The sequence below is a fragment of the Streptomyces sp. MJM8645 genome (assembly GCF_001625365.1).
Classification (GTDB): Bacteria; Actinomycetota; Actinomycetes; order Streptomycetales; family Streptomycetaceae; genus Kitasatospora.
Genome location: NZ_LJJF01000001.1, coordinates 4,805,172 through 4,916,638 on the forward strand (window position 1 = coordinate 4,805,172; position 111,467 = coordinate 4,916,638).

At 72.8% G+C, this 111,467-nt stretch carries 106 protein-coding genes, 2 tRNA genes, 1 pseudogene and 1 riboswitch (2 of these 110 cut by a window edge); of the genes and pseudogenes, 76 read left to right on the plus strand and 33 right to left on the minus strand.

The window, feature by feature from the left end; translation table 11 throughout:
* The 3 genes from A6F73_RS20740 to A6F73_RS20750 all read left to right on the plus strand — a co-directional run.
* On the plus strand, positions 1-622 hold the 3' portion of the coding sequence (locus A6F73_RS20740) for a UvrD-helicase domain-containing protein (RefSeq protein ID WP_063349177.1). The gene continues 1,682 nt to the left of window position 1, outside the view; only the last 622 of its 2,304 coding nucleotides appear in the window; its start codon lies off the left edge, out of view; the stop codon is at positions 620-622.
* A gap of 323 nt (positions 623-945) precedes the next feature.
* Entirely contained in the window at positions 946-2,418 is a 1,473-nt protein-coding gene (locus A6F73_RS20745) for an NAD-dependent malic enzyme (RefSeq protein ID WP_063349178.1), read from the plus strand.
* Between the two features lie 509 nt (positions 2,419-2,927).
* Positions 2,928-3,209, plus strand: a complete 282-nt coding sequence (locus tag A6F73_RS20750) for an HU family DNA-binding protein (protein ID WP_030059737.1) — start codon at positions 2,928-2,930, stop codon at positions 3,207-3,209.
* A 105-nt stretch (positions 3,210-3,314) separates the two neighbouring features.
* Here the strand turns inward: A6F73_RS20750 and murA are convergent, their stop codons facing one another.
* Complete coding sequence (gene murA / locus A6F73_RS20755; RefSeq protein WP_063349179.1) at positions 3,315-4,655, minus strand: UDP-N-acetylglucosamine 1-carboxyvinyltransferase; 1,341 nt, start codon at positions 4,653-4,655, stop codon at positions 3,315-3,317.
* 299 nt (positions 4,656-4,954) lie between these two features.
* Here murA and A6F73_RS20760 point away from each other — a divergent pair, with 299 nt between their 5' ends.
* The 6 genes and pseudogenes from A6F73_RS20760 to A6F73_RS20785 all read left to right on the plus strand — a co-directional run bounded on the left by A6F73_RS20760 (position 4,955) and on the right by A6F73_RS20785 (position 12,289).
* A complete protein-coding gene (locus A6F73_RS20760) occupies positions 4,955-5,539 on the plus strand; it encodes a YqgE/AlgH family protein (protein ID WP_063349180.1) in 585 nt (194 codons plus the stop codon).
* A 61-nt stretch (positions 5,540-5,600) separates the two neighbouring features.
* Complete coding sequence (locus A6F73_RS20765; RefSeq protein ID WP_063349181.1) at positions 5,601-5,885, plus strand: DUF3039 domain-containing protein; 285 nt, start codon at positions 5,601-5,603, stop codon at positions 5,883-5,885.
* A 129-nt stretch (positions 5,886-6,014) separates the two neighbouring features.
* The gene (locus A6F73_RS20770; protein WP_063349182.1) at positions 6,015-7,625 is read left to right on the plus strand and encodes a beta-N-acetylhexosaminidase; all 1,611 of its coding nucleotides are present in this window, start codon (positions 6,015-6,017) and stop codon (positions 7,623-7,625) included.
* Between the two features lie 310 nt (positions 7,626-7,935).
* Positions 7,936-8,802 carry an FAD binding domain-containing protein gene (locus tag A6F73_RS42535; RefSeq protein WP_063351365.1) on the plus strand — a complete coding sequence of 289 codons (867 nt, stop codon included), beginning with the start codon at positions 7,936-7,938 and terminating at the stop codon, positions 8,800-8,802.
* A gap of 77 nt (positions 8,803-8,879) precedes the next feature.
* Positions 8,880-9,326, plus strand: a pseudogene (locus tag A6F73_RS43250) ((2Fe-2S)-binding protein); the annotation flags it as partial.
* A gap of 635 nt (positions 9,327-9,961) precedes the next feature.
* Positions 9,962-12,289, plus strand: coding sequence for a xanthine dehydrogenase family protein molybdopterin-binding subunit (locus A6F73_RS20785; RefSeq protein ID WP_079135849.1), 2,328 nt, complete (start codon positions 9,962-9,964; stop codon positions 12,287-12,289).
* A 96-nt stretch (positions 12,290-12,385) separates the two neighbouring features.
* On the opposite strand, the gene A6F73_RS20790 is transcribed toward A6F73_RS20785, so the two are convergent.
* Positions 12,386-12,457 (minus strand) — tRNA-Cys (locus A6F73_RS20790).
* An 85-nt stretch (positions 12,458-12,542) separates the two neighbouring features.
* Positions 12,543-12,609, plus strand: a riboswitch (guanidine-III (ykkC-III) riboswitch).
* 43 nt (positions 12,610-12,652) lie between these two features.
* On the opposite strand from A6F73_RS20790, the gene A6F73_RS20795 reads away from it, so the two are divergent.
* Positions 12,653-12,967 carry an SMR family transporter gene (locus A6F73_RS20795; protein WP_063349183.1) on the plus strand — a complete coding sequence of 105 codons (315 nt, stop codon included), beginning with the start codon at positions 12,653-12,655 and terminating at the stop codon, positions 12,965-12,967.
* 106 nt (positions 12,968-13,073) lie between these two features.
* Entirely contained in the window at positions 13,074-14,531 is a 1,458-nt protein-coding gene (locus A6F73_RS20800; RefSeq protein ID WP_063349184.1) for an MFS transporter, read from the plus strand.
* Between the two features lie 3 nt (positions 14,532-14,534).
* Here A6F73_RS20800 and A6F73_RS20805 read toward each other — a convergent pair whose 3' ends face one another.
* Positions 14,535-15,815, minus strand: coding sequence for a hypothetical protein (locus tag A6F73_RS20805; protein ID WP_063349185.1), 1,281 nt, complete (start codon positions 15,813-15,815; stop codon positions 14,535-14,537).
* A 404-nt stretch (positions 15,816-16,219) separates the two neighbouring features.
* Here A6F73_RS20805 and A6F73_RS20810 point away from each other — a divergent pair, with 404 nt between their 5' ends.
* From A6F73_RS20810 to A6F73_RS20820, 3 genes are read left to right on the plus strand one after another with little or no spacing between them, the layout of a single operon-like run.
* Positions 16,220-16,864: a class F sortase gene (locus tag A6F73_RS20810; protein ID WP_063349186.1), complete on the plus strand. Its 645-nt coding sequence runs from the start codon at positions 16,220-16,222 to the stop codon at positions 16,862-16,864.
* The gene (locus A6F73_RS20815; RefSeq protein WP_063349187.1) at positions 16,861-18,177 is read left to right on the plus strand and encodes an alpha/beta hydrolase-fold protein; all 1,317 of its coding nucleotides are present in this window, start codon (positions 16,861-16,863) and stop codon (positions 18,175-18,177) included. The genes A6F73_RS20810 and A6F73_RS20815 overlap by 4 nt, the downstream gene beginning before the upstream one ends.
* Positions 18,174-20,714, plus strand: a complete 2,541-nt coding sequence (locus A6F73_RS20820) for a phosphatidylglycerol lysyltransferase domain-containing protein (protein ID WP_079135850.1) — start codon at positions 18,174-18,176, stop codon at positions 20,712-20,714. Before A6F73_RS20815 ends, A6F73_RS20820 begins: the two co-directional genes overlap by 4 nt.
* A 74-nt stretch (positions 20,715-20,788) precedes the next feature.
* Here the strand turns inward: A6F73_RS20820 and A6F73_RS20825 are convergent, their stop codons facing one another.
* Positions 20,789-21,235, minus strand: coding sequence for an SsgA family sporulation/cell division regulator (locus tag A6F73_RS20825; protein ID WP_063349188.1), 447 nt, complete (start codon positions 21,233-21,235; stop codon positions 20,789-20,791).
* Positions 21,236-21,545: 310 nt separating this feature from the next.
* On the opposite strand from A6F73_RS20825, the gene A6F73_RS20830 reads away from it, so the two are divergent.
* From A6F73_RS20830 to A6F73_RS20840, 3 genes are all read left to right on the plus strand, one after another.
* The gene (locus A6F73_RS20830) at positions 21,546-23,378 is read left to right on the plus strand and encodes a DEAD/DEAH box helicase (RefSeq protein ID WP_063349189.1); all 1,833 of its coding nucleotides are present in this window, start codon (positions 21,546-21,548) and stop codon (positions 23,376-23,378) included.
* Positions 23,379-23,771: 393 nt separating this feature from the next.
* Entirely contained in the window at positions 23,772-24,422 is a 651-nt protein-coding gene (locus A6F73_RS20835; protein WP_063349190.1) for a helix-turn-helix domain-containing protein, read from the plus strand.
* Positions 24,423-24,457: 35 nt separating this feature from the next.
* Complete coding sequence (locus A6F73_RS20840) at positions 24,458-25,264, plus strand: S16 family serine protease (RefSeq protein WP_244293447.1); 807 nt, start codon at positions 24,458-24,460, stop codon at positions 25,262-25,264.
* Between the two features lie 34 nt (positions 25,265-25,298).
* Here the strand turns inward: A6F73_RS20840 and A6F73_RS20845 are convergent, their stop codons facing one another.
* On the minus strand, positions 25,299-25,859 hold the full coding sequence (locus A6F73_RS20845; protein ID WP_244293448.1) for an Lrp/AsnC family transcriptional regulator: 561 nt from the start codon (positions 25,857-25,859) through the stop codon (positions 25,299-25,301).
* Between the two features lie 203 nt (positions 25,860-26,062).
* Here A6F73_RS20845 and A6F73_RS20850 point away from each other — a divergent pair, with 203 nt between their 5' ends.
* Complete coding sequence (locus A6F73_RS20850; protein ID WP_063349191.1) at positions 26,063-26,593, plus strand: VOC family protein; 531 nt, start codon at positions 26,063-26,065, stop codon at positions 26,591-26,593.
* Positions 26,594-26,600: 7 nt separating this feature from the next.
* Here A6F73_RS20850 and A6F73_RS41570 read toward each other — a convergent pair whose 3' ends face one another.
* A complete protein-coding gene (locus A6F73_RS41570; RefSeq protein WP_063349192.1) occupies positions 26,601-27,173 on the minus strand; it encodes a hypothetical protein in 573 nt (190 codons plus the stop codon).
* Positions 27,174-27,306: 133 nt separating this feature from the next.
* Between A6F73_RS41570 and A6F73_RS20860 the strand changes: the two genes are divergently transcribed.
* From A6F73_RS20860 to A6F73_RS44075, 4 genes are all read left to right on the plus strand, one after another.
* Positions 27,307-28,011 carry a response regulator transcription factor gene (locus A6F73_RS20860; protein WP_063349193.1) on the plus strand — a complete coding sequence of 235 codons (705 nt, stop codon included), beginning with the start codon at positions 27,307-27,309 and terminating at the stop codon, positions 28,009-28,011.
* A gap of 17 nt (positions 28,012-28,028) precedes the next feature.
* Positions 28,029-29,444: a HAMP domain-containing sensor histidine kinase gene (locus A6F73_RS20865; protein ID WP_063351370.1), complete on the plus strand. Its 1,416-nt coding sequence runs from the start codon at positions 28,029-28,031 to the stop codon at positions 29,442-29,444.
* Between the two features lie 266 nt (positions 29,445-29,710).
* On the plus strand, positions 29,711-31,318 hold the full coding sequence (locus A6F73_RS20870) for a cellulose binding domain-containing protein (RefSeq protein WP_063349194.1): 1,608 nt from the start codon (positions 29,711-29,713) through the stop codon (positions 31,316-31,318).
* 183 nt (positions 31,319-31,501) lie between these two features.
* A complete protein-coding gene (locus tag A6F73_RS44075) occupies positions 31,502-32,902 on the plus strand; it encodes a glycosyltransferase 87 family protein (protein WP_279634923.1) in 1,401 nt (466 codons plus the stop codon).
* An 89-nt stretch (positions 32,903-32,991) separates the two neighbouring features.
* Here the strand turns inward: A6F73_RS44075 and A6F73_RS20880 are convergent, their stop codons facing one another.
* Positions 32,992-33,408, minus strand: a complete 417-nt coding sequence (locus tag A6F73_RS20880) for an SsgA family sporulation/cell division regulator (RefSeq protein WP_063349195.1) — start codon at positions 33,406-33,408, stop codon at positions 32,992-32,994.
* Positions 33,409-33,806: 398 nt separating this feature from the next.
* On the opposite strand from A6F73_RS20880, the gene A6F73_RS20885 reads away from it, so the two are divergent.
* A complete protein-coding gene (locus tag A6F73_RS20885; protein ID WP_063349196.1) occupies positions 33,807-35,432 on the plus strand; it encodes an RDD family protein in 1,626 nt (541 codons plus the stop codon).
* Positions 35,433-35,560: 128 nt separating this feature from the next.
* On the plus strand, positions 35,561-36,316 hold the full coding sequence (locus A6F73_RS20890; RefSeq protein WP_063349197.1) for an RDD family protein: 756 nt from the start codon (positions 35,561-35,563) through the stop codon (positions 36,314-36,316).
* A 40-nt stretch (positions 36,317-36,356) separates the two neighbouring features.
* Here A6F73_RS20890 and A6F73_RS20895 read toward each other — a convergent pair whose 3' ends face one another.
* Positions 36,357-36,599 carry a hypothetical protein gene (locus A6F73_RS20895; RefSeq protein WP_063349198.1) on the minus strand — a complete coding sequence of 81 codons (243 nt, stop codon included), beginning with the start codon at positions 36,597-36,599 and terminating at the stop codon, positions 36,357-36,359.
* A gap of 202 nt (positions 36,600-36,801) precedes the next feature.
* On the opposite strand from A6F73_RS20895, the gene A6F73_RS20900 reads away from it, so the two are divergent.
* The 5 genes from A6F73_RS20900 (at position 36,802) to A6F73_RS20920 (ending at position 41,458) form a co-directional block, all read left to right on the plus strand.
* Entirely contained in the window at positions 36,802-37,545 is a 744-nt protein-coding gene (locus tag A6F73_RS20900) for an endonuclease V (RefSeq protein ID WP_063349199.1), read from the plus strand.
* Positions 37,546-37,642: 97 nt separating this feature from the next.
* Entirely contained in the window at positions 37,643-38,068 is a 426-nt protein-coding gene (locus A6F73_RS20905; RefSeq protein WP_063349200.1) for a hypothetical protein, read from the plus strand.
* 34 nt (positions 38,069-38,102) lie between these two features.
* A complete protein-coding gene (locus A6F73_RS44080) occupies positions 38,103-39,497 on the plus strand; it encodes a hypothetical protein (protein ID WP_063349201.1) in 1,395 nt (464 codons plus the stop codon).
* Between the two features lie 86 nt (positions 39,498-39,583).
* Complete coding sequence (locus tag A6F73_RS20915; RefSeq protein ID WP_063349202.1) at positions 39,584-40,804, plus strand: S8 family serine peptidase; 1,221 nt, start codon at positions 39,584-39,586, stop codon at positions 40,802-40,804.
* An 87-nt stretch (positions 40,805-40,891) separates the two neighbouring features.
* On the plus strand, positions 40,892-41,458 hold the full coding sequence (locus tag A6F73_RS20920; RefSeq protein WP_244293449.1) for a DinB family protein: 567 nt from the start codon (positions 40,892-40,894) through the stop codon (positions 41,456-41,458).
* Between the two features lie 6 nt (positions 41,459-41,464).
* Here the strand turns inward: A6F73_RS20920 and A6F73_RS20925 are convergent, their stop codons facing one another.
* Both A6F73_RS20925 and A6F73_RS20930 read right to left on the minus strand, forming a co-directional pair.
* Positions 41,465-41,905 carry a hypothetical protein gene (locus A6F73_RS20925; RefSeq protein WP_063349204.1) on the minus strand — a complete coding sequence of 147 codons (441 nt, stop codon included), beginning with the start codon at positions 41,903-41,905 and terminating at the stop codon, positions 41,465-41,467.
* Positions 41,906-42,602: 697 nt separating this feature from the next.
* Positions 42,603-43,178 carry a hypothetical protein gene (locus A6F73_RS20930; protein ID WP_063349205.1) on the minus strand — a complete coding sequence of 192 codons (576 nt, stop codon included), beginning with the start codon at positions 43,176-43,178 and terminating at the stop codon, positions 42,603-42,605.
* A gap of 256 nt (positions 43,179-43,434) precedes the next feature.
* Between A6F73_RS20930 and A6F73_RS20935 the strand changes: the two genes are divergently transcribed.
* Complete coding sequence (locus A6F73_RS20935) at positions 43,435-44,442, plus strand: type IV toxin-antitoxin system AbiEi family antitoxin domain-containing protein (protein ID WP_063349206.1); 1,008 nt, start codon at positions 43,435-43,437, stop codon at positions 44,440-44,442.
* Positions 44,443-44,500: 58 nt separating this feature from the next.
* Here the strand turns inward: A6F73_RS20935 and A6F73_RS20940 are convergent, their stop codons facing one another.
* Together A6F73_RS20940 and A6F73_RS20945 are read right to left on the minus strand one after the other, a co-directional pair.
* Positions 44,501-45,091, minus strand: coding sequence for an isochorismatase family protein (locus A6F73_RS20940; RefSeq protein WP_063349207.1), 591 nt, complete (start codon positions 45,089-45,091; stop codon positions 44,501-44,503).
* 285 nt (positions 45,092-45,376) lie between these two features.
* Positions 45,377-46,693, minus strand: a complete 1,317-nt coding sequence (locus A6F73_RS20945) for a nicotinate phosphoribosyltransferase (protein WP_079135851.1) — start codon at positions 46,691-46,693, stop codon at positions 45,377-45,379.
* Positions 46,694-46,834: 141 nt separating this feature from the next.
* On the opposite strand from A6F73_RS20945, the gene clpS reads away from it, so the two are divergent.
* The 7 genes from clpS to A6F73_RS20975 all read left to right on the plus strand — a co-directional run bounded on the left by clpS (position 46,835) and on the right by A6F73_RS20975 (position 51,662).
* Complete coding sequence (gene clpS / locus A6F73_RS20950; RefSeq protein ID WP_063351371.1) at positions 46,835-47,128, plus strand: ATP-dependent Clp protease adapter ClpS; 294 nt, start codon at positions 46,835-46,837, stop codon at positions 47,126-47,128.
* 102 nt (positions 47,129-47,230) lie between these two features.
* The gene (locus A6F73_RS20955; RefSeq protein WP_063349209.1) at positions 47,231-47,803 is read left to right on the plus strand and encodes a DUF2017 domain-containing protein; all 573 of its coding nucleotides are present in this window, start codon (positions 47,231-47,233) and stop codon (positions 47,801-47,803) included.
* 187 nt (positions 47,804-47,990) lie between these two features.
* Positions 47,991-49,433 carry an amino acid permease gene (locus A6F73_RS20960; RefSeq protein WP_063349210.1) on the plus strand — a complete coding sequence of 481 codons (1,443 nt, stop codon included), beginning with the start codon at positions 47,991-47,993 and terminating at the stop codon, positions 49,431-49,433.
* 100 nt (positions 49,434-49,533) lie between these two features.
* Positions 49,534-49,965 (plus strand): M67 family metallopeptidase, encoded by a 432-nt coding sequence (locus A6F73_RS20965; RefSeq protein ID WP_063349211.1) that lies wholly within the window; start codon positions 49,534-49,536, stop codon positions 49,963-49,965.
* A 139-nt stretch (positions 49,966-50,104) separates the two neighbouring features.
* The gene (locus tag A6F73_RS44400; RefSeq protein WP_347878546.1) at positions 50,105-50,224 is read left to right on the plus strand and encodes a putative leader peptide; all 120 of its coding nucleotides are present in this window, start codon (positions 50,105-50,107) and stop codon (positions 50,222-50,224) included.
* Between the two features lie 111 nt (positions 50,225-50,335).
* A complete protein-coding gene (locus tag A6F73_RS20970; protein WP_063349212.1) occupies positions 50,336-50,614 on the plus strand; it encodes a MoaD/ThiS family protein in 279 nt (92 codons plus the stop codon).
* A gap of 79 nt (positions 50,615-50,693) precedes the next feature.
* Complete coding sequence (locus A6F73_RS20975) at positions 50,694-51,662, plus strand: cysteine synthase (protein ID WP_063349213.1); 969 nt, start codon at positions 50,694-50,696, stop codon at positions 51,660-51,662.
* 46 nt (positions 51,663-51,708) lie between these two features.
* Here the strand turns inward: A6F73_RS20975 and A6F73_RS20980 are convergent, their stop codons facing one another.
* Positions 51,709-52,179: a type II toxin-antitoxin system PemK/MazF family toxin gene (locus A6F73_RS20980; RefSeq protein WP_063349214.1), complete on the minus strand. Its 471-nt coding sequence runs from the start codon at positions 52,177-52,179 to the stop codon at positions 51,709-51,711.
* A 186-nt stretch (positions 52,180-52,365) separates the two neighbouring features.
* Here A6F73_RS20980 and A6F73_RS20985 point away from each other — a divergent pair, with 186 nt between their 5' ends.
* Both A6F73_RS20985 and A6F73_RS20990 read left to right on the plus strand, forming a co-directional pair.
* Positions 52,366-52,557 carry a MerR family transcriptional regulator gene (locus A6F73_RS20985; protein ID WP_208869099.1) on the plus strand — a complete coding sequence of 64 codons (192 nt, stop codon included), beginning with the start codon at positions 52,366-52,368 and terminating at the stop codon, positions 52,555-52,557.
* A gap of 199 nt (positions 52,558-52,756) precedes the next feature.
* A complete protein-coding gene (locus tag A6F73_RS20990) occupies positions 52,757-53,503 on the plus strand; it encodes an MBL fold metallo-hydrolase (protein WP_063349215.1) in 747 nt (248 codons plus the stop codon).
* Positions 53,504-53,543: 40 nt separating this feature from the next.
* On the opposite strand, the gene A6F73_RS20995 is transcribed toward A6F73_RS20990, so the two are convergent.
* From A6F73_RS20995 to A6F73_RS21010, 4 genes are all read right to left on the minus strand, one after another.
* Positions 53,544-54,830, minus strand: coding sequence for an LLM class flavin-dependent oxidoreductase (locus A6F73_RS20995; RefSeq protein ID WP_063349216.1), 1,287 nt, complete (start codon positions 54,828-54,830; stop codon positions 53,544-53,546).
* Positions 54,827-55,888, minus strand: a complete 1,062-nt coding sequence (locus A6F73_RS21000) for an LLM class flavin-dependent oxidoreductase (RefSeq protein ID WP_063349217.1) — start codon at positions 55,886-55,888, stop codon at positions 54,827-54,829. The genes A6F73_RS20995 and A6F73_RS21000 overlap by 4 nt, the downstream gene beginning before the upstream one ends.
* A 474-nt stretch (positions 55,889-56,362) precedes the next feature.
* Positions 56,363-57,640, minus strand: coding sequence for a PTS transporter subunit EIIC (locus A6F73_RS21005; RefSeq protein WP_063349218.1), 1,278 nt, complete (start codon positions 57,638-57,640; stop codon positions 56,363-56,365).
* A gap of 818 nt (positions 57,641-58,458) precedes the next feature.
* Positions 58,459-59,760 carry a PTS transporter subunit EIIC gene (locus tag A6F73_RS21010; RefSeq protein ID WP_063349219.1) on the minus strand — a complete coding sequence of 434 codons (1,302 nt, stop codon included), beginning with the start codon at positions 59,758-59,760 and terminating at the stop codon, positions 58,459-58,461.
* 399 nt (positions 59,761-60,159) lie between these two features.
* On the opposite strand from A6F73_RS21010, the gene A6F73_RS21015 reads away from it, so the two are divergent.
* The 4 genes from A6F73_RS21015 (at position 60,160) to rdgB (ending at position 62,512) form a co-directional block, all read left to right on the plus strand.
* Positions 60,160-60,393, plus strand: coding sequence for a PTS glucose/sucrose transporter subunit IIB (locus tag A6F73_RS21015; RefSeq protein WP_063349220.1), 234 nt, complete (start codon positions 60,160-60,162; stop codon positions 60,391-60,393).
* Between the two features lie 194 nt (positions 60,394-60,587).
* A complete protein-coding gene (rph, locus tag A6F73_RS21020) occupies positions 60,588-61,313 on the plus strand; it encodes a ribonuclease PH (protein WP_063349221.1) in 726 nt (241 codons plus the stop codon).
* A gap of 172 nt (positions 61,314-61,485) precedes the next feature.
* Positions 61,486-61,875, plus strand: coding sequence for a hypothetical protein (locus A6F73_RS21025; protein WP_063349222.1), 390 nt, complete (start codon positions 61,486-61,488; stop codon positions 61,873-61,875).
* Positions 61,876-61,906: 31 nt separating this feature from the next.
* Complete coding sequence (gene rdgB / locus A6F73_RS21030) at positions 61,907-62,512, plus strand: RdgB/HAM1 family non-canonical purine NTP pyrophosphatase (RefSeq protein WP_063349223.1); 606 nt, start codon at positions 61,907-61,909, stop codon at positions 62,510-62,512.
* A gap of 60 nt (positions 62,513-62,572) precedes the next feature.
* Here rdgB and A6F73_RS21035 read toward each other — a convergent pair.
* Both A6F73_RS21035 and A6F73_RS21040 read right to left on the minus strand, forming a co-directional pair.
* A tRNA-Leu gene (locus tag A6F73_RS21035) sits at positions 62,573-62,657 on the minus strand.
* A 65-nt stretch (positions 62,658-62,722) separates the two neighbouring features.
* Positions 62,723-63,550 carry an HNH endonuclease gene (locus A6F73_RS21040; RefSeq protein ID WP_063349224.1) on the minus strand — a complete coding sequence of 276 codons (828 nt, stop codon included), beginning with the start codon at positions 63,548-63,550 and terminating at the stop codon, positions 62,723-62,725.
* 343 nt (positions 63,551-63,893) lie between these two features.
* Between A6F73_RS21040 and A6F73_RS21045 the strand changes: the two genes are divergently transcribed.
* Positions 63,894-66,305 (plus strand): chitinase C-terminal domain-containing protein, encoded by a 2,412-nt coding sequence (locus tag A6F73_RS21045; RefSeq protein ID WP_063351373.1) that lies wholly within the window; start codon positions 63,894-63,896, stop codon positions 66,303-66,305.
* Positions 66,306-66,430: 125 nt separating this feature from the next.
* Here A6F73_RS21045 and bcp read toward each other — a convergent pair whose 3' ends face one another.
* Positions 66,431-66,907: a thioredoxin-dependent thiol peroxidase gene (bcp, locus tag A6F73_RS21050; RefSeq protein WP_063349225.1), complete on the minus strand. Its 477-nt coding sequence runs from the start codon at positions 66,905-66,907 to the stop codon at positions 66,431-66,433.
* 146 nt (positions 66,908-67,053) lie between these two features.
* Between bcp and A6F73_RS21055 the strand changes: the two genes are divergently transcribed.
* The 3 genes from A6F73_RS21055 to A6F73_RS21065 all read left to right on the plus strand — a co-directional run bounded on the left by A6F73_RS21055 (position 67,054) and on the right by A6F73_RS21065 (position 69,308).
* Positions 67,054-67,395: a DUF3618 domain-containing protein gene (locus tag A6F73_RS21055; RefSeq protein ID WP_063349226.1), complete on the plus strand. Its 342-nt coding sequence runs from the start codon at positions 67,054-67,056 to the stop codon at positions 67,393-67,395.
* Positions 67,396-67,696: 301 nt separating this feature from the next.
* A complete protein-coding gene (locus A6F73_RS21060) occupies positions 67,697-67,999 on the plus strand; it encodes a co-chaperone GroES (protein ID WP_079136310.1) in 303 nt (100 codons plus the stop codon).
* A gap of 130 nt (positions 68,000-68,129) precedes the next feature.
* Positions 68,130-69,308, plus strand: a complete 1,179-nt coding sequence (locus tag A6F73_RS21065) for a winged helix DNA-binding domain-containing protein (RefSeq protein ID WP_063349227.1) — start codon at positions 68,130-68,132, stop codon at positions 69,306-69,308.
* A gap of 80 nt (positions 69,309-69,388) precedes the next feature.
* On the opposite strand, the gene A6F73_RS21070 is transcribed toward A6F73_RS21065, so the two are convergent.
* Complete coding sequence (locus A6F73_RS21070) at positions 69,389-71,764, minus strand: transglycosylase domain-containing protein (protein ID WP_063349228.1); 2,376 nt, start codon at positions 71,762-71,764, stop codon at positions 69,389-69,391.
* Between the two features lie 284 nt (positions 71,765-72,048).
* Here A6F73_RS21070 and A6F73_RS21075 point away from each other — a divergent pair, with 284 nt between their 5' ends.
* The 12 genes from A6F73_RS21075 (at position 72,049) to A6F73_RS21130 (ending at position 84,369) form a co-directional block, all read left to right on the plus strand.
* A complete protein-coding gene (locus A6F73_RS21075) occupies positions 72,049-72,918 on the plus strand; it encodes an ABC-2 family transporter protein (RefSeq protein ID WP_079135855.1) in 870 nt (289 codons plus the stop codon).
* Complete coding sequence (locus tag A6F73_RS21080; RefSeq protein WP_063349229.1) at positions 72,911-73,738, plus strand: ABC-2 family transporter protein; 828 nt, start codon at positions 72,911-72,913, stop codon at positions 73,736-73,738. Before A6F73_RS21075 ends, A6F73_RS21080 begins: the two co-directional genes overlap by 8 nt.
* Before the next feature lie 49 nt (positions 73,739-73,787).
* On the plus strand, positions 73,788-74,747 hold the full coding sequence (locus A6F73_RS21085; RefSeq protein ID WP_063349230.1) for an ATP-binding cassette domain-containing protein: 960 nt from the start codon (positions 73,788-73,790) through the stop codon (positions 74,745-74,747).
* Positions 74,748-74,876: 129 nt separating this feature from the next.
* Positions 74,877-76,109, plus strand: a complete 1,233-nt coding sequence (locus A6F73_RS21090) for a glycosyltransferase (protein WP_079135856.1) — start codon at positions 74,877-74,879, stop codon at positions 76,107-76,109.
* Between the two features lie 126 nt (positions 76,110-76,235).
* Positions 76,236-77,531 (plus strand): nucleotide sugar dehydrogenase, encoded by a 1,296-nt coding sequence (locus A6F73_RS21095; RefSeq protein ID WP_063349232.1) that lies wholly within the window; start codon positions 76,236-76,238, stop codon positions 77,529-77,531.
* 210 nt (positions 77,532-77,741) lie between these two features.
* Positions 77,742-79,037: a DUF445 domain-containing protein gene (locus A6F73_RS21100; protein WP_063349233.1), complete on the plus strand. Its 1,296-nt coding sequence runs from the start codon at positions 77,742-77,744 to the stop codon at positions 79,035-79,037.
* A 64-nt stretch (positions 79,038-79,101) separates the two neighbouring features.
* On the plus strand, positions 79,102-80,169 hold the full coding sequence (locus A6F73_RS21105) for an adenosine deaminase (RefSeq protein ID WP_279634924.1): 1,068 nt from the start codon (positions 79,102-79,104) through the stop codon (positions 80,167-80,169).
* A 159-nt stretch (positions 80,170-80,328) separates the two neighbouring features.
* Complete coding sequence (locus A6F73_RS21110; protein ID WP_063349234.1) at positions 80,329-80,904, plus strand: YlcI/YnfO family protein; 576 nt, start codon at positions 80,329-80,331, stop codon at positions 80,902-80,904.
* A 132-nt stretch (positions 80,905-81,036) separates the two neighbouring features.
* Positions 81,037-81,873, plus strand: coding sequence for a DUF4097 family beta strand repeat-containing protein (locus A6F73_RS21115; RefSeq protein WP_063349235.1), 837 nt, complete (start codon positions 81,037-81,039; stop codon positions 81,871-81,873).
* Positions 81,873-82,799: an ATP-binding cassette domain-containing protein gene (locus tag A6F73_RS21120; RefSeq protein WP_063349236.1), complete on the plus strand. Its 927-nt coding sequence runs from the start codon at positions 81,873-81,875 to the stop codon at positions 82,797-82,799. Before A6F73_RS21115 ends, A6F73_RS21120 begins: the two co-directional genes overlap by 1 nt.
* Positions 82,796-83,566 (plus strand): ABC transporter permease, encoded by a 771-nt coding sequence (locus tag A6F73_RS21125; protein ID WP_063349237.1) that lies wholly within the window; start codon positions 82,796-82,798, stop codon positions 83,564-83,566. Before A6F73_RS21120 ends, A6F73_RS21125 begins: the two co-directional genes overlap by 4 nt.
* A 209-nt stretch (positions 83,567-83,775) precedes the next feature.
* Complete coding sequence (locus tag A6F73_RS21130) at positions 83,776-84,369, plus strand: hypothetical protein (protein WP_159398501.1); 594 nt, start codon at positions 83,776-83,778, stop codon at positions 84,367-84,369.
* Positions 84,370-84,430: 61 nt separating this feature from the next.
* Here the strand turns inward: A6F73_RS21130 and A6F73_RS21135 are convergent, their stop codons facing one another.
* The 3 genes from A6F73_RS21135 to A6F73_RS21140 all read right to left on the minus strand — a co-directional run bounded on the left by A6F73_RS21135 (position 84,431) and on the right by A6F73_RS21140 (position 86,143).
* A complete protein-coding gene (locus tag A6F73_RS21135; RefSeq protein ID WP_107452925.1) occupies positions 84,431-84,835 on the minus strand; it encodes a hypothetical protein in 405 nt (134 codons plus the stop codon).
* A gap of 259 nt (positions 84,836-85,094) precedes the next feature.
* Complete coding sequence (locus tag A6F73_RS39470) at positions 85,095-85,280, minus strand: DUF397 domain-containing protein (protein WP_079135857.1); 186 nt, start codon at positions 85,278-85,280, stop codon at positions 85,095-85,097.
* Between the two features lie 5 nt (positions 85,281-85,285).
* The gene (locus A6F73_RS21140) at positions 85,286-86,143 is read right to left on the minus strand and encodes a helix-turn-helix transcriptional regulator (RefSeq protein ID WP_079135858.1); all 858 of its coding nucleotides are present in this window, start codon (positions 86,141-86,143) and stop codon (positions 85,286-85,288) included.
* 171 nt (positions 86,144-86,314) lie between these two features.
* Here A6F73_RS21140 and A6F73_RS21145 point away from each other — a divergent pair, with 171 nt between their 5' ends.
* The 6 genes from A6F73_RS21145 to A6F73_RS21170 all read left to right on the plus strand — a co-directional run bounded on the left by A6F73_RS21145 (position 86,315) and on the right by A6F73_RS21170 (position 91,718).
* Positions 86,315-86,677, plus strand: a complete 363-nt coding sequence (locus tag A6F73_RS21145; protein WP_063349239.1) for an ATP-binding protein — start codon at positions 86,315-86,317, stop codon at positions 86,675-86,677.
* Positions 86,674-86,931 carry a hypothetical protein gene (locus A6F73_RS21150; protein WP_063349240.1) on the plus strand — a complete coding sequence of 86 codons (258 nt, stop codon included), beginning with the start codon at positions 86,674-86,676 and terminating at the stop codon, positions 86,929-86,931. The genes A6F73_RS21145 and A6F73_RS21150 overlap by 4 nt, the downstream gene beginning before the upstream one ends.
* Positions 86,932-87,109: 178 nt before the next feature.
* Positions 87,110-87,958, plus strand: a complete 849-nt coding sequence (locus A6F73_RS21155; protein WP_063351379.1) for a helix-turn-helix transcriptional regulator — start codon at positions 87,110-87,112, stop codon at positions 87,956-87,958.
* Between the two features lie 254 nt (positions 87,959-88,212).
* The gene (locus A6F73_RS21160; protein WP_063349241.1) at positions 88,213-89,343 is read left to right on the plus strand and encodes a methyltransferase domain-containing protein; all 1,131 of its coding nucleotides are present in this window, start codon (positions 88,213-88,215) and stop codon (positions 89,341-89,343) included.
* Between the two features lie 177 nt (positions 89,344-89,520).
* Entirely contained in the window at positions 89,521-90,753 is a 1,233-nt protein-coding gene (locus tag A6F73_RS21165; RefSeq protein ID WP_063349242.1) for a PQQ-binding-like beta-propeller repeat protein, read from the plus strand.
* Between the two features lie 137 nt (positions 90,754-90,890).
* Positions 90,891-91,718 (plus strand): putative adhesin, encoded by an 828-nt coding sequence (locus A6F73_RS21170; RefSeq protein WP_063349243.1) that lies wholly within the window; start codon positions 90,891-90,893, stop codon positions 91,716-91,718.
* Between the two features lie 114 nt (positions 91,719-91,832).
* On the opposite strand, the gene A6F73_RS21175 is transcribed toward A6F73_RS21170, so the two are convergent.
* Complete coding sequence (locus A6F73_RS21175) at positions 91,833-92,822, minus strand: zinc-binding dehydrogenase (protein ID WP_063349244.1); 990 nt, start codon at positions 92,820-92,822, stop codon at positions 91,833-91,835.
* Positions 92,823-92,997: 175 nt separating this feature from the next.
* Between A6F73_RS21175 and A6F73_RS21180 the strand changes: the two genes are divergently transcribed.
* On the plus strand, positions 92,998-93,393 hold the full coding sequence (locus A6F73_RS21180; protein WP_079135859.1) for a helix-turn-helix domain-containing protein: 396 nt from the start codon (positions 92,998-93,000) through the stop codon (positions 93,391-93,393).
* A 31-nt stretch (positions 93,394-93,424) separates the two neighbouring features.
* Here the strand turns inward: A6F73_RS21180 and A6F73_RS21185 are convergent, their stop codons facing one another.
* A complete protein-coding gene (locus tag A6F73_RS21185; protein ID WP_063349245.1) occupies positions 93,425-94,192 on the minus strand; it encodes a CDP-alcohol phosphatidyltransferase family protein in 768 nt (255 codons plus the stop codon).
* A gap of 261 nt (positions 94,193-94,453) precedes the next feature.
* Here A6F73_RS21185 and A6F73_RS21190 point away from each other — a divergent pair, with 261 nt between their 5' ends.
* Positions 94,454-95,044 (plus strand): NUDIX domain-containing protein, encoded by a 591-nt coding sequence (locus tag A6F73_RS21190; protein WP_063351380.1) that lies wholly within the window; start codon positions 94,454-94,456, stop codon positions 95,042-95,044.
* 29 nt (positions 95,045-95,073) lie between these two features.
* Complete coding sequence (locus A6F73_RS21195; protein WP_063349246.1) at positions 95,074-95,760, plus strand: HAD family hydrolase; 687 nt, start codon at positions 95,074-95,076, stop codon at positions 95,758-95,760.
* A 69-nt stretch (positions 95,761-95,829) separates the two neighbouring features.
* On the opposite strand, the gene A6F73_RS21200 is transcribed toward A6F73_RS21195, so the two are convergent.
* Together A6F73_RS21200 and A6F73_RS21205 are read right to left on the minus strand one after the other, a co-directional pair.
* A complete protein-coding gene (locus tag A6F73_RS21200) occupies positions 95,830-96,525 on the minus strand; it encodes a YidC/Oxa1 family membrane protein insertase (protein WP_063349247.1) in 696 nt (231 codons plus the stop codon).
* Between the two features lie 81 nt (positions 96,526-96,606).
* Positions 96,607-96,900, minus strand: coding sequence for a DUF6412 domain-containing protein (locus A6F73_RS21205; protein WP_063349248.1), 294 nt, complete (start codon positions 96,898-96,900; stop codon positions 96,607-96,609).
* Positions 96,901-97,109: 209 nt separating this feature from the next.
* Between A6F73_RS21205 and A6F73_RS21210 the strand changes: the two genes are divergently transcribed.
* Positions 97,110-97,394 carry a type II toxin-antitoxin system prevent-host-death family antitoxin gene (locus A6F73_RS21210; protein ID WP_063349249.1) on the plus strand — a complete coding sequence of 95 codons (285 nt, stop codon included), beginning with the start codon at positions 97,110-97,112 and terminating at the stop codon, positions 97,392-97,394.
* Positions 97,387-97,809 (plus strand): type II toxin-antitoxin system VapC family toxin, encoded by a 423-nt coding sequence (locus A6F73_RS21215; RefSeq protein WP_244293450.1) that lies wholly within the window; start codon positions 97,387-97,389, stop codon positions 97,807-97,809. The genes A6F73_RS21210 and A6F73_RS21215 overlap by 8 nt, the downstream gene beginning before the upstream one ends.
* 95 nt (positions 97,810-97,904) lie before the next feature.
* Here A6F73_RS21215 and A6F73_RS21220 read toward each other — a convergent pair whose 3' ends face one another.
* Entirely contained in the window at positions 97,905-99,002 is a 1,098-nt protein-coding gene (locus A6F73_RS21220; protein ID WP_063349251.1) for a Gfo/Idh/MocA family oxidoreductase, read from the minus strand.
* A 185-nt stretch (positions 99,003-99,187) separates the two neighbouring features.
* Here A6F73_RS21220 and A6F73_RS21225 point away from each other — a divergent pair, with 185 nt between their 5' ends.
* The 4 genes from A6F73_RS21225 (at position 99,188) to A6F73_RS21240 (ending at position 103,429) form a co-directional block, all read left to right on the plus strand.
* Positions 99,188-99,967 carry an HAD-IIA family hydrolase gene (locus A6F73_RS21225; RefSeq protein WP_063349252.1) on the plus strand — a complete coding sequence of 260 codons (780 nt, stop codon included), beginning with the start codon at positions 99,188-99,190 and terminating at the stop codon, positions 99,965-99,967.
* An 83-nt stretch (positions 99,968-100,050) separates the two neighbouring features.
* A complete protein-coding gene (locus tag A6F73_RS21230) occupies positions 100,051-101,328 on the plus strand; it encodes a low temperature requirement protein A (protein ID WP_063349253.1) in 1,278 nt (425 codons plus the stop codon).
* 78 nt (positions 101,329-101,406) lie between these two features.
* Positions 101,407-102,135, plus strand: coding sequence for a uracil-DNA glycosylase (locus tag A6F73_RS21235; protein ID WP_244293451.1), 729 nt, complete (start codon positions 101,407-101,409; stop codon positions 102,133-102,135).
* 196 nt (positions 102,136-102,331) lie between these two features.
* Positions 102,332-103,429: a glycoside hydrolase family 6 protein gene (locus A6F73_RS21240; RefSeq protein ID WP_079135860.1), complete on the plus strand. Its 1,098-nt coding sequence runs from the start codon at positions 102,332-102,334 to the stop codon at positions 103,427-103,429.
* Between the two features lie 105 nt (positions 103,430-103,534).
* On the opposite strand, the gene A6F73_RS21245 is transcribed toward A6F73_RS21240, so the two are convergent.
* The 4 genes from A6F73_RS21245 to A6F73_RS21260 form a co-directional block, all read right to left on the minus strand.
* Positions 103,535-105,394 carry a galactose oxidase-like domain-containing protein gene (locus A6F73_RS21245; protein WP_079136312.1) on the minus strand — a complete coding sequence of 620 codons (1,860 nt, stop codon included), beginning with the start codon at positions 105,392-105,394 and terminating at the stop codon, positions 103,535-103,537.
* 156 nt (positions 105,395-105,550) lie between these two features.
* Positions 105,551-107,662, minus strand: a complete 2,112-nt coding sequence (locus A6F73_RS21250) for a cellulose synthase catalytic subunit (protein WP_063349256.1) — start codon at positions 107,660-107,662, stop codon at positions 105,551-105,553.
* Positions 107,663-108,285: 623 nt separating this feature from the next.
* Positions 108,286-109,005 carry a 3-oxoacid CoA-transferase subunit B gene (locus tag A6F73_RS21255; RefSeq protein ID WP_079135861.1) on the minus strand — a complete coding sequence of 240 codons (720 nt, stop codon included), beginning with the start codon at positions 109,003-109,005 and terminating at the stop codon, positions 108,286-108,288.
* Positions 109,006-109,009: 4 nt separating this feature from the next.
* Complete coding sequence (locus tag A6F73_RS21260) at positions 109,010-109,771, minus strand: CoA transferase subunit A (protein WP_063349257.1); 762 nt, start codon at positions 109,769-109,771, stop codon at positions 109,010-109,012.
* A gap of 356 nt (positions 109,772-110,127) precedes the next feature.
* Between A6F73_RS21260 and A6F73_RS21265 the strand changes: the two genes are divergently transcribed.
* Both A6F73_RS21265 and A6F73_RS21270 read left to right on the plus strand, forming a co-directional pair.
* Entirely contained in the window at positions 110,128-111,402 is a 1,275-nt protein-coding gene (locus A6F73_RS21265; RefSeq protein ID WP_063349258.1) for a substrate-binding domain-containing protein, read from the plus strand.
* Positions 111,403-111,407: 5 nt separating this feature from the next.
* Positions 111,408-111,467: the 5' portion of an ABC transporter ATP-binding protein gene (locus tag A6F73_RS21270; protein WP_063349259.1), read on the plus strand. It continues 741 nt past the right edge of the window; only the first 60 of its 801 coding nucleotides appear in the window; it begins with the start codon at positions 111,408-111,410; its stop codon lies off the right edge, out of view.

Genomic DNA, 111,467 nt, shown 5'->3' on the forward strand with positions numbered 1-111,467 from the left:
CATGATCGGCCGCCGGGCCCGGATGGCGACCTGGACGATCGTCGGCGACCCGGCGCAGTCCTCCTGGCCGTTCCCGCAGGAGGCGCAGGCCGCACTGGACGAGGTGCTGTCCGGCAAGCCGCGCCGCCGCTTCACGTTGACCGTCAACTACCGCAACCCGGCCGAGATCGCCGAGGTCGCGGCCAAGGTGCTGGCGCTGGCCGCGCCGGGCACCCCGTCGCCGACCGCGGTGCGCCGGGTCGGCGTCGAGCCGCGCTTCGCGGCCGTCGTGGATCCCGCCCCGGAGGCCTTCGGTGCGGCGGCCCGGGCGGAGCTGGAGCGGCTGCTGGGCGAGGTGGACGGCACCGTGGCGATCGTGGTGCCGATGGACCGCCGGGCCGAGGCGGCGGGCTGGGCCGAGGGCCTGGGCGAGCGGGCGGTGGTGCTGGGCAGCCTGGAGGCGAAGGGCCTGGAGTACGACGCGACCGTGGTGGCCGACCCGACCGGCATCGCCGGCGAGTCGGAGGCCGGCCTGCGGGTGCTGTACGTGGCGCTCACCCGGGCGACCCAGCGGCTGACCGTGCTGTCCGGTCCGGACGACCTGCCGGACGCGGCCGGCGTGCCCGCGCTGCTGCACGGCTGACGGCCGGTCCGCCGGACGAAGAAGGCCCCTCACCGGATGGTGAGGGGCCTTCAGACGTTAGTGACACCGACCCGCCATGCTCGCCTCGCGGCAAGTGGTCCCTCGAAGGGACGAAGGTTGGGCCCGGGGGCTTGGATCGAGCCGGTGTCCCGTCCAATGTAACGCATCGGCCCGGAGAGGCAAGAAGTTGTCGGGTCCACACACTCAATGAACGTTATTTCTGGCTACCCCTTGGAAGGTGCGACGATCGAGGTCTAGCATGCGCAGGCGATGCCTTCAACAAAATGTTGAACCTGCCGCACGGACGGAAGAAGGAAGCGTCGATGGCGACGGTGCCCAGTGTCTCCAACTCGATCACGGTGCGGCTGGAGGTCCCGGCCCGGGGCAACGCCGTCAGTGCGATCACCACGGCCGTGGAGTCCTCCGGCGGTTCGGTGACCGGTCTCGACGTCACCGCCTCCGGCCTGGAGGCGCTGCGGATCGACGTCACGGTGGCGGCCTCCTCGGTCGCGCACGGCGAGGAGATCGTCGAGAAGCTGCGGGCGATCGACGGCGTGTCGATCGGCAAGGTCTCGGACCGCACCTTCCTGATGCACCTCGGCGGCAAGATCGAGATGTCGTCCAAGCTCCCGATCCGCAACCGTGACGACCTCAGCATGATCTACACCCCGGGCGTCGCCCGGGTCTGCATGGCGATCGCCGAGAACCCCGAGGACGCCCGCCGCCTCACCATCAAGCGCAACAGCGTCGCCGTGGTCACCGACGGCTCGGCGGTGCTGGGCCTGGGCAACATCGGCCCGGCCGCCGCGCTGCCGGTCATGGAGGGCAAGGCGGCCCTGTTCAAGCGCTTCGCCGGGATCGACGCCTGGCCGATCTGCCTGGACACCCAGGACACCGACGAGATCGTGGCCATCGTCAAGGCGATCGCCCCCGGCTTCGCGGGCATCAACCTGGAGGACATCTCCGCGCCGCGCTGCTTCGAGATCGAGGCCCGGCTGCGCGAGGCCCTGGACATCCCGGTCTTCCACGACGACCAGCACGGCACCGCGATCGTGGTGCTGGCCGCCCTCACCAACGCGCTGAAGGTGGTCGGCAAGGAGATCAGCGACATCCGGGTGGTGATGTCGGGCGCCGGCGCCGCCGGCACCGCGATCCTCAAGCTGCTGCTGGCGGCCGGTGTCGAGCACGCCACCGTGGCGGACGTGCGCGGTGTGGTCCACCAGGGCCGGGAGGACCTCAACGACAGCCTGCGCTGGATCGCCGAGCACACCAACCGCTCGGGCCGCACCGGCAGCCTCAAGGAGGCCGTGGCGGACGCCGACGTCTTCATCGGCGTCTCGGCCCCGAACGTCCTGGACGGCGACGACCTGGCCACCATGGCCGAGGACTCGATCGTCTTCGCGCTGGCCAACCCGGACCCGGAGGTCGACCCGGCCATCGCCCGGCAGACCGCCGCCGTGGTCGCCACCGGCCGCAGCGACTTTCCCAACCAGATCAACAACGTGCTGGTCTTCCCGGGTGTCTTCCGCGGCCTCCTGGACGCCCAGAGCCGCACCGTCAACACCGAGATGATGATCGCCGCCGCCCGGGCGCTGGCCACCACCGTCGCCGACGACGAGCTGAACGCCAACTACATCATCCCGAGCGTCTTCCACAAGGACGTCGCCAAGACGGTCGCCTCGGCGGTGCGCGAGGCGGCGCTGGCGGGCGTCCAGGAGAGCACGGAGCCGGCCCGTCCGACCCCGGGCATCGTCGGCACGCTCGACGCCTCCTCCTTCCCCACCGTCAAGCTCTGACCGGCGAGGCGGCCGACGTGTCGCTGATCGGTCAAATGTCCGAATAGCGGCCTTACCCGTCCGAGTCCGCCCCGAACCCTTGCGACACAAGGGCGAGGGGCGTGTTTGGGCTTGTCGTGCCTAGGGCGTACGGTAGCCCTGCACGGGGCAGGCGTGTCCGACAAGTACGGAACGTCCCCCTGGTCTTCCGGCGCGTCGTCCCGACCGCCGCCCGGGCCCGGTCCGCCGGAGCCGACGGAGCGTCACACCTCCAACGGGCGGGGTTCGTTCGGGTGTCGTGGCCGGGGCCCGATTGGCTTTCTCGGGGCCGGTCGGGGCAGGATTCGTATCCAGGCAGGCGGACGGGCCTTCGACGGCACCGGCGCGCGGCATCGGGTACGGACCCGGCCTGCGACCACGCATTGCCTGCATGAGCACAGTGTGCGGACCTGCGGCCTATCCGGGTGCCCCCCGGTGGGAGTACCGATGGGCCCCCGCACACCGCAAGCGAACAGACCACAGGAGTACACATGAACCGCAGTGAGCTGGTGGCCGCGCTGTCCGAGCGCGCCGAGGTGACCCGCAAGGACGCCGACGCCGTTCTGGCCGCCTTCGCCGAGATCGTCGGCGAGGTCGTCGCCAAGGGCGACGAGAAGGTCACCATCCCCGGTTTCCTGACCTTCGAGCGCACCCACCGCGCCGCCCGCACCGCCCGCAACCCGCAGACCGGTGAGCCGATCCAGATCGCGGCCGGCTACAGCGCCAAGGTGAGCGCGGGCTCCAAGCTGAAGGAAGCCGCCAAGGGCGCCTGAACCACCCCTTGAACGCCCGAGAGGCCGGGCTCCCCGTCTGGGGAGCCCGGCCTCTCGTCGTGGGGCCACGGGCCCGTAGGCCCGTAGGCCTACGGGCCCTGCGGGTCAGGCGTCGACCAGCTGCTCGGACGGCAGCTCGACGTGGGCGCCCAGGTCGCGCAGCTTGTCCATGAAGTTCTCGTAGCCGCGGTTGATCAGGTCGATGCCGTGCACGGTCGAGGTGCCCTCGGCCGCCAGCGCCGCGATCAGGTACGAGAAGCCGCCGCGCAGGTCGGGGATGACCAGCTCGGCGCCCATCAGCTTGGACGGGCCGGAGACGACCGCCGAGTGCAGGAAGTTGCGCGCGCCGAAGCGGCACGGGGTGGCGCCCAGGCACTCGCGGTACAGCTGGATGTGCGCACCCATCTGGTTGAGCGCGCCGGTGAAGCCGAGCCGCGACTCGTACACCGTCTCGTGGACGATGGACAGGCCGGTGGCCTGGGTCAGGGCGACGACCAGCGGTTGCTGCCAGTCGGTCTGGAAGCCCGGGTGCACGTCGGTCTCCAGGGCGATCGCCTTGAGCTCGCCGCCCGGGTGCCAGAAGCGGATGCCCTCGTCCTCCACCTCGAAGGCGCCGCCGACCTTCCGGAAGGTGTTCAGGAAGGTCATCATCTCCAGCTGGCGGGCGCCGCGGACGTAGATGTCGCCCCTGGTGGCCAGCGCCGCGCAGGCCCAGGAAGCGGCCTCCAGGCGGTCCGGCAGCGCGCGGTGGGTGTAGCCGCCCAGCTCGTCGACGCCGGTGATCAGGATGGTCCGGTCGGTGCCCAGGGTGATGATCGCGCCCATCTTCTGCAGCACGCAGATCAGGTCGACGATCTCCGGCTCGATGGCCGCGTTGCGCAGCTCGGTGACGCCCTCGGCGAGGACGGCGGTGAGCAGCACCTGCTCGGTCGCGCCGACCGAGGGGTAGGGCAGCTCGATCTTGGTGCCGCGCAGGCGCTGCTGGGCGACCAGGTAGGTGCCCTGCGGGTGCTTCTCGATGGTGGCGCCGAACTGGCGCAGCACCTCGAAGTGGAAGTCGACCGGGCGGCCGCCGATGTCGCAGCCGCCCAGGCCCGGGATGAAGGCGTGGCCGAGGCGGTGCAGCAGCGGGCCGCAGAACAGGATCGGGATCCGCGAGGAGCCCGCGTGCGCGTCGATGTCGGCGACGTTCGCACTCTCCACGTGCGACGGGTCGAGGATCAGCTCGCCGTCCTCGTCGCCGGTCCGCACGGTGACCCCGTGCAGCTGGAGCAGGCCGCGGACCACCTTGACGTCGCGGATGTCCGGGACGTTGCGCAGTCTGCTGGGGCCCTGGCCGAGGAGGGCGGCGACCATGGCCTTGGGCACCAGGTTCTTCGCACCGCGGACGCGGATCTCGCCTTCGAGCGGGTTTCCGCCGTGGACCAGCAGGACGTCGTCGGTCATCGTTCTCGCAATCCGGGGTGCCAGAGGGGTGGGAAGGCTCCGGTAGAGAGCCGGTGGTGGACCGGTTGGTACGGGCGCGCTCGGGCCCCCGGCAAAACCGAGTCGGCACCGTAGAAGGGCGTCCACCATCCGTAGATGGTAGTGGGCGTGCCGATGGTTCCCGTGAGCCTCTCCCGTGATGGTCCTCTCTCCGGGCTCGCTCCCGCCCGCCGGAGGGGCCGTTCGGGTGTTTGTCCGGCGTGGCGGGGTTTCGATCGTTGAGGTGTCCGACCCCGGCCGTTCTGCGGGATCATGTGGGCATGACGGCGGCCCACTCGCACGCAGGACGGTCCCACACCGGCCGTCTGCTCGTCGCGACGCCCCTGCTCACCGACCCGAACTTCGCCCGGGCGGTGGTGCTGCTCCTCGACCACGACGTCGAGGGGGCGCTCGGCGTGGTCCTCAACCGGCCGACGCCGGTCGAGGTGGGCAGCGTCCTGGACGGCTGGGGGCGGCTGGTCGGGCAGCCCGCCGTGGTGTTCCAGGGCGGACCGGTGGCGCTGGACTCGGCGCTCGGCCTCGCCGTGGCGCCGGGGGAGCCGGGCACCGGCGAGCCGCTCGGCTGGCGGCGGGTGCACGGCGCGATCGGCCTGGTGGACCTGGAGGCGCCGCCCGAGGTGCTGGCCGGCGAGCTGGGCGCGCTGCGGATCTTCGCCGGGTACGCCGGCTGGTCGCCGGGCCAGCTGGAGACGGAGCTGGGGAGCGGCGCCTGGTACCTGGTGGACTGCGAGCCGGGGGACATCTCCAGCCCGGAACCGGAGCGGCTGTGGCGCTCGGTGCTGCGCCGCCAGCGCGGCCCGCTGGCGCTGCTCGCGACCTATCCGGACGACCCGACGCTGAACTGACGTACGGGCCGCCGTCGCGATACTGGCCGGGTTTCGCGGGGCGCCCATAGACTTGGCACCTATGAGCACTCTTGAGCCCGAGCGCGGCCTCGGCACCGGCACCCTGGTCGAGCCAGTCCCCCAGGTGTCCCACGGGGACGGCGACCACGAGCGCTTCGCGCACTACGTCCAGAAGGACAAGATCATGGAGAGCGCGCTCTCCGGCTCGCCCGTGGTGGCGCTCTGCGGCAAGGTCTGGGTGCCCGGGCGCGACCCGAAGAAGTACCCGGTCTGCCCGATGTGCAAGGAGATCTACGACGGCATCGGCAAGCCGCAGGGCGGCGACGACAACAACGGCGGCAAGTAGCACCGGCCGCCGCGGGCCGGTGCCCGGCGCCGTTGTGCACGGTGTGGTTGTGCACAGTGCCGTTTTGCATAGTGCCGAGTTTCCGAAGTGGTCTATGCCAGTCGTCCGGGGCGGGGGCAGGATGTCGGAATGGACCTCATTCCCGTGCCTTCGAGTGCCGTCCGCCGCCCGGACGAGGACTTCCCCCTCGACGACGCCACCACGCTGACCGCGCCGCCCGGGCTGGCCGACGCCGAGCGGTGGCTGCGAACCACGCTGACCGCGGCCACCGGGCTGCCGCTCGGCCCGGGCCGGCCGGGCACGGGCATCGAACTGGTCCAGGACGACGCGCTGGCCGCCGAGGCGTACCGGATCACGGTGCGCCCCGGCCACGTCCTGATGGCCGCGGGCGGGCCGGCCGGTGCGCTGTGGGGCGCGCAGACCCTGCGGCAGCTGCTCGGCCCGGACGCCTTCCGCCGGTCCCCGCTGCGCGGCACCGGCTGGGTGCTGCCCGGCGCGGACATCGAGGACGCCCCCCGGTTCGGCTGGCGCGGCGCGCTGCTCGACGTCGCCCGGCACTTCCTGCCCAAGTCGGACGTGCTGCGCTTCGTCGACCTGCTGGCCGCGCACAAGCTCAACGTGCTGCACCTGCACCTGACCGACGACCAGGGCTGGCGGGTGGAGATCAAGCGCTACCCCGGCCTGACCGAGCGCGGCGCCTGGCGGGACCGCTCGATGGTCGGCTACCGGGCCGGCCAGCGCCGTGACGACCGCCCGCACGGCGGCTACTACACCCAGGACGACCTGCGCGAGATCGTCGCCTACGCGGCCGCGCGCGGGGTCACCGTCGTCCCGGAGGTCGACCTGCCCGGGCACACCCAGGCCGCCGTCGCGGCCTACCCCGAGCTGGGGAACACCGACGTGGTGGACACCGCGGCGCTCGGCGTCTGGACGGACTGGGGCGTCAGCCACAACGTGCTCAACGCCTCCGAGGACACCCTGCGCTTCTTCGAGGGCGTGCTGGAGGAGGTCCTGGAGCTCTTCCCGTCCGAGTTCATCCACCTCGGCGGCGACGAGTGCCCCAAGGAGCAGTGGAAGGACAGCGCGGCCGCCCAGGCGCGGATCCGCGAGCTCGGCCTGGCCAACGAGGACGAGCTGCAGAGCTTCGTGATCCGGCACTTCGACCGCTGGCTGGCCGAGCGCGGCCGCCGGCTGATCGGCTGGGACGAGATCCTGGAGGGCGGGCTCGCCCCGGGCGCCGCCGTCTCCTCCTGGCGCGGGTTCGGCGGCGGGATCGCCGCGGCCAAGGCCGGGCACGACGTGGTGATGTGCCCCGAGCAGCACGTCTACTTCGACCACCGGCAGGCCGACGGCCCGGACGAGCCGATCCCGGTCGGCTTCGTGCGCACGCTGGAGGACGTGTACCGCTTCGAGCCGGTGCCCGGGCAACTGGACGAGACGGCCGCCCGGCACGTGATCGGCACCCAGGCCAACCTGTGGAGCGAGTTCATGGACAGCGCCCGGGACATCGACTACCGGGCCTTCCCCCGGCTGGTGGCCTTCGCCGAGGTCGCCTGGTCCGACCTGCCCACCGATCCGGCCGAGCGCGACTACGCCGGCTTCGAGCACCGGCTGGAGGCGCACCTGAAGGTGCTGGACGCGCTCGGCGTGGAGTACCGCCCGGCGGACGGCCCGCACCCCTGGCAGCGCTGGCCCGGGGTGGCCGGCCGGCCGATCGAGGGCCCGCCGCCGGTGCGCTGAGCGCGACGGACTCGCCCTTGCGGGAACTTCTGAGTGGTCATCTGACGTCAAGAACAGATGAACATCTGCCCAGGTCCGGTTCGGGCCTGGGCAGATACCGCCCGGTATCCGTCCCAATCGGGCAGTCCCGTTCACCTGCCCCGAAATGATCATCGAGCATTGTGTGCCAGAGTTGCCCAACCCGGCCCGATCGCCCGTACCCTACGGGCCAGGCCGGGCTGCTGACGCGGACACCACGGCCGAAGGCCGCGGGCGGCAGCCGATCGATGAGCAAGTGGAGCACGGTGGGACCCAGGTGAACCGGACGATCATGCTGCCGGCCTCCCTCGACGAGGCCGTCGACGCGCTGGCCGCCACCCCGGCCGCGGTACCGGTGGCCGGCGCCACCGACCTGATGGAAGCCGTCAACGCCGGACGGCTACGCCCCGCCGCCCTGGTCGGCCTCGGCCGGATCACCGAACTGCGCGGCTGGCGCTACGAGGACGGCGGCACCGCCGTCCTCGGCGCCGGACTCACCCACGCCCGGATGGACCGTCCCGACTTCGCCGCGCTCATCCCCGCGCTCGCGGACGCCGCCCGCACCGCCGGCCCGCCGCAGGTCCGCAACGTCGGGACCCTCGGCGGCAACATCGTCACCGCCGCCCCGGCCGGCGACACCCTCCCGGTGCTCACCGCCCTGGAGGCCAGCGTCACCCTCGCCCGGGCCGGCGCCAGCCGCGAGGTGCCGGTCAGTCACCTGCTCACCGGCCTCGACCCGGTGCGCCCCGGCGAACTCCTCACCTGGGTGCGCGTCCCGCTGCTGCACGCCCCGCAGGTCTTCCTCAAGGCCACCGGCCGCAGCGGCCCGGCCCGCGCCACCGCCTCCGTCGCGCTGGTCCTCGACCCCGCCCGGCGCGCCGTGCGCTGCGCGGTCGGCGCCGTCGCGCCCGTGCCGCTGCGCCCGCTGGAGGCCGAGGTCTGGGTCGCCGGCTGCATCGACTGGGACGGCAGCCGGGAGATCGACCCGGCCGCGACCGCCGCCTTCGGCGAGTACGTGGCCGCCGCCTGCGTCCCCGACAGCTACGGCGCCGAAGGCGCCTGGGAGGCCGCGACCGAGGGGCCGAGCGCGGCCGCCGTTCGGCTGCGGCGTACCGTATCGGTGCTGGCCCGACGGGCACTGGGAAGGGCGCTGAAGTGACCACAGACCCCATCGAGACCCTCGACGCCGACCCGCTCGGCCTCACCCCGCAGGTCAGCCGCGAGCTGCGCCCGTGCGCCTCGTACACCTTGCGGGTCAACGGTTTCGAACGGCCCGTCACCGACGCCTGGATCGGCGAGAGCCTGCTCTACGTGCTGCGCGAGCGGCTCGGCCTGGCCGGCGCCAAGGACGGCTGCGAGCAGGGCGAGTGCGGGGCCTGCTCGGTGCAGGTGGACGGCCAGCTGGTGGCCGGCTGCCTGGTGCCCGCCGCGCTGGCCGCCGACAGCGAGATCAACACCGTCGAGGGCCTGTCGGCCGCCGGCGGCGCGAGCGACGTCCAGCAGGCGCTGGCCGAGTCCGGCGCGGTGCAGTGCGGCTACTGCACCCCCGGCATGGCGATGGCGGTGCACGACCTGCTCCAGCGCAACCACCGCCCGACCGAGGTCGAGGCCCGCCAGGCGCTCTGCGGCAACCTCTGCCGCTGCACCGGCTACCGCGGCGTGCTGGCCGCCGTCCAGAGCATCGCCGACGCGCGCGCCGAGGACGTCGAGGAGGCGGAGGAGACGGCCGCCGCGACCGCCGCCCAGGCAGCCTCACCGGCCACCGACCAGCCCGCCGACCAGCCCGCCGGGGAAGCGGCCGCCGGACCGCAGCAGGCCGCCGAACCGCCGGTCTACGCCGACGCCGACGCCTGGATCGAGCACGTCCCGCAGCCGCCTGCCGAGCAGCCCCCGGCCGGCGCCGACCAGCCGTACGGCGACGGCCAGGGCGGCTACGACACCGGCGTGTACGACACCGCCGTCCTGACGCCGGTCCAGGGCATCCCCGCCCAGACCGCCGACGACCAGGTGTACTACCCGCCGCAGGGCTACCCCGAGCAGCCGTACCAGGGCACCCCCGCCCACGGCACCTACGTGCCCGGCGGCTACCCGCAGCAGAACGGCTACGACGCCGGGTACGACGCCCCGGTCTACGAACCCACCCCCGCGCACGGCACGCCGCTGCCCGGGGCCGCCTTCGACGGCACGCCCCCGCACGGCACGCCCTACGTCGCCACGCCCCCGCACGGCGCTCCGGCCGGTGGCACCGCCCCGGCCGGCGTCCCGTACGGCGCCACCCCCGCCCACGGCATCCGGCTCCCCGAGGACGACCACGCATCATGACGTCGCCTACCGACATCGGCGCAGCACTCCAGCAGGACGGCGGCGAGGGCGGCGCACCGGAGCCGTTCGGCCTGGGCAGCTCACCGCTGCGCAGCGACGCGCTGCCCAAGGCGCTCGGCATCTACCCGTACGCGGCCGACCTGTGGGCCGAGGGGCTGCTCTGGGGCGCGGTACTGCGCTCGCCGCACCCGCACGCCCGGATCAGGGGCATCGACACCGCGGCCGCGCTGGCGCTGCCCGGCGTGCACGCCGTGGTCACCGCCGCCGACCTGCCGCCCGGTCCGGACGGCACCCCGGACGGCGCCCCGGCCGGGCCGATCGTCGCCGACCGGCCGGTGCTGGCCGCGGGCGTGGTGCGCCACCACGGCGAGCCGATCGCCGCGGTGGCCGCCGACCACCCGGACACCGCCCGGCTGGCGGTCGGTCTGATCGCGGTCGACTACGAGCCGCTGGAGGCCGTCACCGACCCCGAGCAGGCCTTCACCGCCCCGTCGCTGCACCCGGACGGCAACCTGTTCCGCCACCTGCCGCTGCGCACCGGGGATCCGGACGCGGCCGGCGAGATCATCATCGAGGGCCTCTACCAGGTCGGCCGTCAGGACCCGGCCCCGCTCGGCGCCGAGGCCGGGCTGGCCGTGCCGCGTCCGGACGGCGGCGTCGAACTGCACCTGTCCTCCACCGACCCGCACGGCGACCGCGACCGCACCGCCGCCTGCCTCGGTCTGGAGCCCGACCGGGTCCGGCTGGTGGTCACCGGCGTGCCCGGGGCCACCACCGACCGCGAGGACCTCTCCTTCCAGGTCACCCTGGCGCTGCTGGCGCTGCGCACCGGCCGCCCGGTGAAGATGACCCTCACCCGCGAGGAGTCCTTCCACACCCACCCCTCGCGCCACCCCGCGCTGCTGCGCTACCGCCACCACGCCGACGCCGAGGGCACCCTGGTGAAGGTCGAGGCGCAGATCCTGCTGGACGGCGGCGCGTACGCGGACGTCTCCGCCGAGGCGCTGGCCGCCGCCACCGCGTTCTCGGTCGGCCCGTACGTCTGCCCGAACGTCTTCGTGGACGCCTGGGCGGTGCGCACCAACAACCCGCCGGCCGGGCGGATGCGCGGCGAGGGCGCGTTGCAGGCCTGCTTCGCCTACGAGTCGCAGCTGGACCAGCTGGCCGCCCGGATCGGCGTGGACCCGGTGGAGATCCGCCGCCGCAACGCGATGGCCACCGGCGACCCGATGCCCACCGGACAGGCAGTCACCTGCCCGGCGCCGGTCGGCGCGCTGCTGGAGGCCGTCGCGGCCGAGCCGCTGCCGGCCCTGCCGGTGGACGACCCGGACGCCGAGTGGCTGCTGCCGGGCGGGCCCGGTGGCGCCGGCGACCCGGCGGCGGTGCGGCGCGGGATCGGCTACGCCGTCGGCATGGTGCACATGCTCGGCGCCGAGGGCGAGGACGAGGTCTCCACCGCCACCGTGCGGGTCAGCGGCGACCACGCCACGGTGATCTGCGCGGCCGTCGACTCCGGACAGGGCTTCGCCACGCTGGCCCGGCAGATCGTGCAGACCGTGCTGGGCGTCAGCGAGGTGTACATCGCGCCGGCCGACAGCGACCAGTCCATCGCCGGTCCCTCCGCCCGCGGCCGGCACACCTGGGTCTCCGGCGGCGCCGTCGAGCGCGCCGCGCTGATGGTCCGCCACCAGCTGCTGCAGCCGATCGCCGCCAACTTCGGGATGTCGGTGGAACTGCTGCAGATCGCCGACGGCAAGATCACCTCGTACGACGGGGTGCTCGGCATGCCGGTCGCCGAGGCGCTGGAGGGCAAGGAGCTCTGGGCGACGGCCCAGTGCCGCCCGCACCCCACCGAGCCGCTGGACGAGTCCGGGCAGGGCGACGCCTTCGTGTCGATCGCGTTCTGCGCGATGCGCGCGGTGGTGGACGTGGACATCGAGCTGGGCGCCGTCCGGGTGGTCGAGATGACGGTCGCCCAGGACGTCGGCCGGGCGCTGAACCCGCGGCAGATCGAGGACCGGATCGAGGCGGGCGTGGCCCAGGGCGTCGGCCTGGCGCTGCTGGAGGACCTGCGCACCGAGGGCGGCGTGCTGCTGAACCCCTCGCTCACCGGCTACCGGCTGCCCACCGCGCTGGACACCCCGCAGGTGCGGATCGCCGCCCTGCTGGAGGAGCGGGACGTGGTCGCCACCTTCGGGGCCAAGGCGGTCAGCGCCGCCCCCGCGGTGGTCGCCCCGGCGGCCGTGGCCGCCGCCGTCCGGGCGGCCACCGGTCTGCCGGTCGGCCGGCTGCCGATCCGGCCGGAGGACGCGGTCGCGGTCTGACGGGCGGGGGCGGCGGTGTCGGCCGACCGCCCCGGAAATGGCGGAAACAGGAATTGCCGGTCGACGGAATGTCGACCGGCAATTCCATTTCCGGCGAGGCCATGACGGGAATCGAACCCGTGTACACCGCTTTGCAGACGGTTCCCTAAGCCACTCGGGCACACGGCCAGTGAATTCATAGTGGCGGAATGCGCGGGGGGCCGTCAACGGTGGAATGTAAATTCTGTATGGCGGCTTGTGCTACGGTCGGAACCAGGTGGTCGGTTGCCCGGCCGCCCCGGACGAGCGCGTCGTACCCGGTGACGACAAGACGGCGCAGTTCAGCGGCAATCCGGCCGCTGTGGACTGCGGAGGTAGGCCGTCATGGCATGGCTCGTTCTGATCATCTCGGGTGTCCTGGAGACCGTGTGGGCGGTGGCCCTGGAGTCGTCCAAGGGCTTTTCCCGGCTCACCCCCAGCCTCGTCTTCGGTGTGACCCTGCTGCTGAGCATGGGCGGGCTGGCGTACGCGATGCGCACCATTCCGATCGGCACCGGCTACGCGGTCTGGGTCGGCATCGGCGCGGTCGGCACCGCGCTCTACGGCATGGCCGTCCTGGGGGACGCGGTGACGGCGGCCCGGATCGGTTGCCTGCTGCTCATCGTCTCCGGCGTGGTCGGCCTGAAGGTGCTCCACTGACCGCCGCCTGAGCTTCCCCCTGACCCTGGTCCTAAGCCCTGCGGACTAGCTGATCACCGACTCGGGTCAGGGGTCATGAAGCCAGACGGCCCTTACGATGTTACGTATGACCACTGCCTCCCCCACCTCGGTCGACTCCGCCTCGATACCCTCCGAACCCGACCCCGGTGGCGGGGTCCTCAGTGGCCGCTACCGCGCTCTGACGCTGGGGATCGTGTCGGTGGTCCTGGTGATCGCCTTCGAGGCGACCGCCGTCAACACCGCGATGCCGACCGCGGCCCGCCAGCTGAACGGCATCGGGCTGTACGCCTTCGCCTTCTCCGGCTACTTCACCACCACGCTGTTCGCGCTGGTCGTCTCCGGGCAGTGGTGCGACCGGCGCGGGCCGTTGCAGCCGCTGTTCACCGGCATCGCGGTGTTCGGCGTGGGCCTGGTGGTGGCCGGGACGGCGCCGGGCATGTGGGTGTTCGTGGCCGGGCGGGCGGTCCAGGGCCTGGGCGGCGGGCTGGTGATCGTCGCGCTGTACGTGGTGGTCGGCCGGGCCTACCCGGAGCGGCTGCGGCCGGCGGTGTTCGCGGCCTTCTCCTCGGCCTGGGTGCTGCCCTCGATCATCGGGCCGCTGGTCTCCGGCGCGATCACCCAGCACCTCGGCTGGCGCTGGGTGTTCCTGGCCGTGCCGGTGCTGATCCTGCTGCCGCTGGCCGTGATGGGCCCCGCGCTGACCCGCTCCGAGCGGGAGCACCCGGTGGCCAGGGGCGCGGAGTTCGACCGCCGGCGCACCCTGCTGGCCGCGATGGCGGCGCTCGGTGCCGGCCTGCTGCAGTACGCGGGCGGGCGGCACGACCTGATCGGGCTGCTCCCCGGGACCGTCGGGGCGGCGCTGCTGGTGCCGGCCGTCCTGGGGCTGTTGCCCGAGCGGACCCTGCGGGCCGGTCGGGGGCTGCCGGCGGTGATCCTGCTGCGCGGACTGGCGGCCGGGGCGTTCCTCGGGGCCGAGGCCTTCGTCCCGCTGATGATGACCACCGAGCGCGGCCTCTCGCCGACGATGTCGGGGCTCACCCTGACCAGCGGCGGGCTCACCTGGGCGCTGGGCTCCTGGCTGCAGGGGCGGCCGGGGGCGGAGCGCTACCGCGAGGCGATGATCCGGGGCGGGTTCGTACTGACCGCGGTGGCGATCGCGGGCGCCGCGCTGGTGCTGGTCCCGGCGGTGCCGGCCTGGGTGGCGGCGGTGGCCTGGGGTATCGGCGGCATCGGGATGGGACTGACGGTCGCGAGCGTCAGCGTGCTGATGATGAAGCTCTCCGCGCCGGAGGACGCCGGGGTGAACTCGGCGGCCCTGCAGATGAGCGACGCGCTGGGCAACGTCCTGCTGACGGGCCTGGCGGGGGTGATGTTCGCGGTGCTGGGCGGCGGCTCGCTCGCCGCCGCCCACGAGGGTGCCGGGGCCGCCGGCTCGTCCGGTGCCGCCGGGTCGCCCGTGGCGTTCGCGGTGATCCTGCTGGCCATGGCCGGCGTGGCGCTGCTGGGGGCGCTGCTCTCCGGCCGGGTCCGGACCAGGTCCTGAGGGTCAGCCGGCGGCGGCGGGCACCGGCGGTGCCCCGGGGGTGCCGAGGAAGGCCTCCCAGCCGCCGGTCGGCGCCTGGCCCGGGGCGAGGCCCTGGAGCTTGCGCAGCACCGCCGGGTCCTGGGCGTCCAGCCAGTCCACCAGTTGGCGGAACGAGACCAGCCGGACCTCCGGCTTGTCCGCGATGGTCCGGAGCACGTCCTCGACGGCGTTCATGTAGATGCCGCCGTTCCACTCCTCGAAGTGGTTGCCGATGACGTAGGGCGCCCGGTTGCCGTTGTAGGTGCGGTCGAAGCCCAGCAGGTAGGAGTCGCGGGCCTGGGCCTGGAAGCCCGGGTAGAGCGCCGGGTCGGCCTTGGTGTTGGGGCCGCACTGGTTGTACATGATGTTGTAGTCCATCGACAGCACCTGGAAGGTGTGCCCGGGGAAGGGGATGGACTGCAGCGGGAGGTCCCAGAGCGCGCCGCCCTGGATCTTCTGCGGCCACACCTGGGTGCCGTTGCCGCTGCTGTCGTAGCGCCAGCCGCGCTTGACCGCGGTGGGCAGCAGGTTGCGCTGGCCCTCCAGGCAGGGGGTGCGGCTGCCGATCAGCTCCCTGTGGTAGTCGAAGGGCAGCGCCGGCAGGTCGGTGAAGCCGGTGTTGGTGCGCCAGTTCGTCACGAAGTCCATGGCCTGCTGGATCTCGCTGTCCCACTCCTCCGGGGACCACTTGCCGACGCCGGTGGAGCCGCAGAAGTGGCCGTTGAAGTGGGTGCCGATCTCGTGGCCCTCCAGCCAGGCCGCGTGCACGTTCTCCAGGGTGTCGTGGATGTGCTGGTCGGTGAGGTAGCCGATCTCGGAGGCGCCGACCTTGTGTTGCGGGGGGCGGTAGAGGTCCTTCTTGGACTCGGGCAGCAGGTAGAGGCCGCTGAGGAAGAAGGTCATCGAGGCGTTGTGCTCCTGCGCCAGCCGGCGGAAGCGGGCGAACAGGCCGTTGTCGAGTTCGCCGGCGCCGTCCCAGGAGAAGACCACGAACTGCGGCGGCCTCTCGCCGGCCTTGAGCCGCTCGGGGGTGGGCTGGTGGGGCTGGGCCCCGGTGTCGGAGGTGGAGCCGTCGCCGATCAGGACGGCCTGCGGCTCGGCGGTGTCCGTGGGGCCGGCACTCTCGTCGACGGCCGCGCCGGTGGGGGGGACGGCCGAGCCGATCATCGGCTTGTCGGCGCTGTTGTTTCCACAGCCGGTCGCCAGGGTGGCGGCGGAGGCCGCACCGGCGGCCAGCAGGGTGCGGCGGGAGAGAGCGGCCATGGTCACTCCGTTCATGAGGCGTTCGGCAGGCGTACAGGCGTGCGGAAATCCGGTCGGACAAGTGGGGTGATAGAACCCGTGACCGGGTCAGCATGCCAGCTGGGCCCGATCGGTCGACGAGGCGCCACCCGAGGTCGTCATCGATCGCCCGATTGACGCAACCGGACAGGCCCCCCGCGCCGTCGAAGCTCGTACCGAGGCGTTCCGGTGGCGCCGTCACCTGGGAAACGGCCGTCGCGTTCCGTCACCGGGTGCCCACTGGGCGCACGGATTCGGGCGATTGCCCTGCCGAACGGGGGGTGTCATTACGCCCATCGTGTGGACGTGCTTTAAGGTCCGATCCGATTGAATTGTTTCCCAGGAAACTCCCAGGATCGGGAATCCGTCGGTAGAGGGGAGCGCCCGTGGGCGTCCAGCAGAGCAGGAGCCCGTGGCCGGGCACCCTGGCGGCCGGTGCCGCGCTGGTACTCGGCGCCTGGCTGCTGCACGACGGGGGGCAGGGCGCGCTGCCGCCCGCCCCCGGCAGCACGCAGACGCTGTCCGGCTTCGCCCCGGTCTCCGTCGCCCCGCCACTGGGCCCGTCCGACCCCACCCGCATCCGCATCCCGGCCGTCCGGCTGGACGCCCCGGTCACCGCGCTCGGCCTCGACCCCGACGGCCACCTCCAGGCCCCGCCCGAGGCGGACCGCAACCTGGCGGGCTGGTACCGCGGCGGGGCCAGCCCCGGGCAGCGCGGCACCGCCATCCTGGCCGGGCACGTCGACAACAAGGCCGGCCCGGCCGTCTTCTACAACCTGGGGGCGCTCCGGCGCGGAGACCGGATCGAGATCGCCCGCGCGGACGGCGCCGTCGCCGTCTACCAGCTGTACGCCATCGAAGTGCACGACCGAAAGGACTTCCCGGACGACCGGGTCTACCGCCAGGCCGCCGACGCTCAGCTGCGGGTCATCACCTGCGGCGGCGCGTACAGCGCCGAGCACGGCTACGAGGGCAACGTCGTCGCCTACGGCTTCCTGGCCGACACCACCCGGCCGGGCAAAGCCGCATGACCACGCTGACCCTCGCCACCCGCTGGAACCCGATCGACTGGCCGCTCACCCACGGCCCGATCCCGTACGCCGTGCTCGCCGCGGGCTGGGGGTCGCTGGTCCTGCTCGCGTTCTCCCGCCACGAACGCTGGCGGGCCCCGCGCCTCTTCGGCGCCCTGATGCTGGCCGGAACGCTCACCGCCCTGGTGAAGCTCGGCGTCGACGGCTGGTGGCACCCCTTCCCGGAGGGCACACCGGACTTCGTCCTGCGCTGGATAGCCGTCGCGCTGTTCGCGATATCCCTGGTCTGCTTCCGCGCGCCGCTGCTCGCCGTCCGCCGGCGGCTGCTGGCGACCGGAGCCGCCGTCCTGGTGCTGCTGATGGCCGCCTCGCAGGTCAACCGGGGCTTCGACCAGTACCCGACCGCCCGGGCCATGCTGGTGCCCGAGATCCAGGCGCTGACCACGGGCAAGGTGGCCAGCACCGTCGCCGCCTCGCCCGGCAAGCCCGTCGAGGAGCTCTGGCACGCGCCGCCCGGCCTGCCCGCGAAGGGCACCCTCTCCACCGTGACCATCCCCGGCGCCAAGTCCGGCTTCACGGCCCGCGACGGGTACGTCTACCTGCCGCCCGCCTACCAGGCCAATCCCCGGCCGCTGCTGCCCGTCGTGGTGCTGCTGCCCGGCCAGCCCGGCGCCCCGGTGGACTGGATCACCTCCGGGGCCATCCAGGAGACCCTGGACGCCTTCGCCGCCGACCACCAGGGCCTGGCCCCGATCGTGGTGGTCGCCGACCCCACCGGCAGCCCGTTCACCAACACGCTCTGCATGGACTCCCGGATCGCCAAGGCGCACACCTACCTGGCCACCGACGTCCCGGACTGGATCCACCACAACCTGCAGACCGCCACCGGCCGGGGCGCCTTCGCCATCGGCGGGCTCTCGCTCGGCGGCACCTGCTCGCTCCAGCTGGCCGTCAACGCACCCGGGGTCTACGGCACCTTCCTGGACATCTCCGGCCAGGACGAGCCGACCCTGGGCGACCGCGGCGAGACCGTCGACAAGGCCTTCGGCGGTGACGAGGCCGCGTTCGACGCCGTCGACCCGGTGCACGTCATGGCCCGGCAGAAGTTCCCCGACACCGCAGGCATGTTCGTGGTCGGCGCCAACGACCCGGACTTCCGACCCATGCAGGAGAAGGCCTATGCGGCGGCACAGGCGGCCGGAATGAAGGTCGGCTACCAGACCATCCCCGGCTGGCACAGCTGGGTCGTGTTCCGCCAGGCCTTCGAACAGAATCTGACCTGGCTCTCCCAGCAGACCGGACTGATCCGGTGATCCGGCTCCCCGCGGCCCCCGCGCCGGCCAAGGAACAGGAGTGGCCGTCGGACCGCGCGCCGGTCGCCGGAACGCCGGAGCCGCGCCCGCAGCGGGCCTGGCGGGCCACCCGGACGTTCGGCGTGTGGCTGCGCTCGGCGCCGCTCACCCTGGTGCTGCTGGCCGGGCTCTGGGCGCTCGGCGCGGCCACCGGCAGCCTGGCCCACGGGCCGTCCGAGCGGCTGCTCGACCGGGTCGGCGTCGGCGTGCCCACGCTCGCCGAGGGCCACTGGTGGACGCCGTTCACCTCGCTGTTCTGGTGCTCCGGCCTGGGCTCGTACGTCTTCACCAGCCTGCTGCTGGTCCTGGTCGGCCCGGCCGCCGAGCACCGGCTCGGGTGGCTGCGCACGCTCGCGGTACTGGTCGGCGGGCAGCTGGCGGGCACCCTGCTCGGCACCGGGCTGATCGCGGTCGGCTCCCGGGTCGGCGAGCAGTGGACCGTCTCGGTGGCCGACCAGACCTCGGTCGGCCCCGGCGTCGGCCTGTTCGCGCTGGCCGGGGTGCTCGGCTACCGGCTCACCGTGCTCTGGCGCCGCCGGCTGCACCTGCTGGTGCTGCTCGCCCCGCTGGTCATGACGCTCTACGTGGGCCACCTGCAGAGCGTCCAGCGGTGCGCCGCCGCGTTCGTCGGGCTGGGCGCCGGCGCGCTGCTCGCCCGGGGCGGGCTGCACCTGCGCACCCACCGCTCCTCGCACTCCGAGACCCGGGTGCTGGTGGCGCTCTGCCTGGTCGCCGCCGCCCTCGGGCCGCTGATCGCCTCGCTGTACGACAACGCCAGCGGGCCGTTCAACACCTTCTCCGAGCTGTACTTCTCGCACCGGCTCAGCCCGGAGGAGGTGGCCGACTTCTGCGCGCTGTCGGCGCACGACTGCGCCCGCGCGCACGCCGTCGAGCGGATCTTCGACACCCCGGGCCGGCTGATGGCCGCGCTGTTCCCGGCGCTGCTGCTGGTCCTGGCCGAGGGGCTGCGCCGGGGGCTGCGGCTCGCCTGGCGGATCACCGTCGCCACCGAGCTGCTCTGGGCGGCGCTGCTGGGCTGGCTGTACCTCGACTCCGGCCCGGTCAGCGGCGACGTGGTCCAGTACTTCGTCGAGGCGCTGCTGCTGCCGCTGCTCACCCTCGGCCTGCTGCTGGCCACCCGGCAGCGCTTCCGGCTGCGGCTGGCCGGCCGGGCGGTGCTGCGGCTGGGCGCGCTGCTCGGCGGCGCCGCCCTGGCGGCCTCGGCCGCGTACGTGGGGCTCGGGCGCCTCGCGGCCGACCAGTTCGAGCCGGGGGCGAACATCCGCCGGCTGCTGCACGGGCTGCCCGCGCAGTTCCTGCCGCCCGCCTACAACGACCTGCTGCCGGACTACCCGATCGCGGTCGGCCCGGTGGCGCTGTTCCTGGAGACGTACTGCGGGCTGGCCTTCTGGGTGGTCGCGCTGACCGCGCTGCTGCTGGCCTTCCGCCGGCCGGTGCTGCACACCGACGCGGAGGCGGCCGCCCGGGCCAGGGCGCTGCTCACCGCGTACGGCGGCGGGACGCTGTCCTTCATCACCACCTGGGACGGCAACCACTACTGGTTCGACGAGGAGGGCCGGGCGGCCGTCGCCTACCGGGTGCACAACACGGTGGCGCTGACCACCGGCGACCCGTTCGGCGCGCCGGAGGCCCGGGCCCGGGCGGTGGCCGGGTTCGCCCGGTTCTGCGACCAGCGCGGCTGGACCCCGTGCTTCTACAGCGTCTCCCCGCAGACCCGGGAGGCCACCGCGCAGCTCGGCTGGCGCTCGGTGCAGGTCGCCGAGGACACCGTGGTGGCGCTGCCCGAGCTGGCCTTCACCGGCCGCAAGTGGCAGGACATCCGGACCGCGCTGAACAAGGCCGGCAAGCAGGGCATCACCGCCGAGTGGTGGTCCCACCACGAGGCGCCGCGCGCGCTGCGGGACCAGATCCGGGCGATCTCCGAGGAGTGGGTCTCCGAGAAGGGCCTGCCCGAGATGGGCTTCACGCTCGGCGGACTGGAGGAGCTGGACGACCCGGACGTACGGGTGCTGATCGCGGTGGACGAGCAGCGCGTCGTGCACGGGCTGACCAGCTGGATGCCGGTGTACGAGAACGGCGTGCCGGTCGGCTGGACGCTGGACTTCATGCGCCGGCGCTCGGACGGCTTCCGCGGCGTCAACGAGTTCCTGATCGCCTCGGCCGCGCTGGGCTTCAAGGAGGAGGGCGCGCGCTTCCTGTCGCTGTCCGGCGCGCCGCTGGCCCGCTCCGGGCAGGACGAGGAGCCCTCCGGCCTGCAGCGGATGCTGGACTGGATGGGACGGGTGCTGGAGCCGGTGTACGGCTTCCGCTCGCTGCTCGCGTTCAAGTCGAAGTTCCAGCCGGAGTACCGGCCGATGTACATGGCCTACCCCGACCCCGCCGCGCTGCCGAGCATCACCCGGGCGATCGGCAAGGCCTACCTGCCGCACCTGACGCCGGCGCAGGGCGTCCGGCTGATGCGCAGGCTGTCGGGCTGAGGCGCCCCGGGCCCCGGACCCGGGTGACGGCCGGAAGCGCGGTGGCGCCCCCGGACGCCGGCCCCGCGCGCCGCTCAGCCGAGCAGTTCGGCGAGCGCGCGGTCGGCGTCCAGGTGCAGGTGCTCCTCGCCCTCGGGGACGAGCAGCCGGCTGCGCCACAGGAAGCGGCGCAGGTCGGTGGTGTCGAACTGGAGCAGCGCGGTGCCCTCCGGCGCCCGCAGTTCGACCATGGTGCGCCGGCCGACCGCGGGCCGGACGTGGACGTCGCCGACGCCGGCCGGCAGCTCCAGGCCGGCCGAGAGCAGCTGGCGGGCGAAGACCCAGACGATGTCGTCGGCGCCGTCCGCGCCCGGGCCCGCGCCGCCGTCCGCCGGTTCGTCCAGCGAGAACTCGGCGGGGAAGGCCATCCGGACGGCGAGCGGGTCCTCCGGCAGGTAGCTCAGGACCACCCGCAGCCGGACGGAGCGGTGGAGCGAGAGGATCAGACGGGCCTGGACGGTCTCTTCGGCGGCGGTGTGCACGGCGAGTCCCTTCGGGTCGGTGTGAGGCCGGTCGACAAGGGGGAGGGTTGGGGCGGCCTCACCCTGGTGAGAGTCCCGGGACCGGCCGTGATTACTCGGTTTCGGAACCGATCGGATGTGATCCGGGTCACGTCGATTTCCGGCCGCCCGGGCCCGGCGCGGAGCCTCGCCTGGCCGCCCCGACGGCGCCGGGCCGGTACGCTGGGCGGGTTGTCCGATCGCCGCCCTTCCGCGGGGCGGGGCTGAGAAACCGCCCCTGACCTGCGATGATCCCCCCTCGGAGACCGTGAGTACTGCCGCCGCCTCCTCGATGCCGCTGTTCTCCGACGTGTCGGAGCCGCAGGCGCCCGCCCGGGGTGCCGGACCCGCCGCGTCCGCCGCCTCGCACCACCTCTCGCCGGCCTTCCCCGGCCGCGCCCCCTGGGGCACCGCGGGCAAGCTGCGGGCCTGGCAGCAGGGCGCGCTGGACAGGTACATCGAGACGCAGCCGCGCGACTTCCTCGCGGTCGCCACCCCGGGCGCCGGTAAGACCACCTTCGCGCTCACCCTGGCCTCGTACCTGCTGCACAACCACCTGGTGCAGCAGGTGACCGTCGTCGCGCCGACCGAGCACCTGAAGAAGCAGTGGGCCGAGGCCGCCGCACGGATAGGCATCCGGCTCGACCCGGCCTACTCCTCCGGCCCGCTCTCCCGGGACTACCACGGCATCGTGGTCACCTACGCGGGCGTCGGGGTCAACCCGATGCTGCACCGCAACCGGACCGAGGCGCGCAAGACTCTCGTGATCATGGACGAGATCCACCACGCCGGCGACTCCAAGTCCTGGGGCGAGGCCTGCTTCGAGGCCTTCGAGCCGGCCACCCGCCGCCTGGCGCTGACCGGGACGCCGTTCCGCTCCGACACCAACCCGATCCCCTTCGTCCAGTACGAGGCCGGCGGCGACGGCATCCGCAAGTCCGTCGCCGACTACACCTACGGCTACGGGCACGCGCTCGCCGACCACGTCGTCCGCCCGGTGATCTTCCTCAGCTACAGCGGCAACATGCGCTGGCGCACCAAGTCCGGTGACGAGCTGGAGGCCCGGCTCGGCGAGCCGATGACCAAGGACCTGATCGCCCAGGCCTGGCGCACCGCGCTGGCCCCGCAGGGCGAGTGGATCCCGTCCGTGCTGCAGGCCGCCGACCGGCGGCTGTCCGAGGTCCGCAAGGCGATCCCGGACGCCGGCGGGCTGGTCATCGCCACCGACCAGAACACCGCGCGCGCCTACGCCAAGATCCTGCGCGAGATCTCCGGCGAGAAGGCCACCGTCGTGCTCTCCGACGAGACCGAGGCCTCCCAGCGGATCTCCGACTACGCGGCCGGGGACTCGCGCTGGATGGTCGCGGTCCGGATGGTGTCCGAAGGCGTCGACGTGCCCCGGCTGTGCGTCGGGGTGTACGCCACCTCGATCTCCACCCCGCTGTTCTTCGCCCAGGCCGTCGGCCGCTTCGTACGAGCCCGCAAGCGCGGCGAGACCGCCTCGGTGTTCCTGCCGACCATCCCGACGCTGCTCGGCTTCGCCAACGAGATGGAGGTCCAGCGCGACCACGTGCTGGACCGGCCGAAGAAGGAGGGCGAGGGCCTCTTCGACGAGGAGGACCGGCTGCTCGCCGAGGCCGAGCGGGCCAACGACGGGCCGGACGGCGCGGGCGGCGACGAGTTCTCCTACGAGGCGATCGGCTCCGACGCGGTCTTCGACCGGGTGCTGTACAACTCCATGGAGTTCGGCATGCAGGCCCACCCGGGGAGCGAGGAGGAGGACGACTACCTCGGCATCCCGGGCCTGCTGGAGCCGGACCAGGTGCAGATGCTGCTGCAGAAGCGCCAGCACCGGCAGATCCAGCGCAGCAAGGGCAAGCCCGCCGAGGAGGCCGACCTGCTGGAGCTGCCGGCCGAACAGCGGCCGGTCGTCACCCACCAGGAACTCCGGGAGCTGCGCAAGGAGCTGAACGCGCTGGTGGCGGCCTGGCACCACCGCACCGACCAGCCGCACGGCACCGTCCACAACGAGCTGCGCCGCCAGTGCGGCGGCCCGCTGACCGCGCAGGCCACCGCCAACCAGCTGAAGGCGCGGATCGCCAAGATCCGCGAGTGGGCGAAGTAGCCGCGGAATCGGTCGCGGAATCGGTCGCGGGAACGGCACGGCGCGCGGCCGCGGGCCGGCCGCCCCGCTCCCGTGTGTCCGGACTCCGGAGCGCGGCCGGACCCGCGCGCTGACGGGCCCGGAGAAATGCGGGCATTTGTCCCGGTTCCGTCGCGCTGTTGAGAACGATCACGCCCGAATTTTGGACAACCACTTCCGTCACGACATTTCCTTCACTACCTTTCCCCCACGCTCTTCCACCGGGCAACCCCCACAGGACGGGCGCCGCAGGACCGCACGCACGTCAAGGACGACACCGCGAGCGGTCCGAGCGCGGCCACCCCACCTGCGCGCGACACCGAACCCGGTCCGGCGCCGCCTGCCCCCGCGAGCGCCGCGGAAAGGATGCCCGTCGTGACTGCCGAGACCTCCCAGACCCTGGACCGTGGCGTCCGGGTCCTCAAACTCCTCGCCGACTCCGAGCGCGGGCTCACCGTCACCGAGCTGGCCGCCCGACTGGCCGTCAACCGCACCGTCGTCTACCGGCTGCTGGCCACCCTGGAACAGCACGGCCTGGTCCGCCGGGACATCGGCGGCCGCGCCCGGGTCGGCCTGGGCGTCCTGCGCCTGGCCCACCGGGTGCACCCGCTGCTGCGCGAGGCCGCGCTGCCGGCCCTGCGCAGCCTGGCCGAGGACCTCGGCGCCACCGCCCACCTCACCCTGGTGGACGGCAACGAGGCGCTGGCCGTCGCCGTGGTCGAGCCGAGCTGGACCGACTTCCACGTCGCCTACCGCACCGGGCTGCGCCACCCGCTCGGCGAGAGCGCCGCCGGCCGGGCCATCCTGGAGGCGCGCACCTTCCCCAGCCAGCGCCGGCCGGAGCAGGGCTTCGTCATCACCCGTGCGGAGGAGCAGTCCGGGGCCTGCGGCGCGGCCGCCGCGCTGATCGGACTGAGCGGCATCGAGGGCAGCGTCGGCGTGGTGATGCTGAACGGGATGGTCCCCGAGCGGGTCGGCCCCCGGGTGGTGGAGGCGGCGACCGAGGTGGCCGACGCGCTGCGGTAGGCCGGCACGGGCCCCGGTGTGTTTGGATTCCCCTTGTGTCCGACACCAAGCTGCCCAAGGCCCTCACCTCCCCGCGGACCCGCGCGCTCACGCTCTGCGGGGTGCTGGTCGCCGCGCTGTTCGGCGTGGCCGCCTTCGTCCCGCTGCCGTACACGCTGACCTGGCCGGGCCTGACCGCAGACACCCTCGGCACGTACAAGGACAAGCCGGTCCTCACCGTGACCGGGGCGCCGCTGCGCACCACCGAGGGCGAGCTGCGGATGGTCACCATCTCGGCCACCAACCCGGGCGAGAAGACCACCTTCTGGCGCGCGCTCCAGGCCTGGTTCGACCAGGACGAGGCGGTGCGCCCGACCGACACGGTCTACCAGCCGGGCAACCCGGCCAAGGCCGAGGAGCAGACCGCCCAGCAGATGGCCGAGTCGCAGAACAGTGCCACCGCCGCCGCGCTCGGCTACCTCCACCTCTCGCCGGACCAGGTCAAGGTGAAGGTCGACCTGGGTGACGTCGGCGGCCCGAGCGCCGGGCAGATGCTGGCGCTGGGCATCATCGACAAGCTCGCCGGCGACGGCAAGGGCGGCGACCTCACCGGCGGGCTCACGATCGCGGGCACCGGCACCATCGACGACCAGGGCGTCGTCGGCGCGGTCGGCGGCGTCCCGCTCAAGACCCAGGCGGCCGCCCGGGACGGCGCGACGGTGTTCCTGCTGCCCAAGGACGAGTGCACGGACGCCAAGGTCAACACGCCCAAGGCGCTGCGCCTGGTGCCGGTCGGCACGCTCGGCGAGGCGGTCTCGGCACTGGAGGCGCTGAAGAGCGGCGGCAGCGTCCCCAGTTGCTGACCGGGGCGCAGGCCGCTGCCGCCGGGCGCGGGCCCTACTCGGCGGCGGCCTGGTCCACCAGCGGCAGGATGCGGTACGGCACCGGGTTCTCCAGCGCGATCGCGGTGGCCGACCGGACGATCCCGTCGAAGCCCACCACCCGGTCGATCACCCGTTGCAGATCGGCGTTGGAGCGGGCCACGATCCGCACCATCATGTCCCCGGCCCCGGTGATGGTGTGCAGTTCCAGCACCTCCGGCACGCTCGCCAGGTGCGCCCGGACGTCGGCGCCCTGGCCCTGGGAGATCTCCAGGGTGGCGAAGGCCGTCACCGGGTAGCCGAGCGCCGCCGGGTCGACCTCCGGGCCGAAGCCGCCGATCACCCCCTTGGCCTGCAACCGGTCCAGCCGGGCCTGCACGGTGCCCCGGGCGACCTGGAGCCGGCGCGAGCACTCCAGCACCCCGATCCGGGGCTCCTCGGCGAGCAGCCGGATCAGCCGGCCGTCCAGTGTGTCGATCGAGTCGTTCCCGCCGCCTGTCCCGGGGGCGGCCGAAGCGCCCGGCGGAGCGGGGGAGTTGGGCGAGCCGGGGGAGCTCGGGGACTGGGCGTGGGGCATCGCGGCTCCGTCCTCCGGTGGGCAGTGTGTACAGCGGCGCCGCCGATTCTCCCGCCCCGGCGCACAGCTTGACCAGGAGGAAACGGAACAGTTGCGCGCCGGTCGGCTCGGCGCCACCCTCCAGCCACAACGCCGTGCGCCGGGCCCCACACCGGCGCACGGTCGCACCCGCCGTGGTCCGCACGCCTACCGGGAGGGCCGTCATGACCGACACCGCCGCCGAACCCGTCCTGCTCGCCGCAGGGCTTGGAGAGTCCGCCCCCCTCCCGATGGGCCGCGCCGACGCGGTGGTCTTCGCGGTCGGCGACGCCGAGCGGGCCGCCCGCCGCTACACCGCCGCGCTCGGGCTGCGCTGTACCGCGTACGCCGGGCCGGAGACCGGGGAGCCGGAGACGGTCTCGTACGTGCTGGACGCGCCCGGGACCAGGATCGTGCTCACCTCGCTGGTCCAGGTGATCGGCCCGCGCGGCCGGGAGCTGGCCGCGCACCTCGCCCGGCACGGGGACGGGGTGCTGGACCTCGCGGTGAGCGTGCCGGACGTCTTCTACGCGTACGACTACGCGGTGGACCGGGGCGCCCTGTCGCTGGCCGAGCCGTACGAGGCGCGGGACCGCTTCGGCACGGTGGTGCTCGCGACGATCGGGGTGCCGGGCGGGACCAGGCACACCCTGGTCGACCGGTCCGGCTACGCCGGGCCGTACCTGCCGGGGTACCTGCCGTTCGAGACCTGGTGAGGGGGGCTCAGCGGATGGCCGTCTCGACCACCGGCGGGTGGCCGTTCCAGTAGACGAAGACCGAGTTGGCCTGCTCGCCCTTGGTGAAGTCCACCCGCATCCACTGGTCGCCGTTCCACACCTGCATCTGCCAGCCCGGGTCGGGGGTGGCGGAGACCAGCGAGGCCTTGTCGGGTCGGATGTCCAGGGCGACCTTGCCGCCCGGCACCGGGTAGCTCTTCACGGAGGACGTCACGGAGGACGTCGCCGTGGTGGTGGCGGGGGTGGGGCGGCGGGTGGCCGGCGGGGAGGCGGCGGAGAGGGTGGTGGCGGGGGCCGGCCCGCGCGTCGTCGTCGTGGCGGCCGTCGGGGAGGCCGGTGGTGGTGCCGGGGCCCCGGTCTGGGTGGCCGACCGCGGCTGCTCGGGGGTGACGGTCGCGGTGTGCGGCGTGCCGTCGGCCCTCGGCGAGGGCAGCGGCAGGGCCGTGGGCTGCTCGAACGCGGCGCCGGTCAGCACCGCGTGCACGCCGAGCCAGGACAGCGCCACCGCCGCCCCGGTGGCCGCCGCCCAGGCGCCGAGCTGTACCAGTCCGTTCCGCATCGTCCGCTCATCCTGCCGTATTCCGGGCCTGTGCAGCCGGGCAGCCCCGTTATTAGTCAGGGGAGTTGCACAATGTCCGGAGGCCACCCCGAGGTACAGACCACTGCCCGTCGATGGCGTACCGTGCAGGGCCATGGCAACAGTGCTCGTGGTCGAGGACGACCCCTTCGTACGATCCGCCCTCATCCGGCACCTGACCGACACCGGTCATGCGGTCCGCAGCGTGGGCACGGCACTTGAGGCGCTGCGGGAGGTCGCCCAGGTCGGCTGTGACCTGGTGATCCTCGACCTGGGCCTGCCGGACCTGGACGGCAGCGAGGCGCTCAAGATGATCCGGGGCCTGACCAATGTGCCGGTGATCATCTCGACCGCCCGTGACGACGAGGCCGAGATCGTCCGGCTGCTCAACGACGGCGCCGACGACTATCTGGTGAAACCTTTCTCCGGGGAACACCTCAGCGCCCGGATGGCCGCCGTGCTGCGCCGGCTCGGCGGCGGCGCCGCCCCCGTCGCCCAGGTCCTGCGGGTCGGCGGCCTCGCCATCGACCTCCAGCGCCGCGAGGCCTCGCTGGACGGGCGGCTGCTCGACCTGACCCGCCGTGAGTTCGACCTGCTGGCCTTCCTGGCCGGGCGCCCCGGCGTGGTGGTGCCGCGCAAGGAGATCCTGGCCGAGGTCTGGCAGCAGACCTACGGCGGCGACCAGACCATCGACGTCCACCTGTCCTGGCTGCGCCGCAAGCTCGGCGAGACCGCCTCCAGCCCCCGCTACCTGCACACCGTCCGCGGAGTCGGGGTCCGGCTGGAGGCCGCCGGGGGACTGGCGGAGCACCAGACATGAGGAGGTTCGGGCGCTCGCTGCGCTGGGCCCTGATCAAGGCCGCCGTCGCCGGGACCACCATGGTCGCGCTGGCCTTCCTCATCCCGCTCGGCCTGATGGTCCAGCAGACCGCCCGGGACCACGCCTTCACCGCCGCCGAGCGGCAGGCCGCCGCGCTCGGCCCGGCCCTCGCCATCACCACCGACCAGATCGCCATCGACCGCGCCCTGGCCAGCACCGACGCCGGCGGGCTGGGCCGGATGGCGGTCCACCTGCCCGCCCCGGCCGCCCCGGACGCACTCCCCGGCGCGGGCGGCCCCGGCGGGCCCACCATCGGCGAGGCCCGGGCCGCCGCCGGCGACGTGTCCACCGCCGGCGGCCAGGGCCGCTCCTTCACCGTCGAGGTGCCCGGCGGCTACGCGCTGCTCCAGCCGGTCGCGGTGGACACCGGGCGCACCGCCGTGGTCGAGGTGTTCGTCGCCGACGGCGACCTCACCCGGGGCGTCTCCACCGCCTGGCTGGTGCTCTCGGGCGTCGCGCTCGGCCTGGTCGCCATCTCGGTCCTGGTCGCCGACCGGATGGGCGGCCGGATCGTGGCCTCCGCCCGGCGGCTCGCCGGCGCCGCCCGCTCGCTCGGCGCCGGCAACCTCGCCGTACGGGTCCCCGTGGACGGCAAGCAGGCCGCCGGCAGCCCCGAGGAACTGCGCGAAGCCGCCCACGCGTTCAACACCATGGCCGACCGGGTGGTCCAACTCCTCGCCGCCGAACGGGAACTGGCCGCCGACCTGTCCCACCGGCTGCGCACCCCGCTGACCGTGCTGCGGCTCAACGCCGCCTCGCTCGGCGAGGGCGACGCCGCCGACGCCACCCGGCACGCGGTCTCCCAACTGGAGCGCGAGGTCGACCAGATCATCCGCTCGGCCCGCCGCGACCCCGAGGACGTGCCCGCCGTCGCGGTCGGCTGCGACGTCGCCGAGGTGGTCCGCGAACGGGTCGGCTTCTGGTCCGCGCTGGCCGAGGACGAGGGGCGCCGCTGGCAACTGGCCGGCGCCGACCGGGCGACGCCCGTCCCGGTCCAGCGCGCCGACCTGGCCGCCACCGTCGACGCGCTGCTCGGCAACGTCTTCCGGCACACCGCCGTCGGCACCGCCTTCTCGGTGGACGTGCTCGCCACCGAGACCTCGGTGATCGTCCTGGTCGGCGATGCCGGCCCCGGCTTCAGCGACCCGGCCGCCGCCCTCAAGCGCGGCGAGGGCCACGGCGGCGAGGGCTCCACCGGGCTAGGCCTCGACATCGTCCGCAAACTCGCCGAGTCCACCGGCGGCGACCTGGCGCTCGGCCGCTCCGCCGTGCTCGGCGGCGCCGAGATCCGGCTGCGGCTGCGGACCCGCCCGGACGGCACCCCCGCGCGGGCGGGGCGGCGGCGCAGCCGGGGCGCGCTGTTCCAGAAGTGACCGCTTCCTCGGTCTCTTCCTCGGCGCCCGGGGGAACCGTGGTGGCCGGTCTTCGTGCGCGCCTGACTCCCCGCCAGCTTCGGGATCTTCCTTAAGCGCGTCCTAAGGGAGTTCTTCCCCTCGCTCAGCCCGCCGGTTCGGCCCCCCGGCCGCCGCTAGCGTCGGTCGCGCCGGTCACCCGACCGAGCCGGGCCGGCCGCCCGGACGTCCGCACGCACCCGCGCCCGGACCGCGGCCGACCGACGGCACCCCGGAGGTAACGCGCCATGACCACCCAGCCCAACCGCCGCCCAGGCCGCCGCAGGCGCAGCCGCAAGGGCGCGATCGTCGGGGCCTCGGCGGTCGCCGCCGCCCTGGTCGCGGGCGGTGTCGTCGTCCTCGCCTCCTCGGCCAGCGCCGCCTCGCTCGGCGCCGTCTACAGCCGGACCAGCAGCTGGGACTCCGGCTACACCGGCCAGTACCTGGTCACCAACCCGGACAGCGGCCCGATCGAGGACTGGACGCTCAGCTTCGACCTCCCGGCCGGGGCGAAGATCGACTCGCTCTGGAACGCCACCTTCACCGCCGCCGGCCAGCACGTCACCGTCAAGCCGGAGGCGTGGAGCAAGCGGCTGGAGCCCGGCAAGAGCGTGGTGGTCGGCTTCGTCGCCCAGGGCGCCGGCGCCGCGCAGGCCGAGCCCGGCAACTGCCTGGTCAACAACACCTCCTGCAAGGCCGGCGACGGCACCGTGCCCACCCCCTCGGGCCGCCCGACCGCGACGGCGACGCCCACCACCGCGCCGACCAGTCCGGTGTCGACCGGCCCCGTGCCGACCACTCCCGTGCCGACCCGGACCGGGACCGGCACCCCGGCCCCCACGGCGACGGCCACCGCGAAGCCGACCACCCCGACGCCGACCCGCACCCCGACCGCCACCCCCACGGCGACCGGTGTGCCCGCACCCCCGGCCGGTGCCGGGGCCGGCTTCGCCCCGTACGTCGACACCTCGCTCTACCCGCCGTACGACCTGGTCGCCACCGCCAAGGCCACCGGGGTCAAGAACTACACCCTCGCCTTCGTGGTGTCCGGCGGCGGCTGCCAGCCCAAGTGGGGCGGCGTCAGCGATCTGTCCGCCGACGCGGTGGCCGCCCAGATCGGCGCCCTGCGGGCGATCGGCGGCGACGTCCGGGTCTCCTTCGGCGGCGCCAACGGCAGCGAGCTGGCCCTCGCCTGCGGCTCCACCGCCGACCTGGCCGCCGCCTACCAGAAGACCGTCGACGCCTACGGTCTGACCAGGCTCGACTTCGACGTCGAGGGCGGCGCGATCGCCAACACCGCCGCCAACACCCGCCGCGCCCAGGCCATCGCCCAGCTGCAGAAGAACGCCGCCGCCCAGGGCAAGGCGCTCGACGTCTCCTTCACGCTGCCCGCGCTGCCCTCCGGCCTGACCCAGGAGGGCGTCAACCTGGTCGCCGACGCCAAGAACAACGGCGTCGCGATCGGCGCGGTCAACATCATGGCCATGGACTTCGGCGACGGCGTCGCCCCGAACCCGCAGGGCCAGATGGGCAAGTACGCGATCGCCGCGGCCACCGCCACCCAGGCCCAGGTCAAGAGCGTGCTCGGACTGGACGACGCGGCCGCCTGGCGCAAGGTCGCCGTCACCCCGATGATCGGCGTCAACGACGTCGCCAGCGAGGTCTTCACCGTCGCCGACGCCAAGCAGCTCGCCGACTTCGCGGCGTCCAGGCACCTCGCCTGGCTGGCGATGTGGTCCGGCACCCGCGACAAGGCCTGCGACGGCGGGGCCAAGGCCTACGCCGATGCCAGCTGCAGCAGCATCGTCCAGCAGCCGCTGGACTTCACCCGGGCCCTCGGCGCCTACACCGGCTGAGCTGCGGGACCGCTGAGGCTCTGAGCCTTCCCCCCGGTGGCCCCGGCCGTCCGTGCTCCGCCCGCAACGGAGTACGGCCGGTCGGGGCCCATTCGTCACCCTGCGTGATCATCCGTGCCCAGGCCCGGCTGGCCCGCATCCGGTATCGTCGGCGATTGGTCGAGTGGTGGACGGAGTGGACTGGTGACAGCGGTGCAAGACGAGCGCAGCCCGGTGCGGACCGCACCCGACCCCGCGCCCGCCCCCCTGTCGGACCGGCTGCGGACCGCGCTCGGCGCCCCCGTCCGCGCGCTGCGCGAGGCCCCCCGCCGACCGCTGCTGGCCGCCTCGGCCCTGGCGCTCCTGTCCCTGGTCGTGTACGCGGTGGTCCGCCACTTCGTCAACACCTCGATGGTCGACATGATCGTCTACCGGGCCGAGGGCGCCGCCGTGGCCAACGGCACCGACCTGTACGCACTGCGCGTCACCGAGTGGAACCTGCCCGCGACCTACCCCCCGTTCGCGGCCATGCTGTTCGTGCCCACCACCTGGTTCCCGGTCCCGTTCCTCCGGGTGGCGATCACTCTCGGCAACCTCGGGCTGCTCGCCCTGCTGACCCACCTGTCCTTCAAGCTGGTCGGCTGGCCGCGCCGCGAACTGCGGCCGATCGGCGTCATCCTGGTGACCGGCCTCGGCGTCTGGCTCGAACCCGTCTTCACCACGCTCCGGTACGGCCAGATCAACCTCGCGCTCGCCTGCCTGATCCTCTGGGACCTCACCCGTTCGGACGCCCGCCGCAGCAAGGGCATGGCGATCGGCATCGCCGCCGGCCTCAAGCTCACCCCCGGCCTCTTCGCCGTCTACCTGCTGATCACCGGCCGGGTCCGGGCCGCCTTCGTGGCCGGCCTCACCTTCCTCGGCACCTTCCTGATCGGCGCCCTCGTCCTGCCCGACGCCACCTGGGGCTTCTGGACCAAGTACCTCTACGACTCCTCCCGGGTCGGCAAGACCGAGATCGTCGACAACCAGTCGCTGCGCGGCGCCCTCGCCCGGCTGCTGCACACCGCCGACCCCGGCACCCTCGCCACCCTCGCGGCCGGCCTCGTCGCGGTGGCCGGCCTCGCCGTCGCCGCCTGGGCCCACCGCAGCGCCCGCTGGCTGCCCCGGGCCGAGGCTTGGGGCGTCTGCTGCGCCGCCGTCACCGCCGTGCTGATCTCACCGATCAGCTGGACCCACCACTGGGTCTGGTGCGTGCCGTTGCTCGTCCTGCTCGCCACCGAGGCCTCCGTCGAGCACGCCCGCCCGGTCGGCGTCCGCCGACTGCGCTGGCGGGCCGCCTTCTGGGCGACGCTGCTCGCGTTCCTCTCCTTCGCGATGTGGGCCGCCAAGCCGCTCGGGCCGGCCGTCCTCCACATGGCGCCGCTGCGCCAGCTGCCGACCTCGGTCTACCCGTGGGTCGGGCTCTGCTTCCTGCTCGCCGCCGCCATCCGGATAAGGGCCCGGCGACGCTCCGCCGGGGCACCGCTGGTCCGGCTGCCCGGACAGCGCGACGGCGGTGGCCCGGACGCCACCCGCGGCCGTCAGCAGGCCCCCGCGGCCCGCTGAGCCGGCGGGGGCGCGGCTCCCGTCGCGTCGCGCGGTCCCGGCCGGGTGCGCGGCCGAGGCTTTGTGCCCGTTCGCGGGCGTGCGCGTGCTCACGCAAGCAGGTCCGCGAGCGATCCGTCCATGTCCAGCGCGGCCATCTCGCTGCCCGGCGGGACCAGCCGGTGGGCCCGCTCCAGCCAGGCCGCGACGACCGGCAGCGGCGCCTCCAGCAGCGCGTCCCCGGCCGGGGAGCTCAGGGCCAGGCAGAGCACGCTGCGCCGGCCCGAGCGGGTCGGCCAGATCCGCACGTCGCCCTGGCCGCACGGCCGGAAGGTGCCTTCGACCAGCAGCTCGCGGGCGAACACCCAGGTCACCGGGGAGCCGGTGTCCAGGTGGAAGGTGATGTGCACCGCGTACGGGTCGTGGCTGCCGTAGGACAGCCGGGCCGGGACGGGGACGCTGTGCTCGGGGGAGAGCACCAGGTTCAGCTCCAGTTCGTGCTCGACCACGCTGGTGGGGCGCTCCATGATCGTCTTCCTCTCTGCCTTCGATTCCTGCCCGGTTCCGGGCCCGGTGACCTTTGAGAGGGCGGTCCACGCCGGCTCTTACACACGTTTCCGGGATTTCTTCGGGAAGTTCGACGAGGGGGGTGAGGCGAGGGGTGGTGACCGGTGGGGACCGCGGCGCGCGGACACCCGGCGCACGCCGGGACGGTTCGGCCGCTTCTACCCCGGAGGGCCCGCCGCTGTCAGGTGATTGACCAACTTTCCGTCGGCGCCACGACGAGGCACTACCCTTTGTGACTACCCGGCGACTGTCCGCCTACCAGCGGTGCCCCCACCCACGCGCGCCGGGCGGCTCGCGGGTGCGCCGGGCGGGCGTGCCGTGTCGGCCCCGCCAGGACCCGCCAGGAGAGAAGACCCCCATGACGGACCGCCCCTTCGCCGGCGCCGGCGACCCGGCCGTCGGACCCGAGCCGGGCTACTACCCCGACCCCTCCATCCCCGGCTTCGTCCGGTACTGGGGCGGCTCGGCCTGGGTGCCGGGCACCAGCAGGCTCGCACCCGCCGAGGGCGAGGTGATGGAGCCGCCCCGGTTCGCGTCCCGGCGGCCCGCCGCCGGCGCGGCCGGGACGGCGCGGGTGGTGCCGCCACCGGTGCTGCCGGAGCCGGCCGTTCCGGAGGCGGCCCCGGAGCCGTCCTGGGGTGGGGCCGCGCACGGTGGGGGCAGGGGCGGGGACACCGGGCCGGTGTACCTCGACCAGACCACGGGCGGGGCGAAGTTCGTCCTCGGGTCGCGGGCGGCGGAGGTGATCGGCGGGCCGGTGTTCCGGATGGTCGGGGAGCCGGGGGCGTCCGAGAGCCCTGAGGTGTCTGGACTGGAGATGGCAGCGGTCGAGGTGCCGGTCTTCGACGAAGCGGTCCTCGACGAAGCGGTCCTGGGCGAGCCGGTGGTCGAGGTTTCGGCGGTGGGGGGTGCGGCAGGCCAGGGTGAGGTGGAGGAGCCCGGCCGGCAGGTCGTTCCGCAGGCGCAGCGGGGGCTGATGGAGGCGGATGGCGAGCCGCACCGGGTCTCCTGGGGGGTGCTTTCGGGGGCGCCCGACGGGGAGGAGGGGCGCGCGAGGGAGGTCCGCGCTTCGGTTGCTGTTCCGGTCCGGGCTTCGGCCGGCATGCCGGCCGCCGCTTCGGTCGGGGTGGAAGCGGCCGCCGTCTCCGGAGCGCCCGCGACCGTCCCGGCGGCGGTGGCCGTGCGGGAGGCGCCGTCGCCAGTTGCGTCGCCCGTCGCGGCGTCCGTTCCGGCGGCTGTGCGCGGGGCCGGGCGTGCCGTCGAGCCCGCGTCCGAGCCCGAGCCCGCCGTGCCGGCCCCGGCCGCGCCGGTCGCCGCCGGAGCGGTTCCGGCCCGGGCCCAGGGCCGGAACCCCGCGTCCGCCGCGCCCGCCGCGCCCGCCGCGCCCGCCACGCCCGCCGCGTCGCTGCCGGTCGCGCGCCCGGCCCGGGAGGCCGTCGCACGGCGCCGACCCGCCCCGACGGCGCCCGCCCCCACCGTGCCCGCCTCCGCGACGCCCGCCGGACTCGGGCGTCGGCTGGCCGCGCGCGCCGTGGACACCGTCGTACTCCTCGTGGTCGCCGTCGCCGCCGGAATCCCGCTCGGCCGCTCGGCGTCCGAGCACCTCCAGCAGAAGCTCGACCAGGCCCGGATGGCCAGTTCCCTCACCCGGCGCCAGGTCCAGGTCTGGCTGGTGGACGACGTGGTGCTGGGCAAGGTCGCGGTCCTGCTCGGCATCCTGCTCTTCGTCAGCCTGCTCTACGAGGTGCTGCCGACCGCCCGCACCGGCCAGACCTTCGGCAAGCGACTGGCCCGGATCCGGGTGGCGGACGCCGCCGCCCCCGGCGCCCGGACCAGGCTGAGCCTCGGCCGCTCGCTGCTCCGATGGGCCGTGAGGCAGCTCGGCCTGCTGCTGCTCCTCGGCCTGGTCTGGCCCCTGTTCGACCGCCCGGCCCGGCGTGGCTGGCAGGACCGGGCCGCCCGTACCCGGGTGGTCCGCGACTGAGGCCTCCCGGCGTGGCGGCCGGCTCCGGGCGCGGAGGCACCATCCGACGCGGAGGCACCATCCGGCCCTGGCGGCAAAACGGACAGAATGTCCCAAACCGCGAGAATGTGTGATGTTCTACTCGACGGATGAGCACTCACGACCCCTCAGGCTCCCAGCCGGAGGGGGGCGGCCAGCCCTCCTTCGACAAGCAGTCCCCGCAGCCGGGCGGCGGCACGCCGGAAGACCGGCCGTCGGACCCGAACCCGTCGCCCGCCCCGCCGCCCACCGGCGGCCCGTCCGACGGCACCCCCAGTACCCCGCCCGAAGGCCCCGGCGCGTACGGCGGCACCTACGGCGGCCCGACCGGCGGCCAGAGCCCGCCCGGCGAGAACCCCTACGGCCAGAAGCCCTACGACCAGCCCCCGCCCGGCTACGGCCCCACCGGCTACGGAACCCCCGGCGCCGGGCCCGTCCCCGGCATGCCGCCGATCGGCAGCTGGCCCAGGCGCATCCTCGCCCGCCTGATCGACTACCTGCTCGTCCAGGCCGTCGCCGTGATCGTGGTGGCCCCCTTCGCCGACTTCGGCAACCGCTCCGGCGAGGTCGGCGCATTCTGGCTCGGCTGCGGCATCTACCTCCTCTACGAAGGCCTGATGCTCGGCCGGGACGGCCAGACCCTCGGCAAGAAGGCGATGCACGTCCGTGTCGCCATGCTGATCGACGGCAACAAGCCCACCCAGAGCGCCGCCTGGACCCGCGCGGCCGTCTACATCCTCCCCGCCGTGATCTGCTGCGCCGCCTTCTGGTGGATCATCGACGGGATGTTCGGCGTCTTCGACAAGCCCTACCGGCAGTGCATCCACGACAAGGCCGCGAAGACCGTGGTGGTCACCACCGACTGACCGGCCGAGCGGGGCCGCGACGCCCGGCGGCGGACAGGACCTAGCGTTGCCGGGCGTACTCGTGTCCGGCCGTGGCCGGGGAGGTCGCTCCCGCCCTCGCCGCCGACCGGCCGGACACGGCGAGCGACAACACCGTCACCACGGTGCCGAGCGCCAGCGCGAACCCCTCCAGCACCACGACCTCCAGGACGCCCGAGGCGTCCGAAACGGCCAGCAGTGCCACCGTGGCGGCGACGACGGTGAACGAACCGAGGCAGTACTGGGCAGCGGACGGACGAGGCATGGCGGGGGGTCCTTCGCGCGTCGGGGGGAACGAGCGGGAATCGTGCCGGTCCCAGAAGTGCTGCCCGGCAAGGGAGTTCGGTAAGTCCAGGCTAACCCGCCGGACCGGGAGCACGGGGGGCGCACAGGCTCACCCCGGGGTCGTCCGCCCCTCGGTACGGTGAACCCGACCGCGCCCGCCCCACCCACCCGGGGGAACACCCGTGCCCATCCCCGCCGACTGGCCCACCACCGAAGCTCAGGCACTCGCCGAACAGGAACGCCTGCGCCCCCTCGTCCAGACCCACGACCCCGACGACGCCTACGGTTCCGGGGGCTCCGACGGTTCCGGCTCCAGCAGCGGGGTCGGGCGGCTCATCGCCGGCGTCGACGTCGCCTACGACGACGAATACGACCTCGTCGCCGCCGCAGCCGTCCTCCTCGACCACGACACCCTCGCCGTCGTCGAACAGTCCACCGCCGTCGGCCGCATCCCCTTCCCCTACACCCCCGGACTGCTCGCCTTCCGCGAACTCCCCGCCGTCCTCGACGCCCTCGCCGCCCTCACCCACACCCCCGACACCGTCGTCTGCGACGGCTACGGCCTCGCCCACCCCCGCCGCCTCGGCCTCGCCAGCCACCTCGGCGTCCTCACCGGCCTGCGCACCCTCGGCGTCGCCAAAACCCCCTTCACCTTCCACCACCACGACCCCGACACCCCCCGCGGCTCCACCACCCCGCTCACCGACCCCGCCACCGGCGAAGAAGTCGGCCGCGCCCTCCGCACCCGGCCCGGCGTCAAACCCGTCTACGTCTCCATCGGCCACCGCATCAGCCTCGACACCGCCGTCCGCACCACCCTCCAACTCGCCCCCCACTACCGGCTCCCCGAAACCACCCGGCACGCCGACTCCCTCTGCCGCCGCGCCCTCGCCGACGCCCTCCACACGAGGACGCCTGCGAACTGACCAGGTACCAGGCGGAATTCGGGCCCCGTGTGTTAGACATGAGACACCGGGGCCCAACCCCGGCAGCGACCCACGGACGCACGGGGGAGGCGCCGAAGTGGCAACAGGAACCGGCACGACCGGAGGCGCCGGCCAGGGCTACCGCGTCGAGGTCGAACAACTCCGCTCCTTCGCCGCCCAAGTCCGGCTCCTCCTCGCCGAATTCCAGCACCACGCCGACGGCACCGGCACCCACGGGCGCAGCGGCATCGGCAGAACCGCCTTCGGCACCTTCGCCGAAGCCACCGAGATCCACAACCGCTACAACACCATGCGCGACGGCCTGCGCGACGTCCTCAACCAACTCCAACAAGCCGTCGACGAAGCCCAGAAGAACGCCGAACTCACCGCCACCACCTACGAAGAACACGACCAGCACACCGCGAAGAAACTCAAACTCGGCGACGACGGCTGGTCCGTCGCCAACCCCTCCGCCAGCAGCAAGGCCGCCTACGAGCACACCGTCGCCCCACCCGCCCCCTGACCCCCGGCCGAGCCCGAACGGAGGCGAACCCCCCATGGCCTACACCGACTTCACCACCTACAGCCACGCCCAACTCCGCACCATGGCCCAGGCCCTCAACCCCGGCGAAGTCATGGCCGCCGGCGACCCCTGGCGCCACGCCGCCGACACCCTCAAGGCCATCCGCACCACCCTCACCCGCGCCAGCACCGAAGCCGCCGTCACCTGGGAAGGCGCCACCAGCGACGCCTTCCACACCCGCATGCTCCACCTCGCTGACAGCATCAACAACGCCGCCTCCTACGCCAACGACGCGGCCAACACCCTCCACAACATGTCCGAGGCCATCGCCAAGGCCAAACGCGACATGCCCGAGGAACCCAGCACCTGGGAAAAGGTCAAGGACACCGTCGGCGACGGCGTCTCCTCCGTCTTCGGCGGCGACGACGAACACATCCCCGTCGCCGACCGCCGAAAAGCCGAAGCCGCCACCGTCATGCAAACCCTCGCCATGCACTACCGCATCGCCACCCCCACCCTGAAGCCGCCGCCGAACCTGCCGGCGCTGCAGAAGTCGGATGAGACACGCGATGTGACACCACAGGACGATCCGGTCGGGGCGGCGGCGGTGGCGGGCGCGATGATGTCGGGAACCTCGATCGGCGTCGCGGGAACATCAGGGCGGGTGACGACCAGCCCACCACCGCGGAGCCCGAAGTCCTCCGGACCGACGATGCCAGCCCGCTCCACGTCGAGGAGTGCGTCTGTTCCGACCGATTCGGGGATCAGGGGTGGCACGGCGCAGACTCCGCTGAAGCCTCTGGGCTCGGTGAACTACGGCCTGGGCACGGGCATCGCGGGCACGCCGGCGGGCGTCCCCAACAGGACCGTGGTCACCACCGTCGCCCCGGGAACTGAGGTGTCCGGGGCTGGTGTTGTGCCGCCTGGTGGCGCTGCGGGCAGCCTCCCGGGAAGCAACGGCGGGCAGGGGATCTCCAATCCCGCAGGCCCGGCGGCTGGTCTACCTGTCGGTTCCGGCATCGGCGAGGCCGGGGTCGGATTCGGCGGTCGGGGACTCCCGGACGGCGCGTATCCGATGGGCGGCCCCGGACCGGGCGGGGGCGCCGGGGGCCGCGGTGGCTCCGGTGCCCGGCCGGTGGGTGGGTCTGCAGGCCGATCTGGTGGGATCGTCGGCGGGACGGTAGGACCGGTCGAGGGAATGCGCGGCAAACAGGCGTTCACGGAAGGCGGTTCCGGCCTGGGAGTCCGGAACCGGCTCAGGGGCGAACCCGGTGCTGGCGGCCCAGGCGGCATGGCCCCTGGCCTGCCGCTCACCGGCGCGCAACGGCACAAGGAGGACCGGGAGAAGGGGCGGCGGCCCGACTACCTCGTCGAGGACGAGGAGACCTGGGCGGCGGACAAGCCGGCCAATCCGAACGTGGTGGAATGAGCCCGGTCCTGAAACGGATGGGTGATCTGATCGCGTCCCGCAGATCGGTGATCTGCGGGACGCCTCGCTGAGTGGGGTGACCAGGCTTGACGAGCCGCCGGTTGGCGCGTGGTACAGCGGCCCTTGCCGCCGGGGCATTGATCTGGAGTGTCGCGGCACCAACGGCATCGGCGGATCAGATCAGAGACGAGCAGTGGGCTCTGAAGACCTTCGAGGCCGAGACGAAAGTCTGGACTGTCAACCAGGGCGAGGGGGTGATCGTCGGTGTGGTCGACAGTGGGGTCAACCAGGACCATCAGGACCTCACCGGACAGGTGCTTGCGGGGGGTGACTTCTCCGGTACGAACACGGACGGCCGTACCGACGGCGACGGCCATGGCACCGGGATGGCGAGCCTGATCGCAGGGCACGGGCACGGTGCGCAGGCGGGGATCATGGGCTTGGCGCCGAAGGCGAAGATCCTGCCGGTGAAGGTACGGACCGACGGCGAGAATCGGGATCTCCAGCAGAACGGCCTCGCCGAGGCGATCCGCTTTGCTGTGGATCACGGTGCGAAGGTCGTCAACATGTCGGTAGGGGGGACGTCGAGGTTCGACTCTCCGGCACGTGAAGCCGTCAACTACGCGGTCTCCAAGGACGTCGTGCTGGTTGCCGCCACCGGGAACAACGGCGACAGCCTGAGCGGTGTCCAGTACCCGGCGGCCTTCCCCGGAGTGGTGGCGGTCGGCGCGGTGGACCGGCAGGGGCGACTGTGGGAGAAGTCGAGCTACGGACCGGAGACCACACTGGTCGCCCCCGGGGCGGAGATCTACCGGGCCAGTGCGAAGACCTCTGCCGGCTACGGCGTGGGCAACGGCACCTCCGATGCCACTGCCTACGTCTCCGCCACCGCCGCGTTGATCCGGGCGAGGTATCCGGAGCTTTCGGCGGGGCAGGTGATCAATCGGATGATCAGGACTGCCACGCCGCCGCGGGACGGGTCGGCGGTGCCGGGGAGCAGGTACGGCTTCGGGGTGCTGGCGCCGGCGAAGGCGTTGGAGGCTGATCCGGTGGTGGACGGCGGGTCTCGGGTGAATCCGTTGGTGGGGCGGGGGGAGTCGCAGGGGGCTGCGGGGGGCGGGGTGACGGAGGAGCCGGGTGGCGAGGCCGTGGTGCCTGCGGCGGGGGCCGGTGGGGCCGGCGGGGGCGGCTGGTTCGGGGTCGGGGTTGCGGTGGGGGTGGCGTTGTGGGGGGTGCTGGTCGGCGGGGTGGTGGCGGTCGTGGTGTGGGTGGTGCGGGTGCGGCGGCGCAGGGGTGCGGTCGGCTGAGGGCGGCGGGCGGGGTGGCAGCATTTTGGTGGCGGTTGGCGTCCTTGCCGCTGGTGGGGTGAGTGGTGGGGTGGCCATGCTGGGGCCATGAGTGCTTCTGAGCGTGGCGTGGATCCGGTGGGTGTGGTCGTTCCGGACGGCAAGGACTGGACGTGGGTGTTGGAACGCCCGTGTCCGGATTGTGGGCTGGATGTTGCGGCGGTGGTGCGGGAGGACGTCGCGGGGATGGTTCGGGCCAACGCGGAGGCCTGGGTGGCGCTGTTGGCCGGGGCCGAGGAGGGTTTGCGTCGGCGGCCGCGGCCGGGGGTGTGGTCGGGGCTGGAGTACGCGTGCCATGTCCGGGACGTGTTCCGGCTGTTCCGGGTCCGGTTGGACCTGATGCTGGCCGAGGAAGCCCCGCTGTTCCCGAACTGGGATCAGGATGAGACGGCGGTCGCCGAGCGGTACGGGGAGCAGGTGCCGGCGGTGGTGGCCGGGGAGTTGGCGGCGGCCGCGGAGGTGCTGGCGGCGGCGTTCGGGCGGGTGGCGGGCGAGCAGTGGGGGCGGACCGGGGGCCGTAGTGACGGGGCGCGGTTCACGGTGGAGTCGTTTGCCCGTTATCTGATCCACGACCCGGTGCATCACTTGTTCGACGTGACGGGCGAGCGGGTCTGAGGGGGCTCACCAGCCGGAGGCCTCCCACAGCATGGTGCGCCGGAGTCGGCCGGCGACGCTGGCGGTGTCGGTGCCGATGACGTCGGCGATCTCGGGGGCGGCGAGGCCGACGACGTAGTGCAGGATCGCCAGGTCGTCGTCGGCGGGGTGGCGGTCCGGTGCGGCGGGCACGTGCCGGGTGTGGTCGGCGACGGTGCTGCGCAGGATCTGCCAGGCGTTCGCGGTGGGGTTGGAGCTGCCCAGCAACTCGCGCCATTGGACGGCGATTTCGGCGAATGCCTGTTGGACGGCGGTGGCCGCGCTGCTGTGCTCGGTCAGCCACACCCGGGCGTAGCTGAGGTACCGGGGGCGGTGGAGTTCGCAGAAGGCGGCGAACTCCAGTGGTACGTCCTCCGGTTCACCGGGCCTCGGGGGCGGCTCGGCGGAACTCGCGTGACGGTTGGTCATCTCGGCTTCTCGGAAAGGGAGATGGGTGGCTGACGGTCGATCATCTGCGCTCACTCTACGATATGCCCTCGGTGCGCTGGGTTACCAATCGGATTGAATGCCCGGAACCCGCCGCCGCTCGGCCGGTTCCGGTGCCGACCGGTGGGGCGCGGTGGTGCAGCGGTGGTGGGGGCGGCCGGGCGGAGGATCGGTGGGGGAGGGTGGCGCAGTGGTGCGGGGGGTGTAGTTGCGAGCGCGTCGCGGCTGGTCAGGGGGTGCAGAAGGGCCGTGGTTGCAACACGGTTGATGTGCCACCGTAGGGCTTATGGAGGCTGGCGTCCACGCCCACGGCGCGAAGCTGCGGCCGCACAACCATCCGCGCAACCACACCTTCGGTCGCGCCCGTACCGGCGTGGCGCGACGGGCCGGATGAGCGCCGCCGTGCATGCCTCCGCCGGGGGCGCGCAGCCCGGGTGCGGGCGGTGGATGCGGGCGGTGGGTGCGAGGTGGGCGCGCTGCGCGCCGAGGCGGGTGTGGCGGGGCGTGGCGGCAGGGGTGGTGGGTGGACGGTGCGCTCGCCGTGGCGGCGGCGCACCGGGTGGCCGAGGGGGCGGAGCAGGCGTTGATCCGGGTGGTCCCGCGCCTGCTGGCCGCCACCGTGCACGTCGGCCACGCCTCGGCGGCCTGGGGGCCGAGGCGCGGGCGGGGTGGTCTGCCGTCAGGGCTGCGGTCGGGCCTCCGTCGGGGAGAGGCGGTCGTCGACGGCGCTGCTCCGTTCGACCTGGGCGGGGAAGGATTCGATGGCCCGCCGCCGGGCGAGTTGGGCGGCTGCGGCGGCTGCGGCCGCAGCCGCCGCAGCGGCTCCGGCGGCGGCTTCCTCGCGTTCGCACCGGTGTGCGGCGCCGGCGGGGTGCCCGGTGGAGTGCCCGGTGGTGGCGGGGTGTCCGCCGGCGGTTCGTCGGCGGCGGCCGAGTGCGGTGCGGGCGGCGTGTTCCTCGGCCGCCTGTCTCGCGGCCAGGTAGGCCTGGACGGCGGCCATGCCGTAGACCGGTTGGATGAGCTGGTGGCCTTTGAAGAAGGGTCTGGCCGGGGCGAACCCGGCGGCGACCACGAGGTCGCGGATCTCGGCTATCTCGGCCTCGCTGCGGGCGGTGAAGCGGACCTCCCAGCCCTTCTTGTACGTATGGCCCTGTTCGCCGCTGCGGCGGGCCGGGTCCGGGCGGCGGACGTATCCGGGCAGACGGCCAAGGCGGAGCTGGGCCGCGCGGAGGCCGGCGGTCTCGTCACGTGACATGACGCAAGCCTAGGCAATTCCCGGGGCGGGTTTGACGCCTGGAGGGTCTCCCGGCGTATGCCTTTGGTCACTCTGGGTCAGGCGGCCTGGTGGGCGATCGTTTTCGATCAGATATGACAACCTGACGACCGTCAATTACTCCGATTGAGTGAGGGTATGGGGACTTTAGTGCGAGCTGATCCCGGTTTCGCGACGGTTGGGTAACAGTGCGTCAGGTGGCCGGTGGCGGGTCGGAGCGGTTGGGGATGGTGTCCGCATGAGCTACCGGATTCCCACGCCGCCGCCGTCCCTGGAGGAGCTGGCGAAGCGTCAACAGAACGTCGTCACCGCGAGCCAGTTGCGCGCCCGGGGCGTGCCGGCCCGGGTCATCACCGAGCACTGCCGTAGCGGCGGGCCCTGGCGGCGGCTGCTGCCCCGGGTGTACCTGCTGCAGTCCGACGGGCCGACCCCGGAGCAGCGGATGTGGGCCGCCCTGCTGTACGCGGCGCAGAACGGTCGCGAGGAGGGTCGCCGCGAGGGCGCGGTGATCACCGGTGCGGCCGCGCTCGCGCTGTACGGCTTCGCCGCGGTGCCCCGGCTGCCGGCGGTGATCGGGGTGGACGTCCTGGTGCCCCGCCAGCGCCGGCTGAAGGACGCCGGGGAGGTGCGGATCCTGCGTACCGAACGGGAGTTGGTGGCCCGCTCGGTGCACGGCCTGGCCTGCGCACCGGTCGCCCGGGCGGTCGCGGACGCGCTGTGCGAGTGGACCGTGGAGGAGGGTGGCGCCCCGATGCCGGTGCGGGAGGTGCTGCGCGAAGCCGTCTCTCGGCCAGACGGCCCGTGCACCGTACGGGAGTTGGCGTCCGAGCTGACCGAGTCCGGGCTGACCGGCGAGCCCCGGGTGCGCGCCGCGCTGGACGAACTGCTCGCCGGTGAACGGGACTTCGTCCTGGACCGGGTCGGCGAACTGGTGGACGAGTGCCTGCTGCCCGTCCCGCTGGTCGGCCCCGAGCTGCGGATGCGCGGCGGCACGTACATCGCCGTCCCGGACCTCTACTGGCCGGAGCAGGGCGTTGCCGTGGAGGTGGACTCGGACCTGCGCTGCGTCAGCGAGGGCGAGGCCGCCTGGGTGCGCGGCGGCCAGCACCGGATGGAGTACCTGGGGATCCGGGTGGTGTACGTCTCCGGCGCCCGGCTCGCGGCCGACCGGGACGCGGTCGGCGCCGAACTGTGCGAGGCCCACCGGGTGGGCGGTTCGGACGTGGTGGAGTTGATGGTCGGTTAGCTCCGGATCGGATCCGTCCGCACCCGGAGCCGTGGCTACCCCCGAACCGGAGTCGGAGCTACCCCCGAACCACCGGGGCGCCGACCAACTCGACCCCGGCGGCCCGCAGTTCGGCGAGCGCGGCGGTGGTGGTCGCCGGCGCGACCCCGGCGGTGAGGTCGAGCAGGACGCGGGTGGTGAAGCCGGCCCGGGCGGCGTCCAGGGCGGTGGCCCGGACGCAGTGGTCGGTGGCGATGCCGACCACGTCGATCTCGTCGACCTGCCGTTCGAGCAGCCACTCCACCAGGCCGCGGTTGTTCTCGTCCAGCCCCTCGAAACCGCTGTACGCCGCCGAGTAGGCGCCCTTGTCGAAGACCGCCTCGACCGCGCCGGAGATGACGGAGGGGGCGAAGTTGGGGTGGAAGCCCACGCCTTCGGTGCCGGCCACGCAGTGCACCGGCCAGCTGGTGACGTAGTCGGGCTCGGTGGAGAAGTGGTCGCCCGGGTCGATGTGGTGGTCGCGGGTGGCGAGGATGTGCTGGTAGCCGGGGGAGGACTCGACGATCAGGTCGGTGATGGCGGCGGCCACCTCGGCGCCGCCGGCGACGGCCAGGCTGCCGCCCTCGCAGAAGTCGTTCTGCACGTCGACGACGATCAGTGCCCGGTGCATGGCTCGCATCCTCGGATGTGGGGGGCGGCCGTGGTGGCGCGCCGGTGGGGGGAGCCCTCGGGAGTACTCGGCCCGCGGCGGGGCTCGGGGGTTCTCGGGGAGCTCCGGGGGAACTCTACGGTTGACTCTAGGGAGTGGCGTGCGGGGGCGGAAGGCCTGGGGCGGACCCCGGGCCGGCGCCCGGCGCGAACCGCCGAACCGCCGGACCGCTGAACCGCCGGACCGGCGAACCCGGCGGACGGCCCCGGGCCGGCGCTCGGTCCGCGCCGGTCGGCCGGGGCGGGGTCAGAGCACGAGTTCGGTCGGCAGGACCGGGTCGCCCTTGGAGAGCTGGGTGGCCGACAGCGGCAGTGCGGCCCGGGCCCGGATGTGCCGTTCGCGCGCGGCGGTGAGCGGTTCGCGGCCGACGGCCTGGCCGGCCCGCACCAGCGGCACCTGCATCAGGTGCGGCTCAAGGTCGGCGGGGACCGCTCCGGTGCCGACCACCTCGGCCTCGGCGACGCCGTCGGCGTCGGGCCGGCGGGCGGCCCACTTGCGGCCGCCGATGCTGGTCTTGCCGCCGGCCGCGCGCTTGGCCACCGGCACCAGCGGTCCGTCCGCGCTCTCGGCGCGGGCGACCAGCTTGTAGACCATCGCGCAGGTCGGGTGGCCGCTGCCGGTGACCAGGCTGGTGCCGACGCCGTAGCCGTCCACCGGGGCGGCGGCGAGTGCGGCGATGGCGTACTCGTCGAGGTCGGAGGTGACGATGATCCGGGTCTTCGTGGCGCCGAGGTCGTCCAGCTGGCGGCGGACCCGGTGGGCCAGCAGGGTGAGGTCGCCGGAGTCGATCCGGACGGCGCCCAGTTCGGGGCCGGCCACCTCGACGGCGGTGCGGACGGCCTCGCGCAGGTCGAAGGTGTCGACCAGCAGCGTGGTGCCCTTGCCCATGGAGGCGATCTGCGCGCGGAAGGCGTCCCGCTCGCTGTCGTGGACGAGGGTGAAGGCGTGGGCGGCGGTGCCTGTGGTCGGGATGCCGTGGGTGAAGCCGGCCTCCAGGTCGGAGGTGGCGGCGAAGCCGGCCACGTACGCGGCCCGGGCGGCGGCGACGGCGGCCTGCTCGTGGGCGCGCCGGGCGCCCATCTCGATCACCGGGCGGCCGCCGGCGGAGGCGGTCATCCGGGAGGCGGCGGCCGCGATCGCGGAGTCGTGGTTGAGGATCGAGAGGATCACCGTCTCCAGGATCACCGCCTCGGCGAAGCTGCCCTCGACGGTGAGCAGCGGCGAGCCGGGGAAGTAGACCTCGCCCTCGGGGTAGCCGTGGATGTCGCCGGCGAAGCGGTAGTCGGCGAGGTAGCGCAGGGTGTCGTCGTCGACCACGCCCTGGCCGGCCAGCCAGTCGAGCTGCGGGGTGGTGAAGCGGAAGTCCTCGATGGCGTCGAGCACCCGGCCGGTGCCGGCCATGACGCCGTAGCGGCGGCCGCTGGGCAGGCGGCGGGTGAACACCTCGAACACGGAGCGGCGGTGCGCGGCCCCGCTGCGCAGGGCGGCCTGCAGCATGGTGAGCTCGTAGCGGTCGGTGAGGAGCGCGGTCGAACCGGCCGCGCGCACTGAAGTGGCGTCCATGCGGATGATGCTACTACCACTTAGCGTCAGAGTGACGATTTCTCGTGCTGCGAGCCGGTCCGGAATCGCCCGGGGGTCCCCCGGATGGCAGCATGGGGCTGAAGAGGCGTGGACGGACTGCGCAGCGAGGAGGACCCGGCGGTGAGTGTCGCGCCCGTGGAGATCGAGCGCCCGGAGGTCGAAGGGCTACCGGTGGTGGAGCCGGACACGCCCTGGGTGACCATCGTGCACAACGACCCGGTGAACCTGATGAGCTACGTCCAGTACGTCTTCCAGGCCTACTTCGGCTACCCGAAGGACAAGGCCAGGAAGCTGATGATGGAGGTGCACACCAAGGGCCGGACGGTGGTCTCCAGCGGCTCCCGCGAGGAGATGGAACGCGACGTCCAGGCGATGCACGGCTACGGCCTCTGGGCGACGCTGCAGCACGACTGACCGCAGCACGACCGACCGCAGCGCGGCGGCCGCGGCGCGAGTTGCCGCGGCCGCGGAGCCGGTACCCCACCCGAGACGACGAAGACGGGCTGACCGATAGACATGGCTGGGTTGTTCGAGAGTGCCGGCGGCGGGAGCGCGACGATCGCGCTGGACGAGCTGGAGGCCTCCATCCTGCGCTCCCTGGAGGTGGGGATCCTGCAGTTGATCGGGCCCGGCCCGGGCGGGGATGGCGGCGATCCGCTGGCCGCGCTGTTCGCCGAGGGCCCGACCGAGGCGCCGGCCAACCCGATGCTCGCCCGGCTCTTCCCGGACGCCTACGGCGACCCGGCCGGGCCGGAGGACCAGGAGAGCCGGGCCGCCTCGGGCGAGTTCCGCCGCTACACCGAGGTGGATCTGCGGACCCGCAAGCGCGAGGACGCCCTGCACGTCGTCCGGATGCTCGACCGGCTCGGCGGCGAGGGCGGGGTGCTCAAGCTGGAACCCGCCGACGGCCTGCGCTGGCTGGGCGCGCTCAACGACCTGCGGCTGACCCTGGGCGTCCAGCTGGAGGTCAGCGAGGACGACGAGGAGCTCTACGAGCTGCCGGACGAGGACGACCGCAAGCCGCTGGTGATGGCGTACGTCTGGCTGGGGGCGCTCCAGGAGACGCTCCTGGAGGCGATCGCGGACTGATCCTGCCCGCTTCCGGGCAGGCCCCGGTCGATTCGTCCAATATGTGGACGGATGGCCGGGGCATTTCTCTTTAAATCGGGCAAACCCTAGCAGGTCATGCTCAAATAACGCTCAGATGAACACCGCTATCCGAACCCTGCGTGGTACGACTTCTCCACCCCACGAGACCCACCCAGGACGGTGCACCATGGCCGAGCAGCTGTACGACGACGTGGTCGACGCGAAACCGGACGAGGAGGGCTATCACCGGGGGCTGGGAAGCCGCCAGATCCAGATGATCGCGATCGGCGGTGCCATCGGCACCGGCCTCTTCCTCGGCGCGGGAACCGCGATCTCCCGGTCCGGCCCGAGCCTGATCCTCTCCTACGCCGTCGCCGGCGTGGCGATCTTCGTGATCATGCGCGCCCTCGGCGAACTCCTCACCTACCGCCCGGTCTCCGGCAGCTTCGCCGAGTACGCACGCGAGTTCCTCGGCCCCTTCGCCGGCTACGTGACCGGCTGGACGTACTGGCTGTTCTGGGTGGTCACCGGCATGGCGGAGACCACCGCCGCCGCCGTGTACGTGAGGTTCTGGGCGCCCGACATCCCGCAGTGGGCCAGTGCGCTGACCTTCCTGGTGATCCTCTACGCGGCCAACCTGATCTCGGTGAAGCTGTTCGGCGAGATCGAGTTCTGGTTCTCGATGGTCAAGGTCACCGCCATCATCGGCATGATCCTGATCGGCATCGGGGTGCTCACCCTCGGCTTCAGCAAGGCCGGTGACACCGCGTCGATCACCCACCTGTGGCAGGACGGCGGCTTCTTCCCCAAGGGCATCGGCGCCACCGTGATGACGCTGCAGATCGTCATGTTCGCCTACCTGGGCGTCGAACTCGTCGGCGTCACCGCCGGGGAGAGCGAGAACCCCGAGAAGACCCTGCCGCGCGCCATCAACACCCTGCCCTGGCGCATCATGCTGTTCTACATCGGCGCGCTGGTGATCATCCTCTCGCTCGTGCCGTGGACCGAGTTCCAGCCCGGCGTCAGCCCGTTCGTGGCCGCCTTCGGCAAGATCGGCATCCCGGCCGCGGCCGGGATCATCAACTTCGTGGTGCTCACCGCCGCGCTCTCCTCCTGCAACTCCGGCATGTACTCCACCGGCCGCATGCTGCGCGACCTCGCCCTGCGCGGCCAGGCCCCGGGGCAGCTCACCAAGCTCAACTCCCACCGCACCCCGGCCTTCGCGATCACCCTCTCCTGCCTGCTGATGGGCGTCGGCGTGGTGCTCAACTACCTCGTCCCGGCCAAGGCGTTCGAGTACATCACCTCCGTCGCGACCGTCTGCGGCCTGTGGACCTGGGCGATGATCCTGATCTGCCAGATCCGCTACCGCAAGGCCTGGCGGGCCGGCCACCTGCCGCCGCCCACCTTCAAGGCGCCCGGCGGCGTCTGGACCAGCTGGACCGCGCTCGCCTTCCTCGCCCTGGTCGTGGTGCTGATCGCGTTCGACTCGGTCAACCGGATCTCGCTGTACGTCTTCCCGGGCTGGGCCGTCCTGCTGGTGATCGGCTACCAGGTGCTCAAGCGCCGCAACCCGAGGGCCGCCCACGGCGTCGCCCACGACCACCTGCACGTGCGCAACGGTGGCTGAACCGCCGACGCCGGGCCGCCACGCCCAGGTGGCGGACACCCGGTGACCGCGCTCCGGACGCCCCGGCGGACACCCGCCGGGGCGTGGCTATCCTGACCGCATGCTGACCATCACCCGAGAACTCCGCGACCGGATCGTGGCCCACGCCCGCGCCGACCACCCGGACGAGGCCTGCGGCGTGGTCGCCGGACCGGCCGGCAGCGGACGGCCCGAACGGTTCATCCCGATGCTCAACGCGGCCCGCTCGCCCACCTTCTACGAGTTCGACTCGGGCGACCTGCTCAAGCTCTACCGCGAGATGGACGACCGCGACGAGGAGCCGGTGATCGTCTACCACTCGCACACCGCCACCGAGGCCTACCCCTCGCGCACCGACGTGAGCTACGCCTCCGAGCCGTTCGCCCACTACGTCCTGGTCTCCACCGCCGACGGCAACGGCGAGGACGACCCGTTCCAGTTCCGCTCGTTCCGCATCGTGGACGGCGAGATCACAGAGGAAGACGTCCAGGTCGTCGAGGCCCACCCGGCCTGACCAGCACCCACCTGGGCGCGGCCCGCCGACCGCCCGCGAGCGGTCGGCGGGCCCGTGTCGTCTCAGCCCGAGAAACGGGAACATCCGGATCCCGAGACGGGCATGGAGGAGCGGGCCCGGGAATCTATACGATGAGCCCATGCGTTCCGTCGATGTGAGCAACCAGGCCCCGGGCACCCGCCTCGTGGCGCGCCTGCACGTCGACCTGTGCCGGCTCGCCAGTGCGATCTGTCCCGGCACGCCCGCGCGTTCGCGCTGAGCCGCCCCGCCCCACCCGGGCCCACCGCCTGCCGGCGACGCCGAGCCCCGGGACCACCCTCCCCGCCGCGCCCGCCGCGGCCCACCTCACGACTCGCACAGGAGCGCACCCATGGCCATCGAGGTCCGCATCCCGACCATCCTCCGCACCTACACCGACGGCGCCAAGGCCGTCGAGGGCACCGGCAGCAACCTCGGGGAACTCTTCGCCGACCTCGACGCCCGCCACCCGGGCATCGCCGCCCGCCTGGTCGAGGGCGGCGAGCTGCGCCGCTTCGTCAACGTCTACCTGAACGACGAGGACGTCCGCTTCCTGGAGGGCATCTCCACCACCCTCGCCGACGGCGACAGCGTCACCATCCTGCCCGCCGTGGCCGGCGGAGCCCGCTGACCTCCCGCCCTCCCGCCCGCCCCGCGGCGGGCGGGAGGGCGCCCTTCCGCACCCTCACCGCCGTGGCCGGAGGCCTCCCTTGCGTTACGACAGCCCGCTCGAAGCCGTCGGCAACACCCCGCTGGTCCGCCTGCCGCGGCTGTCCGCGGCCGTCCCCGGCAACACCGACGGACAGGTGACGCTCTGGGCCAAGCTGGAGGACCGCAACCCCACCGGCTCGATCAAGGACCGTCCGGCGCTGCACATGATCGAGCGCGCCGAGGCCGACGGCCGGCTCACCCCCGGCTGCACCATCCTGGAACCCACCAGCGGCAACACCGGCATCTCGCTCGCCATGGCCGCCAAGCTCAAGGGCTACCGGATGGTCTGCGTGATGCCCGAGAACACCAGCGAGGAACGGCGCGAACTGCTCCGCATGTGGGGCGCCGAGATCATCCCCTCGCCGGCCGCCGGCGGCTCCAACACCGCCGTCCGGATCGCCAAGGAGATCGCCGCCGAGCACCCGGACTGGGTCATGCTCTACCAGTACGGCAACCCCGACAACGCGGGCGCCCACTACGCCACCACCGGCCCCGAGATCCTCGCCGACCTGCCGACCGTCACCCACTTCGTGGCCGGCCTCGGCACCACCGGCACCCTGATGGGCGTCGGCCGCTACCTGCGCGAGAAGGTCCCCGGCGTGCGGATCGTCGCCGCCGAACCCCGCTACGACGACCTCGTGTACGGGCTGCGCAACCTCGACGAGGGCTTCGTCCCCGAGCTGTACGACGCCGCGGTGCTCACCACCCGCTTCTCGGTCGGCTCCGCGGACGCCGTCCGCCGCACCCGCGAACTCCTCCAGCAGGAGGGCATCTTCGCGGGCGTCTCGACCGGCGCGATCCTGCACGCCGCGCTCGGCGTCGGCCGCAAGGCCGCGGCGGCCGGGGAGCGCGCCGACATCGTGTTCGTGGTCGCCGATGGTGGCTGGAAGTACCTGTCCACCGGCATCTACACCGCGGAGACCACCGAGGCGGCCGTCGAGGCGCTGCAGGGGCAGCTCTGGGCCTGAGAAAAAGCCCTAGCGGTGCCGGACGGCCGGCTTCAGACCTGAGGCCCTAGCCGCGTTGCAGGGCCTGCTGCGCGCGGGACCAGACCTGCCGGTCCACCGTGCCGGCCCGGCGGCGGAAGGCCGACAGCGGCACCTCGCGCAGCTCGTCGGTCTCCAGCCAGCTGGTGCGGCCCTGCCGGTCGCCCACCGAAGCGGGCGGCAGCGGCAGCACGCCCGGGCGTTCGCCGTGGTGCTTGCTGGTGATCTTCGCGACGGTGGCGGTGCGGCCGTGCACGCGCAGCACCAGGCACGGGCGGTCCTTCGACCCCGGGCCGTCCTCGAACGGGACCTCCGCCCACCAGATCTCCTGCGGCTGCGGCCCCGGGCGGCCCTTGGCCGCCGGGCGCGGGCGCGGAGCCGTCGGCCCGGCCGGTCGCGGCGCCGGGCGGGTGCGCCGGACCAGCGCCCGCACGACGGCGGCCAGCAGCGCGACGCCCGCCACCGCCAGGACCACCCAGACCCCGGTCGAACTGTTCATGGCGCGAACCGTACCGGGCCCATGGCGGCCCCCACCACCGTGAGTGCCGGGACGGCCGGGCATTTGTCCGCAGCGTGCTCCCGGTTCGTCACGGAATGACCACGGTGCCCGTTCTGTGGAGAAGAGTCGCCAACGCCCGGACAGGCTGCCTCACGTACGCCCGCCCCGCCCCTCCGGAGGTGCCTCGTGGGGAGAAGCTCCGAGCTGTGGTCCTACGCCGAGATCGCCCGCCACATCAACGTGCAGGCCGAGACCGTCCGCAACTACCGGCGGCACGGTCTGCTGCCCGCCCCGGACGTCCTCGACGGCAGCGGCCACCCCCGCTGGTACCCCGACACGATCAAGGCCTGGGCCCGCAACCGCCCCCGCCACCGCTGACCCGACGGCACCCGAACGGACGGCACCGCCTCCGCCCCGGCGTTCTGGTGATTCCAGCCACAGCCCGGCACGGGGACGGGGGCAAAGTGCCGCTCCGCCCTTACTCTCGACACGCGAAGCAGTGCTACCGGCCGGTTTCACCGGCCCGGCCTGCCGTTTTCCAGCAGCAGCCAGGACGTGTCGGGGCGGAGGGGCTCGGATGAAACTGACCGTGGTGGGGTGCTCGGGGAGCTTCCCGTCCGCCGAATCGCCCTGCTCCAGTTACCTCGTCGAGGCCGACGGCTACCGCGTCGTGCTCGACCTCGGCAACGGCGCCCTCGGCGCCCTGCAGAAGTACGTCGACCTCTACGAGGTCGACGCCGTCCTGCTCAGCCACCTGCACGCCGACCACTGCGTCGACCTGTGCGCCTACTGGGTCGCCCGCAACTACCGCGCCGAGGGCTGCCCCGACCCGATGCCCGTCTACGGCCCGGCCGGCACCGCCGAACGGCTCGCCCGCGCCTACGACATGCCGGAGAACCCGGGGATGAAGGAGGTCTTCGACTTCCACACCCTCACCCCCGGGGCCTTCGACCTCGGCCCGTTCCGGATCGAGGTCGCCCAGGTCAACCACCCCGTCGACGCCTTCGCCTTCCGCCTCGAACACGACGGCCGCGCGCTCGTCTACTCCGGCGACACCGGCGAGAGCGCCGAACTCGTCGAACTCGCCCGCGACGCCGACCTCTTCCTCTGCGAGGCCGCCTACATCGACGGCCGGGACACCTACCAGGCCGTCCACCTCAACGGCCGGGAAGCCGGCGAGCACGCCGCCGCCGCCCACGTCCGCCGGCTCGTCCTGACCCACATCCCCCCGTGGACCGACGCCGAGCACAACCGCCGCGACGCCGCCGCCGCGTACCCGGGCCCCGTCGAGGTCGCCCGGGCCGGCGCGGTGTACCGGATCTGAGCGGGCGCTGACCGGCCCGGTCGTCTCGGCGTCGGCCGTCTCAGGGTCGGCCGGGGAGCGGCAGGCCGAGGTGGTCGCGCAGGGTCGTCCCGCTGTAGTCGGTGCGGAACACCCCGCGTTCCTGGAGCAGCGGCACCACGCGGTCGACGAACGCGTCCAGGCCGCCCGGGGTCAGGTGGGGGACGAGGATGAAGCCGTCGGCCGCGTCGTTCTGCACGAAGAAGTCGATCCGCTCGGCGACCGTCGCGGGGGAGCCGATGAAGGACTGCCGGCCCGTCACCTCGATCACCAGCTCGCGGCTGGTGAGCTTCTTCTCGGCGGCCAGGGCCCGCCAGCGGGCGGCGACGGCCAGTGGGTCGCCGATCCGGACCCGGCCCTGGGCCAGGGCGCTGTCCGGGTCGGGGTCGACGGCGGGCAGCGGACCGTCCGGGTCGTGGTCGGACAGGTCGATGCCCCAGACCTGTTCCAGGAAGGCGATCGTGGTCTGCGGCCCGACCTGGGCCCGGCGGACCTCGGCGGCGAGTTCGGCGGCCTCGGCGTCGGTGTCGCCGAGGGCGAAGGTGACGCCGGGCATGATCTTCAGCTCGTCCGGCTTGCGGCCGTACGCGGCGAGCCGGCGCTTGACGTCCGCGTGGAAGGCCTGGCCGTCGGCGAGGGTGGAGTGTCGGCTGAAGACGACGTCGGCGGTCGCGGCGGCGAACTCCCGGCCCTCGTCGGAGTCCCCGGCCTGGATGACCACCGGGTGGCCCTGCGGCGGGCGGGGCAGCGAGAGCCGGCCCTCGACCTCGAACTGCGGGCCGCGGTGCCGGACGGTCTCCGCTCCGCCGTCCCAGAACTCCCGGGCGAGCTGCACGAATTCGGCGGCCCGGGTGTAGCGGTCGGCGCGGTCGAGGTAGCCGCCGCGGCGGAAGTTCTCCCCGGTGAAGGCGTCCGAGGAGGTGACCACGTTCCAGGCCGCGCGCCCGCCGGAGAGGTGGTCCAACGAGGCGAAGCGGCGGGCCAGTTCGTACGGTTCGTTGAAGGTGGCGTTGACGGTGCCGGCCAGCCCGAGGCGGGTGGTGACGGCGGCCAGCGCGTTCAGCACGGTGATCGACTCGGGGCGGCCGACCACGTCCAGGTCGTGGATGCGGCCCTTGTTCTCGCGCAGCCGCAGGCCCTCGGCGAGGAAGAAGAAGTCGAACTTCCCGCGCTCGGCGGTCTCGGCGAGGTGGCGGAAGGAGTCGAACTCGATGTGGCTGCCGGAGTCCGGGTCGCTCCACACCGTGGTGTTGTTGACGCCGGGGAAGTGCGCGGCGAGGTGGATCTGCTTGAGCGGGCGGTCCGTCATCGGGTCACCTCGGCGAGAGCGGCAGCGGACGGGATGGTGGACGGGGTGTTGGTGGCGGCGGCGGTGGCGTAGCGGCTGGCCGGGCGGGCCAGGCCGAGGTGGTCGCGCAGGGTGCGGCCGGCCGCGTACCCGGCGCGGAACAGCCCCTGGGCGCGCAGCACCGGGACGACCCGTTCGGCGAGGGCGGCCAGGTCCCGTTCGGGCTCGGCGGGGACGAGGTGGAAGCCGTCGACGCCGGTGCCGATCGCGGCGAGGTCGGCGAGCAGGCGGTCGGCCGCGGCGTCGTCGGGCAGGGCGGCGTCGGTCCGGGCGAGGATGCGCAGGTGCTCGCCGGCGCGCAGCCGCAGTTCGGTGGCGGCCGCCAGCCGGGCGGCGTGGTCGGGGGCGTCCAGCAGCACGACGTCGGCGTAGCGGATCGCCGTCGCGACCCGGGCGCGCCCGCCGGGGGAGGCGTACGGGGCGAGGTCGACGGCGGCCACCGGGACGGCGACGACCGGGCGGCCCTGCGGTGGGCGCGGGGTGATCGACGGTCCGCGGACGGAGAAGTGCGGACCCTCGAAGTCGACGTAGTGCAGCTTGTCGCGGTCGACGAACCGCCCGGTGGCGGTGTCGCGGATCTCCGCGTCGTCCTCCCAGCTGTCCCAGAGCCGGGCGGCGACCTCGACGGCGTCGGCGGCCTCGGCCCAGAGCGCGTCCGCGGGGGCGGTCGGGCGGCGGCCGAAGGCCTTGGCCTCGGCCTCGGTGGCGGAGACGCCGACCAGCCAGCCGGCCCGGCCCCGGCTCACCCAGTCCAGGGTGTTGACCGCGATCGAGGTGTGGAACGGCTCGGTGTGGGTGGTGGTGACGGTGGGCACCAGCCCGACCCGTTCGGTCAGCGGGGCGATCCGGGCGAGGGTGGCGAGGGCGTCGGGGCGGCGCGGTTCGGGGGTGAAGGAGTCGTCGAGGGTGACGAAGTCGAGGGTGGCCCGCTCGGCGAGGCGGGCGAGGGCGGCGTAGTGCCCGGCGTCGACGTGGCCGGGGCTGTCCAGGGCGGCGGAGAGGTGCAGTTGGCGGGGCATGCTGAGGCCTGACTTTCCTCGTGCGGACGCGTGCGGGCGACGCCGGCGAACGCGCACAGGGTGTGTGCGGGTGCGTACGGCCGCGCGCGGGTGCGCGGTGACGGCCCGGAGGCGGGCGGGGCCCGTGCGGGCGGGAGGGGAGGAACGGCGCCGGGCGGGAGGTCAGCCGGGCGGCGGGGGGAACGGTCGGCTCAGCCGCGACACGCCGCGGACCACACGCGACCGAAGTCGATGTGGCTGCGGGTCACCAGCGGGCAGGACGCGTTCACGGCTTCAGTTGACCAGTGCCTCCGCCGGTTCGTCAACCGCCGTTCCCGCCGACCCGGGCTGGGACGCACGACGGGCCCCGCCGGGATGCACGACGGGCCCGGACCGGGATGCGCGACGGGCACGGACCGGGATGCACGACGACCCCGCCCCGCCACTGGGGGAGCAGCGGCAGGGCGGGGTCGTGGAGTGCGGACGGACGGGGCCTCAGGCCTTGGTCACGTCCTCGATCTCGTCGTCGTCCTCGCGACCAGGGGTCTTGAGGTCGAACTTGGTGATCGCGAAGCGGAAGAGGAAGTAGTACAGCGCGGCGAAGACCAGGCCGATCGGGATGATCAGCCACGGGTCGGTGGCCTTGCTCCAGGCCAGCGCGTAGTCGATCAGGCCGCCGGAGAAGGTGAAGCCGTCGTGCACGCCGAGCGCCCAGGTGACGGTCATCGAGACGGCGGTGAGCACCGCGTGGATGACGTACAGGGCCGGGGCGATGAAGACGAAGGCGAACTCGATCGGCTCGGTGACACCGGTGACGAAGGAGGTCAGGGCCAGCGAGACCATCATGCCGGTGATGGCCTTGCGGCGGTGGGGCTTGGCGGCGTGGGCGATGGCCAGGGCGGCGGCGGGCAGCGCGAACATCATGATCGGGAAGAAGCCGGACATGAACTGGCCGGCGGTCGGGTCACCGGCGAAGAAGCGCGGGATGTCGCCGTGCACGATGGTGCCGTCGGCCTTGGCGAAGTCACCGGTCTGGAACCAGGCGTAGGAGTTCACGAACTGGTGCATGCCGACCGGCAGCAGACCGCGGTTGACCAGGCCGAAGGCGCCCGCGCCGAGCGCGCCGGCACCGATCAGGGAGTCGTTCAGGCTCTTGATGGCGTCGCCGACCGGGCCCCAGGTCAGGGCGAACAGGACACCGATGCCGGTGCCGACAAAGGCCATCATGATCGGCACCAGGCGGCGGCCGTTGAAGAAGCCGAGCCAGTCGACCAGCTTGGTGCGGTGGTACTTCTGCCACAGGATGGCGGCCAGTAGGCCGATCACGATGCCGCCGAGGACACCCGGGTTCTGGTAGGTCGGGGCGACCCACTTGCCGTCGGCGATGTGGCCTTCGGCGATCGGGAACGCGGTCAGCACGTTCTTGTAGACCAGGAAGCCGACCAGGGCGGCGAGGGCGGTGGAGCCGTCCGCCTTCTTGGCGAAGCCGATCGCGATACCCACCGCGAACAGCAGTGGCAGGTTGTCGAAGACCCCGCTACCGGCGGTGTTGAACACCGCGGCGACCTTGTCCCAGCCGAGGCCGTCCTTGCCGAACACGTCGTCCTGGCCGAGGCGCATCAGCAGACCGGCGGCGGGGAGCACGGCGATGGGCAGCTGGAGGCTGCGGCCGATCTTCTGCAGGCCCTGGAGCAGGTTCTGGCCGAATTTCTTGGCGGGGCTTGGCGTGGCCGGAGCCGTGGCGGGCGTCGGTGCCTGCGCTGACTGACTCATTGGGGTGGGTTCCTAACGGCATGGCGGTCGGGGGAGGGGCACAGGGGGCCGAACCGCGAACTGGTCTACACCACGTGTGGTGTAGACCAGTTTTGTAGCACGGGTGGAGAAGGGGGGGAACCCCGGAAAGCGCCCCTGCCGGGAAGCGCTATGAAATCGAAACCTAGTTGCGGAACGACGATCATGATTACCCGCCGTGATTGGGATTTTGGCTATTTGCGCAACAAAAAGGCCCGGCCCCGCCCGACGGCCCCGTCGAGGCCTCGTCAGGGGTCCGTCGCGGGCCCGGCGGTGCGCGAACGGGGGCCGGGTCGGCGGGGTTCAGGGGCGGACGCGGCGAGGCCCGGGAGGAGGCGGCCCCCGGAGCTCGGGTGCCCGCCCGCCGGGGTCCGGGCCGGGCGCGGCGGGCGGCGGGGAAGGGGCTCGCCGGGGTGTCGGACATCACGAACGGCCGTCGGTCGGGAGGAGTCCGGGCCCCACCCCGTCCGGCTTCGGCCAATCCGCGGCTTTCCGACCCCCCGCGGCGCATGGTCGGGGCCGGCGCGGAAACGGCGGCGGCCGATTGCCGGCCACCGCCCGCGCCGGGCGGCGGCGGCCTTTCCCCACCCCCGGCGCGCCCCCGTCCGGCGGCCCGGCGGCCGGGCGGTGCGGGCCGCCCCGGCCCCGCCTGGCACGGCCGACGGCCCGCCGGGGAATCCCCGGGGCGCATATCGGAATTGTTTTACCGCCCGGGCATTTGGTCCTTTCCGGAAATGCCGAAGGCCTCCGGGCCGTCGGGTCCGGAGGCCATTGCGGGTGCTGCCCGGTGACGCTCGGTTTCAGAGCTTGGTGACGTCCTCGACCTCGCTCTCGTCCTCCCGCCCGGGTGTTTTCAGATTGAATTTGACGATGATGAACCGGAAGAGCGCGTAGTACACGGCGGCGAAGCAGAGCCCGATCGGGATGATCAGCCACGGCTTGGTGGCCAGCCCCCAGTTGATGACGTAGTCGATCAGGCCGGCCGAGAAGCTGAAGCCGTCGTGCACCCCGAGCCCCCAGGTGACGGCCATCGAGGCGCCGGTCAGCAGCGCGTGCACGCCGTACAGGGCCGGGGCGACGTAGGCGAAGGAGTACTCGAGCGGTTCGGTGACGCCCGTCACGAAGGAGGTCAGGCCGACCGAGAGCATCAGGCCGTAGATCTCCTTGCGGCGGTGCGGTTTCGCCGAGTGCGCGATCGCCAGTGCGGCGGCGGGCAGCGCGAACATCATGATCGGGAAGAATCCGGACTGGAACTGGCCGGCCGTCGGGTCGCCCGCCAGGAAGCGCGGGATGTCGCCGTGCGCGATGGTGCCGTCCGGCTTGATGAACTCGCCGAACTGGAACCAGACGAATGTGTTCAGCAACTGGTGCATGCCGATCAGCAGCAGCGCGCGGTTGAACAGGCCGAAGATGCCGGCGCCGCCCGCGCCCAGGTCGGCCAGGGTCTGGCTGAAGTCGTTGAGCCCGCGGCCGATCGGCGGCCAGACCCAGAGCGCCACGCAGGCGGTGGCCAGGCCCACCACCGCGGTGATCATCGGCACCAGGCGGCGGCCGTTGAAGAAGCCCAGCCAGTCGACCAGCCTGGTGCGGTGGAAGCGGACCCAGAGCCAGGCCGACATCAGGCCGATCAGGATGCCGCCCAGGACGCCCGGGTTCTGGTACGTCGCGGCCGCCGCCTTGGCCGAGCTGTAGTCCACGCACTGGCCGGTCCAGGAGTCGGTGACCAGGACCGTCCCGCTCTTGCAGCTCTCCGGGAACGCGTGCAGGACCTTGTAGTAGACGAGGAAGCCCACCACGGCGGCCAGCGCGGTCGAACCGTCCGCCTTCTTCGCCATGCCGATCGCCACACCGACGCAGAACAGCATCGGCAGGCCGAACGAGGAGTCCAGCAGGGCGCCGCCGGCCGCGGCGAAGACCTTGGCGACGTCGGTCCAGCCGAGGCCGTCCTGGCCGAAGACGTCGGGCTGGCCGAGCCGGTTGAGGATGCCGGCCGCGGGGAGCACTGCCACCGGGAGCTGCAGGGAGCGGCCCATCTTCTGGAGGCCGCCGTAGAAGGTGTGCCACCACACGCGCTGCGGGGCCGTGGCGCCTGCCGAACTCATCCTTCGCCCTCCGGGAGCAGTTGCCGGCCGGTGGCCCCCGGCGGGACCCCCGGGCGGGGATCCGGAACACCCGGGGTCCTTTCTGCGTTCATCGGAGTACACATATATTGGTGTAGACCACTTTGGGACGCAGGCCGCACGCCGGGCGCGAGCCCGCTGCTCGTCATCCTCTGGTGGCGGCCGGGACCATGCGCGCCGGAATGGGCCAAAAGTGGACTAACGTGGCAGATCGGACCGGAGCAGGTGATGCTGGTCGCGCTGCCCGGCGGCGCGACCGCGGCTGAACCCGCGTCAGCACCGGTACCGACCACGCCGGCCACCGGTCGGCGGACACCCCAGCACAGCGCAGGACGGCACCCGGCAGAGCGGCCGGCGGGCCGAGACAGAGGGAGAAATCAGATGGCCAGCAAGGCTGAGAAGATCGTCGCCGGTCTGGGCGGCATCGACAACATCGAAGAGGTCGAGGGCTGCATCACCCGCCTTCGCACCGAGGTCAAGGACGCCTCCCTGGTCAACGAGGCCGCCCTCAAGGCCGCCGGCGCCCACGGCGTCGTCAAGATGGGCACCGCCATCCAGGTCGTCATCGGCACCGACGCCGACCCGATCGCCGCTGACATCGAGGACATGATGTGAGCTGAGCCACCGGGCTCACCCCACCCCCGGCCCGCCGCCCCACCCGGGAACGGCGGGCCGAGGCGCACCCGGGGCCGGCACCGAGCCACAGCCGGGAACGGCGCCGAGCAGCGCCCGGGGACGGCGCCGAGCCGCAGCCCGGCGGGCCGAGGCGCACCCGGAACACCCGCTCCGAGCGACTACGCTCAGTGCCTATGTCACGCATCGACGGCCGCACCCCCGACCAGCTCCGCCCCATCACCATCGAACGGGGCTGGAGCAAGCACGCCGAAGGATCCGTCCTCATCTCCTACGGCGACACCAAGGTGCTGTGCACCGCCAGCGTCACCGAGGGCGTCCCCCGCTGGCGCAAGGGCAGCGGCGAAGGCTGGGTCACCGCCGAGTACTCCATGCTCCCGCGCGCCACCAACACCCGCGGCGACCGCGAGGCCGTCAAGGGCCGCATCGGCGGCCGCACCCACGAGATCAGCCGGCTCATCGGCCGCTCGCTGCGCGCCGTCGTCGACCACCGCGCCCTCGCCGAGAACACCATCGTCCTCGACTGCGACGTCCTCCAGGCCGACGGCGGTACCCGCACCGCCGCCATCACCGGCGCCTACGTCGCCCTCGCCGACGCCGTCGCCTGGGCCCGCGACCGCAAGCTCCTGCGCGCCAAGGGCCAGCCCATCACCGGCGGCGTCAGCGCCGTCAGCGTCGGCATCATCGACGGCGTCCCGATGCTCGACCTCCAGTACGAGGAGGACGTCCGCGCCGAGACCGACATGAACATCGTCTGCACCGCCGACGGCCGCTTCGTCGAGGTCCAGGGCACCGCCGAGGGTGCCCCCTTCGACCGCGCCCTGCTCGACCGCCTGCTCGACCTCGGCACCCTGGGCTGCGCCGAGCTCGACGAGATCCAGCGCAAGGCCCTGGAGGCCTGAACCGGTTCGGCCCACGGCGCCGTGGACCCGGATGTACCCGCCGCCGTACGGGCCGCTGTACACGCCGGGCCCGAAGCCCGTACGGTTCCCGCAGCACCCCTGCTGCGGGAACCGCGCACCCCCCGGCGCGCGTCCCGTCCCACGGAACCCGCGCGCCCCACAGGAGGACCGGATGCCGTCCAGCATCGCCCGCCCCGCCGCCCTCGCCGTGGCCGGCCTGATCGCCATCCTCCCGCTCAGCATGGTCAGTTGCTCCGCAGCCCAGAAGGCGATCGACTGCGGCAACACGGCGGTCAGGATCACCGGCGACCTCGCCGACGTCACCAGCGCCTACGGCAACGCGAGCAACGACTCGGCGGCCGCCGCGAAGGCGCTGGAGAAGCTCAGGACCGACCTCAACCAGGTCGGCAGGAACTCCAAGAACACCGACGTCGCCAAGGCCGTCGCCGACCTGCAGAAGCAGGCCGACAAGGTCCAGCAGGCCGTCGACAAGAAGGAGGTCCCCGACCTCAAGCCGCTCGGCGACGCGGCCGGCAACCTCACCTCGGTCTGCACCGGCTGACGCCGGAACGGCTGCCGATAGGGTGGGCGATATGTCCACCCGATTGATCCTCGCCACCCGTAACCAGCACAAGGTCGCCGAACTCCGCGCCATCCTCGGCGAGGCCGGCCTGGACGTCGAACTCGTCGGCGCCGACGCCTACCCCGAGATCCCGGACGTCCCGGAGACCGGCGTCACCTTCGCCGAGAACGCGCTCCTCAAGGCCCACGCCCTCGCCCGCGCCACCGGCCTGCCCGCCGTCGCCGACGACTCCGGCCTCTGCGTCGACGTCCTGAACGGCGCCCCCGGCATCTTCTCCGCCCGCTGGGCCGGCAAGCACGGCGACGACCGCGCCAACCTCGACCTGCTGCTCGCCCAGCTCTCCGACATCTCCGACCCGCACCGCGGCGCCCACTTCTTCTGCGCCGCCGCCCTCGCCCTCCCCGACGGCACCGAGCGCGTCGTCGAGGGCCGCCTCCTCGGCACCCTGCGCACCGCCCCCTCCGGCGACGGCGGCTTCGGCTACGACCCGATCCTCCAGCCCCTCGGCGAGACCCGCACCTGCGCCGAACTCACCCCCGCCGAGAAGAACGCCATCAGCCACCGCGGCCAGGCCTTCCGCGGCCTCGCCCCGGTCGTCAAGGACCTCCTGGGCTGAGAAAATCGAAGGGCCCGACCGGAATCATTCCGATCGGGCCCTTCGATTTGAAGGTCATCCTGGTGCGGCCGAAGGGATTCGAACCCTCAAGCCCTCACGGGCCAACGGACCTAAACCGTCTGCGTCGCCTCTGCGCCACGGCCGCCTGTCCTGCTGACCATCATGTTACTGGGCCCGCGAATTGGCCGACACCTTCCTTCGACCAAGCCGCTAGGCAGCGTGCTTCCTCGACTTCTGTTTGCAGTAGGTCGGAGTGATGGCGTGGCAGTTCGGGCAGAGCAGCCGCAGGTTGTCCGGCCGGTTGTCCGACCAGTCCCCATTGATGTGGTCCACCTCCAGCGTCATCGGGTGCCCGCGCCACTCGGGGCCGGTGCTGCAGCCCTCGCACTCTTGCGGCCTGCCGAGTTCGTTCAGCGCGCTACGGATTCGCGAGCCGGGGAGCCGCTTGGCCCCCCAGGGGCGCTGAGCGAGGAGTTGTTCGGCGGGGATTCTGGTGGGGGCATGCTTGCCGCGGCCGTGGGCCTGCCCGGTGAAGTGTGAGGTGTCGATGCCGAGTGCCTTGATGCGGCGCCCGATGTGGGCCTGGGTGCCACCGGCCTGACGCTGGTCGAGGTAGCGCACGACTCCGGCCACGCTGTGCGAGGCCACGACGGCCTCCTGGAGGAGTTCCCGGGTGTAGACGGTTCCGGGCGACGGGAAGTGGGACGTGTCGATGCCGTATGCCTTGGCCTTCCGCCGCAGGTAGGAGCGGTTGTACTGGTTGGGTTCGCGGTCGAGTGCGATCAGCATCTCGTCGAGCGTGGTTGCGGCAGCAGCGACCTCGGCCAGCACCTCCTTCGAGTACTGGCGCTGCCTGTAGGCGCGGCATCCCTCCTGGGCGAAGTGCGAGGTGTCGATGCCGTAGTGCCGGAGTCGCCGGCTCAGGTAGCTGTGCGTGCCGCCCGCCATCGGCACGCCGAGCTTTCGCATCATGTCGTTGACGTTGCTGGACTCGGCCGCGAGCGACGCGAGCAGTTCGCGGGTGTACTTGACCGGCATGGTTGTTCCCCTTCGGGCAGTGGTTCGCCCGTCCCCCGGTGTGCGAACGATCGGTGGGGGATTTGGTTACGGGTGACGGGGTTTCGGCCAGGGGGTGACTTGTTGTCGTCGGTGGGGTGACCGGCGGGGTTGGGGGTTTGATTACCAATTGGTACAGACCTATTGACCTATGTGGTTCAGACCACATAGCTTCGGCGCCAATTGCAATCCCCCACGTGCGTGCTCCCCCACAGGCACGCGCCGACACTCTCTCCCGGAGGACCGAGTGTTGATCCGAAACACGGCGGAGCGGCGTCCCACCGCCGCACTCCGCCGCAAGAGCCCGGCTGCCCGGGCGGGCGCGATCTCGCTGGCGGCGGCCGGTCTGGCCGGTCTGCTGCTGTCGACGCTGGGCGCGGTGCCCTCGCAGGCGTCCGCGACCGTCGACAACGGGGCCTGTCGCCCCGACGGCCTGTACCAGACGCCCGGCGTGGACGTCCCGTACTGCTCGGTCTACGACACCGGCGGCCGCGAGAAGATGGGCGCGGACCACCAGCGCCGCATCATCGGCTACTTCACCGGCTGGCGCACCGGCAAGAACGGCGACCAGCCCTACCTGGTGAACGACATCCCCTGGGACAAGGTCACCCACCTCAACTACGCGTTCGGCCACGTCGGCGGTGACAACAAGCTCTCCGTCGGCACCGACGGCCCGACCAACGAGGCCACCGGGATCTCCTTCCCGGGCGTGCCCGGCGCCGAGTTGGACCCGACGCTGCCCTACAAGGGCCACTTCAATCTGCTGACGAAGTTCAAGAAGCAGTACCCGAACGTCAAGACCCTGATCTCGGTGGGCGGTTGGACCGAGACCGGCGGCTACTTCGGGGACGACGGCAAGCGCGTCAACTCCGGCGGCTTCTACTCGATGACCGTCAACCCGGACGGCAGCGTCAACCAGGCCGGCATCGACACCTTCGCCGCCTCGTCCGTCGACTTCATCCGCAAGTACGGTTTCAACGGCGTCGACGTCGACTACGAGTACCCGACCTCGATGAAGGACGCCGGCAACCCGCTGGACTGGCAGCTCGCCAACTCCAAGCGCGGCTCGCTGGCGAAGGGTTACGCGGCGCTGATGAAGACGCTGCGCGAGAACCTGGACCGGGCCGGCGCCGCCGACGGCAGGCACTACCTGCTGTCGGTCGCGGCCCCGTCGTCCGGCTACCTGCTGCGTGGCATGGAGACCTTCCAGGTGGCGCAGTACCTGGACTACGTCAACATCATGTCGTACGACCTGCACGGCGCCTGGAACAAGTACGTCGGCCCGAACGCCTCGCTGTTCGACGACGGCAAGGACGGCGAGCTGGCGGCGGCCAACGTGTACGGCACCGGCCAGTACGGCGGCATCGGCTACCTGAACGCCGACTGGTCGTACCACTACTTCCGCGGTGCGATGCCGGGCGGCCGGATCAACGTCGGCCTGCCGTACTACACCCGGGGTTTCAAGAACGTCACGGGCGGCACCAACGGCCTGTGGGGCACCGCGGCGGCGACGACCTGCCCGGTCGGCTCCGGCCTGACCTCCTGCGGTGACGGCGCGGTCGGCATCGACAACATCTGGAACGACAAGGACGACGCGGGCAAGGAGTCCCCGGCCGGGTCGAACCCGATGTGGCACGCGAAGAACCTGGAGAAGGGCATCCTGCCCGACTACCTGGCCAAGTACGGCGTGAAGGACACCGCGCTGCAGGGCACCTACGCCCGCAACTACAGCAGCAGCCTGGTGGCGCCGTGGCTGTGGAACGACGCCAAGAAGGTGTTCCTCTCCACCGAGGACGAGCAGTCGGTGGGTGCCAAGGCGGACTACATCGTCAACCAGGGCGCCGGCGGCGCGATGATCTGGGAGCTCGCGGGCGACTACAAGTGGGACGCGGGCGCCAACGGCGGCAAGGGCGAGTACGTGCCGGGTTCGACGCTGACCTCGCTGATGTACGACAAGTTCAAGGCGGCCACGCCGTACGGCGCGACCCGTTCGACGGTCCCGCTGCCGCAGCAGACCCTGCCGATCGACGTGTCGTTCACCAACTTCGCGCTGGGTGACTCGAACTACCCGATCAACCCGAAGATCCACATCGTCAACAACTCGACGACGACCCTGCCGGGCGGCACCGAGTTCCAGTTCGACTACAGCAACTCGGCTCCGGGCAACGCCAAGGACCAGTCCGGCTTCGGCCTCCAGGTCATCCGGCAGGACAACCCCGGTCCGGGCAACGTGGGCGGCCTGAAGGGCACCTACAACCGGGTGTCGGTCAAGCTGCCGGGCTGGCAGTCGCTGGCGCCGGGAGCCTCGGTGGACCTGGACTTCGTCTACTACCTGCCGGTCTCGACCCCGTCGAACTGGACGGTCAACGTGAACGGCACGCTGTACGGGCTCAAGGGCGACCTGACCCGGGGCACGGTGGACGGTGGCACGCCGACCCCGACCCCGACCCCGACCCCGACCCCGACGCCCACCGCGACCACGACCGCTACTGCTTCGCCGACGGCGACCGCCTCCCCGACGGCGACGGCCTCGCCGACCGCGACGGCCACCGCGACCGCCACCCCGACGACGGGGGCCTGCACGGCCGCCCCGAGCTGGGACGCGGGCACCACCTACGCGGCCACCACCAAGGTGTCGTGGAAGGGCCACTACTACCAGAACAAGTGGTGGACCAAGGGCGACGACCCCGCGGCCAGCGGCTCGTGGGGCGTCTGGAGCGACCTCGGGGCCTGCTGACGGCGCCCTGAGGTGAGAGACGGCGGTGGCGGTGCACCCGGTCGGGGGGTGTGCCGCCACCGCTTCGTTCAGCGAGGTGCCAGGCGAGCGGGGTGCCGGGCGCCGGGGCGTCAGGCCGTCGAGCGTCAGGCCGTCTCGACCTTGAGGTCGCGCAGCAGCTTGGCGACGTGCCCGGTGGCCTTCACGTTGTACAGCGCGCGCTCGACCTTGCCCTGCTCGTCCACGATCACGGTGGAGCGGATCACGCCGACGTAGGTGCGGCCGTAGTTCTGCTTCTCGCCGTAGGCGCCGTAGGCCTCCAGCACCTGGTGGTCCGGGTCGGACACCAGGGTGACCTTGAGGTTCTCGGCCTCGCGGAACTTGCCGAGCTTCTCCGGCTTGTCCGGGGAGACGCCGATGACGTCGTAGCCGGCGCCGGCGAGGACCTCCAGGTTGTCGGTGAAGTCGCAGGCCTGCTTGGTGCAGCCGGGGGTGAGCGCGGCCGGGTAGAAGTAGACGATGACCTTGCGACCCAGGTGGTCGGCGAGGGACACCTGGTTGCCGTCGGCGTCGGACAGGCTGAAGGCGGGCGCGGTGTCGCCGGGCTGGAGACGCTCACTCACGGGTAAATCTCCTGTTGCTGGGGCGGGCGGTCATAGCACGGCAAACTTACCTCCGATGGTGGGTGGGGTCGCGCGGCCGTGCTCGGCAACTGACAGACTGGGTCAGTCGCACAGGACAACATCAGCAAGTGAATGGGGTGGCCCGAGTGGGCGAGGCGAGCACGAAGGACAAGTCGGCGCGGACGACCGCCCAGATCGAGGCGGACATCTCCCGGACCCGCACCCAGCTGGCGGCCACCCTGGACGAGCTGGCCGTGCGCGTCCACCCGAGCACGATCAGCGCCCAGGTGAAGGCGAAGGCCGTGGCCGCCGTCGAGGAGAAGGCCGGCCGGGCGTACGTGGCCGCCAACGGCGTGGTGGAGAAGGTGCGGGCGCAGTTCGTGGACGAGAAGGGGCAGCCGCGCACGGAGCGGATCGTCCCGGCCGCGCTGGTCGGCGTGGGCGTGCTGCTGCTGGTGGCTTCCGCCCGGAAGCGTCGCAAGGGCTGAACGGGCGCGGGGTGAGGGCCGGGCGCGGGAGGCGTCCGGCCTTCGGCGTGCCCGGGCCGGAAGGTGTGCCCGGGCCTGGGAGGTGTGTCCGGGCCCAGGGTGTGCCCTGACCTGGGGGTGTGCCCGGCCCCGCGGGTGCCGCGGCTTCCCGCATGCCGGGCCAGCGTCACGCCGCGTGCCCGGGGGCGGTACCTTCGGGATCGTGAGTACGAACGACGAACCGACCCCGCAGGCCCCCTCCGCCGCACCCGAGTACGAGGCGGCGCGGCACGACCGGTTGGGCGAGAAGCTGCCGATCCGGATGCTGCACGACCGCGTGCTGGTGCGGATCGAGGGCAGTGAGGGTGAGCGCCGCTCGACCGGCGGCATCCTGATCCCCGCGACCGCGGAGCTGTCCAAGCGCTGCACCTGGGCGGAGGCCGTCGCGGTGGGCCAGAGCGTCCGCTCGGTGGAGCCGGGCGACCGCGTCCTGTACGACCCGGAGGACAAGCTGGAGGTCGAGGTCCGCGGCGCCACCTACGTGCTGCTGCGCGAGCGTGACCTGCACGCGGTGGCGGCGACCCGCTTCGGCGACACGGAGGGCTCGACCGGGCTCTACCTCTGAACCTCTGAGCACGGGCGTGGCGTGAGCCGGTCGGGGCGGTGCCCCGGCCGGCTCCTTGCGTCGTCCGGCCCTGTCGGTGGTGGGCGCGCTAGGGGCCGGGCCTGTCGGTGGTGGGCGCTAGGGTCCCGGCATGACGAGGCGTGTGCCGGTGATCGGCGAGGGTGAGCGGCGGGCCCGGGTGGGGCGGCGGCAGTTGCTGGCGCCGTCGGTGCGGGTGGCGCGGGTGGAGCAGGTGGCGGACGCGCTGGTGGGGCTGCACGCGTCGGACCCGGCGACGGTGTACCTGTCGGCGTGCGCGCGGCTGGCCGAGCCGTCGGCGGCGGAGGTGGACCGGGCGCTGTACGAGGACGTCACGCTGGTGAAGCTGCTGTCGATGCGGCGGACGCTGTTCGCGGTGACGGAGGGCTTCGCGCCGCACGTGAGTTCGTCGACGGCGCGGGCGATCGCGGCGAGGGAGCGGGCGACGCTGCTCAAGCACCTGCGGGACCACGCGGACGGCTGGGACGAGGCGCGGCTGGCCGGGGCGGAGCGCGCGGTGCTGGCCGCCGTGGCTCGGCGCGGCGAGGCGACGACGAAGGAACTCGGTGACGACGTACCGGAGTTGCGCGAGACGATGCTGATGTCGGCGGGCAAGCCGTACGAGAGCCGGCAGAGCGTGGGCAGTCGGCTGCTGCGGGTGCTGGCCGCGGACGGGCACGTGCGGCGGGGCCGTCCGCGCGGGTCGTGGCTGAGCAACGTCTATCCGTGGGCGCCGGTGCCGCAGTGGCCGGAGGCGCCGGTGCGGGAGGCGAAGGCGGAGGTGGTGCGGCGCTGGCTGGCCGGGTACGGCCCGGCGACCGTCGAGGACGTGAAGTGGTGGACGGGCTGGACGCTGGGGGACACCCGCCGGGCGCTGGCGGACGTGGGCGCCGAGGACGTGGAGCTGGCGGGCGGGGCGGCGGCGCTGGTGCTGCCGGGGGATGCCGGGCCGGTGGCGGAGCCGGAGCCGTGGGCGGCGCTGCTGCCGGCGCTGGATCCGACGGTGATGGGCTGGCGGGGGCGGGACTGGTACCTGCGGCCGGAGGACGTGTCGGCGCTGTTCGACCGGGCGGGCAACGCCGGGCCGACGGTGTGGTGGTGCGGCCGGGTGGTGGGCGGCTGGGCGCAGCGGCCGGACGGCGAGGTGGTGTGGCGGCTGTTCGGTGATGTGGGGGCGGAGGCCGGGGCGGCGATCGCGGCGGAGGCGGCGCGTCTGGCGGGCTGGCTGGGGGAGGTGCGGGTGACGCCGCGGTTCCGGTCGCCGTTGGAGCGGGAGTTGGCGGCGGGGTAGGTCACCGGCCGGCGGGGTGGTTCACCGATCGGCGGGCGGTTCACCGGCCGATGGCGTGGTTCAGCGGCCGGTGAAGCGGCTCACTGGGTCGGCGGGGTGGCGCGCTGGGCCGGTGGTGTCGCGCTCGTCGCCGGGTTGGTGGTGGCGCCGGTGGTGCTGGGTGGCGTGGTCGGGTGGGTGGGCCGGGTCTGGGTGGGTCGGGGGGTGGGGCTGGACTGCTCCTGGGTGGTGGTGGGCTGGGGTGCCTGCGGGCTGGGCTGTTCCTGGGTGGTGGTGGGCTGCGGGGCGGGCGCGCTGGGGGCGTGGGTGGGGGCGTGGGTGGGGGTGTCGGGCACGGGGGTGCTGCTGGGGGGTTCCTCGCTGCTGCCGCCGCCGGTGGTGGGGGTGGTGGCGGTGGGGCTGGGGGTGGTGGTGGCGTTGCTGCTGGGGCTGAAGTCGGGGGCGGGGGTGTCGCGGCCGGTCTGGAGGTCGAACTGCTGGGTGGTGGTGCCGTCGAGGGCGGCGCTCATGTAGGCGGTCCAGATCCGGGTGGGGAAGGTGCCGCCGTTGATCCGGGCGAGTCCGGCGGTGCCGGCCAGTGGTTCCTTGGCGTGGGTCTTCGGGTTCTCGCGGAACAGGCCGACGGTGGTGGCGAGTTCGGGGGTGTAGCCGGCGAACCAGGCGGAGAGGTTGGAGTCGGTGGTGCCGGTCTTGCCGGCGGCGGGGCGGCCGAGGTCGAGGGCGGCGGCGCCGGTGCCGCGGGGGCCGATGACGTCGCGCAGGACGTCGGTGACGGTGTCGGCGTAGGGTCGGTCGATGGCGTCGACGGGGGTGTGGTCGGGCATCTTGGGGGCGTCGACGGCGCCGCCGGTGTGGACGCGTGCGAGTTTGAGGACGGACCAGGGGGCGTTCGCCTGGCCGTGGTTGGCGAGGGTGGCGTAGGCACCGGCCAGGTCGAGGGCGCTGGGGGTGGCGGTGCCGAGGGTCATCGAGGTGTTGGCCGGGTCCATGCCGCGGACGCTGTCGGGGATGCCGAGTTTGACGGCGGTGTCGCGGACGCGGGCGAGGCCGGCGTCGACGCCCTCCTGCGCGTACACGGAGTTGACGGACTTCACCATGGCGTAGCGCAGGGTGATGTTGCCGTAGTCGACGTCGTCCTCGTTGGGCGGCGCGTAGGGGGTGGGGCCGCCGGTGACGGGGCGTTCGCTGGTGCCGTCGTAGCGGGTGTCGGGGGTGATCGGCCGGCCGTCGAGGGTGTGTTGGGCGATGAGGCCGGCGGCGAGGTCGACGGGTTTGAAGGTGGAGCCGATCTGGTTGTCCTGGCGCAGGGCGTCGTTGTAGGGCTGTTTGGCGTAGTCGGGGCCGCCGTAGACGGCGACGACGCGGCCGGTGGCGGCTTCGACGGAGGCACCGGCGACCCGGACGTCGGTGTCGGTGGCGGGGCGGCGCTGGGGGTCGAGTTCGTCGGTGAGTTCGTCCTGGACGGCCTTGTGGAAGGCGTCCTGCTTGGGCTTGTCGAAGGTGGTGGTGATGCGCCAGCCGCCGGCCTTGAGGGTGGCGGTGTCGATGATGCCGGCGGAGACGAGGTAGTCGTCGGCGACGCCGACGAGGTAGCCGGCCTGGCCGGAGAGGCCGGTGGCGGGCTGGGGGTCGATCGGTTCGGGGAAGGTGGTGGCGGTGCGTTCGGCGTCGGTGAGGAAGCCGAGTTGGACCATGCCGTCGAGGGTGTAGTGCCAGCGGGCGATGGCCTTCTCGCGGTTGGCGGGGGTGGCGGTCTTGACGTCGTAGCTGCTGGGGGCCTGGAGGAGGGAGGCGAGGTAGGCGCCCTGGGCGAGGGTGAGTGCGGAGACGTCGACGCCGTAGTAGGCGTGGGCGGCGCTCTGGATGCCGTAGGCGCCGCGGCCGAAGTAGCTGCTGTTGAGGTAGCCGGCGAGGATCTCGGGCTTGTCGCGTTGCTGGTCGACCTTGAGGGCGATGAAGAGTTCGCGGCCCTTGCGTTCGATGGTCTTGTCCTGCGTCAGGTAGTAGTTCTTGACGTACTGCTGGGTGATGGTGGAGCCGCCTTGGGTGCCCTTGCCGGTGAGGGTGTTCCAGCCGGCCCGGAGCATGCCTTTGAGGTCGATGCCGCGGTTGCGGTAGAAGGTGCGGTCCTCGGCGGAGACGACGGCGTGCTGGGTTTGCGGGGGGATCTGGTCGATGGTGACGTCGGTGCGGTTGACGGCGCCGGTGCGGGCGATCTCGGTGGTGTCGTCGGCGTAGAGGTAGATGTTGTTCTGGGCGACGGCGTGGGCGTTGGGGTCGGGCACCGGGACGATGACGTAGAGCACGGCGAAGGCGCCGGCGGTGAGCAGGAGCGCGGCGGTGAGGGCGCCGAGCGTGATGCGCCAGGTGGGCAGGAGCCGGCGCCAGCGGGGGAGGGCTCGGCGGGCCGCGCGGCGGGCGGCTCGTTTGGCCTGGCGTCGGGTGCTCAAGGTCATGCCGCGATTATGTGCTATTTGATGGCCGATCAGGGGGTGGTCGGGGGGTTGGCGTGCTCGGGGAAATCGGGTGCGGCGGCTGGTCCTCGGCGCTACGGTGAAAGGTGCAAACCAGGTAGCGCCTCGCATGGCGCACTCGCATAGCGCACCCGCACAGCGCACCCAGTTCCGTCAGCTCCGCGCGTTCGGCCCGGTACCCCCGGGTTCGGCCGGTCGGAGCCGCTGGGGTGTGCGCGGACGTCGGCGGGCATCCGTCTGCCCGTATTTGTCGACAAGGAGACAATATGCTGAATCTCGCACCCGCGGAGACGCGGACCGCACGCCCTCCTGATCCCACCGGACCCCTGCCCGTCCTCGGGCTCTACGCGGCCGTCGCCCGCGGCGCCTTCCGCCGCTACTCCACCTACCGGGCCGCCACCCTGGCCGGCACCTTCACCAACACCGTCTTCGGCATCATCCTGGCCTCCTCCTTCCTCGCCCTCTGGCAGGCCCGCCCCAGCCTCGGCGGCTACGACCAGAGCCAGGCCGTCACCTACATCTGGGTCAGCCAGGCCCTGCTGGTCACCGTCGCGGTGTGGGGCGGCGGCTTCCAGGACGACCTCCAGGACCGCTTCCGCAGCGGGGACATCGCCGTCGACCTCTACCGCCCGGTCGACTTCCAGGGCTGGTGGCTGGCCACCGACCTCGGCCGGGCCGCCTTCCAACTGCTGGTCCGCGGCACCGTGCCGCTGCTCGTCGGCGCCCTGGTGTTCCGCACCCGGATGCCCGAGCAGCCGCTGACCTGGGCGGTCTTCCTGCTCTCGGTGCTGCTCGCGCTGGTGGTCAGCTTCGGGCTGCGCTTCCTGGCCTCGATCACCGGCTTCTGGCTGCACGACTCGGACGGGGTGCGCTCGGTGATGCTGGTGGTCTCGATGTTCTTCTCCGGGATGCTGCTGCCGATCGTGCTCTTCCCCGGCCTGCTCGGCGACCTCGCCGCGGTGCTGCCCTGGGCGGCGCTGGTGAAGGTGCCGACCGATGTCTTCCTGGAGCGCTCGACCGGCGCCGGCCTGCTCGGCGCGCTCGGCTTCCAGCTCGCCTGGGCCGTCGCCCTGCTCGCCGCGGGCCGGGGCGCCCAGTGGCTGGCGACCCGCAAGGTGGTGGTGCAGGGTGGCTGAGCCGATCGTGCCCCGCACCGCGTGGGCGGTCCGCTCCTGGTGGCTGTGCGCCCGGATGTGGATGCGCTCGATGATGGCCTACCGGGCCTCCTTCGCCCTGAACCTGGTGGCCAGCCTGGCCACGCACTCGCTGGACTTCGTCGTCCTGGTGCTGATGTTCCAGCACACCGACCAGCTGGGCGGCTGGCGCCTGCCGGAGATCGCGTTCCTCTACGGCACCGCGACCTTCGCCCTCGGCGTGGCCAACCTGCTGGTCGGCTCGGTCGAGGGCCTCGGCGTGCGGATTGTCAACGGATCGCTGGACACCATGCTGATCCGGCCGGCGCCCGCGCTCGCCCAACTGTGCGCCGAACGCTTCTCGCTGCGCCGGCTCGGCCGCCCGATCCAGGCCCTGGCCGTGCTCGCCTGGTCACTGGCCACCCTGGACGTGCACTGGACCTGGGACCGCGTGCTGCTGGTGCCCGCCCTGCTGGTCTGCGGCAGCGTCATCTTCGGCGCGATCTACGTCGGCGGCGCGACCGTGCAGTTCTGGTGGGGCGAGTCCAAGGAGATCCAGAACTCCTTCACCTACGGCGGCGCGACCCTGCTGCACTACCCGCCGACCATCTTCGCCAAGGAACTGGTGGCCGGCGTGGTCTTCGGCGTCCCGCTGGCCTTCGTCAACTGGCTGCCCGCCCTGCACATCCTCGGCCGGCCCGACCCGCTCGGCCTGCCCACCGCCTTCCAGTACGCCTCCCCGCTCGCCGCCGCGCTCTGCGTCGCCGCCGCCGGGCTCGCCTGGCGGGCCGGGCTGCGCGCCTACCGCGGCACCGGCAGCTGAACCTACCGGGGCACCGGTAGCTGAACCCCCTCCTACGCAAGGAACCCCCATGGCACTGATCGAACTCGAGGACGTCCGCCGCACCTTCACCGTGCGGGCCCGCACCGGCCGCTTCAGCCGGGTCAAGCGCGAGGTGCGCGCGGTGGACGGGCTGAGCTTCACCGTCGAGGCCGGCGAGTGCGTCGGCTACATCGGCCCCAACGGCGCCGGCAAGTCCACCACCATCAAGATGCTCACCGGCATCCTCGTGCCCAGCGGCGGGCGGCTGCGCGTCGCCGGAGTGGACCCGGCCCGCGAACGCGTCGCGCTGGCCCGCCGGATCGGCGTCGTCTTCGGCCAGCGCACCACGCTCTGGTGGGACCTCCCGCTGTGCGACTCCTTCGAACTCGCCCGCCGGATCTACCGCATCCCCGACCGCCGATATCGCGAGAACCTCGCCCGCTGCGTCGAACTGCTCGACCTGGAAGGGCTGCTGGACACCCCCGTCCGCCAGCTCTCGCTCGGCCAGCGGATGCGCGGCGACCTCGCGGCGGCGCTGCTGCACGACCCGCAGGTGCTCTACCTGGACGAGCCGACCATCGGCCTGGACGTGGTCAGCAAGGGGAAGGTGCGCGAGTTCCTGCGCGAGGTGAACCGGGACCGGGGCACCACCGTGCTGCTCACCACGCATGACCTGACCGACATCGAGCAGCTCTGCGGCCGGGTGATGGTGATCGACCACGGCCGGGTCGTCTACGACGGCGGGCTGGACGGCCTGCACGCCACCGGGCGCAGCGAGCGCACCCTGGTGGTCGACCTGGCCGAGGCCCGGCCCGCGATCGAGGTGGCCGGCGCCCGGGTGGTGAAGGTCGAGGGGCCCCGGCAGTGGCTGGCCTTCCCGGCGCAGCAGAGCGCCGCGCCGATCGTGGCGGCGGTGGCCGCGCGCTATCCGCTGGTGGACCTGTCGGTGCGCGAGCCGGCGATCGAGGACGTGATCGCGCGGATGTACACGGAGGTGGCGATCGGCTGACCCTCCCGAACGCTGAACGTGTGTCCGGTCGCTGTCACCCGTCCGGGGAGGGCACGTGACTCCCCGGCGGGCAGCCGAGTTGACGTTGCATCGCTCAGCGAACAGCACACCGGAGGGCAGCGCTTCTCGATGACCGGACCCGATGTGACCGTGGTGGTCGCGGTCTACAACACCATGCCCTACCTCACCGCCTGCCTGGACTCGCTGGTCGGGCAGACCCTGGCGCCCGGGCGGCTGGAGGTGGTGGTCGTCGACGACGGCTCCACGGACGGCGGCGAGGCCGTCCTGGACGACTACGCCGCCCGCCACCCAGGGCTGTTCCGGGTGGTGCACCAGCCCAACTCGGGCGGCCCGGCGGCCCCCACCAACCGGGGCCTGGCGCTGGCCCGCGGCCGCTACGTGCTGTTCCTCGGCGCGGACGACTGGCTCGGCGCCGAGGCGCTGGAGCGGCTGGTCACGGCGGCCGACGCCTGGGGTTCGGACGTGCTGGTGCCCAAGCAGGTCGGGGTGAACGGGCGGCTGGTGCCGCAGGGGATCTTCCACGCCAACGCCGAGTCCGTCGGCTTCACCGACTCGGCGCTGGCCTGGGCGCTGTCCGACACCAAGCTGTTCCGGATGGACCTCGTCCGGCGCCACGGGCTGCGCCGCGACGAGGAGTTGAAGGTCTTCTCGGACCAGCCGTTCACTCTGGAGGCCTGCCTGCGGGCGGGCCGGGTGTCCGTCCTCGCCGACTACGACTGCTACTTCCTGGTGCTGCGTGAGGACTTGGGCAACGTCACCCAGCGGGCCGGGGTGCTGGACCGGTTGCGCGGGATCGCGGCGTTGCAGCAGGTCGCCGCCGATCTGGCCGAGCCCGGCGGGGAGTTGGACGCGATCCGGGCCCGCAGTTTCGCCTGGGACGTGCCGCGGCTGCTCCAGGACGACTTCCTGCTGCTCGACGGCGCCGTCCAGGAGCAGGTCTGCGCCGAGGTCGGCCGGCTGATCGAGCGCTTCGACGCCCGCGCGGTCTACCCGCGGCTGCCCGTCGCCGAGCGGCTGCGGCTCGAACTCGCCGCCGCCGTCCGGCCGGAGGCGCTGCGGGACCTGATCCGGTACGAGGCCGCGCACGGCGACCCGCCGGTGGTCGTCGACGGGCGGCGGCACTACGCGGGCTACCCGGCGTTCCGGGACTCCCGGCTGGGCCTGCCGGACGAGCTGTTCCTGCTGGGCGAGGAGCCGGTGCGGCTGCCGGTGGAGGTTCCGCCGCTCAACCTGGCCCAGCAGGTGTGGCGCGGCGCCGTGCCGGCCCAGCTGCGGCGCGGGCTGCGGCGCTACCCGGTGTGGCGCCGGCTCGCCAACACGGTGAACGGGGGCCGGGGGTGAGCGGGGGGCCCGGAGGCCGGGGACCCCGGAGGCCGGGCGCCCCGGAGGAGAGGGGACGCGGGGATGAGCAGGGTGCGGGGATGAACGGGACGCGAGGATGAACGGGGTGCGGGGATGAGTCGGGCGATGGACGTCTGCGTGGTCGGGCTGGGCAAGCTGGGCCTGCCGCTGGCCGTGCAGTTCGCGTTGAAGGGGCACCGGGTGACGGGGGCGGACATCGCCCCCGGGGTCGTCCGCAGCGTCAACCAGGGCGTGCCGCCGTTCCCCCGGGAGGCGGGTTTGGACGAGGCGCTGAAGCGGGTGGTCGTCGAAGGGCGGCTGCGGGCCACCACCGACACCACGGCCGCCGTCGCCGCCGCCGAGGCCGTGGTGCTGGTCGTCCCGCTGGTCACCGCCGCCGACGGCACCCCGGACTTCGGCCTGCTCGACGCGGCCACCGACGCCGTCGCCGCCGGGCTGCGCCGGGGCACCCTGGTCAGCTACGAGACCACCCTGCCGGTCGGCGTCACCCGGGGCCGCTGGGCGCCCCGGCTGGCGGCCGGCTCCGGGCTGGCCGCCGGGGCGGACTTCGCGCTGGTGTTCAGCCCGGAGCGGGTCCGCACCGGGCGGGTCTTCGCCGACCTGCGGCGCTACCCCAAGCTGGTCGGCGGCATGGACGCCGCCTCGACCCGGCGCGGCGCCGAGTTCTACCGGGCCGCGCTGGACTTCGACCCGCGCCCCGACCTGCCCCGGCCCAACGGCGTCTGGGAGCTGGCCTCGGTGGAGGCGGCGGAGTTCGCCAAGCTCGCCGAGACCACCTACCGGGACGTCAACATCGCGCTCGCCAACCAGTTCGCCCGGTACGCCGACCGGGTCGGGGTGGACTTCGCGGAGATCGCCGACGCGTGCAACTCGCAGCCGTACAGCCACCTGCACCGGCCCGGCATCGCGGTCGGCGGGCACTGCATCCCGGTGTACCCGCGGCTGTACCTGTGGAACGACCCGGGTGCGACGGTCGTGCGGGCCGCCCGGGAGGCCAACCTGGAGATGCCCGGGTACGCGGTCGGGGTGCTGGACGGCGCGCTGGCGGGCGGGATCGCCGGGCAGGGCGTGCTGGTGCTCGGGGCGGCGTACCGGGGCGGGGTCAAGGAGACGGCGTACTCGGGGGTGTTCCCGCTGGTCGAGGCGGTGCGGGCGGCGGGGGCGCGGCCGTACGTCAGCGATCCGCTGTACGGGGGCGGGGAACTGGCGGCGCTCGGGCTGCCCCCGTACGAGGGGGAGCCGGTGGTGGCGGCGGTGCTCCAGGCGGACCACCCGGAGTACCGGGGGCTGGCGCCGGAGGACCTGCCGGGGGTGCGGGTGCTGCTGGACGGGCGGCGGTGCACGGATCCGGCGGTGTGGGCGGTCGAGGGGGTGCGGCGGATCGTGCTGGGCGGGGCGTGACCATGTTGGGCGGGGCCTGAGGGGTGAGGGTTCAGGCTCTGGCGGGCGTGCGGCTCGCCGCGTCGGCAGGCACGGCGTACCGCACGCGGCGTGAGTGGGCGGGTACAGGGCGTGCGCCTGGCTGTGCGCGAGGCGTGCCCGGGCGCGCAACCAGGCGCGTGATCGCGGGGCGCGCTCTCACCCGCGCCGGGCAGCGGGCAGACTGGCGGGGTGAGTGACGAAGCCTTCAGCGGTACGGGCCCCGGGGTCCGGTTCACCGCCGCCGACGAGCAGAAGAGACATGGCGTCCGCCGGATGAAGACCATCGCGACCGGCCTGCTGGCCTTCGCGAGCCTGGTCTTCGCCCTCGCCACCTGGGCCAAGGCGGCCGGCGCCGGCTCCTGGGCCGGGTACGTGGCGGCGGCCGCCGAGGCGGGCATGGTCGGCGCGCTGGCCGACTGGTTCGCCGTGACGGCGCTGTTCCGCCGCCCGTTGGGCCTGCCGATCCCGCACACCGCGATCATCCCGACCAAGAAGGACGCCTTCGGGCGCTCGCTCGGCGACTTCGTCGGCGACAACTTCCTCTCCGGTCACGTGGTGCGCGGCCGCCTCGCGTCGCTGGGCATCGCCCGGCGGCTGGGGGAGTGGCTGGCCGCGCCGGGCAGCGCCGAGCGGGTCACCAAGGAGGCCTCGGCGGCGCTGCGCGGGGTGCTCGCGGTGCTCCGGGACGACGACGTGCAGGCGGTCGTCGCCGAGGCGGTGACCAGGCGGGCGGCGGCCACCTCGGTGGCCGAGCCGATGGGCCGGATGCTGGGCAAGGTGGTCGCGGACGGCGGGCACCACGGCGTGGTCGACCTGGTGGCCGTCCGGGCGCACGGCTGGCTGACGGCCAACCACGAGGAGGTGGTCCAGCGGGTCACCCAGAAGACCCCGGGCTGGACGCCCAAGTTCCTCGACAACCAGGTCGGCGAGCGGGTCTACAAGGAGCTGATGCGGTTCGTCACCGACATCCGGGACGACCCGGACCACCCGGCCCGCGGCGCCATCGACAACTTCCTCGCCGACTTCGCGACCGAGCTGCAGACCGACCCGGAGACCATCGCCCGGGTGGAGCGGGCCAAGGTGGAACTGCTGGCCCGGCCCGAGGTGCAGGACCTGATCGCCTCCACCTGGGCGGCCGTCCGCACCCTGGTGGTGAACGCGGCCGAGGACGAGGACAGCGAACTGCGCCGGCGCATCCGCGAGGGCGTGAGCAGCTTCGGCGCGCGCCTGGCCACCGACGCCAAGCTCCAGGCCAAGGTGGACGGCTGGCTGCAGGACGCCGCCCAGTACCTGGTCGACACCTACCGCGCCGAGATCACCTCGCTGATCTCCGAGACGGTGGCGGGCTGGGACGCCGACGACGCCTCCCGCAAGATCGAGGCCAACGTGGGCCGCGACCTGCAGTTCATCCGGATCAACGGCACCGTGGTCGGCGCCATGGCCGGGCTGCTCATCCACACCGTCGCGACCGCCCTCGGAGGCTGACCCCGGGGCGGCCTATCCTTGCCAGCACCTGTCGGTACGCGCGTAGAGGAAGTAGGGAACCACCGTGGTCCAGCCGGACGGAAGTCGGATCGGAAACCCCAGTGGCCAGGGGGGCATCGAGGCGTTCATCGCCGGGATGCCCAAGGCGGAGCTGCACGTCCACCACGTGGGCTCGGCCTCGCCGCGCGTCGTCGCCGAGCTGGCGGCCCGCCACCGCGGCCGCTCGAAGGTGCCGGTCGACCCGGCGGCGCTCGCCGAGTACTTCACCTTCACCGACTTCGCGCACTTCATCGACGTCTACCTGAGCGTCGTGGACCTGATCCGCGACGCCGAGGACGTCCGCGCGCTCACCTACGGCGTGGCCGAGGACATGGCGCGCCAGAACATCCGGTACGCCGAACTGACCATCACCCCGTACTCCTCGGTCAAGCGGGGCATCCCGGACGTCGCCTTCATGGAGGCGATCGAGGACGCCCGGCTGCGCGCCGAGAAGGAGCTCGGGGTCGTGCTGCGCTGGTGCTTCGACATCCCCGGCGAGGCCGGCCTGGAGGCCGCCGAGGAGACCGCCCGGCTCGCCGTCGACCTGGCCCCCGAGGGCCTGGTCAGCTTCGGCCTCGGCGGCCCGGAGATCGGCGTGCCGCGCCCGCAGTTCAAGCCCTACTTCGACCGGGCGCGGGCGGCCGGCCTGCGCAGCGTCCCGCACGCGGGCGAGACCACCGGGCCGGAGACGGTCTGGGACGCGATCCGGGTGCTCGGCGCCGAGCGCATCGGGCACGGCACGCAGTCGGTGAAGGACCCGGCGCTGCTGGACCACCTGGGCGAGCACCGGATCCCGCTGGAGGTCTGCCCGACCTCCAACATCGCCACCCGGGCGGTGGAGCGGATCGAGGAGCACCCGATCAAGCGGATGGTGGACGCCGGGCTGCTGGTCACCGTCAACAGCGACGACCCGCCGATGTTCGGCACCGACCTCAACACCGAGTACGCCGTCGCGGCGCGGCTGCTGGGCCTGGACGAGTCCGGGGTGGCGGCGCTGGCGCGCAACGCGGTCGAGGCGTCCTTCCTGGACGTGGCGGGCAAGGCGCGGCTGGCCGGCGAGATCGACGCGTACCTGGCGGGCTGGAAGGCCTGATTCCCGGCGTCCGCCCTGGTGGACGCCCTGTGAAGTGCCCCGTGAACCGCCCCGCCGGCAGCTGCCGGCGGGGCGGTTTTCTGTCGCCATTCGGACATGGTGCCAAAGTGGCGCCATTAATGGCTCGACATGGCACCACTGCTGTGCCATGCTGAAGCCATGGACCTCACGCCGTACGTCGAAAACCTTCGGAACGAGCTCGCGGTGGCCGCGGGCACGGGCGGGGACGAAGCCCGCGCGCTGGCCGAGCGGCTGACGCTGCCGCTGGATTCGGCCGTGCGGCTCACCCTGCTCAACGCGCTCTCGGCCGCGATGGGCGAAGTGACCCGCGAGCTCGCCCCCGGCTCGGTGGACGTGCGGCTGCGCGGGCTCGATCCCGAGTTCGTGGTCACCGTACCGCCCGGCACCGACGCCTTCCACGGTGATGTGTCGCCCGTGGTGCCACCGATGGCGCCGATGGTGGCATCGGTGGTGCCAGTGGCGCCGCCAGTGGTGCCGGAGTCGGACGAGACGGGCACCGCCCGGATCAACCTGCGCCTGCCCGCCCACCTCAAGGCCCGGGCGGAGGAGGCCGCCGGGCAGGAGGGCCTCTCCCTCAACGCCTGGCTGGTCCGGGCCGTCGCCGGCGCGCTGGAGGCCGGCGAGCCGGCCGCCCGCCCGGCCGCCACACCGGCCCCCCAGCCGACGGTCCGCCCGCGCCGCGGCGGCCAGGGCTTCACCGGCTGGGTCCACTAACGCTTCCGCCCGCTCCATCCGCTCCGCCTGCCAGACCCGCTCCATCCGCTCCATCCGCGCTCCATCCGCAACGACGTCACCCCCGCTCCGACCAGCGGGAACACCCATCAGAGTCAAGAGGACGGGACAGCCATGCCTACGTACGAGACCGACGGACCGATCTCCGCCACCCTCGAATTCGAGATCGGCTCGGTGCGGATCAGCGCGAGCAAGCGCACCGACACCGTGGTCGAGGTCAAGCCCGCCAACCCCGCCGAGGAGGCGGACGTCAAGGCCGCCCAGCAGACCCAGGTCGACTACGCCGGCGGCCGGTTCACCCTCAAGGGCCCGAAGAAGCGCTCGCCGTTCGGCCGGATCGGCTCGATCGACATCCTGATCGAGCTGCCGGCGGGCTCCGAGGTCAACGCCGACGCCCCGATGGCCACCTTCGTCGCCGAGGGCCCGCTCGGCGACTGCCGGCTGAAGACCTCGCTCGGCCGGATCCAGGTCGAGCAGGCCGCGAGCGCGCGGCTCAAGACCGACCACGGGGAGGTCCGGGTGGACTCGGTCGACGGGGACGCGGAGGTCTCCGGGCTCGGCCGGGTCGCGGTCGGCACGGTCGGGGGCGCGCTGACGGTCAAGAACAGCAACGGCGACACGGAGGTCCGCGAGGTCCACGGGGCGCTCAAGGCCAGCTCCTCCTTCGGCCGGATCGAGGTCGGCACCGCCCACGCGGGGGTGGACGCCAAGACGGCGCACGGCCCGATCCGGATCGGCCGGGTGGTGCGCGGCCAGATCACCATGCAGACCTCCCTGGGGGACTTGGAGGTCGGCATCGCGGAGGGTACGGCCGCCTGGCTCGACGTGCACAGCAAGGTCGGCACCGTGCGCAACGCCCTCGGTGCGACGCAGGGTCCGGGCGACGCTCGGGAGACCGTTGAGGTCCGCGGCCGCACCCAGCTCGGCGACGTCGTGATCCGGAGGGCGTGATGGCGGCGATCTCGGCAGTCGGACTGACCAAGTCCTACGGCGACAAGGCCGTGCTGAACGGCATCGACCTGGAGATTCCGGCGGGCAGCGTGTTCGCCCTGCTCGGGCCGAACGGCGCCGGCAAGACCACCACCGTGCAGATCCTCTCCACCCTGATCCCGGCCGACGGCGGGGTGGCCCGGGTGGCCGGGCACGACGTGGTCGAGCAGGCCTCCGGGGTGCGGGCGGCGATCGGTGTCACCGGCCAGTTCTCGGCGGTGGACAACCTGCTCACCGCCGAGGAGAACCTGCTGCTGATGGCGGACCTCAACCACCTCCCCCGTCGGGAGGGGCGGAGGCGGGCCGAGGATCTGCTGCGGCGGTTCGACCTCACGGAGGCGGCGCGCAAGCCGGTCGTCACCTTCTCCGGCGGCATGCGGCGCAAGCTCGACCTGGCGATGACGCTGGTCGGCGATCCGCGGGTGATCTTCCTCGACGAGCCGACCACCGGGCTGGACCCGCGCAGTCGGCGGACGATGTGGGAGATCATCCGGGGGCTGGTCGCCGACCATGGGGTGACGATCTTCCTCACCACCCAGTACCTGGAGGAGGCCGACGAACTCGCCGACCGGATCGCCGTCCTGGACGGCGGGCGGATCGTCGCCGAGGGCACGGCGGACGAGCTGAAGCGGATCGTCCCCGGCGGGCGGATCCGGCTCCAGTTCGCGGACGCGGCCCAACTGGGGGCTGCCGCCGGACTGTTCGACTACGCGGTGGTCGACACCGAGGCGCTGCGGCTGGACATCCCGGGGGACAACTCCGTGGTCACCGTGAAGGCGGTGCTGGACGCGCTCGACAACGCCTCGGTCCGGGCCGAGTCGCTGGTCGTGGAGACGGCCGATCTGGACGACGTGTTCCTCACGCTGACGGGAGAGGGCGTCCGATGAGCGCTTCGGTGAGCTACGCGGTCAGTGACTCGCTGACCATGCTGCGGCGCAACCTCAAGCACGCGCTGCGGTACCCGTCCCTGACCTTCGCAGTCGTGATCATGCCGGTGATGATGCTGCTGCTGTTCAACTACGCCTATGGCGGCGCGCTCGGCGCGGGCATCGGCGGCGGCAGCTACATCGACTACGTGACGCCCGGCATCCTGCTGATGGCGGCGGCCTCGGGGTCGCTGGTCACGGCGATCGGGGTCTGCGTCGACATGACGGAAGGCATCGTCAACCGCTTCCGCACGATGGCGATCTCGCGCTCGGCCTTCCTGGCCGGGCACGTGGTCGGCAGCGTGATACAGACCATGCTCGGCCTGGTCCTGGTGGTCGGCGCGGCCCTCGCGATGGGCTTCCGGCCCAACGCCGGGCTGGTGGAATGGCTGGCGGCCGTCGGGCTGCTGCTGTTCGTCACTGTCGCGCTGACCTGGATATCGGCGGGCATCGGGCTGGTTGCCAAGACGGTGGAGAGCGCCAGCAACCTGCCGATGCCGATACAGTTCCTGCCCTTCATCGGGAGCGCGATCGTCCCACCCGACTCGATGCCGACCGCCCTGCGGTGGTTCGCCGAGTACCAGCCGTTCACGCCGATCATCGAGACCCTGCGGGGGCTGCTGATGGGCACCCCGATCGGCAACAGCGCCTGGAGCGCGCTGGCGTGGTGCACCGGGCTGACGCTGATCGGCTACTTCTGGTCGAGGAGCGTCTTCTACCGGCGGTGACGGGGGTACGGCCGGTAGCGGGAGGCCCGGGAGGACAGCGATGTCCGCCCGGGCCTCTCGGCGTCGTGGCCGGTACCGCGTCGTGGCCGGTCCTGAGTCGTGGCCGGTAGTGGTGGACGCCCCGGGCCTGGGCCGGAGCCGACCGGAGCCTCAACCGCCGGACATCCGGTAGTAAAGTCCGGGCAAAGGCTCACCCTGGGGAGGGGCGCATGACGGCGGCACGTCGCAAGCGGATCGTGTGGTGGCTCAGAGGTGTGGCGCTGGCGGCGCTCCTGGTTTATCTGCCGGGCTATCAGGCCTCGTTCTCAGGTGGGCTGGTGGAGGTCGAGCGCTGGCTCAACCACCCGCTGCCGCTGCTCGGAGCCACCGTCGTGCTGGCCGTGGTCTCGCTGGTGATCCAGTTCGAGTTCCGCACCTGGTGGTCGCAGGTCGGCTGCGCGGCCGCCCTGGTGTCGCTCGTCTTCCTCGGGGGGTTGGCCGTGCTCCTGTCGCTGCTGCTCGACCGCGACGGGCAGCCCGTCAGCCGGAAGAGCCACCCGGAGCGCCCGGACCGCGTGCTGACCGTGACCGACGTCGCCTTCTCGATCGACCCGATCTACCGGGTCGAGCTGTTGACCGGCAGCGGCTGGTCCGCCCGGCACTGGGAACTGGGCGAATGGGACATCCGTGGCGGCGAGTTCGGCAGGGTCGACTGGTCCGGGCCGGACCGGATCGCGGTGACCGGGGTGAAGGGGACCGAGACCGTGGTGTTCACCCTCGACCCGGACGGCCGGCCGAGCCGGCAGGGCCCGACGCCCCGGTAGAGCTGGGGGGAGGCGGTAGGCCCTCGCGCGGCGGGGAGGCCGCGCGAGGGCCCGGGCGGGGTTACCAGGTGTCGATGCCCATCTTCTTGGCCGCGTCGTGGACGGCCTTGTAGTGGGCGTGCGACATGCCGGACTGCTTGTCCTTCTCGGGCAGGTTCTTGTCCGCCGCGCGGAACTCGTCGCGGGCCTCGGCGAGCAGGCTCGTGCCGTAGGAGACGGGGACGTCCTTGACGCCGTGGGACGGGTGGGTCTTCTCGGCCGTCTTGCTGCCCGCCTTGATCAGGATGTCGCGGGCCTTGTTGAAGTCGTCGGCCTTGACCGTCTTCGGGTTGCTGAGCTGTGCCTGCACCCGGGCCGTCGGCTGGGCCGGCGTGGTGCCTGCGGCCATGGCGGGAGCGGCAGCGGCGGCGCCGAGGGCGCCGGCGGCGGCGACTGCCACGAGGGCGTTCCGGAGGGTCCTGTTCATGGATATCGATCCCTTCGCAATGTCTAAACATCAGTGCCCGCACCGGACTTGGAGTCCGTGGGAGTGCGAACTCCTCGGCACTACCCTGGCCCTCCTCGGCGGCAAACCGATGGTCGTACGGGAGTGGTTGGGGAGCGGTGGGATCAGGCCGTCTTGTGAAGATGGGGTTATCGGACTGCAGGGTCGGCGGGGGCGGAAGGGTCTCAAGGGAGACGGCCAGGGCGGGCCGTTCGACGAACGGCCCGCCCTGTGTGGTGGATCAGACGTCGAACTCGCCGGCGCGGATGGCGGAGAGAAGCTCGCGCCACTCGGTGGGGGTGAGTTGGGCGATGGCGTCGGGGAGCAGGCTGCTGCGGATGTAGACGGCTTCGGAGGTGACGGCCACCTCCGGGCAGTTGCCGGAATTGGAGCATGCAGCGGGCCTCGCCCAGGAAAGGTTCTCCATCGGTCTTATATCTCCTTCTTGATCTTCGCGATCAGATCGCGGGAGTCTTCAACCGAGAGAGATCTGTCAGTCATCTGCTCGATGATTGAGTGGTACTTCTCCAGGTGTTCTGTTGAGTCGAGGAAGATTGGCCCATCGACCGAGTCGTACATGACGGCGTCAAGACGGGACACCTGGCCATGAGAGTAGTAGATGCCTTGACCAGATCCTTTGAAGCCTCTGGATGCGAAACTGACCACTCGAAGCGTGACGTGTGGCAGTTCGGACAACTCCAGCATCCAACCCAGTTGTTCCCGAGCCGTATCACGTCCTCCGAACTGCATGTGCAGAGCGGCCTCGTGGACGATTGCGTCGTATGGATGGGCGCCTTCTGCCATCAGTGTCTCGGATCGACGCATGCGGTTCTCAACACGAGTCTCCACGACGCGAGGAGTCAGTGGTACCTGAGCATCCTGGAAGATCGCCCGGCAGAATCGCTCTGACTGCATGGGCCCCGGGGGATGGGCGATCTGGTAAGAGTGCAAGCCCCTGGCGTGGTACTCGAACTCGCAGATGTCGAGGAACCCGACCGGAACGAATCCGCGGTACTCCTCCCACCACCCCTTGCCCTTGTTGCCCGCCATCGCTGCAAGTGCCGCAACGTACTCGGGGTCGGTCTCTCCGTACTTGTGAGCGAGGGCGACCACGCGCTCGGGAGTCACCGAGTAGATCCCTTGCTCGATGAGCGTGATCTTCGTGCGGTCCACGCCGAGGACAGCGGCCGCCTCAGTTGTCTTCGTACCGGCGGCATCGCGCATCTTCCTCAGCTCGATGCCAACCCGCTGCCTGCGTGCACTTGGGGTAGATGGCATGTGCTCAAGCATCTACCGGGGCGCCATATCGAGTCCAGCCGCATCTGTGGGTACATGTGTGAGAAGTGGTCGCACATGTACCGTCGCGTGCCCTACAGTCTGTGATGCACCGCTCACCGAACGGATCGTCAGTAGCGCCGCTCGGGCACTGAAGAGCACCCATCTCCGTCACTGGGAGACATCGTGCGTAACCTCAACTCCCCCTCCCTCACCCTCGCTCGCGACACCCTCCGCGACGGCATGACCCGCGTCGGCTGGTCGCCCTCCTCCATCGTGGACGCCGAGCTCGCCCTCGTCGAACTGATCGTCAACGCCTGGCGTCACGGTGAGACGACCTCCCCCGTCGTCCTCATCCACTTCCTCTCGAATACTCTCCGCGTCACCGTCGCGGACCGCTCCTCCACCCTCCCCGAGCAGCGAACGCCCTGCCCGCTCGCCGAGTCCGGCCGGGGCCTCCAATTGGTCGCCGGCCTCACCCACCGCTGGGGCGTCGACCCCCTGAAGCTGGGCAAAATCGTTTGGTTCGAGCTGGACGGTGTCGCGTGATCGCCCACCACCCCATCCACCCGGCCGATCCGGCGCTGCACCACCTCACGGCCCGCCAGATCACCGGACTGATCGTCGAACTCCGGACCGAGGGTCGTGAGTTCGGGCTCCTGTGGCCCTCCGCCCAGCCCGGCGAGACCAACCTCAACGGCCGCGCCCTCGTCTCCCTCGGCAACATCCCGGCGAGCACCCTCATCAACCTCCTCGCCCTCCTCCGCGAGTACAAGCGCGAGCGGGACCGCCGCCGATGCTAGGTCTCCTGACCTTCAACCTCCTGGCCGCCCTCCTCGGCGCCCTCTGCGAAACCCGCGCTCGTCACCTCCAGGTCCGCGAGGACACCCGCGCAGTGCTTGCCGCATGCCAAGCCTGCGATGCCGCATGGCACTTCGCGGTTCCGACGTGCGAGTTCAGTCGGCAGGTAGCCTCCGGGTGGTGAGCACCGATTTTCAGCAGGCCCGGCTGTCCCTCGGTGTGCGGCTACGGGAGTTGCGCACCGAGGCGGGCGTGAACGGCCGCGACCTCGCCGGACGACTGGGCTGGCCGGCGTCGAAGATTTCGAAGCTGGAGAACGGCAAGCAGACGGCCACTCCCGCAGATCTCCAGGCGTGGGCCGAAGCGTTGGGGCGTCCGGAGGTCGCTGCCGAGTTGAAAGGCAGGCTGCAAGGCCTGGAGTCCCGCTATCGGGGATGGAAGCGGGTGCTGGCCGGCGGGCACCGGGTGCGCGAGGAAGCCGGAGTCAGGCACGGCCGGGAGGCGGCGGTGACCACCGGCTACGAACCTGCCATCATCCCGGGCATTTTCCAGATCGCGGAATACGCCCGCCACGTCCTGACTCACGCAACCGATCTGGACGACGGGCCACGTGACATCGAGGAAGGAGTATGTGCCCGGCTGAAGCGCCAGGAGTCCCTCTACCAGCGAGGGAAGCGCTTCCGCTTCATCATGTCCGAGGCCGCACTGTACGTGCAGATCTGTCCGCCCGACATCCTGGCTGCTCAACTCGACCGGCTGGGTGGCCTGCTGGGGCTCGACACGGTTGAGGTGGGGATCGTTCCGTTGGGGGCTCCGGTGACAGTCATTCCCAAGCACGGTTTCTGGATCTACGACGACAGGCTCGCGATCGTCGAGACGTGGAACGCTGAGCTGTGGCTCGATGAACCCGCCGACATCGCGCTGTACCGGAAGGTCTGGGGAAAGCTGCACGATGCTGCGGTGTGCGGCCCCGCGGCACACCGGCTGATCGCCCGTGCGCGCTCGACGCTGGCACTGGCAGCCACCTGAGAAACCTGCGGAAGCCTCGTCGCGCACAGGAGAAATGCGGAGAAATGCCGCTCACGCCAGCAAGGTTGGGCCTCTACCGTGCTGGACAGGACCTTGCCGGCACCCGAATGACCGGCACCGATCGAGAGGAGCCGGAATGGGCGAGCACGGAGACGGCAAGGGTGGCGAGGACGGGGACAAGAAGCAGTCCCCGAAGGAGTCCGACGGCCAGTGGACCAAGCCCGTGAAGCCGCCGAAGAAGTGAGCGCCAACTGATGGATGAATACGCACAGTTGCTGACCCGAATGGAATCGGCGGGGGCGCTGGGCGAGGGGTGGCGGGGCGCGTTCGAGCGTGCCCCGCGCTCTTCCTTCGTCCCGGACTCCGTCTGGGCCCCGGACGGCGACAGCCCGACCGGCTACGGCCTGATCACCCGGGCCGACCATCCGGACGCCTGGTGGGCCCTGGTGAACGCCGACGAGGTGGTGGTCACCCAGATCGATGACGGCCTCGATACCGGGCCGGGCATCGCCACCTCCTCGGCCTCCATGCCGTCCCTCGTCGCGAGAATGCTCCGGCACCTGGACGTGGTCGACGGGAACACCGTGCTCGACATCGGCACCGGCACCGGATGGACGAGCGCGCTCCTCTCCGCCAGGCTCGGCGACGCCCACGTGACCACTGTCGAGGTCGATCGAGCGGTCGCCGCCGCAGCGGTCCGACGACTCACCGCAGCAGGCTTCCACCCCAGTTGCTCGACCGGCGACGGCCTCGAAGGCCAGCCCCTCCGGGCGCCTTACGATCGCGTCCATTCCACGGCGGCGGTTCGCCGACTGCCGCGCGCCTGGCTCGAACAGACCCGCCCCGGCGGCGTGATCGTCACCCCCTGGGGCACGCCCTACGCCAACGCCGGACTCCTGCGCCTGGTGGTCGGCGGTCCGGGGGAGCCCTCCCACGGCAGGTTCGTGGACAACGTCAGCTTCATGTGGGTCCGCAGCCAGCGTCCCCACCCGGTGACCGAACCGACCGACCGGCCGATCCACCGGGGCTCGTCGCCGATCGACCCGGAGCTGGCGCTGGAGAACGTGGACGTGGCGTTCGCCATCGGCCTCCGGGTGCCCGGCGTTCGGTATCACCACACCTGGGACGACACGGACTCCGGCGGCACCTACCGCATGCAGCTCTCCGACGGCGTCGGCTCCTGGGCGTCCGTCCGCCACCACGACTGGGGCGCCGCCGATGCCGTCCAGCAGGCCGGGCCCCGCCGCCTGTGGGACGAGATCGTCCGCGCCCGCCGGGGATGGCTGGCCGACGGCGAATCGGACCTCACCCGCTTCGGCGTGACGATGACGCCGACCGGTGAACAGCACGTGTGGCTCGACGAGCCCGGCAAGCTGATCGGATGACCCGGCCGCGAAGCTTCAAGCGACTGACCTGAGTCCCCGCGTAGGAAGTCGGCCGGTCCGACTTCCTGCGCACAGCCTTCAGAATCCCGGCCGCATCCTGGCCGCCCTTCTCGGCGCCTTTTGTGAAGCTCGCCCGCGCGGTGGAACCGGCGGCGGGCGCAGACGGTCACCTTCGGTGTGACCTCGAACGAATCGCAGACCGATCCCGTCCGCCCCCACGTCAGCCGCAGGCGCATGCTGCTGGGCGTCGCCGGTGTGGCGGGGGCCGCCGTCACCGTCGGGGGCATCGGCTGGTGGGCGCGGCGGGACGCCGACACCGGCCACCGCGTCTGGAGCCGGACCGGTACCGGCAGCCGGGTCGCCCTGTCGGCCACCCCGCAGCCCGACCTCTACGTCGCGGACTTCGACGGCACGGTCAGCGCCCTCGACCTGCGGACCGGCACCCCGCGCTGGAGCGCCAAGGTCACCTCGCACAATCCCGCCGACAGCAACTTCGGCTGGCCGATCGCCGCAGGTGACGGACTGGTCTGCGTGACCACCGACTCCCACGTCCACGCCCTGGACGCCGCGTCCGGAGCCGTCCGATGGGCCGTGCCCGCGCCGGGGGGCTACCTGTCCGGATGGACGGACGGCCCCACCGTCAGCGGGGACGTGTTCGTGACCTGCGACGGCCGCGTCCACTCCTACGACGCGGCGACCGGCGAGGCCCGGTGGGCCGGCCCGCTGGAGGCCGCCTGCGGGCCGGCGGTCGCGGGCGGCACCGTGTACCTCGCCGCCCCCGCAGGCGGGATCTCCGCCTTCGACGCGAAGACCTGTGAGCGGCGCTGGGAGCAGCCCGCCGTCGGCAAGCTCGTCGACCGGCCCGTGGTCCACGAGGGCGTCCTCTACCTGTCCACTTCCGCCGCCTCCGCCCCGACCGGCGCCACTTCGACCGCCTCGACCGCCTCTGCCTCGACCGGCGCCACTTCGACCGCCTCTGCCTCGACCGGCGCCGCCTCGACCGTCTCCGCCCTGGACGCGGCGACCGGCCGGGTGCTCTGGCAGCGTGACGATCTCGGCCACCCCGGTGTCCGGCCCGCCCCGGTCGCCGACGGGACGCTCTGCCTCCTCGACAACGACCGGGTCGTCGCCGTGGAGGCGAGTACGGGCCGCAGCCGGTGGACCTCCTCGGTGCCGGACGGCCTGGGCCGGGGCATGAGCACCATGGCCGTCGCCGACGGCCGGGTCTACGTGGCGCTGAACGACGGTCGGATGCACACCCTCGACCTCGCCACCGGCCGGCTTCAATGGCAGGACGATCCGGCCAAGTTCGGCACCGAGTACACCGGGCTTTCGCTGACGGCCTTCGGCGGCGTCGCCTACCGCGGCAGCCGGGCAGGCCTCTACGCGGCGGGCATACCCGCGGCCTGACCACCGCGCGAGGTCTCGGCGCGGCAGGGCACCGCGCGGTGCGCCTTCAGGCAGCGGGCACTGCCCGTACGGACCTGGCGCCCGGGCCGACGCCACCGATATCCAGGAGAGTGAGCTTTCGAGTCGAGAGGGGGACGATGCACGCCCACGACAGGACCAAGGGTGCCGCCGGCAAGGCCCGCACGCCGGCCCGCACTTCGGAGTCGGCGACCAGGAACCCGAACCGGGCGCAGGCCGCCGCCCAGTCGCTGCTCGCCCTCCAGAGCACCCACGGCAACGCGGCCGTCGTGCAGATGCTCCGCGCGACCAAGATCCAGCGCGCGGCCGACCAGAACCGGCCCATGATCAATCACCAGAACCCTGACGACGACTGGGAGGCCGACAACACCGCGCCCGCGCGTACGGACGGTCTCGTGCTCAGCGGTCACGGCGCCTGGGAGGCCGCGAACGGCACCTTCCGGGTGCCCGCGGGGACGAGGGTGCACTTCTACACGCAGCACGGGATGGTCCTCCCCGACGACCTGGGCGGGCAGGTGGAGAACGGCGCCAACCGGGGCGGCAGCGTGGAACAGGGGCAGGACCGCGGCGCCACGCGCACCGTGGTGGGCGGGCGGAGCCTGCAGAACTACACCATCTCCTACCCCAGCGGCCTCACCATCCGGGGGAACCCGGCGATCGCCACCCCGGTGGGCGGCGGGTACGACGTCGAACTCGACCCGGGGACGCCGGCTGCCGCCGTCATCAACGTCGCCACGCTGACCGACCCCCAACTCGCGGGCCGCTCGATCGTTTTCGACGGCGACGTGCTGCTGAGCGACATCCTGCGGCCCGGCATGGGGGACGTGCACTTCGCGGCCTGCCGCTTCGTCGAGACCAACAGGCCCGGGACGCGCAACCAGGGCCGTCCTCAGGGCTACAACGGCCCCGGCGACCCCGGCGAGGCCGGCGGCCTCTACAACCCCTGACCCGCCCGGCCTCCAACGCTCCGGGCTCCGCGCTCCAGGCTCTGCGCTCCGCGCTCTGCGCAGGAAGTCGGCCCACCCGACTTCCTGCGCAAGGGGCGCCGCCCGGGGCAGGGCTCAACCGGCCACGCGCACCACGTACTTGCCGGTGGCCCGACCCTCCGCCATGGCATCGTGCGCGGCGGGGACGGCGGTCAGGCCGGGGACTTCGGTGACCGGCAGCGTGAGGTCACCGGCGGCGAGCAGGTCGAGGACCGTGCGGATGGCTCGGGCCAGCCGCTCGGGGGCGGTGGCGGCCAGGGCGCGGTGGCTGAAGCCGGTGACGGTGAGGTTCCCGGCCATCAGGCGGCCGAGCGGCGGGAGGTCGGCGACGGCGCCGCCGCCCGCGTTGCCGAAGAGGACGATCCGGCCGTTGGGCGCGGTGAGTTCGAGGTCGAGCTCCAGGGCCTCGGTGCCCAGCGGGTCCAGCACGAGGTCGACGCCCCGGCCGCCGGTCGCGGCCCGGACGGCCTCCGGCAGCGCCTCGTCGCGGGCGAAGGCGTGGTCGTAGCCGGAGGCGACGGCGGCCGCCGCCTTCTCCGGTCGGCCCACCGTGCCGATCAGTCGACCGCCACCCCCGATCAGCGGGACCAGTTGGGCGACGGCGTGGCCGATCCCGCCGCCGGCCGAGTGCACCAGGACGGTGTCCCCGGCGGTGAGCCGGCCGGCGTCGGTGAGCAGCAGCACGGCGGTGGCCAGGCCCATCGGGGCGGCGGCGGCCTCGCGCAGCGCCAGCCCGTCCGGGACGGGCACGGTGAGCGCGGCCTCGGCGAGCACCACCTCGGCCAGGCCGCCGCCGACGGGCGCGGCCGCCACCCGGTCGCCCACCGCCAGTCCGGTGACGCCCTCGCCGACCGCCCGGACGGTGCCGGCCACCTCCTTGCCCGGCCGGTACGGCCAGGCGGTGACGTAGCCGGCGTCGCCCCGGCGGCCCATCACGTCGACGAAGTTCAGCCCGGCGTAGGCGACGTCGACCGCCACCTGGCCGGGGCCGGGGCTCGGGGCCTCGACCTCCCGGATCTCCGTGTGCTCGGCCCCACCGGGTGCGGTCATCACCAGTGCGCGCATGTCGGTCCCCCTCGACTACGATGTTCGACGAACGGCGAAATTGACGTGGGGCAGTGGTACCACGCAGTTTCGATGATTGTCGAACATCGCAGATCAGGCGCAGATCAGATGTTGATCAGAAGTGGATCAGACGCGGATCGGGCGCAGGTCAAACGCAGATCAGAGAGGTCGGATCATGCCCCGCAGCACCCGGCGCCGGCCGGCGCTCACCCACCCCGCGACCGGGGAGATCGACCTGCTCGACGTCCTGCACGCGCTCTCCGACCCCACCCGGATGACCATCGTGCGCATCCTGCGCGCCGAACCCGAGCGGGCCTGCGGCACCTTCCCGGTGGACGTCGCCCCCTCCACCCTCAGCCACCACTTCAAGGTGCTGCGCGAGTCCGGCCTGATCCACCAGCGCGAGGAGGCCAACCGCAAGTTCTCCGCCCTGCGCGCCGTCGACCTGGAACAGCGCTTCCCCGGCCTCCTCGACACCATCCTCGCCGCCCACGCGCGGGCCGAAGCCGACGTACAGGCCGAGCCCCACACGCAGGCCGAGACCTACGCGCGGGCCGAAACCCGCGCGTAGGCAGCCGCCCGCGCGCAGCGGCGCGGCCCGCTCAGCGCAGGCGCGAGGAGGACAGGATCGACGCCAGGTGCGCCACCACCATGCCCCAGGTGATCACCGCGATCCCCGCGACCGCCGCCCGCGTCGCGTCCAGGTTGCCGAGCGCCGCGTCCACCACGGCCGCCGCGAGCAGCACCAGGGAGGCCTCGATGCCGTTCGTCACCCGGTGGATCTTGAACACCGAGGCGAGCCGGCGCGCGGTCGCGATGCCCTGCGAGCGCGGCTGGGTGGACTCCTCGTCCGCCGGGGCCTGCCCGCTGCGGGCCCGGGCCACGTCCACCAGGTCCGTCGAGGCCTTGAGCAGCACCACGCCCAGCGCGGCCGCCAGGCCCACCGACACCCACAGCTCCGACCCGCCCCGGGCCGCCCGCACGCCCGCGCCGATCATCAGCGCCGCGTCCGCCAGATAGGCGCCGAGCCGGTCCACGTAGACCCCGGCCATGCTGAACTGGCGCTTCCAGCGCGCCACTTCGCCGTCGACGCAGTCGAAGAGCAGGAACAGCTGGAACAGCACCGCCGCCAGCACGGCGCCGGTCAGACCGGGGATCAGCAGGGCCGCCCCGCCGCCGACCCCGCAGACCACCATCACCCAGGTGAGGGTGTTCGGCGACACCGAGGTGCGCACCAACTGCCGGGTCGTGCGCAGCGAGATGCGGCGCATGTACAGCCGTCCCGCCCAGTGCTCACCGTTGCGGCTCTGCAGCTTGGCCTGCGGCTGGCACACCTCGCGCAAGTCCGCGAGCGCCGGAGCAGCCACCATGACGACATCCCTCCACCTGTCCCGAAACGATCACCACAGGCTACGGCCTCCCGGGCGCTGCCCCGACCGGCCCTTCGTGGCCGTCCGGAGAGGGGGGAGCCGGCTGCCGGGCGGCCCCGGGAGGAAAACCGGTGGGCCGCCGGAGGGCCCCGGGGCTAGGCTTCGCGGGTTCGCCGGAACCGGAAGCCCCGGCCCCGATCACCCGCCCCCGCAAGCCGGTTGACGTTGACGTGGTCCGGAGCGCAACGAGGAGTGCTGATCATGGTGACCACAGGCGGCGCGGCGCACAGCCCGGGCCTGACCGAACTGCTGGCCGGCCACCGGCCGCAGGGCCCGACGGAGACCGCCGACCACGAGCGCGTCCGCCACCTCACCGGGGCCGCCGACGCCTGGGACCGCGGGACGCCGCTGCACTTCACCGCCTCCGCGCTGATCGTCCACCCGCCGACCCGGCGCGTCCTCCTGCGCTGGCACGTCCGCCAGCAGGCCTGGCTCCAGGTCGGCGGCCACGGCGACCCGGGGGAGACCCGGCCGCTGGACATCGCGCTGCGCGAAGGCCTGGAGGAGACCGGGCTCACCGACCTCACCCCGTGGCCCGACGCCGCCCTCGTCCACCTCGCCCTCGTCCACCTCGCCGTCGTGCCCGTCCCGGCCTCGCCCGCCGAACCGGCCCACGAACACGCCGACCTGCGCTTCCTGCTGGCCACCGGCACCCCGGAGCGGGCACGGCCGGAGAACCCCGCCGCCCCGCTGGAGTGGCTGACCATCGCCGAGGCCCGGCAGCGGACCACCGAGGAGAACCTCCGCGAGACGCTCGACCGGGCCGGCCGCCTGCTCGACGCCCCCGCCTGACCTTCCGAACCCCGCTGGAGCACACCCGGATGCACACCGACCAGACCCTCATCTTCGACGCCGACGACACGCTCTGGGAGAACAACGTCCTCTTCGAGCGCGTCATCGACGGCTTCCTGGACTGGGTCGCCACCCCGGCCGACCGCGACCGCGCCAGGGCCGTCCTCGACGAGATCGAAGCCGCCAACTCCGCCGCCCTCGGCTACGGCGCCGCCGTGTTCCGGCAGAGCCTCGCCGACTGCCTGCGGCGGCTGAACGGCGACCGCACCCCCACCCCGGCCGAAGAAGCCCGGATCGACGGCCTCCTCGCTCCGCTCAGCAGCCGCGAGATCGAGCTGATCCCCGGCGTCGCCGACACCCTCGCCGACCTCGCCGGACGCCACCACCTGCTGCTGCTCACCAAGGGCGACCTCGACGAGCAGCAGCGCAAGGTGACGGCCTCCACGATCGACCACCACTTCCGCGGCGTCCACATCGTGGCCGAGAAGTCGGCGGACACCTACCGGCGGCTCGGCGCCGAGCTCGGCCTCGACCCCGACCGGACCTGGATGATCGGCAACTCGCCCAAGTCCGACATCGCCCCGGCCCGCCGGGCCGGCCTGCGCACGGTCTTCATCCCGCACCAGCACACCTGGGTCCTGGAACACCAGGACCTCGGCCCCGACGAGGCGACCCTGCAACTGGCGGCCTTCCCCGAACTGCTGCGGCACTTCTGACGCAGGCCGGCGGGGTCGGCTGCCTCGGCGAGATCGGCGGGTTCGGCGGCGGTGTTCACAGCGCGAGGCTCACAGCGCGAGCGCCGCCGCCGTCGGCGCCGGTGCGCCACCCCGGTGCAGCCAGGCCCGCTCCGCGGCCGTCCACGTGCTCGTCGTCACCAGGTGGAGCGCCGCGGCCACCGGCACCAGCATCGCGAACAGCACCGACCCGAAGGACAGGTAAGGCAGCAGCCCCGCCCCCGGCTGAGGGGTCGGCTGCGCGGCCGCCGCCCGCCTGGCCCGGCGGAAGTTGACGTACCCGACCGCCGCCAGCCCGGCGTACAGCAGGCCGAACACCGCCAACTGCCCGGCGCCGTGCGCGCCCCCGACGTGCAGGCCGAGCGGCACGCCGAACAGGGTGTGGTCCAGCAGGCCGTTCGGGGTGGTGAACAGGCGGTACATCACCGAGAAGAACGGAACCTGCACCAGCATCGGCAGGCACCCCGCGAACGGCGAAGCCCGCTCCTCCCGGTACAACTCGGCGAGCGCCTCCCGCAGCTTCTCCGGGCGGTCCTTGAACCTCCGGTTCACCTCGGCGACCTTCGGCGCCAGCCGCGCCCGGGACTTCTCCCCCCGCGCCGCCGCGCGCGCGAAGGGATGCAACGCCAGCCGGACGGCGACGGTGAACAGGACGATCGCCAGCGCGGTCGGCAGTACCTGGGCCAGCGCGGCGACGGCGGCATGGGCGACGGCGACGGCCGGGTCGAGAACAGCGAGAACGGACATGGTGGAGCGAGCCCTCCGGGGGTCTCGGAAAACGAGTGGTCGACGGAGGACGGCCGCGTGGAACGGCGGAAGACGACGAAGCTACGCGGCCGCCGGGGCCGCACCCGGCGCCCTCGGGCGTCGCCTGCCCCGGGCATCGGGATCGCGCTGCGGGAGGAAGGCCGTACGGAACGCGCGCCGCCGCAGCACCCCGCTGCGCACCGCCGTGGGCGCCCGCGCGCCCAGCAGCCGCGCCCCCGCCAGCGTGCCCGCGACCGCACCGGCCAGCAGCGCCACGGCGGCGACCGCCGCCACCGACGCGACCGTCCCGCCCTCGGTCACCAGCTCCCCGGTCAGCACCCGGAGCAGCCCGAGGAGCATCGCGACGACGGTCATGCGCTGCTCCTCCTTCGGCGTGACGGGCTTCGGGCCCCACGGACTCGGGGCCGGACTTCAGACGTTCAGGACGATCGCCGAGCCCGCCGAGTTCCCGCCCGGCGCGGAATTCCCGTGGCGCACCCGTGGCGCACCCGTCGCGCCGAGGTGCTTTCGCGGAGCGGTGCAGGGGCGTAGCCGAGGGTGCTACGCGGGGCTACCGTGGAGGGATGAAGACGATTACCCAGCGGGAGTTCCGGAACAACTCCGCCGCGGTGATGGATGCGGTGGAGGCCGGGGAGACCTTCCACATCACCAGGAACGGGGTCGAGGTCGCGGAGCTGCGACCGGTGTCCGGGCGGCGGCGGCTCACGGCGGAGGAGCTGGTGGCGCGGCACGTGAAGCTGCCGCGGGTGGACTACCAGCAGATGCGCAAGGAGGCCGAGGAGTACTTCGGGCCGGAGGAACTGGTGGGCGACGAGGGCGACGACCCGTTCGAGCGGCGGCGTGGCTGAGCGCAGGCGGGCAGCCCGGCGGCGGCTGGCCGGGGTGCTCGACACCTGTGTCTACATCGATCTGGCCCTGCTCTCCCCGGCGAACCTGCCGGCTGTGCCGGAGCTGACCGCGATCACCTTCGCGGAGCTGCAACAGGGTGTGTCGATGGCCCGCGACGCGGTCAGCCGGGCGGCCCGGCTGGAGGTGCTGGGCGCGGCGATGGCCGACTTCGACCCGCTGCCCTTCGACGCGGCGGCGGCCTCCCGCTACGGCACGCTGGTGACCCTCACCATCGCGGCCGGCCGGCAGCCGCGTCCGCGTCGGATCGACCTGATGATCGCGGCCGTGGCCTCGGCCCACGGCCTGCCGCTGTACACGCGCAACGTCGCGGACTTCCGGGGCCTGGGCTCGGCGGTGGAGGTCATCGGGGTGTGACGGCCGCTCTTCGCGCTGGTGGTCTGCCGCCCCTTCGGCCGATCATCTAAGCGGCTTAGAAGTGGAATTGAGGGGGCGGCAGGCCCGGCAGCCGCTCAGCCCAGGCGGACCGTGGTGCCCGTGGCGGCGGAGGCCCGGGCGGCCTCCAGGACGGCCAGGGTGGCCACCGCGTCGCGCGGGTCGACCGGGGGCGGGGTGCCCGGGGAGGCCAGGGCGGCGGCGATGCCCGCGTAGAAGGCGGGGTAGTCGCCCGGTTCGGTGGGCAGCGCGATCGAGGACTCGTCGGTGCCGAGGGTGCCGTACTGCGAGGGCTGGTCGGCACCCCACGGGCGGGCGCCGTCCGGTCGGTGCCCGGCCCGCAGCTCCGCCTCCTGCGGGTCCATGCCGGGCTTGACGTACCCGGCGGCGTCGCCGAGCACCCGCAGCCGGGGGCCGATCAGCGGGGTGATGGCGCTGGTCCACAGGTGCGAGCGGGTGCCGGAGGCGTGCGTGAGGGCGAGGAAGGCGTCGTCGTCGACGACCGCGCCGTCCCGGCGCACGTCGACCTCCGCGTACACCGTCTCCACCGGGCCGAACAGCGTCAGCGCCTGGTCCACCAGGTGGCTGCCCAGGTCGTACAGCGTGCCGCCGACCTCCGCCGGGTCGGCGAGCTCGCGCCAGCCGGGCTTGGGCTTCGGGCGGAACCGCTCGAAACGGGACTCGAAGCGGTGCACCCGGCCGAGCGCGCCGCCCCGGACCAGCCGGGCGGCGGTCAGGAAGTCGCCGTCCCAGCGCCGGTTCTGGAACACGGAGAGCAGGGTGCCCCGGGCCTCGGCGAGCTGGCACAGCTCCAGCGCCTCGGCGGCGGTGCCGGCCAGCGGCTTGTCGACGACGGTGGCCAGCCCGGCGCGCAGGGCGGCGCGGGCGAGCGGAGCGTGGGTGCGGTTGGGCGAGGCGACGACGACGAGGTCGAGCGCGTCCGGGTCGGCGAGCAGCTGCTCGGGGGTGTCGACGGCGCGGGCGCCGGGGTGCTCGCGGCGCAGCTGCTCGCGGCGCTCGGGGCTGGCGGTGACCACGGCGTCCAACCGCAGCCCCGGCGTGGTGGCGATGAGCGGGGCGTGGAAGGCGGAGCCGGCCAGGCCGTAGCCGATCAGGCCGACGCGGAACGGGCGGTCCGGGCGGTCCGGGGAGGACGAGGGGGTCGAGGCGCTCATGCGCCCACTCAATCACGAGGCGCCCGGTTGCTCCCGGTTTCGCAGGGGGCCGGGCCAGGAGGCGGGGCGGGGCGGCGGTGCCGGTCCCGTGGGACGGAACGCGCTGTCGTCGAGCAGGCGTGCGGATTAGGCTGTGCCGCGTCAGGGCCTTCGACAGACGTTGCAACACTTCGGGAGACACGCACGTGGCAGACCGCAAGCCCATCGAGTCCTGGCTGACCGACATGGACGGCGTCCTCATCCACGAGGGCACGCCCATCCCCGGCGCGAAGGAGTTCCTGCGCAGGCTGCGGGAGTCCGGCAAGCCGTTCCTGGTCCTCACCAACAACTCCATCTACACCCCGCGCGACCTCAGCGCCCGCCTGGCCGGGATGGGCCTGGAGGTGCCGGAGGAGTGCATCTGGACCTCCGCCCTGGCCACCGCCAAGTTCCTCAAGGGCCAGCGCCCGGGCGGCACCGCCTACGTGATCGGCGAGGCGGGGCTCACCACCGCGCTGTACCAGGCCGGTTACGTGCTGACCGACAACAACCCGGACTACGTCGTCCTCGGCGAGACCCGCACCTACAGCTTCGAGGCGCTCACCAAGGCGATCCGCCTGATCAACCAGGGCGCCCGGTTCATCTGCACCAACCCCGACGAGACCGGCCCGTCCCCCGAGGGCGTGCTGCCGGCCACCGGCTCGGTCGCGGCCCTGATCACCAAGGCGACCGGCGTCGAGCCGTACTTCGTCGGCAAGCCCAACCCGCTGATGATGCGCGAGGCGCTGAACACCGCCGGGGCCCACTCCGAGACCGCCGTCATGATCGGCGACCGGATGGACACCGACATCGTCGCGGGCATGGAAGCCGGCATGGAGACCATCCTGGTGCTCACCGGCCTGACCGCCGCCGCCGACGTCGAGCGCTTCCCGTACCGGCCGACCCGGGTGGTCAAGTCGATCGCGGACCTGGTCGAGCTGGTCTAGCCTCTGCGGTGCTGTCATGGGCCCCGTCCCGGCCGGTCGCCGGGCCGGGGCCCGTTTCGTACCTGTGGGGAGGCAACGGCGCAATGAGTGCGACGGGGGATGCGGGGCCGCCGGAGGCGCGGCGGGACGCCGGGGGCGTCGGCGGGGAGGCCGACGAGAAGCGGGTCACCTGGGCCGAGCTCTACTTCGACCTGGTCTTCGTCTTCGCGATCACCCAGGTCTCCGGGCTGCTGCACCACCACCACGACGCCACCGGGCTGGTCCGGGCGCTGGTGGTGTTCGTGCCGGTGTACTGGTGCTGGGTGGGCACCACCGTGCAGGCCAACATCCGGGACGTGGACAACCTGCGGGACCGCCTCGGCATCCTGGCGGTCGGGCTGGCCGGCCTGTTCATGGCGCTCGCCGTCCCGGGCGCGTACGGCGGGCGGGGCGTGCTGCTCGGCGCCGCGTACTGGCTGGCCCGGCTGGTGCTGCTGCTCCTGCTGATCCGCCTGCCGGGCGTCTGGCGCGGCCCGTACGGCGCCGGCGTGCTGGTCAGCGGGCCGCTGCTGGTCGTGGGCGGGCTGATGCCGGACGGGCCGCGGCTGGCCCTGTGGGCGGCGGCAGCGCTCTGCGACCTGGCCGCGCCGCTGGTGTTCCGGCGGCGGCTGGCGGCGGTGGCGTACCACCCCTCGCACATGCCGGAGCGGTTCGCGCTGTTCCTGCTGGTGGCACTCGGCGAGTCGATCGTCGGCATCGGCGGGACGGCGGCCGGCGCCCGGCTGGACGTGGCCGAACTCGCCGCCGTGGCCGCCGCGTTCACCATCTCGGCGGGGCTGTGGTGGCAATACTTCGTGTACGCGGCGGACGCCATGCGGTACGCCGTCGAGGTCGCCGACTCCCGGCGGGACGTCGTCCGGCGGATCTTCCAATACGGGCACCTGGCGCTGGCCGCCGGGGTGATCGGGGTGGCGGTCGGCTTCGGGGAGACCGTCGCGGACCCGTGGCAGGCGCTCGGCCCGGGGTCGGTGGCGCTGCTGTACGGCGGGTGCGGGCTGTACCTGCTGACCTTCGGATACACCCGCTGGATGATGTTCCGCAAGGTGGCGACGACCCGGCTCGGTGCGGCGGCGGTGGTGCTGGGGCTGGCGCCGGCGGTGGTGCGGCTGCCGGCGCTGGCGGTGCTGGTGGCACTGGCGGTGCTGCTGGTGGCGCTCAACGTGGTGGAGCACGTCCGGGTGGTGCGGGCGGCCGGTTCGGACCCCGCGCCGGTGGCTCCCTCGGGGTCGGCGCTGCCTGTAGTTCCCGCTGGGGCCCCGCTGCCTGGTGGGTCCGCGCTGCCTTCTGCGGCTTCGGCGGCTTCTGCGGCTTCGGCGGAGTGAGTTGTCGGTGGGGCTGTGTAGCGTTCGGGGTGAAAGAGGGCGTGCGGCACAACAGCCGCGGTGTGGGAGGTAGATGTCGTGACGGACACGGTCGAGGCGGGCGTGGTGGAGGCCGGCGAGGGCGGCGGGCTGGAGCTGCCCGAGTCCTGGCGCCCGGTGCTGGGCGCCGAGACGGAGAAGCCGTACTTCGCCGAGCTGGCGGCCTTCGTGGCGGCCGAGCGCGCGCAGCACCAGGTGTTCCCGCCGAGCGGCCAGGAGTTCGCCGCGCTGGAGGCCACGCCGTACGAGAAGGTCCGGGTGCTGGTCCTCGGGCAGGACCCGTACCACGACGACGGCCAGGCCCACGGCATGAGCTTCTCGGTGCTGCCCGGCACCAGGACGCCGCCCTCGCTGCGCAACATCTTCAAGGAGCTGGACGCCGACCTCGGCATCCCCGCCCCGGACAACGGCTACCTGATGCACTGGGCCGAACAGGGCGTCCTGCTGCTCAACGCGGTGCTCACGGTGCGCGCGCACGAGGCCAACTCGCACAAGGCGAAGGGCTGGGAGAAGTTCACCGACGCCGTGATCAAGGCGGTGAGCGAGCGCGAGGAGCCGGTGGTCTTCGTGCTGTGGGGCAACTACGCGAAGAAGAAGCTGCCGCTGATCGACACGTCCAAGCACGTGGTCGTGCAGGGGGCGCACCCGTCGCCGCTGTCGGCCAAGCTGTTCTTCGGCAGCCGCCCGTTCTCGCAGATCGACACGGCGCTGGACGGCTTCGGCGGCGAGCCGATCGACTGGCAGGTGCCCAACCTGAAGCAGGGCTGAGCACCTGGGGCTGAGCGCCCGGGAGTTGGGTGAGGGGCGGTCCGGGCGGGCGGGGTCGCCCGTCCGCCCGCTCACGGCCACCCGGCGTTCACCGCCCGTCGCGGGCGGGCGGTGGCCGGTGTGCTTAGCTGGTGCCGACCGGTCGCCGGACCGGCTCTGGGGGGAGGGGCGGTACGTGCGCCGGGTGGGACGGGTAGTGGCAATCCGACGGGCCCTGGGGGCGGCCCTGGTCGTGCTGTTGGCGGGGGCCGCGGGCTGTAGCGGTTCGACCGCCGGATCGGCCAAGGGATCACCCGGCGGCCCGGGCGGCGGCGCATCGGCCGGTGCCGCGGCCGGCGGGACCGCCGCCGTACCCACAGCCGCGCCCACCGCCTCCGCCGCGAACCCGGGCACCGGCCCCGCGAGCCTCGCCCAGCTCCCCGGCCAGGCCTTCTACGTCTCCGACCAGACCAACGCCGCCCGGCAGGTGACCGCCCTGCGCGGCCAGGGCCGGCCGGCGGAGGCCGACACGATGCTGCGGATCGCCGCCCAGCCCTCCTCGCAGTGGCTCGGCGAGCAGGGCGCCAAGGAGATCGCCGAACAGGTCAGCCGCCGGGCCGCCGAGGCGGACCGGACGGCGGTCTTCGTCGCCTACAACATCCCGCACCGCGACTGCGGCCTGTACTCGGCCGGCGGCGCCGCCGACGCCGCCTCCTACCGGGCCTGGATCAGCGGTGTCGCGGAGGCCCTCGGCGACCGCAAGGCCTGGGTGGTGCTGGAGCCGGACGCCGTCGCGCACACCCTGGACAGCTGCGGGATCAAGGGCGACCTGGCCGCCGAGCGGTACGGCCTGCTGGCCTTCGCCGTGCAGGAGCTGAAGAAGCGTCCGCAGGTGCGGGTCTACCTGGACGCGGGCAACCCCGGCTGGTCGCAGGACCCGGCCGAACTGTCCACCGCGCTGCGCAAGTCGGGGATCGCGGCGGCGGACGGCTTCGCGGTGAACGTCGCCAACTTCTACGACACCGGCCGCAACACGGCCTATGGCGGCCAGCTCTCCGCCGCCCTGGGCGGGAAGCACTTCGTCATCGACACCAGCCGCAACGGCAACGGCCCGCTGGGCGGCGACGCCTGGTGCAACCCGCCCGGCCGCGCGCTCGGTGAGCGGCCGACCGCCGACACCGGCCGGGCCGGGGTCGACGCCTACCTGTGGATCAAGAATCCGGGGGAGTCGGACGGCGAGTGCGGGCGCGGCGAGCCCCGGGCGGGCGAGTTCTGGCTGCCGTACGCGCTCGGCCTGGCGCAGGCCGCCCGCTGAGGGGGCTGATCCGCACCAGTGTCGGTCTGCACCAGTGCGGGTCCGCGCCAGTGCCGGTCTGCACCAGTCCGGGTCCGTACCAGGCCGTGACGCACCCGGTGTCGCTCAGCCGGTCACCTGGATCCAGCGCGCGACCGACGGAGTGCCGGCGGCGTCGGTCAGGAACAGCATGTACCAGCCGGGCGGCAGCAGGTTGGGGTTGGCGGGGAGCGTGAGCGAGACCCCGTCGGCCGTGCGACCGCTGATGTCCAAGGCCACCGACCGCTGTTCGACGTCGGTCACGTGGGTGACCGAACTCGGCCGGATCAGCTTGGCGGTGGCGACCGCGTCCGGCCGGGCGGTGCCGATCCGCACGGTGGTGCCGAGCTTCGCGGCCTCCGGCGCGGCGGCCACCTGTGGGCGGTCGCCGTGGAACAGGTACGGCGGGGTGTAGATCTCGATGCGCTGCTCGAAGCCGCCCGGCGTGGTCTCGGCCTTGTCCGCGAACAGCGGGTTGGAACCGAGCACGGCCACCCGGCCGTCCGGCAGCAGCAGCGCCTCGGAGTGGTAGTTGCGGCCGACGGCGGGCTCGGCGGCGGTGCTGAAGCTGTTGGTGTCCGGGTGGTACACCTGCGCTTTGAGCAGGTCGCTGGCACCCCGGCCCCGGTAGCCGCTGGAGCCGCCGGTGGTGAACACGGTGTCGTCCGGGAGGATCACGCTGTTCAGGTAGCGGGTGCCGCCGGCCGGCAGGTCCGGGCCCGGGGTGAAGGCGGGCTTGGCGGCGGAGAGGTCGACGATGTCGGTGCGGGCGGTGGACAGCGGCGACTCGCCGACGCCCCCGCCGCCGAGCACCATCACCTTCTGGGCCTGCGCGGGCGGCAGCAGCACCGAGGACGAGGTCTCGGTGAGGGCGGGGTCGCGCAGGCCGGGGACGGGCTGGAAGCCGTTGTTCGACAGGTCCCACACCCCGGGGTCGCGGCCTTTGTCGGCCGGGCCGTAGCCGCCGTTGGAGCCCGAGTAGAAGAGCTTGCCGGAGGCGGTCAGGAAGATCGACGGGTAGGTCGGGAAGTAGCGGTCCGGGCCCTTGGACCAGGTCTTGTTCTTCGGGTCGTAGATCTCGTTGTCGTTGCCGTTGAGGATCTCCCCGGTGTCGTCCAGGCCCGAGACGGTGACCACCCGTCCGTCCCCCAGTCCGGTGAGCGTCGGGTACCAGCGGGCGTACGCCATGTCGGTGACCTGCTCGTACAGCTCGGTGTCCGGGTTGAACTCGAACGCGGAGCGGATGCCCTGGTACTCCTGCTTGTCCAGGGTCAGCTTGGTGCTCTGCCCGTACAGGTTGTGGGCGTCGACCCCGGCCAGGCCCTTGATCCGGTACTGGGCGGGGGAGTCGGTGACGTAGTCGGCGCCCTCGCCGACCGCCTCGACGAACACGTGCTGCTCGCCGGCGGTGACGACGGTCTGCTTGCCGGTGCCTGTCTTCGCCGCGGCCGGGACGGTCACCGGCACGGTGGAGGCGTACTCGCGTCCGTTCGGGCCGACGAAGACGGTGCCCTTGGGCAACGTCCTGGCGCGCTCGGGGCTTTCGTTGCGCACCCGCATGACGCCGGCCGCCCTCTTCACCACGCCCGCCAGCTTCTCGTACCGCTGGGTGCCGCCGGCCACCAGGACGCGGCCGTCCGGCAGCGAGGCGTGGCCGCCGCAGAACATGTCGGCCGGGGTGGGTATCAGCTTGTAGGTGCTCGCGGCCGGGTCCCAGAGCAGGCTGCGGAAGCTGCCCGCGTCGAAGCGCTTCTCGTCGTTGCCGGAGCCGGCCACGATGAGGACCTTGCCGGTGCGCAGCAGCGTGGCGTGGACGGCGTTGACCCGGAACTCGGCGGGGAGCGTGAGGGTCTGCCAGTGGCCGTACTCCGCCTTGTAGTCGGGGCGGTTGATCACGTACTGGTGGTACTGCTGGCTGGCGAAGCCGAGGACGGCGGGCGCGTTCATCCCGGCGACGGTCAGCGCGACGGTGCTGCCGAGGGCGAAGCGCTTGGTCCGGCCGGTCTTGTGGATCTTCACGGTGGTTGGTCCCCTCGTGAGGTTCGGGAGCTCGTGAGGTTCGGGGTGGCTGGCGGTTCGGGTGTGCTGGCGGGTCGGGCGGCTTCAGCGGGTGGTGGTGGTGTGCTCCGCCCGGTCGGGTGCCGCGGGGACGCCCGGCGGCGCGGCCGGCGCGGCCGGGGCGACCGGTGCGGCCCGCCCGTGCCGGGGATCGCGGGCGTGCCGGGGGCGGCGCTTCTCCAGGACGACCCTCGGGGTCGCCGCCGGACCGCCGGTGACGGTGAGCGTGGCCGTGGGCCGGGTGCGCCGGCGGCGGACGGCGTCGCCGGCCAGCACCAGGATCGGCAGCACGGTCAGGACCAGGGCGATCCAGGCCCAGGTGCGCATCGCGACGTGGTCGTAGCCGGTGAAGAAGGAGGCCGCTATCGCGCCGCCGAACACCAGCGTCCAGAACAGGTGGAAGCGGAAGGTGCTCACCCGGTCCGCGCTGGCCGAACGGCCCTTCGGCGTCACCACGAAGCGGCTGCGCCGCCGCAGCAGCGCCTGCACCAGCGAGGCCGCGTAGACCGGGCCGCAGAGCGCGGACATCAGCATGCCCGCGACCCCGGAGGAGCCGGCCGGCTCGTGCGGGCTCACGTTGTGCTTGCGGTTCCAGGTGTAGAGCAGCAGTTGGAGTGCGGCGGCGTCGCTGTACAGCATCATCCAGATCTCGGAGGACACGTGGACCCCCGAGGCGCCGAACACCAGGTAGAGCACGCTGGACAGACCGCCGAGCAGCCAGGTGAGCGCCGCCATCGGGTAGAAGCCCACCATCAGCGAGTAGTTGAGCAGCCGCCCGGGCGACAGCCGCCAGAGCACCCGCCAGTACTGGGTGAGCAGGGTCTCGTAGGTGCCGCGGCTCCAGCGCAGCTGCTGGGAGAAGAAGTCGGTCCAGGAGGACGGGCCCTCGCCGACCGCGAGCACGTCCGGGGTGTACACGGATTTCCAGCGTTCACCGGTCTCGGCGTTCCGGCTCCGGTGGAACTCCAGGCCGGTCGCCATATCCTCCGTGATGGAGTCGTACAACCCGCCGATCGACTGGAGCGCACGGATTCTGACGGCGTTGTTGGTGCCGACGAACATGGGCGCGCCGTAACGGTTTCCGGCGCGCTGGATGAGTGCGTGGAAGAGGTACTGCTGGCTCTCGGAGAATTTGGTGACGGCCGATCCCGAGCTGCGGTAGTTCCCGTACACCTGGGGTCCGACCACGAATGCCACGTCGGGGTCGCGGAAGTAGCCGAGCATCCGCTCGCAGAAGTCCGGCAGCGGGACGTGGTCGGTGTCCACCGAGACCCAGAAGTCGTAGTCGTCGCCGTGCGCCTGCAACCAGGCGTTGTAGTTGCCGTGCTTGGTGCCGGTGCGGAACCGGCCCTTGGGCTGGTTCCAGTACGGGCGGCCGAAGCGGCTGAAGTGGCGGACGCCCAGCTCGGTGCAGAGCGCCTGCATCGCAGGATCGTTTCCCTCGTCCAACAGCCAGACGTCGTACGGGCCGTCGTGCCGGACGGTGCGTGCCGCGACCAGCGTGGCCCGCACCATCTCCGCCGGCTCCTTGCCCGGCACGCAGGCGGTGACGAACGCGACCCGGGTGCCGGACTCCGGCGTCACCGGTATCGGATCGCGGGCGACGAGCGTGGCGTGGGTGTTGGACACGACGTTGACCAGCCGGAACACCTCGACCACGGCGATGATCCCGATCATCACCTTGTCGCCCAGCAGCACCAGGGTGTGCGTCTCGCCGGGGCGCTCCGGCCAGTGCTCCGGCAGCAGCAGCCACACCAGCAGCACCACCTCCACCAGCGGGGCCGCCACCATCAGCAGGGCGGCGCGGATCCGGTGCGGCTCGCGGCGCAGCAGGCTGCGGTACTGGACGCGGTAGGGGGCGGTGGGGGCGGGGGCGGGCTCTTGCGCGGCCTCGTGCACAGTCTCTTGTGCGGCCTGGTGCGCGTGCCAGGGTGACGGCGGGGCTCCGTGGTGGGCGGGCTCGGGCTGGTAGACGCCGCCACCGAGGTCGTCCTCCTCGTCCGGGTCGTGCGCCGGGCCGGCCAGCCGGCTGAAGTGACCGTAGTCATACGGGGCTTCGGGTACGGGAACGGCGGCCAGGTCGTCGTCGAGCCGCCGCCCGGCGCCTCGCCCGCGGGCCGTCCCGGCGTCCTTCTGTCGCGCGAACGGCGTGGTCATCGTCTGCTCCCCCCGGCCGGGGCCCGGCCGTGGCGGCGGGCCCGTTGGTGCGTGTTCAGACCGGGGGTATGCGATCCGCCGTCCCGTGGCGCGCCTGGCCGGCCGCGTTCGGCGGGGCTGGTCCGCTCCCCCCGGAGCTTTGCTTCGCCTTGCCTCTTGCCTCGAAAGCCGTCCCCGTGAAACACCGCCCGGTGGACCGCCGTTGTTTCCAAGCGGTTTTCGGGCCGTCATTCGCGTCATGCTTCTGCTTGCGCCGGTGGGCGTTTGCGAGCGGAATTCATTGCGCGCCTGCGGGGACTTCGAATGCGGATCCCGGCGCGCTCCCGGCTTCCCCTCCGGGCACGCGGGATCCACGGCGCCCCCAACTCTCCCGGAGGGCAACCGTGATCGCAACCGGTCTGGGAAATGATCACCGCGCAAGCATGAAGATCCTACGGTTCCCGGCCAATCCGCACCGCAGTGGTGCTAATGCAGCGAATTCGGCGGACGGGGCGACGGCAGCGGCGGCACGGAGGCAAAGCGAACGGCCGGACCTCCCCGACGGGAGGCCCGGCCGCTGCTGCGGGGCGGGGTCGGTGTGTCCGGTCCGGTTGGTGCTGGCCGGTCCGGTCGACCCGGCCCGGTCAGAGCGGTGGAAGGAGGGCGGCGCCCGTCGCGGCCTGGACGTCCGCGAACCCCGTGCCCGGGGCCGTCTCCACCACCCGCAGCCCGTCCGGCGTCACGTCGATCACGGCCAGATCGGTCACGATCCGGTTGACAACTCCTCGGCCGGTGGCGGGAAGTGAGAGCTCCTCGACGATCTTCGGGGAGCCGTCCCGGGCGGTGTGCTCCATGACCACGATCAGTCGACGGGCCCCGTGCACGAGGTCCATCGCGCCGCCCATGCCCTTGACCATCTTGCCGGGGATCATCCAGTTGGCGAGGTCGCCGGCAGCCGAGACCTGCATGGCGCCGAGCACCGAGACGTCGATCCGGCCGGCCCGGATCATGCCGAAGGAGAAAGCGGAGTCGAAGTACGAGGCGCCGGGGGCGACCGTCACCGTTTCCTTCCCGGCGTTGATCAGATCGGCGTGCTCCGTGCCCTCGACCGGGTACGGGCCCACGCCCAGGATGCCGTTCTCCGAGTGCAGCACCACCTCGACGCCCGGCGGGAGGTGACTTGGGATCAGGGTGGGCAGGCCGATGCCCAGGTTCACGTACTGGCCGTCGCGCAGTTCGCGGGCGGCTCGGGCGGCCAGGGCGTTGCGCGGGTCGAGGCCGGGTTGCGGGTGGCGGACGGCCTGCGGTCGGTGGGCGGTCTGCGGGGTGGGCGCGGGGGACCGGGTGCTGGTCGGGGTGGACATCGGTTCAGGCCTCCTGGAGTGTGGGGCGGACGGTCCGGCGCTCGATGCGGCGGTCCGCGGGATCGGCGGCCACCACCCGGTCCACGTACACGCCGGGCAGGTGCACGGCGTCCGGGGCGAGCTCGCCCGGCTCGACGATCCGGTCCGCCTCGACCAGGGTGATCCGGCCCGCGGTCGCGCAGAGCGGGTTGAAGTTGCGGGCGGCGGCGTGGAACACGCAGTTCCCGTGCCGGTCCGCCACCTCGGCCCGGACCAGCGCGAAGTCCGCCGTGATGGCCTCCTCCAGCAGGTACCGGCGGCCGCCGAACTCCCGGACCTCCTTCGCCGGTGAGGCCAGTGCCACCGAGCCGTCCGCCGCGTAGCGCCAGGGCAGCCCGCCCTCCTCGACCTGGGTGCCGACCCCGGCCGGGGTGTAGAACGCGGGGACGCCGGCGCCTCCGGCGCGCAGCCGCTCGGCCAGCGTGCCCTGCGGGGTGAGCTCCACCTCCAACTCGCCGGAGAGGTACTGCCGGGCGAACTCCTTGTTCTCGCCGACGTACGAGGACGTCATCCGGGCGATCCGGCCCGCCCGCAGCAGCAGGCCGAGCCCCCAGTCGTCCACCCCGCAGTTGTTCGAGACCACCTGGAGGCCGGTGGTGCCGGTGTCCGCCAGGGCACTGATCAGGGTGCTCGGGATGCCGCAGAGGCCGAAGCCGCCGACGGCCAGCACCGCGCCGTCGGGGATGTCCCCGACCGCGTCGGCGGGGGAGTCCAGGACCTTGTCCAAGGGATCACCTCGTGAGGAGTGGGATACGGGAGAGGGCGCGCTCGGGTCGGGCCCGGTGGGGGGCCGACGGGAAGACCCGGCGGGATGGCTCGGCGGCCGCCGCCGGACGGCTGCCGAGCCCCTCCACCGTCACCGGACGCGGGCCGCCGCAGCCATGGCGACTCCCGCCATGGGCGGGTACCAGCCCGTGTCGGCCGCCCACACCCGGACGTCCGGGGAGCGGCGCCGCCCGGGTGGTATGTCGGCTGGAGCCACATCACGGTGGGCCGATGCGTCGCCCGGGCACATGTCGCCAGTCCCACCGCACACCTACGGTTCCGGCATCCACCCCGCCGCACCCTCAGGAGTCGGTCATCATGCGCAGCTCGACAGCCCCCACTCGGCCCGCCTCCGGCGCCCGCCCGGGCGAGACCCTGACCGGCGGCCCGGCCCGGAAGCTCGCCGCCGTCGCGGCGTGCGTCCTGCTCGCCGCGGGCTGCGCCAAGGCCGGCACCGCCGGGACGGCCTCGGCGGACGGTGGTGGTGCGAAGAGCCCGGTCAAGGTCGGCCTGGTGTACTCCAAGACCGGACCGCTGGCCGCCTACGGCAAGCAGTACCTGGAGGGCTTCAAGGCGGGGCTGAGCTACGCGACCAAGGGCACCGGCGCGGTCGACGGGCACAAGGTCGAATTCGAGGAGCAGGACGACGCGGGCGACCCGGCCAAGGCGGTGTCCGCCGCCAAGGACCTGATCGGCAAGGGCTACAAGGTCCTGGCCGGCTCCACCGCCTCGGGCGTCGCCCTCCAGGTGGGCCCGATCGCCGCCCAGAACAAGGTGCTCTTCGTCAGCGGCCCGGCCGCCGCCGACAAGGTCACCGGCTTGAACAAGTACACCTTCCGTTCCGGCCGCCAGTCCTTCCAGGACATCCGCACCGCGGCCTCGTTCATCGGTGACGCCAAGGGCAAGAAGGTCACCGTGCTCGCTCAGGACAACGCCTTCGGACAGGCCAACGTGGCTGCCGTCAAGGCCGTGCTCGGCGCCCAGGGCGCGACGGTCGACCAGGTGCTCGCCCCGCCGAGCGCCACCGACCTCACCCCGTTCGCCACCCAGGCCAAGACCGCCAAGCCCGACCTGCTGTTCGTCGCCTGGGCCGGCGACAGCTCCTCGGCCCTGTGGACGGCGCTCAACCAGCAGGACGTGTTCGCCGACACCAAGGTCGTCACCGGCCTGGATCTGGCCGCCTCCTACCCGCTGTTCGGCCCGGCGGCCGAGAAGATCTCCTTTCTGAACCACTACTTCAGCGGCGCCGCCGGCACCCCGGTGGAGAAGGCCATGGACGAGGCCGTCACCGCCGCCGGCGGGAAGACCGACATCTTCACGCCCGACGGCTTCACCGCCGCCCAGCTGATCGTGCACGCCGTCGAGGCCAACCACGGCTCCACCGACGACACCTCGGCCCTGGTCAAGGCGCTGGAGGGCTGGAGCTTCGACGGGGTGAAGGGGCGCACCACGGTGCGCGCCGAGGACCACGCCCTCCTCCAGCCGATGTTCCAGGCCCGGCTGACCGGCACCGGGGCCGCCGCCAAGCCCTCGGTGGAGAAGGCCCTGACCGCGGACGAGGTGGCGCCCCCGGTCACCCCGATGGCGGGCTGATCCCGATGCCCGCTCCCACCGCCCCCACTCCTTCCCGGGCCACGGCCACGGCCTCGCCCGCCCCG

Coding starts and splice junctions, on each gene's coding strand:
- A6F73_RS20745 (WP_063349178.1), top strand. CDS start 946: ATGGCGACGGTGCCCAGTGTCTCCAACTCGATCACGGTGCGGCTGGAG.
- A6F73_RS20750 (WP_030059737.1), top strand. CDS start 2,928: ATGAACCGCAGTGAGCTGGTGGCCGCGCTGTCCGAGCGCGCCGAGGTG.
- murA (WP_063349179.1), bottom strand. CDS start 4,655: ATGACCGACGACGTCCTGCTGGTCCACGGCGGAAACCCGCTCGAAGGC.
- A6F73_RS20760 (WP_063349180.1), top strand. CDS start 4,955: ATGACGGCGGCCCACTCGCACGCAGGACGGTCCCACACCGGCCGTCTG.
- A6F73_RS20765 (WP_063349181.1), top strand. CDS start 5,601: ATGAGCACTCTTGAGCCCGAGCGCGGCCTCGGCACCGGCACCCTGGTC.
- A6F73_RS20770 (WP_063349182.1), top strand. CDS start 6,015: ATGGACCTCATTCCCGTGCCTTCGAGTGCCGTCCGCCGCCCGGACGAG.
- A6F73_RS42535 (WP_063351365.1), top strand. CDS start 7,936: ATGCTGCCGGCCTCCCTCGACGAGGCCGTCGACGCGCTGGCCGCCACC.
- A6F73_RS20785 (WP_079135849.1), top strand. CDS start 9,962: ATGACGTCGCCTACCGACATCGGCGCAGCACTCCAGCAGGACGGCGGC.
- A6F73_RS20795 (WP_063349183.1), top strand. CDS start 12,653: ATGGCATGGCTCGTTCTGATCATCTCGGGTGTCCTGGAGACCGTGTGG.
- A6F73_RS20800 (WP_063349184.1), top strand. CDS start 13,074: ATGACCACTGCCTCCCCCACCTCGGTCGACTCCGCCTCGATACCCTCC.
- A6F73_RS20805 (WP_063349185.1), bottom strand. CDS start 15,815: ATGGCCGCTCTCTCCCGCCGCACCCTGCTGGCCGCCGGTGCGGCCTCC.
- A6F73_RS20815 (WP_063349187.1), top strand. CDS start 16,861: ATGACCACGCTGACCCTCGCCACCCGCTGGAACCCGATCGACTGGCCG.
- A6F73_RS20830 (WP_063349189.1), top strand. CDS start 21,546: ATGCCGCTGTTCTCCGACGTGTCGGAGCCGCAGGCGCCCGCCCGGGGT.
- A6F73_RS20845 (WP_244293448.1), bottom strand. CDS start 25,859: ATGCCCCACGCCCAGTCCCCGAGCTCCCCCGGCTCGCCCAACTCCCCC.
- A6F73_RS20850 (WP_063349191.1), top strand. CDS start 26,063: ATGACCGACACCGCCGCCGAACCCGTCCTGCTCGCCGCAGGGCTTGGA.
- A6F73_RS41570 (WP_063349192.1), bottom strand. CDS start 27,173: ATGCGGAACGGACTGGTACAGCTCGGCGCCTGGGCGGCGGCCACCGGG.
- A6F73_RS20860 (WP_063349193.1), top strand. CDS start 27,307: ATGGCAACAGTGCTCGTGGTCGAGGACGACCCCTTCGTACGATCCGCC.
- A6F73_RS20870 (WP_063349194.1), top strand. CDS start 29,711: ATGACCACCCAGCCCAACCGCCGCCCAGGCCGCCGCAGGCGCAGCCGC.
- A6F73_RS20880 (WP_063349195.1), bottom strand. CDS start 33,408: ATGGAGCGCCCCACCAGCGTGGTCGAGCACGAACTGGAGCTGAACCTG.
- A6F73_RS20885 (WP_063349196.1), top strand. CDS start 33,807: ATGACGGACCGCCCCTTCGCCGGCGCCGGCGACCCGGCCGTCGGACCC.
- A6F73_RS20890 (WP_063349197.1), top strand. CDS start 35,561: ATGAGCACTCACGACCCCTCAGGCTCCCAGCCGGAGGGGGGCGGCCAG.
- A6F73_RS20895 (WP_063349198.1), bottom strand. CDS start 36,599: ATGCCTCGTCCGTCCGCTGCCCAGTACTGCCTCGGTTCGTTCACCGTC.
- A6F73_RS44080 (WP_063349201.1), top strand. CDS start 38,103: ATGGCCTACACCGACTTCACCACCTACAGCCACGCCCAACTCCGCACC.
- A6F73_RS20920 (WP_244293449.1), top strand. CDS start 40,892: ATGAGTGCTTCTGAGCGTGGCGTGGATCCGGTGGGTGTGGTCGTTCCG.
- A6F73_RS20925 (WP_063349204.1), bottom strand. CDS start 41,905: ATGACCAACCGTCACGCGAGTTCCGCCGAGCCGCCCCCGAGGCCCGGT.
- A6F73_RS20930 (WP_063349205.1), bottom strand. CDS start 43,178: ATGTCACGTGACGAGACCGCCGGCCTCCGCGCGGCCCAGCTCCGCCTT.
- A6F73_RS20935 (WP_063349206.1), top strand. CDS start 43,435: ATGAGCTACCGGATTCCCACGCCGCCGCCGTCCCTGGAGGAGCTGGCG.
- A6F73_RS20940 (WP_063349207.1), bottom strand. CDS start 45,091: ATGCACCGGGCACTGATCGTCGTCGACGTGCAGAACGACTTCTGCGAG.
- A6F73_RS20945 (WP_079135851.1), bottom strand. CDS start 46,693: ATGGACGCCACTTCAGTGCGCGCGGCCGGTTCGACCGCGCTCCTCACC.
- A6F73_RS20955 (WP_063349209.1), top strand. CDS start 47,231: ATGGCTGGGTTGTTCGAGAGTGCCGGCGGCGGGAGCGCGACGATCGCG.
- A6F73_RS20960 (WP_063349210.1), top strand. CDS start 47,991: ATGGCCGAGCAGCTGTACGACGACGTGGTCGACGCGAAACCGGACGAG.
- A6F73_RS20965 (WP_063349211.1), top strand. CDS start 49,534: ATGCTGACCATCACCCGAGAACTCCGCGACCGGATCGTGGCCCACGCC.
- A6F73_RS44400 (WP_347878546.1), top strand. CDS start 50,105: ATGCGTTCCGTCGATGTGAGCAACCAGGCCCCGGGCACCCGCCTCGTG.
- A6F73_RS20970 (WP_063349212.1), top strand. CDS start 50,336: ATGGCCATCGAGGTCCGCATCCCGACCATCCTCCGCACCTACACCGAC.
- A6F73_RS20980 (WP_063349214.1), bottom strand. CDS start 52,179: ATGAACAGTTCGACCGGGGTCTGGGTGGTCCTGGCGGTGGCGGGCGTC.
- A6F73_RS20990 (WP_063349215.1), top strand. CDS start 52,757: ATGAAACTGACCGTGGTGGGGTGCTCGGGGAGCTTCCCGTCCGCCGAA.
- A6F73_RS20995 (WP_063349216.1), bottom strand. CDS start 54,830: ATGACGGACCGCCCGCTCAAGCAGATCCACCTCGCCGCGCACTTCCCC.
- A6F73_RS21000 (WP_063349217.1), bottom strand. CDS start 55,888: ATGCCCCGCCAACTGCACCTCTCCGCCGCCCTGGACAGCCCCGGCCAC.
- A6F73_RS21005 (WP_063349218.1), bottom strand. CDS start 57,640: ATGAGTCAGTCAGCGCAGGCACCGACGCCCGCCACGGCTCCGGCCACG.
- A6F73_RS21010 (WP_063349219.1), bottom strand. CDS start 59,760: ATGAGTTCGGCAGGCGCCACGGCCCCGCAGCGCGTGTGGTGGCACACC.
- A6F73_RS21015 (WP_063349220.1), top strand. CDS start 60,160: ATGGCCAGCAAGGCTGAGAAGATCGTCGCCGGTCTGGGCGGCATCGAC.
- rph (WP_063349221.1), top strand. CDS start 60,588: ATGTCACGCATCGACGGCCGCACCCCCGACCAGCTCCGCCCCATCACC.
- A6F73_RS21025 (WP_063349222.1), top strand. CDS start 61,486: ATGCCGTCCAGCATCGCCCGCCCCGCCGCCCTCGCCGTGGCCGGCCTG.
- rdgB (WP_063349223.1), top strand. CDS start 61,907: ATGTCCACCCGATTGATCCTCGCCACCCGTAACCAGCACAAGGTCGCC.
- A6F73_RS21040 (WP_063349224.1), bottom strand. CDS start 63,550: ATGCCGGTCAAGTACACCCGCGAACTGCTCGCGTCGCTCGCGGCCGAG.
- A6F73_RS21060 (WP_079136310.1), top strand. CDS start 67,697: ATGCTGCACGACCGCGTGCTGGTGCGGATCGAGGGCAGTGAGGGTGAG.
- A6F73_RS21065 (WP_063349227.1), top strand. CDS start 68,130: ATGACGAGGCGTGTGCCGGTGATCGGCGAGGGTGAGCGGCGGGCCCGG.
- A6F73_RS21070 (WP_063349228.1), bottom strand. CDS start 71,764: ATGACCTTGAGCACCCGACGCCAGGCCAAACGAGCCGCCCGCCGCGCG.
- A6F73_RS21075 (WP_079135855.1), top strand. CDS start 72,049: ATGCTGAATCTCGCACCCGCGGAGACGCGGACCGCACGCCCTCCTGAT.
- A6F73_RS21085 (WP_063349230.1), top strand. CDS start 73,788: ATGGCACTGATCGAACTCGAGGACGTCCGCCGCACCTTCACCGTGCGG.
- A6F73_RS21090 (WP_079135856.1), top strand. CDS start 74,877: ATGACCGGACCCGATGTGACCGTGGTGGTCGCGGTCTACAACACCATG.
- A6F73_RS21095 (WP_063349232.1), top strand. CDS start 76,236: ATGGACGTCTGCGTGGTCGGGCTGGGCAAGCTGGGCCTGCCGCTGGCC.
- A6F73_RS21110 (WP_063349234.1), top strand. CDS start 80,329: ATGGACCTCACGCCGTACGTCGAAAACCTTCGGAACGAGCTCGCGGTG.
- A6F73_RS21115 (WP_063349235.1), top strand. CDS start 81,037: ATGCCTACGTACGAGACCGACGGACCGATCTCCGCCACCCTCGAATTC.
- A6F73_RS21120 (WP_063349236.1), top strand. CDS start 81,873: ATGGCGGCGATCTCGGCAGTCGGACTGACCAAGTCCTACGGCGACAAG.
- A6F73_RS21125 (WP_063349237.1), top strand. CDS start 82,796: ATGAGCGCTTCGGTGAGCTACGCGGTCAGTGACTCGCTGACCATGCTG.
- A6F73_RS21130 (WP_159398501.1), top strand. CDS start 83,776: ATGACGGCGGCACGTCGCAAGCGGATCGTGTGGTGGCTCAGAGGTGTG.
- A6F73_RS21135 (WP_107452925.1), bottom strand. CDS start 84,835: ATGAACAGGACCCTCCGGAACGCCCTCGTGGCAGTCGCCGCCGCCGGC.
- A6F73_RS39470 (WP_079135857.1), bottom strand. CDS start 85,280: ATGGAGAACCTTTCCTGGGCGAGGCCCGCTGCATGCTCCAATTCCGGC.
- A6F73_RS21140 (WP_079135858.1), bottom strand. CDS start 86,143: ATGCTTGAGCACATGCCATCTACCCCAAGTGCACGCAGGCAGCGGGTT.
- A6F73_RS21160 (WP_063349241.1), top strand. CDS start 88,213: ATGGATGAATACGCACAGTTGCTGACCCGAATGGAATCGGCGGGGGCG.
- A6F73_RS21170 (WP_063349243.1), top strand. CDS start 90,891: ATGCACGCCCACGACAGGACCAAGGGTGCCGCCGGCAAGGCCCGCACG.
- A6F73_RS21175 (WP_063349244.1), bottom strand. CDS start 92,822: ATGCGCGCACTGGTGATGACCGCACCCGGTGGGGCCGAGCACACGGAG.
- A6F73_RS21180 (WP_079135859.1), top strand. CDS start 92,998: ATGCCCCGCAGCACCCGGCGCCGGCCGGCGCTCACCCACCCCGCGACC.
- A6F73_RS21185 (WP_063349245.1), bottom strand. CDS start 94,192: ATGGTGGCTGCTCCGGCGCTCGCGGACTTGCGCGAGGTGTGCCAGCCG.
- A6F73_RS21190 (WP_063351380.1), top strand. CDS start 94,454: ATGGTGACCACAGGCGGCGCGGCGCACAGCCCGGGCCTGACCGAACTG.
- A6F73_RS21195 (WP_063349246.1), top strand. CDS start 95,074: ATGCACACCGACCAGACCCTCATCTTCGACGCCGACGACACGCTCTGG.
- A6F73_RS21200 (WP_063349247.1), bottom strand. CDS start 96,525: ATGTCCGTTCTCGCTGTTCTCGACCCGGCCGTCGCCGTCGCCCATGCC.
- A6F73_RS21205 (WP_063349248.1), bottom strand. CDS start 96,900: ATGACCGTCGTCGCGATGCTCCTCGGGCTGCTCCGGGTGCTGACCGGG.
- A6F73_RS21210 (WP_063349249.1), top strand. CDS start 97,110: ATGAAGACGATTACCCAGCGGGAGTTCCGGAACAACTCCGCCGCGGTG.
- A6F73_RS21220 (WP_063349251.1), bottom strand. CDS start 99,002: ATGAGCGCCTCGACCCCCTCGTCCTCCCCGGACCGCCCGGACCGCCCG.
- A6F73_RS21230 (WP_063349253.1), top strand. CDS start 100,051: ATGAGTGCGACGGGGGATGCGGGGCCGCCGGAGGCGCGGCGGGACGCC.
- A6F73_RS21245 (WP_079136312.1), bottom strand. CDS start 105,394: ATGAACGCGCCCGCCGTCCTCGGCTTCGCCAGCCAGCAGTACCACCAG.
- A6F73_RS21250 (WP_063349256.1), bottom strand. CDS start 107,662: ATGACCACGCCGTTCGCGCGACAGAAGGACGCCGGGACGGCCCGCGGG.
- A6F73_RS21255 (WP_079135861.1), bottom strand. CDS start 109,005: ATGTCCACCCCGACCAGCACCCGGTCCCCCGCGCCCACCCCGCAGACC.
- A6F73_RS21265 (WP_063349258.1), top strand. CDS start 110,128: ATGCGCAGCTCGACAGCCCCCACTCGGCCCGCCTCCGGCGCCCGCCCG.